The sequence below is a fragment of the Agreia sp. Leaf210 genome (genome assembly GCF_001421485.1).
In the GTDB taxonomy this organism is placed as follows: Bacteria; Actinomycetota; Actinomycetes; order Actinomycetales; family Microbacteriaceae; genus Agreia.
Genome location: NZ_LMKK01000001.1, coordinates 399,236 through 513,334, shown reverse-complemented (window position 1 = coordinate 513,334; position 114,099 = coordinate 399,236). Strand labels below are relative to the sequence as shown.

106 protein-coding genes and 2 tRNA genes (2 of these 108 only partly in view) are annotated in these 114,099 nt (G+C 66.1%); 59 read left to right on the top strand and 49 right to left on the bottom strand.

Annotated elements, in window-relative coordinates:
- The 4 genes from ASE64_RS02460 to ASE64_RS02445 all read left to right on the top strand — a co-directional run.
- A protein-coding gene (locus tag ASE64_RS02460; RefSeq protein ID WP_055775421.1) for a glycoside hydrolase family 99-like domain-containing protein crosses the window boundary here: on the top strand, window positions 1-1,655 show its 3' portion. The gene continues 196 nt to the left of window position 1, outside the view; the window shows 1,655 of its 1,851 coding nt (coding positions 197-1,851); its start codon lies beyond the left edge, outside the window; the stop codon is at window positions 1,653-1,655.
- 125 nt (window positions 1,656-1,780) lie between these two features.
- Window positions 1,781-2,239, top strand: coding sequence for a hypothetical protein (locus ASE64_RS02455; RefSeq protein WP_156351607.1), 459 nt, complete (start codon window positions 1,781-1,783; stop codon window positions 2,237-2,239).
- A 32-nt stretch (window positions 2,240-2,271) separates the two neighbouring features.
- Window positions 2,272-4,431: a hypothetical protein gene (locus ASE64_RS02450; protein WP_156351606.1), complete on the top strand. Its 2,160-nt coding sequence runs from the start codon at window positions 2,272-2,274 to the stop codon at window positions 4,429-4,431.
- Between the two features lie 154 nt (window positions 4,432-4,585).
- Window positions 4,586-6,211, top strand: a complete 1,626-nt coding sequence (locus ASE64_RS02445) for a hypothetical protein (protein WP_156351605.1) — start codon at window positions 4,586-4,588, stop codon at window positions 6,209-6,211.
- Window positions 6,212-6,275: 64 nt separating this feature from the next.
- Here the strand turns inward: ASE64_RS02445 and ASE64_RS02440 are convergent, their stop codons facing one another.
- The 3 genes from ASE64_RS02440 to ASE64_RS02430 are packed head-to-tail and all read right to left on the bottom strand — an operon-like array spanning window position 6,276 to window position 9,292.
- On the bottom strand, window positions 6,276-7,301 hold the full coding sequence (locus ASE64_RS02440; protein WP_055775409.1) for an NAD-dependent epimerase/dehydratase family protein: 1,026 nt from the start codon (window positions 7,299-7,301) through the stop codon (window positions 6,276-6,278).
- Window positions 7,302-7,337: 36 nt separating this feature from the next.
- Entirely contained in the window at window positions 7,338-8,090 is a 753-nt protein-coding gene (locus tag ASE64_RS02435) for a glycosyltransferase (protein ID WP_055775406.1), read from the bottom strand.
- Window positions 8,087-9,292 (bottom strand): nucleotide sugar dehydrogenase, encoded by a 1,206-nt coding sequence (locus ASE64_RS02430; RefSeq protein ID WP_235480471.1) that lies wholly within the window; start codon window positions 9,290-9,292, stop codon window positions 8,087-8,089. Before ASE64_RS02430 ends, ASE64_RS02435 begins: the two co-directional genes overlap by 4 nt.
- A gap of 147 nt (window positions 9,293-9,439) precedes the next feature.
- On the opposite strand from ASE64_RS02430, the gene ASE64_RS02425 reads away from it, so the two are divergent.
- Complete coding sequence (locus ASE64_RS02425) at window positions 9,440-9,940, top strand: GtrA family protein (RefSeq protein WP_156351604.1); 501 nt, start codon at window positions 9,440-9,442, stop codon at window positions 9,938-9,940.
- On the opposite strand, the gene ASE64_RS02420 is transcribed toward ASE64_RS02425, so the two are convergent.
- Window positions 9,937-11,241 carry an O-antigen ligase family protein gene (locus ASE64_RS02420; protein WP_055775400.1) on the bottom strand — a complete coding sequence of 435 codons (1,305 nt, stop codon included), beginning with the start codon at window positions 11,239-11,241 and terminating at the stop codon, window positions 9,937-9,939. The two genes, ASE64_RS02425 and ASE64_RS02420, sit on opposite strands and share 4 nt — an antisense overlap.
- Window positions 11,238-12,614, bottom strand: a complete 1,377-nt coding sequence (locus ASE64_RS02415) for an O-antigen ligase family protein (protein WP_235480470.1) — start codon at window positions 12,612-12,614, stop codon at window positions 11,238-11,240. Before ASE64_RS02415 ends, ASE64_RS02420 begins: the two co-directional genes overlap by 4 nt.
- A 186-nt stretch (window positions 12,615-12,800) precedes the next feature.
- Between ASE64_RS02415 and ASE64_RS02410 the strand changes: the two genes are divergently transcribed.
- Window positions 12,801-13,595, top strand: coding sequence for a polyprenol monophosphomannose synthase (locus ASE64_RS02410; RefSeq protein ID WP_055775398.1), 795 nt, complete (start codon window positions 12,801-12,803; stop codon window positions 13,593-13,595).
- Here the strand turns inward: ASE64_RS02410 and ASE64_RS02405 are convergent.
- The gene (locus ASE64_RS02405; protein WP_055775395.1) at window positions 13,592-14,770 is read right to left on the bottom strand and encodes an acyl-CoA dehydrogenase family protein; all 1,179 of its coding nucleotides are present in this window, start codon (window positions 14,768-14,770) and stop codon (window positions 13,592-13,594) included. The two genes, ASE64_RS02410 and ASE64_RS02405, sit on opposite strands and share 4 nt — an antisense overlap.
- A 175-nt stretch (window positions 14,771-14,945) precedes the next feature.
- On the opposite strand from ASE64_RS02405, the gene manA reads away from it, so the two are divergent.
- Window positions 14,946-16,178, top strand: coding sequence for a mannose-6-phosphate isomerase, class I (gene manA, locus ASE64_RS02400; RefSeq protein WP_055775390.1), 1,233 nt, complete (start codon window positions 14,946-14,948; stop codon window positions 16,176-16,178).
- Between the two features lie 70 nt (window positions 16,179-16,248).
- On the opposite strand, the gene ASE64_RS02395 is transcribed toward manA, so the two are convergent.
- Window positions 16,249-17,226 carry a type IV toxin-antitoxin system AbiEi family antitoxin domain-containing protein gene (locus ASE64_RS02395; protein WP_156351603.1) on the bottom strand — a complete coding sequence of 326 codons (978 nt, stop codon included), beginning with the start codon at window positions 17,224-17,226 and terminating at the stop codon, window positions 16,249-16,251.
- Between the two features lie 213 nt (window positions 17,227-17,439).
- Window positions 17,440-18,399 carry a GlxA family transcriptional regulator gene (locus ASE64_RS02390; RefSeq protein WP_055775383.1) on the bottom strand — a complete coding sequence of 320 codons (960 nt, stop codon included), beginning with the start codon at window positions 18,397-18,399 and terminating at the stop codon, window positions 17,440-17,442.
- Between the two features lie 71 nt (window positions 18,400-18,470).
- Here ASE64_RS02390 and ASE64_RS17295 point away from each other — a divergent pair, with 71 nt between their 5' ends.
- From ASE64_RS17295 to ASE64_RS02370, 5 genes are all read left to right on the top strand, one after another.
- Entirely contained in the window at window positions 18,471-18,626 is a 156-nt protein-coding gene (locus tag ASE64_RS17295) for a hypothetical protein (protein ID WP_156351602.1), read from the top strand.
- Window positions 18,611-19,570, top strand: a complete 960-nt coding sequence (galE, locus tag ASE64_RS02385) for a UDP-glucose 4-epimerase GalE (protein WP_055775380.1) — start codon at window positions 18,611-18,613, stop codon at window positions 19,568-19,570. Before ASE64_RS17295 ends, galE begins: the two co-directional genes overlap by 16 nt.
- A gap of 170 nt (window positions 19,571-19,740) precedes the next feature.
- Entirely contained in the window at window positions 19,741-20,061 is a 321-nt protein-coding gene (locus ASE64_RS02380) for a WhiB family transcriptional regulator (RefSeq protein ID WP_078714135.1), read from the top strand.
- Between the two features lie 86 nt (window positions 20,062-20,147).
- Window positions 20,148-23,954, top strand: a complete 3,807-nt coding sequence (locus ASE64_RS02375; protein ID WP_082465837.1) for a glycosyltransferase family 2 protein — start codon at window positions 20,148-20,150, stop codon at window positions 23,952-23,954.
- Complete coding sequence (locus tag ASE64_RS02370; protein ID WP_055775374.1) at window positions 23,944-25,377, top strand: DUF5719 family protein; 1,434 nt, start codon at window positions 23,944-23,946, stop codon at window positions 25,375-25,377. Before ASE64_RS02375 ends, ASE64_RS02370 begins: the two co-directional genes overlap by 11 nt.
- 12 nt (window positions 25,378-25,389) lie before the next feature.
- Here ASE64_RS02370 and ASE64_RS02365 read toward each other — a convergent pair whose 3' ends face one another.
- A complete protein-coding gene (locus tag ASE64_RS02365) occupies window positions 25,390-25,839 on the bottom strand; it encodes a metallopeptidase family protein (protein ID WP_055775371.1) in 450 nt (149 codons plus the stop codon).
- A gap of 114 nt (window positions 25,840-25,953) precedes the next feature.
- Between ASE64_RS02365 and ASE64_RS02360 the strand changes: the two genes are divergently transcribed.
- The 3 genes from ASE64_RS02360 to ASE64_RS17560 are packed head-to-tail and all read left to right on the top strand — an operon-like array spanning window position 25,954 to window position 28,184.
- On the top strand, window positions 25,954-26,160 hold the full coding sequence (locus tag ASE64_RS02360; protein ID WP_055775369.1) for a DUF3499 family protein: 207 nt from the start codon (window positions 25,954-25,956) through the stop codon (window positions 26,158-26,160).
- A 48-nt stretch (window positions 26,161-26,208) separates the two neighbouring features.
- Window positions 26,209-27,693 carry an adenosylhomocysteinase gene (gene ahcY, locus ASE64_RS02355; RefSeq protein ID WP_055775366.1) on the top strand — a complete coding sequence of 495 codons (1,485 nt, stop codon included), beginning with the start codon at window positions 26,209-26,211 and terminating at the stop codon, window positions 27,691-27,693.
- Between the two features lie 17 nt (window positions 27,694-27,710).
- Window positions 27,711-28,184 (top strand): hypothetical protein, encoded by a 474-nt coding sequence (locus ASE64_RS17560; protein ID WP_055775363.1) that lies wholly within the window; start codon window positions 27,711-27,713, stop codon window positions 28,182-28,184.
- On the opposite strand, the gene ASE64_RS02345 is transcribed toward ASE64_RS17560, so the two are convergent.
- Window positions 28,181-29,056, bottom strand: a complete 876-nt coding sequence (locus ASE64_RS02345) for an RDD family protein (protein ID WP_082465836.1) — start codon at window positions 29,054-29,056, stop codon at window positions 28,181-28,183. The genes ASE64_RS17560 and ASE64_RS02345 overlap by 4 nt on opposite strands.
- Window positions 29,057-29,073: 17 nt before the next feature.
- Between ASE64_RS02345 and ASE64_RS02340 the strand changes: the two genes are divergently transcribed.
- Window positions 29,074-30,069, top strand: a complete 996-nt coding sequence (locus tag ASE64_RS02340) for a stage II sporulation protein M (RefSeq protein WP_055775360.1) — start codon at window positions 29,074-29,076, stop codon at window positions 30,067-30,069.
- Window positions 30,070-30,087: 18 nt separating this feature from the next.
- Here ASE64_RS02340 and ASE64_RS02335 read toward each other — a convergent pair whose 3' ends face one another.
- From ASE64_RS02335 to ASE64_RS02315, 5 genes are read right to left on the bottom strand one after another with little or no spacing between them, the layout of a single operon-like run.
- Entirely contained in the window at window positions 30,088-31,419 is a 1,332-nt protein-coding gene (locus ASE64_RS02335; RefSeq protein ID WP_055775357.1) for a DUF58 domain-containing protein, read from the bottom strand.
- Between the two features lie 25 nt (window positions 31,420-31,444).
- Window positions 31,445-32,419, bottom strand: coding sequence for an AAA family ATPase (locus ASE64_RS02330; RefSeq protein ID WP_055775354.1), 975 nt, complete (start codon window positions 32,417-32,419; stop codon window positions 31,445-31,447).
- Window positions 32,420-32,465: 46 nt separating this feature from the next.
- Entirely contained in the window at window positions 32,466-33,677 is a 1,212-nt protein-coding gene (locus ASE64_RS02325) for a DUF4350 domain-containing protein (protein WP_162234535.1), read from the bottom strand.
- The gene (locus tag ASE64_RS02320) at window positions 33,674-34,360 is read right to left on the bottom strand and encodes a DUF4129 domain-containing protein (protein WP_055775351.1); all 687 of its coding nucleotides are present in this window, start codon (window positions 34,358-34,360) and stop codon (window positions 33,674-33,676) included. The genes ASE64_RS02325 and ASE64_RS02320 overlap by 4 nt, the downstream gene beginning before the upstream one ends.
- 13 nt (window positions 34,361-34,373) lie before the next feature.
- A complete protein-coding gene (locus tag ASE64_RS02315) occupies window positions 34,374-35,525 on the bottom strand; it encodes a hypothetical protein (protein ID WP_055775348.1) in 1,152 nt (383 codons plus the stop codon).
- 126 nt (window positions 35,526-35,651) lie between these two features.
- Between ASE64_RS02315 and mtrA the strand changes: the two genes are divergently transcribed.
- The 6 genes from mtrA to secA all read left to right on the top strand — a co-directional run bounded on the left by mtrA (window position 35,652) and on the right by secA (window position 44,382).
- Complete coding sequence (gene mtrA / locus ASE64_RS02310) at window positions 35,652-36,332, top strand: MtrAB system response regulator MtrA (RefSeq protein WP_055775346.1); 681 nt, start codon at window positions 35,652-35,654, stop codon at window positions 36,330-36,332.
- 69 nt (window positions 36,333-36,401) lie between these two features.
- Window positions 36,402-38,027 carry an MtrAB system histidine kinase MtrB gene (gene mtrB / locus ASE64_RS02305; protein ID WP_055777307.1) on the top strand — a complete coding sequence of 542 codons (1,626 nt, stop codon included), beginning with the start codon at window positions 36,402-36,404 and terminating at the stop codon, window positions 38,025-38,027.
- The gene (locus ASE64_RS02300) at window positions 38,024-39,712 is read left to right on the top strand and encodes an LpqB family beta-propeller domain-containing protein (protein ID WP_055775342.1); all 1,689 of its coding nucleotides are present in this window, start codon (window positions 38,024-38,026) and stop codon (window positions 39,710-39,712) included. The genes mtrB and ASE64_RS02300 overlap by 4 nt, the downstream gene beginning before the upstream one ends.
- Window positions 39,713-39,803: 91 nt before the next feature.
- Window positions 39,804-40,616 (top strand): ComF family protein, encoded by an 813-nt coding sequence (locus tag ASE64_RS02295; protein ID WP_055775339.1) that lies wholly within the window; start codon window positions 39,804-39,806, stop codon window positions 40,614-40,616.
- 11 nt (window positions 40,617-40,627) lie between these two features.
- A complete protein-coding gene (hpf, locus tag ASE64_RS02290; RefSeq protein WP_055775336.1) occupies window positions 40,628-41,353 on the top strand; it encodes a ribosome hibernation-promoting factor, HPF/YfiA family in 726 nt (241 codons plus the stop codon).
- A gap of 170 nt (window positions 41,354-41,523) precedes the next feature.
- A complete protein-coding gene (gene secA, locus ASE64_RS02285) occupies window positions 41,524-44,382 on the top strand; it encodes a preprotein translocase subunit SecA (RefSeq protein WP_055775333.1) in 2,859 nt (952 codons plus the stop codon).
- A 117-nt stretch (window positions 44,383-44,499) separates the two neighbouring features.
- Here secA and ASE64_RS02280 read toward each other — a convergent pair whose 3' ends face one another.
- A complete protein-coding gene (locus ASE64_RS02280) occupies window positions 44,500-45,033 on the bottom strand; it encodes an Rv3235 family protein (protein WP_200920083.1) in 534 nt (177 codons plus the stop codon).
- Window positions 45,034-45,314: 281 nt separating this feature from the next.
- Between ASE64_RS02280 and ASE64_RS02275 the strand changes: the two genes are divergently transcribed.
- Window positions 45,315-45,929, top strand: coding sequence for a hypothetical protein (locus ASE64_RS02275; RefSeq protein WP_055775330.1), 615 nt, complete (start codon window positions 45,315-45,317; stop codon window positions 45,927-45,929).
- A gap of 17 nt (window positions 45,930-45,946) precedes the next feature.
- Here ASE64_RS02275 and ASE64_RS02270 read toward each other — a convergent pair whose 3' ends face one another.
- Window positions 45,947-46,228: a helix-turn-helix domain-containing protein gene (locus ASE64_RS02270; RefSeq protein ID WP_055775327.1), complete on the bottom strand. Its 282-nt coding sequence runs from the start codon at window positions 46,226-46,228 to the stop codon at window positions 45,947-45,949.
- Between the two features lie 86 nt (window positions 46,229-46,314).
- Between ASE64_RS02270 and ASE64_RS02265 the strand changes: the two genes are divergently transcribed.
- The 3 genes from ASE64_RS02265 to ASE64_RS02255 are packed head-to-tail and all read left to right on the top strand — an operon-like array spanning window position 46,315 to window position 49,734.
- Window positions 46,315-46,959 (top strand): flagella basal body P-ring formation protein FlgA, encoded by a 645-nt coding sequence (locus ASE64_RS02265; protein ID WP_055775325.1) that lies wholly within the window; start codon window positions 46,315-46,317, stop codon window positions 46,957-46,959.
- Between the two features lie 5 nt (window positions 46,960-46,964).
- On the top strand, window positions 46,965-48,236 hold the full coding sequence (locus ASE64_RS02260; protein ID WP_055775323.1) for an AAA family ATPase: 1,272 nt from the start codon (window positions 46,965-46,967) through the stop codon (window positions 48,234-48,236).
- A 4-nt stretch (window positions 48,237-48,240) separates the two neighbouring features.
- Window positions 48,241-49,734 carry a sensor histidine kinase gene (locus ASE64_RS02255; RefSeq protein ID WP_055775320.1) on the top strand — a complete coding sequence of 498 codons (1,494 nt, stop codon included), beginning with the start codon at window positions 48,241-48,243 and terminating at the stop codon, window positions 49,732-49,734.
- Between the two features lie 85 nt (window positions 49,735-49,819).
- On the opposite strand, the gene ASE64_RS02250 is transcribed toward ASE64_RS02255, so the two are convergent.
- On the bottom strand, window positions 49,820-50,068 hold the full coding sequence (locus ASE64_RS02250) for a WhiB family transcriptional regulator (protein ID WP_044442296.1): 249 nt from the start codon (window positions 50,066-50,068) through the stop codon (window positions 49,820-49,822).
- A 279-nt stretch (window positions 50,069-50,347) separates the two neighbouring features.
- Between ASE64_RS02250 and ASE64_RS02245 the strand changes: the two genes are divergently transcribed.
- Complete coding sequence (locus ASE64_RS02245; protein WP_235480469.1) at window positions 50,348-50,713, top strand: hypothetical protein; 366 nt, start codon at window positions 50,348-50,350, stop codon at window positions 50,711-50,713.
- Window positions 50,714-50,741: 28 nt separating this feature from the next.
- On the opposite strand, the gene ASE64_RS02240 is transcribed toward ASE64_RS02245, so the two are convergent.
- Together ASE64_RS02240 and bcp are read right to left on the bottom strand one after the other, a co-directional pair.
- Window positions 50,742-51,092 carry a DUF2200 domain-containing protein gene (locus tag ASE64_RS02240; protein WP_055775317.1) on the bottom strand — a complete coding sequence of 117 codons (351 nt, stop codon included), beginning with the start codon at window positions 51,090-51,092 and terminating at the stop codon, window positions 50,742-50,744.
- A gap of 18 nt (window positions 51,093-51,110) precedes the next feature.
- On the bottom strand, window positions 51,111-51,593 hold the full coding sequence (gene bcp, locus ASE64_RS02235) for a thioredoxin-dependent thiol peroxidase (RefSeq protein WP_055775314.1): 483 nt from the start codon (window positions 51,591-51,593) through the stop codon (window positions 51,111-51,113).
- An 83-nt stretch (window positions 51,594-51,676) separates the two neighbouring features.
- Between bcp and ASE64_RS02230 the strand changes: the two genes are divergently transcribed.
- Window positions 51,677-51,749: transfer RNA gene (locus ASE64_RS02230), tRNA-Lys, on the top strand.
- Window positions 51,750-51,800: 51 nt separating this feature from the next.
- Here ASE64_RS02230 and ASE64_RS02225 read toward each other — a convergent pair.
- The 4 genes from ASE64_RS02225 to ASE64_RS02210 form a co-directional block, all read right to left on the bottom strand.
- The gene (locus tag ASE64_RS02225) at window positions 51,801-52,184 is read right to left on the bottom strand and encodes an MmpS family transport accessory protein (RefSeq protein WP_055775312.1); all 384 of its coding nucleotides are present in this window, start codon (window positions 52,182-52,184) and stop codon (window positions 51,801-51,803) included.
- Window positions 52,185-52,333: 149 nt separating this feature from the next.
- A complete protein-coding gene (locus tag ASE64_RS02220) occupies window positions 52,334-53,791 on the bottom strand; it encodes a hypothetical protein (protein ID WP_156351599.1) in 1,458 nt (485 codons plus the stop codon).
- A gap of 30 nt (window positions 53,792-53,821) precedes the next feature.
- Entirely contained in the window at window positions 53,822-54,829 is a 1,008-nt protein-coding gene (locus ASE64_RS02215) for an alpha/beta hydrolase (RefSeq protein ID WP_055777301.1), read from the bottom strand.
- On the bottom strand, window positions 54,826-55,560 hold the full coding sequence (locus tag ASE64_RS02210) for an alpha/beta hydrolase (RefSeq protein ID WP_055775305.1): 735 nt from the start codon (window positions 55,558-55,560) through the stop codon (window positions 54,826-54,828). The genes ASE64_RS02215 and ASE64_RS02210 overlap by 4 nt, the downstream gene beginning before the upstream one ends.
- 36 nt (window positions 55,561-55,596) lie before the next feature.
- Here ASE64_RS02210 and arfB point away from each other — a divergent pair, with 36 nt between their 5' ends.
- Entirely contained in the window at window positions 55,597-56,019 is a 423-nt protein-coding gene (arfB, locus tag ASE64_RS02205) for an alternative ribosome rescue aminoacyl-tRNA hydrolase ArfB (protein WP_055775303.1), read from the top strand.
- Between the two features lie 22 nt (window positions 56,020-56,041).
- Here arfB and ASE64_RS02200 read toward each other — a convergent pair whose 3' ends face one another.
- Entirely contained in the window at window positions 56,042-57,835 is a 1,794-nt protein-coding gene (locus tag ASE64_RS02200) for a glycoside hydrolase family 15 protein (RefSeq protein WP_055775300.1), read from the bottom strand.
- Between the two features lie 56 nt (window positions 57,836-57,891).
- Here ASE64_RS02200 and ASE64_RS02195 point away from each other — a divergent pair, with 56 nt between their 5' ends.
- Window positions 57,892-59,268, top strand: coding sequence for a glucose-6-phosphate dehydrogenase (locus ASE64_RS02195; RefSeq protein WP_200920081.1), 1,377 nt, complete (start codon window positions 57,892-57,894; stop codon window positions 59,266-59,268).
- An 8-nt stretch (window positions 59,269-59,276) separates the two neighbouring features.
- Here ASE64_RS02195 and ASE64_RS02190 read toward each other — a convergent pair whose 3' ends face one another.
- From ASE64_RS02190 to ASE64_RS02160, 7 genes are all read right to left on the bottom strand, one after another.
- A complete protein-coding gene (locus tag ASE64_RS02190) occupies window positions 59,277-60,644 on the bottom strand; it encodes an AMP-binding protein (protein ID WP_055775294.1) in 1,368 nt (455 codons plus the stop codon).
- Window positions 60,641-61,342 carry a phosphohydrolase gene (locus tag ASE64_RS02185; RefSeq protein WP_156351598.1) on the bottom strand — a complete coding sequence of 234 codons (702 nt, stop codon included), beginning with the start codon at window positions 61,340-61,342 and terminating at the stop codon, window positions 60,641-60,643. Before ASE64_RS02185 ends, ASE64_RS02190 begins: the two co-directional genes overlap by 4 nt.
- Window positions 61,335-63,305: a VWA domain-containing protein gene (locus ASE64_RS02180; protein WP_055775288.1), complete on the bottom strand. Its 1,971-nt coding sequence runs from the start codon at window positions 63,303-63,305 to the stop codon at window positions 61,335-61,337. Before ASE64_RS02180 ends, ASE64_RS02185 begins: the two co-directional genes overlap by 8 nt.
- Window positions 63,302-64,021 carry a hypothetical protein gene (locus ASE64_RS02175; protein WP_055775285.1) on the bottom strand — a complete coding sequence of 240 codons (720 nt, stop codon included), beginning with the start codon at window positions 64,019-64,021 and terminating at the stop codon, window positions 63,302-63,304. Before ASE64_RS02175 ends, ASE64_RS02180 begins: the two co-directional genes overlap by 4 nt.
- Window positions 64,018-65,592, bottom strand: a complete 1,575-nt coding sequence (locus ASE64_RS02170; protein WP_055775281.1) for an AAA family ATPase — start codon at window positions 65,590-65,592, stop codon at window positions 64,018-64,020. Before ASE64_RS02170 ends, ASE64_RS02175 begins: the two co-directional genes overlap by 4 nt.
- A gap of 44 nt (window positions 65,593-65,636) precedes the next feature.
- Window positions 65,637-65,999: a hypothetical protein gene (locus tag ASE64_RS02165; RefSeq protein ID WP_055775279.1), complete on the bottom strand. Its 363-nt coding sequence runs from the start codon at window positions 65,997-65,999 to the stop codon at window positions 65,637-65,639.
- Between the two features lie 130 nt (window positions 66,000-66,129).
- Window positions 66,130-67,701, bottom strand: coding sequence for an amino acid permease (locus ASE64_RS02160; RefSeq protein ID WP_055775276.1), 1,572 nt, complete (start codon window positions 67,699-67,701; stop codon window positions 66,130-66,132).
- 246 nt (window positions 67,702-67,947) lie between these two features.
- Here ASE64_RS02160 and ASE64_RS02155 point away from each other — a divergent pair, with 246 nt between their 5' ends.
- From ASE64_RS02155 to ASE64_RS02135, 5 genes are read left to right on the top strand one after another with little or no spacing between them, the layout of a single operon-like run.
- Window positions 67,948-69,315: a glutamine synthetase family protein gene (locus tag ASE64_RS02155; RefSeq protein ID WP_055775273.1), complete on the top strand. Its 1,368-nt coding sequence runs from the start codon at window positions 67,948-67,950 to the stop codon at window positions 69,313-69,315.
- Window positions 69,302-70,054: a gamma-glutamyl-gamma-aminobutyrate hydrolase family protein gene (locus tag ASE64_RS02150; protein WP_082465834.1), complete on the top strand. Its 753-nt coding sequence runs from the start codon at window positions 69,302-69,304 to the stop codon at window positions 70,052-70,054. The genes ASE64_RS02155 and ASE64_RS02150 overlap by 14 nt, the downstream gene beginning before the upstream one ends.
- On the top strand, window positions 70,051-71,418 hold the full coding sequence (locus tag ASE64_RS02145; protein WP_055775266.1) for an aldehyde dehydrogenase family protein: 1,368 nt from the start codon (window positions 70,051-70,053) through the stop codon (window positions 71,416-71,418). The genes ASE64_RS02150 and ASE64_RS02145 overlap by 4 nt, the downstream gene beginning before the upstream one ends.
- The gene (locus ASE64_RS02140) at window positions 71,415-72,206 is read left to right on the top strand and encodes a 3-oxoacyl-ACP reductase (RefSeq protein WP_200920079.1); all 792 of its coding nucleotides are present in this window, start codon (window positions 71,415-71,417) and stop codon (window positions 72,204-72,206) included. The genes ASE64_RS02145 and ASE64_RS02140 overlap by 4 nt, the downstream gene beginning before the upstream one ends.
- Before the next feature lie 14 nt (window positions 72,207-72,220).
- Window positions 72,221-72,988: a FadR/GntR family transcriptional regulator gene (locus ASE64_RS02135; RefSeq protein WP_055775263.1), complete on the top strand. Its 768-nt coding sequence runs from the start codon at window positions 72,221-72,223 to the stop codon at window positions 72,986-72,988.
- A gap of 3 nt (window positions 72,989-72,991) precedes the next feature.
- On the opposite strand, the gene ASE64_RS02130 is transcribed toward ASE64_RS02135, so the two are convergent.
- Window positions 72,992-73,186: a hypothetical protein gene (locus tag ASE64_RS02130; protein ID WP_055775260.1), complete on the bottom strand. Its 195-nt coding sequence runs from the start codon at window positions 73,184-73,186 to the stop codon at window positions 72,992-72,994.
- Window positions 73,187-73,380: 194 nt separating this feature from the next.
- Between ASE64_RS02130 and otsA the strand changes: the two genes are divergently transcribed.
- From otsA to ASE64_RS02080, 10 genes are all read left to right on the top strand, one after another.
- The gene (otsA, locus tag ASE64_RS02125; protein ID WP_055775257.1) at window positions 73,381-74,913 is read left to right on the top strand and encodes an alpha,alpha-trehalose-phosphate synthase (UDP-forming); all 1,533 of its coding nucleotides are present in this window, start codon (window positions 73,381-73,383) and stop codon (window positions 74,911-74,913) included.
- A complete protein-coding gene (gene otsB / locus ASE64_RS02120; protein WP_055777295.1) occupies window positions 74,910-75,746 on the top strand; it encodes a trehalose-phosphatase in 837 nt (278 codons plus the stop codon). The genes otsA and otsB overlap by 4 nt, the downstream gene beginning before the upstream one ends.
- Window positions 75,747-75,765: 19 nt before the next feature.
- A complete protein-coding gene (gene ilvD, locus ASE64_RS02115; protein WP_055775253.1) occupies window positions 75,766-77,460 on the top strand; it encodes a dihydroxy-acid dehydratase in 1,695 nt (564 codons plus the stop codon).
- Window positions 77,461-77,541: 81 nt separating this feature from the next.
- Window positions 77,542-79,371, top strand: coding sequence for an acetolactate synthase large subunit (locus ASE64_RS02110; protein WP_055775249.1), 1,830 nt, complete (start codon window positions 77,542-77,544; stop codon window positions 79,369-79,371).
- Window positions 79,372-79,374: 3 nt separating this feature from the next.
- A complete protein-coding gene (gene ilvN, locus ASE64_RS02105) occupies window positions 79,375-79,884 on the top strand; it encodes an acetolactate synthase small subunit (RefSeq protein WP_055775244.1) in 510 nt (169 codons plus the stop codon).
- A 70-nt stretch (window positions 79,885-79,954) separates the two neighbouring features.
- Window positions 79,955-80,980: a ketol-acid reductoisomerase gene (ilvC, locus tag ASE64_RS02100; protein ID WP_055775241.1), complete on the top strand. Its 1,026-nt coding sequence runs from the start codon at window positions 79,955-79,957 to the stop codon at window positions 80,978-80,980.
- A complete protein-coding gene (locus ASE64_RS02095) occupies window positions 80,946-81,701 on the top strand; it encodes a DUF998 domain-containing protein (RefSeq protein WP_055775238.1) in 756 nt (251 codons plus the stop codon). The genes ilvC and ASE64_RS02095 overlap by 35 nt, the downstream gene beginning before the upstream one ends.
- A gap of 16 nt (window positions 81,702-81,717) precedes the next feature.
- A complete protein-coding gene (locus ASE64_RS02090; RefSeq protein ID WP_055777293.1) occupies window positions 81,718-82,521 on the top strand; it encodes a DUF1684 domain-containing protein in 804 nt (267 codons plus the stop codon).
- A gap of 30 nt (window positions 82,522-82,551) precedes the next feature.
- Window positions 82,552-83,049 (top strand): hypothetical protein, encoded by a 498-nt coding sequence (locus tag ASE64_RS02085; protein ID WP_055775235.1) that lies wholly within the window; start codon window positions 82,552-82,554, stop codon window positions 83,047-83,049.
- Between the two features lie 9 nt (window positions 83,050-83,058).
- The gene (locus ASE64_RS02080) at window positions 83,059-83,421 is read left to right on the top strand and encodes a hypothetical protein (RefSeq protein ID WP_055775233.1); all 363 of its coding nucleotides are present in this window, start codon (window positions 83,059-83,061) and stop codon (window positions 83,419-83,421) included.
- On the opposite strand, the gene ASE64_RS02075 is transcribed toward ASE64_RS02080, so the two are convergent.
- Entirely contained in the window at window positions 83,418-83,819 is a 402-nt protein-coding gene (locus ASE64_RS02075; protein WP_055775230.1) for a DoxX family protein, read from the bottom strand. The two genes, ASE64_RS02080 and ASE64_RS02075, sit on opposite strands and share 4 nt — an antisense overlap.
- An 88-nt stretch (window positions 83,820-83,907) precedes the next feature.
- Between ASE64_RS02075 and serA the strand changes: the two genes are divergently transcribed.
- On the top strand, window positions 83,908-85,497 hold the full coding sequence (gene serA / locus ASE64_RS02070; RefSeq protein WP_055775227.1) for a phosphoglycerate dehydrogenase: 1,590 nt from the start codon (window positions 83,908-83,910) through the stop codon (window positions 85,495-85,497).
- A gap of 66 nt (window positions 85,498-85,563) precedes the next feature.
- Here the strand turns inward: serA and ASE64_RS02065 are convergent, their stop codons facing one another.
- Complete coding sequence (locus tag ASE64_RS02065) at window positions 85,564-86,166, bottom strand: TetR/AcrR family transcriptional regulator (RefSeq protein ID WP_235480468.1); 603 nt, start codon at window positions 86,164-86,166, stop codon at window positions 85,564-85,566.
- A 169-nt stretch (window positions 86,167-86,335) separates the two neighbouring features.
- On the opposite strand from ASE64_RS02065, the gene ASE64_RS02060 reads away from it, so the two are divergent.
- Window positions 86,336-87,886: an MFS transporter gene (locus ASE64_RS02060; protein WP_055775223.1), complete on the top strand. Its 1,551-nt coding sequence runs from the start codon at window positions 86,336-86,338 to the stop codon at window positions 87,884-87,886.
- On the opposite strand, the gene add is transcribed toward ASE64_RS02060, so the two are convergent.
- The 5 genes from add to ASE64_RS02035 form a co-directional block, all read right to left on the bottom strand.
- Window positions 87,833-88,909: an adenosine deaminase gene (gene add, locus ASE64_RS02055; RefSeq protein WP_055775220.1), complete on the bottom strand. Its 1,077-nt coding sequence runs from the start codon at window positions 88,907-88,909 to the stop codon at window positions 87,833-87,835. The genes ASE64_RS02060 and add overlap by 54 nt on opposite strands.
- Window positions 88,910-88,913: 4 nt before the next feature.
- A complete protein-coding gene (locus ASE64_RS02050) occupies window positions 88,914-90,290 on the bottom strand; it encodes an NtaA/DmoA family FMN-dependent monooxygenase (RefSeq protein WP_055775217.1) in 1,377 nt (458 codons plus the stop codon).
- Window positions 90,287-90,742 (bottom strand): nucleoside deaminase, encoded by a 456-nt coding sequence (locus tag ASE64_RS02045; RefSeq protein WP_055775214.1) that lies wholly within the window; start codon window positions 90,740-90,742, stop codon window positions 90,287-90,289. The genes ASE64_RS02050 and ASE64_RS02045 overlap by 4 nt, the downstream gene beginning before the upstream one ends.
- Entirely contained in the window at window positions 90,739-92,184 is a 1,446-nt protein-coding gene (locus tag ASE64_RS02040; RefSeq protein WP_055775211.1) for a purine-cytosine permease family protein, read from the bottom strand. The genes ASE64_RS02045 and ASE64_RS02040 overlap by 4 nt, the downstream gene beginning before the upstream one ends.
- Before the next feature lie 106 nt (window positions 92,185-92,290).
- Window positions 92,291-93,088 carry an SDR family NAD(P)-dependent oxidoreductase gene (locus ASE64_RS02035; RefSeq protein ID WP_055775208.1) on the bottom strand — a complete coding sequence of 266 codons (798 nt, stop codon included), beginning with the start codon at window positions 93,086-93,088 and terminating at the stop codon, window positions 92,291-92,293.
- 54 nt (window positions 93,089-93,142) lie between these two features.
- Between ASE64_RS02035 and ASE64_RS02030 the strand changes: the two genes are divergently transcribed.
- Genes ASE64_RS02030 through ASE64_RS02020 form a run of 3 tightly spaced genes read left to right on the top strand, consistent with a single transcriptional unit; the run spans window position 93,143 to window position 96,019 of the window.
- Window positions 93,143-93,754, top strand: coding sequence for a TetR/AcrR family transcriptional regulator (locus tag ASE64_RS02030; RefSeq protein ID WP_055775205.1), 612 nt, complete (start codon window positions 93,143-93,145; stop codon window positions 93,752-93,754).
- 57 nt (window positions 93,755-93,811) lie between these two features.
- Window positions 93,812-94,882, top strand: coding sequence for a 3-isopropylmalate dehydrogenase (locus ASE64_RS02025; protein ID WP_055775203.1), 1,071 nt, complete (start codon window positions 93,812-93,814; stop codon window positions 94,880-94,882).
- 30 nt (window positions 94,883-94,912) lie between these two features.
- Window positions 94,913-96,019 carry a branched-chain amino acid aminotransferase gene (locus ASE64_RS02020; RefSeq protein ID WP_055775199.1) on the top strand — a complete coding sequence of 369 codons (1,107 nt, stop codon included), beginning with the start codon at window positions 94,913-94,915 and terminating at the stop codon, window positions 96,017-96,019.
- Window positions 96,020-96,063: 44 nt separating this feature from the next.
- Here the strand turns inward: ASE64_RS02020 and ASE64_RS02015 are convergent, their stop codons facing one another.
- On the bottom strand, window positions 96,064-96,300 hold the full coding sequence (locus tag ASE64_RS02015) for a hypothetical protein (protein WP_055775196.1): 237 nt from the start codon (window positions 96,298-96,300) through the stop codon (window positions 96,064-96,066).
- 84 nt (window positions 96,301-96,384) lie between these two features.
- On the opposite strand from ASE64_RS02015, the gene ASE64_RS02010 reads away from it, so the two are divergent.
- The 5 genes from ASE64_RS02010 to ASE64_RS17835 all read left to right on the top strand — a co-directional run bounded on the left by ASE64_RS02010 (window position 96,385) and on the right by ASE64_RS17835 (window position 100,130).
- Window positions 96,385-97,155 carry a fumarylacetoacetate hydrolase family protein gene (locus ASE64_RS02010; RefSeq protein WP_055775193.1) on the top strand — a complete coding sequence of 257 codons (771 nt, stop codon included), beginning with the start codon at window positions 96,385-96,387 and terminating at the stop codon, window positions 97,153-97,155.
- Between the two features lie 32 nt (window positions 97,156-97,187).
- Window positions 97,188-98,705: a glutamate--tRNA ligase gene (gltX, locus tag ASE64_RS02005; RefSeq protein WP_055775190.1), complete on the top strand. Its 1,518-nt coding sequence runs from the start codon at window positions 97,188-97,190 to the stop codon at window positions 98,703-98,705.
- 3 nt (window positions 98,706-98,708) lie between these two features.
- Window positions 98,709-99,698, top strand: coding sequence for an NAD(P)/FAD-dependent oxidoreductase (locus ASE64_RS02000; RefSeq protein WP_055775188.1), 990 nt, complete (start codon window positions 98,709-98,711; stop codon window positions 99,696-99,698).
- A gap of 132 nt (window positions 99,699-99,830) precedes the next feature.
- Window positions 99,831-99,902 (top strand) — tRNA-Gln (locus tag ASE64_RS01995).
- Between the two features lie 96 nt (window positions 99,903-99,998).
- The gene (locus ASE64_RS17835; protein WP_268750554.1) at window positions 99,999-100,130 is read left to right on the top strand and encodes a hypothetical protein; all 132 of its coding nucleotides are present in this window, start codon (window positions 99,999-100,001) and stop codon (window positions 100,128-100,130) included.
- Window positions 100,131-100,358: 228 nt separating this feature from the next.
- Here ASE64_RS17835 and ASE64_RS01985 read toward each other — a convergent pair whose 3' ends face one another.
- Entirely contained in the window at window positions 100,359-100,634 is a 276-nt protein-coding gene (locus tag ASE64_RS01985; RefSeq protein WP_055775182.1) for a hypothetical protein, read from the bottom strand.
- 164 nt (window positions 100,635-100,798) lie between these two features.
- Between ASE64_RS01985 and ASE64_RS01980 the strand changes: the two genes are divergently transcribed.
- The gene (locus tag ASE64_RS01980) at window positions 100,799-101,926 is read left to right on the top strand and encodes an FAD binding domain-containing protein (RefSeq protein ID WP_055775178.1); all 1,128 of its coding nucleotides are present in this window, start codon (window positions 100,799-100,801) and stop codon (window positions 101,924-101,926) included.
- 86 nt (window positions 101,927-102,012) lie between these two features.
- Complete coding sequence (locus ASE64_RS01975; protein WP_162234534.1) at window positions 102,013-104,475, top strand: lamin tail domain-containing protein; 2,463 nt, start codon at window positions 102,013-102,015, stop codon at window positions 104,473-104,475.
- A gap of 14 nt (window positions 104,476-104,489) precedes the next feature.
- On the opposite strand, the gene ASE64_RS01970 is transcribed toward ASE64_RS01975, so the two are convergent.
- From ASE64_RS01970 to ASE64_RS01950, 5 genes are all read right to left on the bottom strand, one after another.
- A complete protein-coding gene (locus ASE64_RS01970) occupies window positions 104,490-105,914 on the bottom strand; it encodes an HNH endonuclease signature motif containing protein (RefSeq protein WP_055775172.1) in 1,425 nt (474 codons plus the stop codon).
- A gap of 170 nt (window positions 105,915-106,084) precedes the next feature.
- Complete coding sequence (locus tag ASE64_RS01965; RefSeq protein WP_156351596.1) at window positions 106,085-107,533, bottom strand: Ig-like domain-containing protein; 1,449 nt, start codon at window positions 107,531-107,533, stop codon at window positions 106,085-106,087.
- Window positions 107,523-108,293: a TIGR03943 family putative permease subunit gene (locus ASE64_RS01960; protein WP_235480467.1), complete on the bottom strand. Its 771-nt coding sequence runs from the start codon at window positions 108,291-108,293 to the stop codon at window positions 107,523-107,525. The genes ASE64_RS01965 and ASE64_RS01960 overlap by 11 nt, the downstream gene beginning before the upstream one ends.
- Complete coding sequence (locus tag ASE64_RS01955; protein WP_082465934.1) at window positions 108,286-109,329, bottom strand: permease; 1,044 nt, start codon at window positions 109,327-109,329, stop codon at window positions 108,286-108,288. Before ASE64_RS01955 ends, ASE64_RS01960 begins: the two co-directional genes overlap by 8 nt.
- Window positions 109,330-109,395: 66 nt before the next feature.
- The gene (locus tag ASE64_RS01950) at window positions 109,396-111,408 is read right to left on the bottom strand and encodes a DUF262 domain-containing protein (protein ID WP_055775160.1); all 2,013 of its coding nucleotides are present in this window, start codon (window positions 111,406-111,408) and stop codon (window positions 109,396-109,398) included.
- Between the two features lie 190 nt (window positions 111,409-111,598).
- On the opposite strand from ASE64_RS01950, the gene ASE64_RS01945 reads away from it, so the two are divergent.
- Window positions 111,599-112,372, top strand: coding sequence for a hypothetical protein (locus ASE64_RS01945; RefSeq protein ID WP_055775157.1), 774 nt, complete (start codon window positions 111,599-111,601; stop codon window positions 112,370-112,372).
- Between the two features lie 135 nt (window positions 112,373-112,507).
- Window positions 112,508-112,942 carry a VOC family protein gene (locus ASE64_RS01940; RefSeq protein WP_055775153.1) on the top strand — a complete coding sequence of 145 codons (435 nt, stop codon included), beginning with the start codon at window positions 112,508-112,510 and terminating at the stop codon, window positions 112,940-112,942.
- Between the two features lie 12 nt (window positions 112,943-112,954).
- Here ASE64_RS01940 and ASE64_RS01935 read toward each other — a convergent pair whose 3' ends face one another.
- Both ASE64_RS01935 and folP read right to left on the bottom strand, forming a co-directional pair.
- Entirely contained in the window at window positions 112,955-113,704 is a 750-nt protein-coding gene (locus ASE64_RS01935) for a pyrimidine reductase family protein (RefSeq protein WP_055777287.1), read from the bottom strand.
- A gap of 20 nt (window positions 113,705-113,724) precedes the next feature.
- Window positions 113,725-114,099, bottom strand: the end of a protein-coding gene (gene folP / locus ASE64_RS01930; protein ID WP_055775150.1) for a dihydropteroate synthase. The gene runs 549 nt beyond the window's last position; only the last 375 of its 924 coding nucleotides appear in the window; its start codon lies beyond the right edge, outside the window — the gene reads right to left on this strand; the stop codon is at window positions 113,725-113,727.

Below are 114,099 nucleotides of genomic sequence, written 5' to 3'. Positions count from 1 at the left end.
ATAGCGGGTCTGTTCTGAAGACGGTCTTGGCCGAGGTCGGTGAAGACATCGATGTGATCATCGTCGATTCGAGAGGCGAAAGTGACGATCGAGAGTTCCAGTCGCTGCCCGCGCGCTCGGTTCGCGTCCTGCCCTTTGATCAGAAGAGCAGTGGGGCACTCGCTCTTGCGCTCCTGGCGGGAACCGGTTTTCTCGACCCCTACGACGTGGTGATCCGAGTACGCGACACAACCGCGCTAAGTCGGTCATGGGTGTCCGAACTCGGCCTCGCAGTGAAAGCTTTCTCGCAAAGATTCGACCTCGGACTCGCCGCCCCCCTCGTGAATCTTCGGCAGGCGCTACCGGACGACGAGAAGGCTGCTGATGTAGCCGCATGGCTCTGGCGCCTGCAGATGGAGCGAGACCGAGCAGCTTTCACGTATTCCGACGGTCCTGTCACCGTTCATCGTGGCTTCGTGATTCAAGCACTCAAGTCCTTCCATTTCATCGAACCCGACTTCGATGAGACCGAAACGACCGAAGTTGCCCGGCTCGAGGCCTCCTTCGACCAGCTCCTCGGGTATCTGACTCGAGAATCGGGTTTCTCGACCGCGGCATTCACGGATCTCGCGAATACCGACCCGACGACGAGCATCGACTCGTCGAAACAGGGTCGCGCGCGCATTGTGGCATTTCGATCGGTCGGCCTTGGAGGAAACCGTCCGGCCGTCGAGGCGGGCTCGGGCGCATGGTCGGAGATCGCGATTGCGCAGCCGCTCTATTCCGGCCATTGGCAGCCGAATCTGCCGCTGAACTCCACCTTTGACGCCCCGGACTCGCCGGAAAGCGTGCGGCACCAGGCGCGGCTGTTGGCCGAGTACGGCCTTGAGGCATTCGCGTTCCGAGTCACCGCCATGAGCGATTTGAGAGACGGCTTCCACGCCGTCGACGCCTTTCTCGAGAACGACACTGACAGGCAATTCTGCCTGGTGTGGGCGCCCGGCTCTGCCCTGGATTTCCCTGGAAACGAACGTCCGCCTCGAATTGCTCAGGGGGAGTCGGACGCGTTTCTTGAGCGCATCCGGCCGTATCTCGAGCACCCAAGGGCGCTGACGCTGGCATCCCGACCTCTGCTCGTCGTCGAGAAACCCCACAGGATCAATGCGTTCGACGAGATGCTCGACGACGATCGTTTCACCGTGCTATCGGTCGACGATGGAACGCCGACGGGTATCGCGCCTCGCAAACCGAACGACGTGACACGGGCGGCGATCCGACTCGGCGACCCCCTTCGGCCCGACTATCGAGGACAGCCCGATGGTCTGGACATGGATCGACGCTACAACCGAGAGATCTACGATTACCGGAGTTTCGCCGAGCAGTGCATCGCGGAGGCTTGGGCTCTTGACGGGCATGAGTTCCCGGCTGTGACTGTCGACTACGACTCGACGTCAATCGGGCGATTCCACGCGGGTCTGCTTCTCGGAGCGAATCCGTTCACTTTTCACCGATGGTTGAGTGCCGCTGTCACCGTTCTCGGCGATCGTGAGATCGGAGAGCGCGTCGTCTTCGTGCAGGCGTGGAGTGACTGGTTCGTTCGTGCTGCGCTCGAACCGTCTGAGAGATTCGAGAACTCCTATCTTCTTGCCGTGCGCGCCGTCGTCGGTCGGCCGTAGCGGCACTGGGCGTGTTGATCGCGATCACTCGCCGTGAATAGATACGATCTAGATGGATTCGCCGCTGCCGGCGTGCCGCTGGGGGTGTATCTGCGTTGTCGAGTCGTCGCATAGTCGGGGCCGTGGTGACGCTTGTTGTCGGCGCGGTCTTTCTTACGGCGTGTGTCGCGCCGTCACCGGATGGCGACGCATCGTCGACACCCACGGTCAGCCAAACCCCGACCACAACACCCACAATGCGCCCGACCGTTCAGCCGACCAACGATCCTGAACCGGTTCCGTCTGGAGTCGAGCCGGTGCTGGTGATCGCCGCCGCCGACGAGGGCGGTAAGACGGCCTCCGCGAGCGGATACATAGCTGGAGTGGTCGAGGACGGCGGCGCCTGCCATTTCGTCTTCGAGGCGAACGGCAAGCAGATTTCGGCTGACAGCGTCGGCATTCCGGATGTCCGCACGACGTCGTGCGGTCTGGTGCAGGTTCCCATAGACGGTCTGGGTAGCGGGTCGTGGAAGATCACGCTCGAGTACACGGCGCTCGACGCCAACCTTTACACGTCACTGAGCGAAACGGTCAAAGTCCCATGATGAGAATCACGAAACTCGTTGCGGCTGCCGCCGTGGGCGCGCTGCTCCTTGTCGGGCTTCCGGCGGTGGTCAGCACCGATGTCGCGCAGGCCGCCACGGCGTCGGACTTCAAGCCGGGCAACATCATCAGCGACGCCCAGTTCTACAACGGCGATGCGATGGATGCCGGTTCGGTACAGAACTTCCTGAACAGTCAGGTACCCACATGCCGCAGTAGTTATGCCTGCCTGACGAACTACCGGCAATCGACACCGACGATGGCGGCGTCGGCGGGGCGCTGCGACACCTATCCGGGCAGCGGCAGTGAATCCGCGGCCGAGATCATCGCCAAGGTCGGTCGGGTGTGCGGAATCAGCCAGAAAGCCATGCTGGTGCTGCTCGAGAAGGAGCAAAGCCTGGTCACGATGTCGAATCCGTCTCAGGGTCGATTCGAATCGGCGACAGGCATGGGATGTCCCGATACAGCTCCGTGCGACTCTTCCGTGGCCGGATTCTTCTATCAGGTGTACTACGCCGCTCGACAATTCAAGATCTACTCGACGTCTCCCAGCTCCTTCAACCACATCGCCGGGCGCAATAACAATGTGCGATTCAGCCCGAACGCGGCGTGCGGCTCGACGTCCGTCTATATAGAGAACCTCGCCACGGCAGGCCTCTACAACTACACGCCGTACCAGCCGAACGCCGCAGCCCTCAACAACCTGTACGGCTCGGGCGACGGTTGCAGCGCATACGGAAACAGGAACTTCTGGCGCATTTACACAGACTGGTTTGGGTCCACGACCGATGCGCTCAACCCGGCCGGGTCGATAGACGAATTCTCGGTCAGCCAGTCGTCAACGGGAGCTACTCTCACGGTGAGGGGCTGGACGCTCGACCTGAAGTCGAGTTCGAAGGTCATCGAGGCACACGTCTACCTCACCAAACCCGACGGTACGACGGCGGGTACGGCTCTCCGGGCGGACAAGAGCCGTCCAGACATCGCGAACGCGTACCCAGGCGCTGGCGCGAATCATGGATACCAGACGACCATCCCTGTGTCGGTAGGCGGCTCTTATCAGGCGTGCGTCTACGGAATCGGCCTTTCGGGCAATAACAGGCTCCTCGACTGCAAGTCGGTTACCATCGCTCAGAATTACCCCCAGGGCACGCTCGACGGGGTCGAGGTGACCGGCAAGGGCGCGAGCACCGCCTTCGCTGTGCGGGGCTGGACGTTCGATCCAAACATCGCGTCGACAGCCATCGAGGCGCATGTGTACATCACGTACCCCGACGGCACCCGCAAGGGTACTGCTCTAAAGGCGAATCAGGCTCGGCCCGACGTCGGTGCCGCGTACCCTGCGGCAGGACCAAACCACGGCTTCTCGTCGACCTTCCCGATCAGTCAGGGCGGCACCTACGAGGTGTGCGTCTTCGGTATCGGAACATACTGGACGAACAAGGGGGCCAACGCCGTCCTCGGTTGTCAGACCTTCAATCTCCCGTCGGCATACCCACTGGGCAGGGTGGATTCTGCTGCATTCGTGCAGGATGACAAGACCGCCGGCATCTCGATCGCGGGCTGGACTTTCGACACAGGTGCAGCAAGCACGTCGATCCCGGTTCACGTGTATTTGACGAAGCCCGATGGAACGACTTCCGGCTACGCCTTCGTCGCCAATAAGCAGAGAGATGACGTGAACCGCGTGTATGGCAGCGGTTCGAACCACGGGTTCTCCGAAGTGATTCCCGTGACGACGCCCGGAACGTATAAGGCCTGCGTTTTCGGTATTGCCGTGTCGCCCCTAAGCGACGGAAAGAACACCTTGTTCACTTGCCAGACCATCAATGCCCCGGCGTCTCCGCCAGTCGGGTCGTTCGACGGGGCCGTCATCACGAAAGCCGCCGATGGAACAGCCACGGTCGCGGTACGGGGGTGGGCATACGACAAGCAGGTCACGCAGCTTCCTGTTCAAGTTCACGTCTACGTCGTGGCCGCCGATGGCTCCCGCGTAGGGACTGCTCTCGTCGCTGATAAGAGTCGACCCGACGTGAATGCCGCATTCCCCGGGGCGGGGATATCGCACGGGTTCGACGGCACGGTCAAAATTAATCAACCAGGAACCTACGATGTCTGCGCGTTTGCTATTGGTACCGCCAAGTTGAATTCCGGATCGAATACTCTGCTCGCGTGTAAGACGGTCGTGAACTGACGAGGAATCGAGCCTGACTCGACGCTCCTGCCGGGCGGCAGGAGTGTCGAACGTCGGCTAGGTTTGGCTGGTGCCTAGCTACCCGCGCGCTGCGAGCGACGATCGAGTTCCATCGACAAGGGCACTGCCCCCGAAACAGGGCCGTCGCAGGATCGTGTCGAAGGATGTGGGAACGTTCGTCGCAACAGCGGTTCAAGACCGTAGGGCAGCTGACTTTGCACACTACGCCTCACTCGCGATCGCCGCAGTTCTCCTGTTCCGGTTGGGACTAACTCAGAGTTTCTTCTTCGACGACTGGGCTATCCTTGCCCCGAGCCTCGATGCAAACATCAACCTGCCGCACGTCGGTCATTGGAGCCTGACACCCGCACTGGTGTTTCAGGCAATCCGCGATCTATGGGGGCTCGACAGCTACACCCCGTTCTTCCTTTGCGTATTGATCGTTCATCTGGCACTGGCGCATCTCATATGGCGAATCATGAAAAGGGCCAGCGTTGCGCCCTGGCTCGCCTCCGCCTTCGTCGTCCCCGTGCTGTTCATGGGTTCGGGCTCCGAGAACATACTGTGGGCGTTCCAGTTCGGGTTCATCGGGGCGGTGGTGCTTGCCTTGGTCGTCGTACTCGTGGTGACAGGACGTACGATCACGTGGCCTCTCGGGCTCCTTGCAGGTGCTGCCGCACTATGGGCTGTCACGTTCTCCGGAACTGCGCTTCCCTTGCTCTTCGCTGCGGGATTGGCTTCTCTCTACCGACAGCGCTTCATGCGCACGGCGCTCGTATTCGGCCCGGCCGTCGTCGTCTACGGAGCATGGTTCTTGCTCGAAGGAACCCGGTTCAAGACATCGATCCCGTCTGCATTCATCGACGGCGCTGGCCAGGGAGTTGTCGCGGTGAGTCGGTTCGCAAGCACGATGGTGCTCTCAGCGCTCGATGGGCTCCTTCCGCTCACAGGCGCCGGCGTGGTCCTCGCGGTCGCGCTCCTTATCTATGTTGTGGGTCGACGTCGGGAAGACCTTGAGCTGATTCTTCCTGCGCTGGTTCTGGCAGCAGCAGCGCTCATCTTCGCGTTGCTGACGGCGTTCTCGCGAGCCGGCCTCGGTCTCGGGACCGCAAGTTCTGGGCGCTATTTGTATCTCGTCACGGCGCTCCTGATCCCTTTACTCGCCTGTGCAGGATCAGCGGTGGCCAAACTCCGGACCGCCGGCGTATTCATTCTCTGCGTTGTCGTCGCGGGCGCGGGTGTCTTCGGGTACGCGACCCTGAGCATTGACGCCGAGAAGCAAGCTTCTGCAGAAGAGACGAGTCAGGGGCGATTGCACGCCGCGATCGCGCTGGCTCGAGACGTTCCCGACACGGACTCTCGCCGATTGGCAGAGCGGCCCGTCAAGCAGTGGGCACCTGACCTCTCGGTCCAAGACTTGAAGGTGATCGATGCGAAGGGGTGGGTCTCGCCTGAAGAATACTCGGTGCAGGATCGGCTCGATGTCGCTCCGTACTTCTGGCTCGATCTCAGGACGGGTGACGAGCCTCTGATCTGTAGCTCTATGACCGTGGACGCCACGCGCATGGTGCAGGTGCCGCCTGGAACGGCCATCTCGTTCCAGACCCTGAGCCCTGGTTCGATCGGGATTGAGTACGCCGAGGGCGAGGCCGTGGGAAGCGAACGGACTCTTACGGTCAAGCCTTCCGTCTGGTCTTTGAAGAATTCAGGGGAAACGTTGGCCGTCGTCGACCTCGGCGGCACCGACGCCGGAACCTACTGCATGTCGGACCCTGGCTAGGAGCGGACACGACAAAGCCGGAGGCCCGTGGAGGCGCCTCCGGCTAATGTGCGTTCAGATCGCTTTAGATCGTGCCGTCTGCAACAGCATTCTTGATCCACGGGATGACCTCGTCGAGCATGTCCTCGAGCGTGGTCGTCGCCTCGAAGCCGAGGATCTCCTTAGCCTTGCTGACATCGGGAACACGCTTCTGTACGTCGTACTCGAAGCCGGGGTCGCTGGTGAGGTTCAGCGGCACGTCGGGGCCCTTGATCTTGCGCCAAATGATCTCTGCGAGCTCCGTGACGGTGTGACCTTCGGCCGTCGAGACGTTGAAGTCGTTGTTCAATGCGTCGGGGTGCTCGAGGCTCAGAACGATGCCGCGGGCGAGATCGCCACCGTAGGTGTAGTGACGCACCTGGTCGCCCGCGCCCAGGATGTGAAGCGGGTCCTGGCCCTTGAGGACCTTCTGAACGAGGTCGGGAACCACGTGGCTCATGGCCAGCTTGACGTTGCCCGAGTCGATGTCGACGTCACCGAGCGCACGGGATTCGCCGATGCCGACGCAGTTGAAGGGGCGCAGGATCGTGTAGGGGAGCTTGTACTGGTCCCAGGCCGCACGGGCGAAGTACTCGACCGCGAGCTTCTGGAAGCCGTACGACGACAGGGGCGGCGGAACGAGGCGCTCGTCGCCTTCCTTGCTGGGCCAGCGGTCGGTCGACTCGAACACCATCGAGCTCGACATGTACGTGACCTTCTTGAGGCGACCCTTCTTGTGGGCGGCGATTGCGGCATCCACCGACGACGCGATGATTCGCTCGTTTTGGGCCAGCAGGTCGTACGCGTAGGTGTGGAAGTAGGAGATGCCGCCGATGAGGGCGGCGCCTGCGATGAAGTGGTCGACGTCGCTCAGGAGGCGCGTCATCAGTTCGACGTCCTGCACATCGCCCACCACGAGCTCGTAGTTGGGGTTATCGTCGTAGGACTTCTTGATGGGGCCGTACTTGGAGTAGTTGTCCACTCCGACGACCTGATAGCCCTTTTCGAGCAGTTCTTCGACGATGTAGCCGCCGATGAATCCGGCTGAACCGGTGACGAGAACCTTTTGCATGGGGTTACTTCCTTGAGTGTGGGTGGAAACGACGGGTCAGGGGTTGTGGAGTTTGTCGGCGAGAGCGCGCACCTGTGCGGCGTCGACCTTGGGACCGAATGCGAAGCGATACCAGCGCAGGTACTTGGGAATCCACTTCGCCAGCTTGAAGTTCGATTCGCCGAAGGTGCGGTCGAGCCAGATCGTGGGGATCTCGGCGACCGGCAGGCGCAGACGACGGGCCTTGGCAGTCAATTCGAGACCAATCTCGAACCCGTCCTTGCTGTGGATGCCGACATCGCGCACGAACGCGGCGCTGTACGCCTTGAAGGAATTGGTGGCGTCTCGGGTGCCCGCGTTGGTGAACGCTTCGAGCGTGAGACCGGCAGTCCTCGACAGGAACGTCTTGAAGCGAGGACCGCCCACCTGCTGACCCCCTGGCATGTACCGGGAGGCGGCGGCGACGACGACACCGCGCTCTACCAGCCGCACCAGGTCGTCGATCTGGCGGGGGTCGTCGCACCCGTCTGCCATCGTCACGACCACCGTCTCGCTGGCCGCGTTGTCGATGCCATAGCGAATCGCATAAGCAGGACCCCGGCCGTAGTCGTTGACCAGGAGTTTCAGACGTGGCTCCTCCTCTGCGTAGCGCTGAACGACCGGGGCAGTGGTGTCGGACGAAGAATCGACGACGACGAGAACCTCGGCATCGAGGTGGACAGCCTCGAAGATACGGTCGAGTCCGGCGACGATGGCTTCACCCTCGTTGTATGCCGGTATCACGATGGACGCGCGCAGGCCCTCGGTCAAACGACGACTCCCTGACCCAAGAGGTTCCACACGTCGGCCACGGGCTTGTCGGTGACAAGGCCTACGTATTCGGAATGCGGGGTGGCGACGATGAGAATGTCGGCCTTCTCGAGCACTGCATCGAGGGGGAGCAACGTGTCGTCGGTCTCTTCGGTCACATAGGGATCCGTGCCGATAACGGCTTTTGCCCTGAACTTGAGCACACGGCGTAGCTTGTAGGAGAGACTCGAGCGGATGTCGTCGGAGCCGGCCTTGAACGACATGCCCAGGATGCCGACGGTGAGGTTCTCGAGGTCGAATCGCTTTTCCAGCTGGGTCACGATGTAGAGAGGAAGACCTTCATTGACGAGCATCGCCGAGTGACCCAGCGAGAACTTGTTGTCGCTGAAAGCTGCAAGCTGCATCGTGTCTTTGAACAGACACGGGCCAGCGGCGAATCCTGGACCAGGAAGATCCTTCGCTCGCGGGTAGTCGTGGGTGAGTCCCGCGCGGATCTTCTCGAAGTCGAGACCACGGTCGTTCGCCATCATGTAGAACTGATTCGCTGCGGCGAACTTGATGTATCTCCACGTGTTCGTGAACAGTTTCGCCAGCTCGGCTTCTTCCGGGCTGAGATCGACGATCTGATCGGTCAATGTGCGGAACAAAGCGGATGCGCGCTGGCGGCCGCTTTCGCTGCGGCTGGAGACGATCTGCGGGAGCGTGAAAAGCTCCTCCATCGCCTTGTGCTCGGCGATTCGTTCGGGGCAGAACGCGACCTCGGTCGACAGTCCCTTCTCGCGCAACATGCGTTCGACGAGAGCCGTGACCCCGGGGTAGACGGTACTGCGGAGAATGAGCAGCTGCTCATCACGGAAGTAAGGGCTGCAGGCCTCGAGGGCATCGGGAATTGCATTCGGATCGGGATTGAGGTGCTCGTCCACCGGCGTGCCGATCACGACGATGACGTTCTCTGCTGATGCCACGACGCTGGCGTCGGTCGACGCCGTGAACATGCCATTGGCAAGGACGCGCTGCAATACCGGCTCTGCGCCGGGTTCGCTGAAGGGCATCCGCCCCTTGTTGATGCCTTCAACAGCGCGCTCGCTGAGGTCATAGACGACGACTTTGGATCCGCGATCCGCCAAAGCGATTGCGAGGGGGAGGCCGACGTGGCCGCCTCCGCCAATGACGACGACGTCTCTATCGAAAGTGATGGGCACGCAGAGTCCTTTGAACTGGAAGAGAAGGGATCGGCCGCAGCGATGGGTCGCGATCCGCATCCTTACAGTACATGAACGGTTATCCTTTCGAATGGCCGCCGAACACCGGTGTGCTGCGAGTGTGGAAGCGAAGTTTTAGTGAAGAAGATGTTCAGCTACATCTACGAGCGCGTTGTGCGGTACGCGCTCAAGTTCGGCGTGGTCGGTCTCGTCGGGTACGCGATCGACGTGGGTATCTTCAACCTTCTTCGAGTTGGATCGTTCGGTTCGGACGTCTGGTGGCAGTCGCCACTCGGCGCGAAGCTGATCTCAGTGACGCTGTCGACGTTGGCGACGTGGTTCGGCAACCGATACTGGACGTTCAGGGAGCATCGACGTCGTAACTTCGTGCTCGAGCTGATCGAATTCGCCGCGATCGCGGTCGTCGGTCTCGGCATCAGCCTGTTCTGTCTGTGGATCTCGCATTACGTTCTCGGGTTCGACAACCTCGCCGCAGACAACATCTCCGCCAATGTCATCGGTCTGGTCCTGGCTACTGCTTTCCGGTTCCTCATGTACCGGTTCTGGGTATACGCACCCACCCGTGCTGATGGGCATACTGCCCTGAAGAACAAAGCGGCGACGGCCGAGGCAGAGCGTCTGTCCTAAGACCCGGGCAACTCCGTCGTAGGCGGCTTCAGCGCGAGCCCCTGCCGCCAGCTCAGCGAGTGCGCGGCCTTCACCATGCACATCACGAAGAACATCCAGCCGTACTCGACGAGCATGACGCTCTCGGCCATGCTCGTCACGAGCAGCACGATCAGAATGAGCGCCGGCCACATGTAGATGACGCTCTTCTTCGAGGTCGCCAGAATCCAGGAGCGCACGAGCGCCAACCCCGCCATGCCCACGAAGATCGCGAGGCCGATGAGTCCGGCCTGAAAGTACACGTCGATGAAGGCGTTGAGTCCCGAGGTGTGCTGACGGTTGCCCACGAAGTCGAGGGCGAAGAACGGCGACACATTGGGCCGCCACAGACCGACCCAGCCCCACCCCTCCAGCTGGTTGTAGTCGATGAGGCTCGACAGCTGGTTCCAGATCTCGAGACGATACGTGAACTCCGACCTCGCCCCCACGATCGCCAGGATGCGCGTGCGCACGAAGTACGCGCTGAGGGTTCCGATCACGAGAATGACGAGCATTCCGATCTGCAGGCTCCGCCGGAGCTCCGGGCGAGCGCGGCGGAGCGCGAGCACCGCGGCCGCTGCGACGAGCACGATGCCGGCGACTCCGAGCGAGATGGGCGAGCGCGACCCGAGCAGCAATACCGCCGCCAGAACGATGGAGTACAGGCTGAGTCCTCGCGGCACAGACCGGGTATTGCGTTCCACCAGAAAGGTGACGAGCGCGATCAGGGCGATGAAGCCCAGCATGTTGCGTGAGCCGAAGATGCCCTGCAGCGGCCCTCCCTCGTCGAGGTTGCCCTGAATGCGCAGAAACACGATCGGAAGGTCGAGCAGCAGGCCAGACAGGATCTCGAGCGCGAGAGAGGCCGTGAGCAGCACGCGCATGACGTCGCCGACCGCCCGCACGATCTGAATGAGATCGCGCACCAGGGCGACGTACAGGGCGAGGAACGCGAACGTGAGCTGGTAGATCACCCCGGTCACGCTCGACGACTGATACCGACTCCACACGATCGTGATGGCGCACCAGGCGAGAAAGACCACGAGCGACAGCGGCAGCACTCCGTGCCAGTCGAGGTCTTTGCGTCGGGCGATCAGAGAGATGGTCGCAAACGCGACGAGCGCGCTCAGGATGCCGATCAGCCCTGCCCACCCCATCGTCGCCTTGATGAGATTCACCGACAGCGCAGACCCGATGGCCGTCGTCGCAAGCACGGCCGAGAACCGCGGAGAGCCGAAGATCGCCGCGACCACCGCCCAGCCGGGGTGCTCGGAGAGTCTCACCGTGAGAAGCCGACCCGTCGAAGCAGTGCGGGTCTGTCGGACTCCACCGGACCACCGTCGGGCACCGTGAGGTCGATCTCGGTTGCGCCCACGTCGCGCCTCGTCTTCAGTGCCATGAGCGCGAGCAGCGCGAATCCGCCCTCGACGAGCATGCGCGATTCCACGAACGACTGGGCGACGAGCAGGGTGAGTATGAGAGCGGGCAAGAGCGTGACCGGAACGAACGGAAGCGGCGTGCCCCGAGTATCCAATTGCGGGTCGACCGCGAACCACCAGGCCCGCCAGCAGGCGCCGACGACCGCAGCGATGAACAGCACCAACCCGACGATGCCGAGCTGCAGCCACACGTCGAGCCACGCGTTGTGCGCCTGGAGATAGGTCACGCCTTTGCGCTCGGCGAGGTGGGTGAACGGCTCGACCCACGGCACCCAGTAGCTCACCCAGCCCCAGCCGAAGACGGGGCGTTGCTGTGCGAGCGCGGTGACGGCGTTCCAGATGTCGAAGCGGCCGGTGAGGTCTGAGCTCTTGCCGAAGAGTCGCAGAATCTGCGACGAGAACACCCCGATCAGAACCGCGGCTGCGGCGACGCCGACCGTGCTCGACGCGAGTACCACTCGGCGCCGCCTCGCGTTCGAGCGCCGCATGAGAATCAGGATGCCCGCGGCCGCGGCCACGACGACGAGCACGGCGATGGCCGTGGTCGACCGGGTGAGCGCCAGAGTCGCCACGGCTATGGCGATCCAGGCATAGGAGCGCCTGCGACCGAGCGATCTGGAGGTGAGTTCGAGCACGAGACAGACCAGCGCGATCACGGCGATGAAGGCCAGCAGATTGCGGTTGCCGACGATGCCCTGAATCGGAGCGCCGGTGAAGAGGTCGGCCTGGCTCCAGAAGAAGGCGTTCGGCAATTTTCCATCGCCGTAGTCGACCCAGAACGGAATGATCGGTCGGCGCACGAAGACGGCGACGATGAACTCGAACAGCAGCGACAGTCCGAGAATCCACCTGGTGGCCCGCCCCAGCGCAGTGAGGATGCGGGGCCAGGTCATCGAGGTGGCGAGGAAGATCGCGGCGACGACGGGGCCCGACTGGGCAACGAGTCCGAGCAGCGTTGCCCCGGGGTAGAAGGACCAGGCGATCGACACCACGGCGAGGGCCAGGAACGCGGCCAGAGAGAGCGGAACACGGCGCCATGTGAGCTGGCGCCATCCTCGATCGCGGGTGATCAAGACGACCAGCGTGATGACGACGGCGAGGGCGAGAGCCGCGAAGCCGTACCAGCCGATGAGGTTGCGCCAGAAATCTCCGGCGAAAAGGGTGAAGAACGTGAGCACGGCCAGTGCGGAGCGGCCGGTGCTGGTCACGGAGTTCATAGAGGCAAGACTACCGAGCGCGCTCTCCTCTGGCTTTCCCACACGTCCCTGCCTCTTCATGCCTGTGATGATGCCCTGCGAGCGCCGCCGCATGCTCGTCGACCCAAGAACCTTGCTGAGGCCGTCAGATACTCACCAGCGCCGCTGCATTCAGCAGTGCACATCATCAGCAATCGAGAAGAACAGATGTCAGATTCACTCAACGCCGATTCACCAGTAGGCGCAGGGTGCCTCGTCATCGTTCCCACCTATAACGAGGCAGAGAACCTCACGTGGATCGTCGACCGCGTCTTCGCCTCGATGCCGGCGGCGCATCTGCTCGTCGTCGATGACAACAGCGTCGACGGCACCGCCAAGATCGCCGACGATGCGAGTGAGGCCGACGAGCGGATCCACGTGCTTCATCGAGCGGGCAAGCTCGGCCTCGGCTCGGCCTACGTCGAAGGCTTCGGCTGGGGTCTCGAGCGCGGTTACGACTACCTGATCGAGATGGATGCCGATGGCTCGCATCCGCCCGAGCGGCTACCGGCCCTCGTCGAGAGTCTGGCCGCGAGCGGCGACTCCCGCAGACAGCTCGCCATCGGTTCCCGCTGGGTACCCGGTGGCTCAGTGGTGAACTGGCCACTCAGCAGGCAGCTGCTGAGCCGAGCGGGCAACGTCTATGCGCGGCTCATGCTGGGGATCGCGGTGCACGACGTCACCGCAGGGTTCCGGGTGTATCGGGCAGACAGCATCGCGAGCATGGATCTTCGATCCGTCGATTCGAAGGGCTACTGCTTCCAGGTGGATATGACCCTCCGTGTCCTCGACGGCGGCGGCTCCGTGATCGAGCTTCCGATCGAGTTCCGCGAACGCGAGCGCGGCGAGTCCAAGATGAGCCGGGCCATCGTGGTCGAGGCGATGCTGCGGGTGACCCAGTGGGGTATCCAGCGGCGCTGGCCGTTTCGTCGACGCTCGATCGGAACGGCCCCGCGCCGTTAGACGAACGCGGCGAAGCCGGTAAGCGCGCGCCCCACGATGAGGGTGTTCATCTCGCGGGTGCCCTCGTAGGAGTACAGCGCCTCGGCGTCGGCGAAGTGCCGGGCCACGTCGTAGTCGAGCACGATGCCGTTGCCGCCGAGCGCCTCGCGGCACCACGCGACCGTCTCCCGCATCCGGGCCGTCGTGTAGGCCTTGGCGAGGGCCGAGTGCTCGTCGCGCTGGATGCCCTGATCGAGCATCTGCGAGACTCGCACGACCATGCCGAGGCTGGCCGTGATGTTGCCGATCGACTTCACGAGCAGGTCTTGGATCAGCTGGTGCGAGGCGATGGGCTTGCCGAACTGCACGCGCTCCTTCGTGTAGCGCAGCGCGGCCTCGTAGGCGCCGATCGAGTTGCCGACGGCAGCCCACGCGACCTCGGCGCGGGTCAGGCGCAGCACCTTCGCGGTGTCGCGGAACGAGTTCGCGTTCTGCAGGCGAAGAGAGTCGGGGATGCGCACGTCGGTGAGCGTGATGTCCGCGTTCTGCACGATGCGCAGGCTCTGCTTGTTCTCGATCTTCGTGGCCCGATAGCCGGTGGTGTCGGTGGGAACGATGAAGCCCTTCACCTGGTTGTCGGCGGTGTCCTTGGCCCAGATCACGGTGATGTCGCTGAAGGTGGCGTGCCCGATCCAGCGCTTCTCTCCGTTCAGCACCCACTCGTCGCCGTCGCGGGTCGCCGTGGTCTTGAGCCCCTGGGCGGAGTCGGAGCCCGAGGTGGGCTCGGTCAGGCCGAACGCGCCCACGACCTCGCCGGCGGCCATCCGGGGCAGCCACTCTGCGCGCTGCTCGTCTGAGCCGGTGACGTTGATCGCGCCCATGGCGAGGCCGTTCTGCACGCCCACGTGGGTGGCTACGGAGGCGTCGATGCGGCCGAGTTCGAGGGCGACGAATCCGCGGAAGACGGCGGAGTTGTCGAAAGGCTTCGTCTCGTCCCAGCCGAACCGGTAGACGTCGAGCTCGGCGAGTCCCTTGATGATCTCGTGCGGGAACGTCGCCTTCTCCCAGTGGCCGTTCACGACCGGCTTGACCTCGTTCTCGAGATACGTGCGGATCGCCGCGAGGGCGGTCTTCTCCTGGTCGGTCAGCATCGACTCGTAACCGTAAAAGTCGCTGGCGAGGGGTTCCAAAGACATGTGTGCTCCGTTGCTCAGGGGGTGTTCGTGTGCAACTCAACCAGCGCGCAGGTCTTGCCTCCAACCGATTGGTAGTTTGGGCTAAGACTCGGCAGACCGCGCCGCGCGGCGTTGTAGGTCGCTCATAAACGTACCGACCGATCGATCATCGACGACTGTTCAGAAGGGCCCCGACGTGTTCGTTGGAATCACCAATACTCCTCGCGACTACTCGTGGGGTTCGACCACTGCGATCGCCGACCTTCTCGGGACCCCGGCATCCGGAGGGCCGCAGGCCGAGCTCTGGCTCGGGGCGCACCCCGGCTCGCCCTCGAGGATCGTCGACGGCTCGACCCCTCACGGCGCCCAGAACCTCGCGGAGTGGATCGCGAATGACCCCGAGGGCTCGCTCGGAGGGCACAAGCAGCTCCCGTTCCTGCTCAAGATCCTCGCGGCCGACGCGCCCCTGTCTCTGCAGGCGCACCCCACGCTCGAGCGTGCGCGGCAGGGCTTCGAGGCCGAGAACGCCGCCGGCCTTGCTCTCGACGCACCGAACCGCAACTACAAAGACGCCCTGCACAAGCCCGAGGTCATCGTCGCCTTGAGCGAGACCTTCGAGGCCCTCTGCGGATTCCGGCCCCTGGCCGAGATCCGCGACATCGTGACGCTGCTCGAGCGTTGGCAGGCAGAATCGGATGCCGCTGGCTCGGTCGTTCTCGCCCCGTTCGTCTCGCGGGCGCTCGCGGGCGGCGACGACTCCCCGGTGCTGCGCGAACTGGTCGAGTGGCTCCTCGCCGGTTCAGAGGAGGTGACCGCGCTCGTGCGCAAGGTCTCCGAACTCGCGGCCCGTCATGAGCCGACGGCGGCGGGTGACTACGCAGCCTCGCTGCAGACCGTCCGCGACCTGGCCGCCGAGTATCCCGGCGACGCGGGCATCGTGATGTCGCTGTTGCTCAACAGGGTGACCCTCTCGGCCGGCGAGGCCCTGTATCTGCCGGCCGGCAACATCCACGCGTATTTGAAGGGCCTCGGCGTCGAGCTGATGGCGGCCTCTGACAACGTGCTGCGCGGCGGACTCACGCCGAAGTACATCGACGTTCCCGAGCTGCTGTCGGTGCTCGATTTCGACCCGCTGCCTGTGCCGTACATCCGTCCCACGTTCCCCTCCCAGGGTGTCGAGGAGTTCCGGCCGGGCGTTCCCGACTTTGTGCTCGTCCGCATCCACACCGAGCTGAACGAGCGGGCGGCCTACAGGCCGGATGGCGCCGCGATCGCGATCTGCACCGAGGGCTCGTTCGAGATCCACGGCGAACGCAGCGACATCACCCTCGACCGCGGCCAGTCGGTGTTCATCACTCCCGAGGAGGGCGCGATCACGTTCACGGGCGTGGGAACCGTGTTCCTGGCGGCGCCTGGCGCCCCGGCGTAGCTCGCGCCGCGCTAAGTCAGCACGTTCTCGAGGAAACGCCGCGCGTAGCCGGGGTAACGGCGGTGTGTCGCTAGAAACGTGCTGACTTAGGTCTGCCCTGTCTGTAGCGACGCAGTTTTCGGGCGTCGTCAACGGCTCGTTCGATGGCCTGCAGCGTCTCTGGCCAGTACTCGAACAGGTGGTGAGGAAGGATCCTGATCACTGGGCGGCCCCAGGCGATGGACTGGAGAGTCTTGTCGTAGTCCCAGATCTGCTGGCGGTCGTCTGAGTGCCATCGTTTGCTGTCGAGATCGACGGCGACGACGTCATCGACGAGAGCATCGAACTTGCTCGAGCCCGGCACTGCTCGTTGCAACTCGACGACATGGCCGAGCCTGCGCAGGCGTACCCGAAAGATGGACTCGGTACCCGAATCAGCCAGTGGGTCGAGTTCTCTTCGAAGGCGGCGCAGGCGTGAGGGGAGTGTCTCGAAGAGCAGATCGAGTTGGCCGTGCGCGATGAAGCGCGTGCGCAACGCGGAGTCGATCGAGGCGATCGCGTGCTCCTCGTCTTGACAGAGCACGGCTTGCCTGAGGGCGAGGAGAGGAGGAACGATCCAATCGGTGGTGCCACAGTCCCTACCGAAGGGGATTCGGTTCACGGAACGCTGCCAATGCACCCGGGGTGCGCCTGCTTCGGCAAGAAAACTCGTGTCGCTACGCGAGGTGCTTCTGTCTCGGCCGACCGCAGCGACCTCGTCGACGCGCAGTCGCTTCGAGCCGGCGGGCACGTGAACATGCAGGCGCGTGTCCAACCCCGCCCAGACGCCGGATCGCCGCAGCGCGCTGATGCAGCCGACGAGGCCGCCCATCCGAACAGCTCTGCGTTGATCGAGGTCTGCTGCTGCGCTGGCATAGAGTCCCCGACGCTCGGACATGATCAACTTCGCCTGGCGAGCTCGTTCTATCGAGCGTGGTGAGGCGCCCGCCCGGAGGAGGGTCGCGCGCGACGCGATGCCGCCGTTCTGGTCGACAAAGCGGGCCACCGCCAGGGCGGAATGATCGATCACGCGTAAAAGGATGAGGCGCCTGGGTGGGCTGTTCAGTCGATTTTGCGAACGTTGTTGGCAGCTGTCCCGCGATGGCCCTTGTGTAGGAGAGGGTGGTGTCGAGGCTCGAGGGGACTAAGTCAGCACGATTCGGTCGACGCACCGGGGGAACCACGACCGACAGCGGCGTGTCTCCCGACTTGTGCTGACTTAGCGCGCGCGGCGGCGTCAGCGTCAGCTGACGAGCTCTCTCACGCAGAAGGTTCGTCGGTAGTTCGCCGGCGTCGTCTGCAGGGTCTTCACGAAGTGGTGTCGCATGACGGCGGCCGATCCGAAGCCCGTCTCGGCGGCGATGGCCTCGAGTCCGAGAGTGGTCTCCTCCAAGAGCTGCTGCGCGCGCATCAGGCGCTGCTTGTTCAGCCACGCCGCGGGGGTGGTGCCGAGGTCGGCGCGGAACCGCCGCGCGAACGTGCGGGAGGACATCAGGGCCTTGCGTGCCAGCTCGTCGACACTGAGGTCGCGATCGAGGTTCTCGAGTATCCATTCTGTGACGCCGGCGAAGGAGTCGCTCGGCTCTGCGGGCATGGGGGCGGCGATGAACTGCGCCTGGCCTCCGGCGCGCTGCGGGGGAACCACCATGCGGCGGGCGATCACGTTCGCCGCCGCGGCGCCCAGCTCCGTGCGCACGAGGTGGAGCGCAGCGTCGATTCCGGCAGCGGTGCCCGCGCCCGTGATGATGTTGCCGTCTTGAACGAAGAGAACGTCGGGATCGACCTCGATCTCGGGAAAGTCCCGAGCGAGTCGGTCGGCGTGCATCCAGTGCGTCGCGGCGCGCTTGCCATTCAGCAGGCCGGATTTCGCCAGGGTGAACGCGCCGCTGCAGACCGTCAGGATCCATGCGCCGCGGTCGTTCGCCTCGTGCAGCACCCTCAGTACCTCGGGGTGGATGTCTTCGTCGATGAGGTGTGCCGGAATCGCGATGAGGTCGGCGTCGGCGGCGGTGCCGAGGTCGTTCATGATCATCATGTCGTAGCCCATGCTCGTCGGAATCGGGCCGGGCTCGGCTGCAGCGATCGTGAAGTCGAACGTCGGTCCGCCCATATCGGCGCGGTCGATGCCGAACACCTCGCAGATGACACCGAACTCGAACGGCGCGACGTGGGGGAGTGCGATCAGAACGACCTTTTTCAGCATGGGATTCTCTCGATCGATGAAGGTGGCAGTAAAACATGCTTCGTTGACATCCTTCCATCTGGTGGCTGAATATGGCAATTCATATCGTTACTGCCATGATGATTTTTCTGGTGATGATGGGTGTTCTGGCGGCGATCGGCATCGGCTGGACGGTGCGAGACTTGTTGCGCGATGGGTACCGTCGCGTTCCGCTGGGTAAAGGAGTCGACGAATGGCGTGGTTGGTAACGGGAGGCGCGGGCTACATCGGCTCGCACGTGGTGCGGGCATTCCTCGAGCAGGGCATCGACGTCGTCGTCATCGATGACCTGTCGAGCGGGCACCGCAGCTTCGTCGACGATGGCGTTCCCTTCGTCGACGGCAGCATCCTCGACGCCGATCTGCTGCGCCAGACCTTCGAAGACCACTCCATCTCGGGAGTCGTGCACGTCGCCGGCTACAAGTACGCCGGTGTCTCCGTGACGCGTCCGTTGCACACGTACGAGCAGAACGTCACGGGCACGCAGGTGCTCCTCGGTGCGATGGCCGACGCCGGGGTCAGCAGCATCGTGTTCTCCTCGAGCGCTGCCGTGTACGGAACCCCCGACACCGACCTGGTGACCGAGTCCACTGCGAAGAACCCCGAGTCGCCCTATGGCGAGTCGAAGCTCATCGGCGAGTGGCTACTGCGCGATCAGGGTGTGGCAGCGGGTCTCGCTCACACCTCCCTGCGCTATTTCAACGTGGTCGGCTCCGGCTACCCCGATCTGTTCGACACCAGCCCGCACAATCTCTTCCCGCTCGTCTTCGACGCGCTCCTCGATGGGCGCGTCCCCCGCATCAACGGCGACGACTACGACACGCCCGACGGCACGTGCGTCCGCGACTACATCCACGTCTCCGACCTCGCGCTGTCGCATGTGGCCGCGGCGCGGCGCCTGGATGCCGGCGAGCCGCTCGAGCCCGCCTACAACCTCGGTAGCGGTGAAGGCGCATCCGTCGGCCAGATCATGACCGCGATGGCCGAGGGCACGGGGATTCCCTTCGCGCCCGAGATCGCTCCACGTCGCCCCGGTGACCCGGCCCGCATCGTCGCGTCAGGCGAATTGGCTGCGCGCGACCTCGATTGGCGGATGCGCCACACGCTCGACGAGATGGTGCGCAGCGCGTGGGCGGCGCGCCGGGCGGGCTAGTCGATTTGGCGTGTCGGTCGAGCATCGATTAGCACGACACGGTGTTTCGCCAAACCCTCTAGACGCAGTTGAGGGTTTACGATCCGCGACTTGACTCAGGCGAACTACACGGGTGTAATTAGCGGGAGGGGTTCGGCAGGTCGAATGCAGATCAGAAGGTAGAGCGTGGTATGGCTATGGAATACCGCTCAGGCGTCCCAGAGGACTGGTTCGTCGATCCCGTCAATCTCGGTGTTCCTGGCGTACGTCAACAGACACCGGTAGACGACGAGAATCCTCTCGCCTGGCAGACCGATTCGCTGTGTGCTCAGACCGATCCCGAGGCCTTCTTCCCCGAAAAGGGCGGGTCTACCCGCGACGCGAAGCGCATCTGCACGTCGTGCGAGGTGAAGGCCCAGTGCCTCGAGTACGCGCTCAAGAACGACGAGCGGTTCGGCATCTGGGGCGGTCTCTCCGAGCGCGAGCGTCGCAAGCTGCGCAAACAGGCCTAGCGACTCAACCGACGCTCGTACCGATATCCCGGCACGCCGGTGCCTGATCGGCCGGTTGCGCGCGCGGCGCTTAGGGTCTAAGTGATATGCGCGCCCGAGTTACAGCAGTCCTAGTCGCCTCCAACGGAGCGGACTTTCTTCCGCGCACCCTCGACGCCTTGAAGGCGCAGACGAGGCAGCCCGACAGTCTCATCGTCGTCGACGTCGGTTCGACCGATACGACGCCGGCGCTCCTCGCCGGAGCTCAGCCGACCCACTTCATCCAGGCCTCCGGGCGCCTCAGTTTCGGCACGGCCGTTGCTCATGCCCTCGGGGTGGTTCCGCCGCCCGCAGACGAGAACGAGTGGCTGTGGCTGCTCGCCCATGACACGGCTCCGGAACCCGATGCTCTGGCAGCTCTGCTCGCCGCGGTCGAGGTCAACCCGTCCGTCGCCGCGGCCGGACCGAAACAGATGGATTGGGAGCACCCCGACTACATCAGCGAGTTCGGCGAGACGCTGACCCGATTCGGCGCCACCTACTCGATGGCCGAGACCGAGCTCGATCAGGCGCAGCACGACCGCATGAGCGACGTACTCGGCGTCGGCGCAGCCGGCATGCTCGTTCGTCACACGGTGTGGAACGACCTCTCCGGTTTCGACGATGCCCTTCCGACCGCCGACAACGGGCTCGACTTCAGCGTGCGGGTGCGCCTGGCCGGTCACCGGGTCATGGGAGTTCCGGCTGCGCGAATCGCATCGGCCGGAGTGGGCCTCGCGGGCCCGGGTCGGAGCGAGAAGGGGCGCGCCCGGCGAAAGCGCCAGGCTGACCGCCGAGCGGCGCAGCTGCACCGACGTCTTGCCTACGCGCCCGCCTTCGCCGTGGTCTTCCACTGGCTCTCGCTCGTTCCGCTCGCGATTGCGCGCAGCCTCGCGCAGTTGGTGCGCAAGCAGCCCGGTGCCATCGGCGGCGAGCTCTCCGCCGCGTTCCGAACAGCCTTCGGATCACGCGTGACCGAGGCGCGCCGAAACCTGCGTTCCGCCAAACGGGTCGGCTGGAACACCATCGCGCCGCTTCGCATCCCGGGCGACGAGGTGCGACGTCGGCGCTCTCTGCAGCGCGAGATCGCCCTCACTCACCTGCGCGGTGAGAAGGACCGCATCCAATTCATCGCCACGGGTGGCGTCACGACCGTTCTGATCTTCGCGGTTCTCGGTCTCATCATGTTCGTGCCCCTCATCGGTGCGGTGGCCCTGACGGGCGGTTCGTTGCTTCCGGTGAGTTCGACCCTGGGCGAGCTGTGGAGTCACGTCGGCTACGGCTGGCGCGACATCGGTCTGGGCTTCGTCGGCGCGGCCGACCCGTTCACGACCGTGCTGGCCGTTCTCGGATCGATCACGTTCTGGTCTCCGTCGCTGGCGATCGTGGGCCTCTATCTGGCCGCACTGCCGCTCGCGGCGCTGGCCGCGTGGTTCCTCGCTGCTCGCCTCACCGACAAGCCCTGGCTGCGGGCAGTCGCCGCTGTGCTCTGGACTCTGGCGCCCACCTTCCTTGCCTCGCTCGATGAGGGAGCCGTCGGCTCCGTCCTCGCGCATCTGATGCTGCCGTGGCTCGTGCTCGCCGGTCTGGCCGCCCGCAAGTCGTGGTCGGCCTCCGCCATGGCCGCGATCCTGTTCGCGGTCACCCTCGCAGGCGCGCCATCGCTGTGGCCCGCCCTGCTCATCATCTGGATCGTGTCCGTCGCCACCGCGGGCCGTAACGTCGCGCGCTACGTCGGCATCCCCATTCCCGCCGTCGCGCTCTTCCTTCCATTGGCCTGGGATCAGTTCCGCGCCGGCAACCCGCTGGGTCTGCTCGCAGATCCGGGCGTCCCCGTCGTGCGTGAACCCGGGTCGATCCTCGCGCTGGTGAGTGGTATCCCCGACACCGCCCAGAGCGGATGGACCGGCCTGGCATCGATGGTCGGCATCGATTCGTCGGTTCTTCAGATCGTGCTGGCGATCGCCGTCGTTCCGCTCGCGTTGGCCGCGATTCTCGCGCTGGTTCTGCCGGGCCCGAGCGTCACGCGGGCGATCATCGCCGTCGTCGGTGCGCTTCTCGGCCTCGCCACGGCGATCGCCTCCACTCGCATCTCGCTCGATGCTGTCGGTGCCGATCCCGTGACGCTCTGGGCCGGCCCCGGCCTCAGCTTCTACTGGCTCGGGCTCATCTGCGCTGCCGTCGTCGGCCTGCACGCGCTCAAGCGGTTCTCGCTCGCTCCGGGATTCCTGGCCGCGACCACCGTCGTCGTCGTCGCGGTGCCGCTCGTCGCTTCGACGCTCCTCGGAAGCTCCGCCATCCAGACCACGGATGGCCGCCTGCTGCCGGCCTTCGTCACAGCCGAGGCGGCATCCACGCCCCGGGTCGGCACGCTCGTACTCACGCCGCAGCGCGACGGAGGCATCAAGTCTGCGATTGTCACCGGAACCGGCGTGACCCTCGACGACCAGTCGACAGTCGCTTCGACCAACCGAGACGCGACGCGCGACGCCGAGCTGGCAGACCTCATCGGCAACCTCGCCTCGCAGAGCGGCAGCGACAGCACTTCTCGTCTGGCCGACCTCGGAGTGGAGTTCGTGCTGCTTGCCAACCCGGCGCCGGGCGACACCGATCCTGCGCTGGCGACGACCACGACCCGCTCGACGGCCGCCTTCGATGCCAACGCCTCTCTGACGACGGTGGGAAAGACGTTCGCCGGCACTCTGTGGCAGGTCACGGGAACCGACGAAATCTCGAGCCTGCCCGAGCCGAAGCCCAGCAACCTCGGGTCGCCCACGGGTGTGCTCGTGCTCGTCGTGCAGGGCATCGTCTTCCTTCTGATGTTGCTTCTGGCCCTTCCGGCTGGGCGCCTGCAGCCCCACGGCACCCGCGCGGTGAGTGCCCTCGAGCCTGCGGGGGCTACCATTCCCGACGAGCCCGATGTCGAGGGTGACGACGACGATGACGACGTAGAAAAAGCCAAGACGCCGGATGGCAGGGCCACGGAGGCGGCCGGTACCCCGGTGCCGCGCGGCTCCCTGCGGAGCCGGCTCTTCGCGCGCAAGCCTCGACCCGACGCGGAGGCGGAAGCCGCTGCTGCGGCGGTCGCCGCGAGTTCGGTGGCCGTGGCGTCTGCGCCCGAGGTCGCACCCGGCGAATCGACGACGGACCCGGCGACGGTGTCGGAGCCGGCGACGGAGACAGCGTCAGAGCCGCCGATGACCGAGTCCGCTCCTTCTATCAGCCCAGCCACGCCCGCGGTGGAGCCTGCTGCCGCCGAACAGGCGCCGGAGTCCGAGTCCGCGTCCGAGTCCTCCGCTGCAGCCCCCGGCACCGTCATCCACCCGGGGGAGGACTTCGATCTCATCGGAGCGCCTGCACCTGACGTCCTTGTCGAGCACGAGCACACGACGCCGTCGCTCGCCGAGCTCGTCGAAGCCCCGGCGTCGACCGAGTTGCCGCCGGTCGAGGCCGAGCCGACCGGAGAATTCGTAGAGTCGCCGGAGGCCGTCCACGAGCCCGAGCCGGAGTTGCAGCCCGAAGTGTCGACTGAGCCCGCGCCAGAACCCGAGCCTGCGCCGGAACCAGAGCCTGCGCCTGCGCACGAATCCGAGCCGGCGCCCGGAATCGAGCCTGCTCCGCGGGCCGACGTCGACAGGTCCACACAGTCGACCCCCGCGCCCGTGGCCGACGATGCTTTCGTCTACACGCCGCCGCCGACGGCGTCACCGACGCAGGCCGACCACGAACCCGAGGCCGATTCCGAACCGGCGTTCTCGCATCCGCGTGCCATGCCCGACGACATCGACGAGGGGTACGACCCCGACGCGGAGACCGTGATGCGAGTGAAACCGATCGACCTGAGCCAGGAGGAGGACGACCACGATGGCCGCTAAGCGCACCGTAATCGCCACCAGCGCCCGCGCTCTGGGAGCCGCCCTGACCCTCGGGGTGGGAGCGGCGCTCGTGGCGGGAGCCGTTCTGATTCCTCTGCCGAAATACTCGGTCTCCGTACCGTCGGTCGAGGTCGCGCCTACCCCGGTGCCGCAGAGCCTCGTCTGCGCCGGATCGCTTCTCCAGCTCTCGAACGGTGCTGGCGCCGACGCCACCGTGGCGTCTGGCGTGGGCACGCCGAAGCGCAGCAGCGGTGCCGATGAATCCGGCGTCGACATCGAGCAGGCGCCCCTCGCGGCTCCCGACAACTCGAGTGTCGGCGATGCCACCGCTCCGACGGCCGTGACCGCGCCGTCCGCCGACCCCGGTGTGCTCATCGCCGCCGCGCAGTCCGTGGCTGTCGCGCAGGAGGACATCTCGGGTCTCGCCGCGACGAACTGCGCTGAGGCGCAGGCCGATACCTGGCTCGTCGGTGGCGCGACGACCGTCGGACGCACGAGCTTCGTGCTGCTGAGCAACCCGACCGAGGTCACGGCCGATGTCGACATGACCTTCTTCGCCGAGAACGGACGACTCGATGCACCCGGTTCGACCGGGATCACCGTGCCGGCCAAGTCGCAGCGCGTCTTCTCGCTCGCCGGCTTCGCTCCAAACGCCAAGTACCCGGCCGTTCACATCGTCAGCACCGGGGGATATGTCGCGGCCAGTCTGCAACAGACCGTCATCCGCGGTCTCGAGCCCGGCGGCATCGAACTGACCGGCCCGACGGCAGCGCCGTCGACCGATCTCGTCTTCGCCGGGGTGAAGATCACCGGAACCTCAGCGATCGCCGAGCGCCTCTCGGCCGACGGCTACGCAGACTTGCAGGCGGCCCTGCGCGTCTACGTGCCGGGCGATGCCGATGCCACCATCACGGTCTCGGTCGCCAGTGAGAGCTCTGGCTCGGCCGACGGTTCCTACACTCTCAGCGCACCTGGCGGAGTCGTCAGCGAGTTGCCCTTGAAGGATCTTCCCGACGGAAGCTACTCGGTGAGCCTCGAGTCGACCCAGCCGATCGTCGCCGCCGCGCGCACCTCCGTGTTGGCGTCGGGGGCCATCGACTTCGCCTGGAATCAGGCGGCCGCGCCGCTCAAGGCCGATGTGCTCGTGCCGATCGCGCCCGGGCCGTCCCCGCGCATCCATATCGCGAATACGGGCGACGACGAGGCCGACGTGACCCTGCGCACGGCGTCGGGCAACGAGGTCAAGATCGCGGTGCCCGCGGGCGGAACGAAGGGTCTCGACGCGCAGCCGAACACCGTCTACACGGCGACGATGTCATCGGCCGTGAGCATCAGCGTGGGCTACAGCGGCGACGGTCAGCTCTCGGGCTACACCGTGGCAGCGCCGAGCGAGTCGGCAGCCCCGATCGTCGTCTACCCGTAGCCGGGCGCTTCCTCAGAAGTGACGGAAGCCCTCGGGCGCGAGATCCCATGGATCTTTGCCGAGGTAGTCGGCCACAGCTCGAAAGACGCAGCTCTCGATCAGCATGCGTCGGTGCGCCTCGTCGTCTCGGTGGAGGTGGGCGAGGCGCTCGATCGGCACGCGGTAGAGGATGATGCGGTCGCCCAGCACACGCCAGCGCTCGACCCCGGTGTCGGCGGTTCCGGGCTTGCCATTCGCGCCGTAGGGCAGGGCACCGATCTCGAAGACCGCATCCGCGAGTTCGTTCGGCCAGACGCTCCGCAGGTACTCCGCCGTCGATGCGACGGTGGTGTCGAAGAAGTCGATGCGAGTGTTCATCATGGGCAGGTGGGGGCCCGTGACCGCCGAGCGGAGGCCCCTGCCGTGGCGGTTGCGACCGGCTCCTCGAGACGAGGCCGGTGCGATGCGACGTGAGCGAGCCATGGCGAGAGTCTATTCTCTGCGGCGCGACGAGACAGACCGAGGGCGTGGTGCACCGCGCGACACACGATGGATCCTCACCGCCGAGCGGACGACACGGGCGTACGGTGAAGGGTGATGACGAATCGACCGTGTTCCCGAGTAGCGTGCCCCGACGAGGCGGTCGCCACTCTCACGTATGTCTACGCCGATTCTCTCGCCGTGTTGGGCCCGCTGAGCCTCAGCCACGAGCCGCACAGCTACGACCTGTGCACCCGTCACTCGGATCGCCTCAAGGCTCCGCAGGGCTGGCAGGTCATGCGACACGTTCAGTTCACCCAGTAAGCACGCACCTCCCGGGCATGACCTGTCGCATCTCTTTAGAATGAGAGCATGACTTCTGCTGCTGCCCCGGTGACCACTCTGTCCTTCAAGGTCGCCGACCTGACGTTGGCCGAGGCCGGTCGCCATCAGATCCGCCTCGCCGAGAACGAGATGCCCGGGCTCATGTCGCTCCGCGAAGAGTTCGCCGAGTCTCAGCCGCTCGCCGGAGCTCGCATCATGGGATCGCTGCACATGACGGTGCAGACGGCGGTGCTGATCGAGACCCTCACCGCTCTGGGTGCCCGGGTGCGCTGGGTCAGCTGCAACATCTTCTCGACTCAAGACGAGGCAGCCGCCGCCATCGTCGTCGGTGCCACGGGAACACCCGACGCGCCGGCCGGCGTGCCCGTCTTCGCCTGGAAGGGCGAGACCCTCGAGGAATACTGGTGGTGCACTGAGCAGGCCTTCGACTGGTCTGCCGAGGCCGAGGCCGACGGAGCCGACTACACGGGCCCGAACATGATCCTCGACGACGGCGGCGACGCCACGATGCTCGTGCACAAGGGTCGCCAGTTCGAGCTCGACGGAGCCGTGCCCGACAGCCAGCCCTCCGACAGCGACGAGTACGGTGTCGTGCTCGACCTGCTGCGTCGATCGCTCGCGTCGTCGACCGACCGCTGGACCCGCATCGCCGCCGACATCCAGGGCGTCTCTGAAGAGACGACCACGGGGGTGCACCGCCTCTACGAACTCATGTCCGCGGGCGAGCTGCTCTTTCCTGCCATCAACGTCAACGACTCCGTCACCAAGAGCAAGTTCGACAACAAGTACGGCATCCGCCACTCGCTTCCGGATGGCCTGAACCGCGCGACAGACGTTCTCATCGGCGGCAAGGTCGTGTTCGTGGTCGGCTACGGCGACGTCGGAAAGGGCGCGGCCGAGGCGCTCAGGGGCCAGGGTGCCCGGGTCATCGTGAGCGAGGTCGACCCGATCTGCGCGCTGCAGGCGGCGATGGACGGCTACCAGGTCGCGCGGCTCGAGAGCGTGATCGGCGACGTCGACATCATCGTCACCGGAACCGGCAACGAGAACGTCGTGACGGTCGATCACATCCTGGGTCTCAAGCACCTGGCGATCATCGCCAACGTCGGCCATTTCGACAACGAGATCGACATGGCGGGGCTCGAGAAGCTCGACGGTGCCGTCAAGGTCGAGATCAAGCCGCAGGTGCACGAGTGGCGCCTGCCCACGGGCCGCAGCGTTCTCGTGCTGTCGGAGGGACGTCTGATGAACCTCGGCAACGCCACCGGCCACCCGAGCTTCGTGATGAGCAACTCCTTCACCAACCAGGTGCTCGCCCAGATCGAGCTCTACGCGTTCACCGAGCGCTACCCGATCGGCGTCTATGTGCTGCCGAAGCACCTCGACGAGAAGGTCGCGCGCCTGCACCTCGATGCACTGGGCGTCGAACTGACCGAGCTCACGCCCCGACAGGCGGCGTACATCGGCGTGCCTGTCGAGGGCCCGTACAAGGTCGATCACTACCGCTACTGAGGCCACGAGGTTCGTCTGTGCGACCCGACGAGACGCTCGTCCAGGTCACGAAGAACGCACCGTGGCTTCCGGCGGGCGGGCGTGCTGAGGCATTCCGGGGCGGGATTCCGCCACATCCGATGAGCATGGTGCGACTTCTGCTCGTGCGAGGCGACGAGGCCTTCTGCGTCCCGCGCCCGGAGTCGGGCCGCCTCGATCTGCCCACGCGGATCACCGGTGAGGACGACCCCACCGGCCTCCAGACGGTGGCGACACTGGCGCACGACGTGATCGGTGCTCTGTGCGACCTCACTTTCGTCGGCGCCGTGCGCAATGTGGTCGCGACCGGAACGGCCGACTACGCGTGGCCCACGCCGGAGGCGCACTTCGGTCTCTGGACTACGGCGGCGGATCCGGCCATCGAGGGGGAGTGGCTGACGATCGCGGGTGAGGCCTCGAGTCTGCGTGAGAAGCACTGGTACCCGATCGTCGCGGGCGTGGGAGCCGGCTAGCGGCGCGGGAACCCGTGCGGCAGACTCTGCAGGATCGGGTCGAGCCGGTTCAGCGCCGACTTCTGACGTTCGAGCGCGGCGTATTCGCGATCGCGGCGAACGGCGGCGACGCCCGACAGGAACAGCGCGGGATGCACGCTCGGGATGGGTGAGACGAAGGGCGTGACCTCGACAGCGAGTTCGGCGGCGATGCGCTCTCGGGTGGCGGGTGCCATGCTGGAGGCCTGGACGAGGAACTGGCTCACCCGATTGCCGAGCCGATCAGGCATTCGGGCGACGTCGGCGACGTCGGCCCAGGCCTGGAGCATGACGGGAACGCCACGGGCGTGGCTCACAGGCACGGGCACCCGCTCGTGTTGGCTGTAGGTTCCCGCGAGGAGATCGCCGAGCCTCTTCGACTTTCCATTGAGAAGAGACGTGACCACCGCGATCGAGCCCAGGGTCATGTAGATCTCGAGTACGCCGACGAGACCCCGAATCACGGAGTGCCTGATCGAGATGGCGCCGCCGTCGTCTCGCACGATGCGCGCGCCGACCGCGAGCTTGCCGACGGATCGGCCCTTCAGCACCACCTCGAGCGTCGTCGGCACGACGACGAAACACAGAACGAGCGCCGAGACACTCAGAGTGGCGAGGAGCGCCTCGTCGATGACACCGCTCTGGCCGAGTGCGCCGATGCCCAACATCAGCGCGATCAGGATGGCGATCGAGATGACGAAATCGATCAGACCGCCTCCGGCACGCAGAACGAAGCCGGCGGGACGCACGTCGAGCGCCACCGCCTCGCCGATCAGAAGCTCGTCGTCGCTGTAGGCATCGGCGAGCGGGTCGGCGAATCCGGCGGCCGGAGAGGCGACACGGGAGTCCGTCATGAATACAATTCAAGCAGATGGATCTCGATGCCTACACTGCTGCCCACCGTGACGAGTGGTCCAGACTCGACGCTCTGAGCAAGAGCCGAGAGCTCTCGGGCACCGACGCCGACGAGCTCATCGAGCGCTATCAGGCCGGCGCGTCCGATCTGTCGGCCATCAAGACGACCGTCGGATCGACCTCTCAGGGCGCCCAACTCTCGCTCTACCTCTCGCGCGCCAGGCTCCGCTTCACGGGCGCCGGTGCCAACCTTCTGAGGCAGATCCCGGCGTTCTTCGTGTTCCAGTTGCCGGCCGCGCTCTATCGCATCCGGTGGCTCACTCTCGCGCTCGCGCTCGTGACCGTCGGCGTGGCCGCGCTGTACGCCTTCTGGGTGTCGAACGACCCGCAGGTGCTCGCCAATCTGGGATCCGATGCAGACCTCAAGAAGCTCGCCGACGAGGACTTCGTCAACTACTACTCCGAGAACCCCGCGGCGTCGTTCACGGGACAGGTGTGGACGAACAACGCCTGGCTCGCCGCGCAGTGCATCGCCTTCGGCATCACCGGGTTCTATGTGCCCATGCTGATCATGACGAACGCCCAGAACTTGGGCCTCAATGCTGCGGTGCTCTTCCACTACGGCGAGGGCGACACGTTCTTCCTCTACATCCTGCCGCACGGACTCCTCGAGCTCACCGCGATCTTCGTGGCCGGCGCGGGCGGGCTCCGCATCTTCTGGGCGTGGATCGCGCCCGGGGCACGAACGCGGTCGCAGGCGCTCGCCGAAGACGGCCGCGCGCTCTTCACGGTGGCCCTCGGGCTCGTGATCGTGCTCTTCATCTCCGGCATCATCGAAGGATTCGTGACCCCGCAGCCCTGGCCCTGGGCCGTGAAGATCGGTATCGGAGCCCTGGCGCTCGCGGCGTTCCTCGCGTACATGCTCGTCGTGGGTCGAGCAGCGGTGCGGGCTGGACAGACGGGTGATCTCGAGGAGTTCGAGTCCGGAGCGAAGCAGCTCGTCGCGGGCTGACCGGCGCGTGCGCCGCGGCTACAGGCGTCCTGCCGCCTTCAGCGCGAGGTAGCGGTCCGCGAGCATCGGGGGCAGGGCAGAGGGCGAACCCGTCACGACATCGCCGCCGAGCCGCGTGATCGCCGCGGTGACCCGAGCCATGTCGAGCAGCGAACGCTCCGCCGAAGCGGCCCTGTACGTCTCGTCGCGATCACCGCGCTGCGACACGGCGCTCAGAATCTCGGGATCGGAGACGGCGGCCACCAGAACTGTATGCCGCTGGGCCAGCTGGGGCAGCACACTGAGCAGTCCGCTCGACGACGCGGGAGTATCGATGGTCGTCAAGAGCACCACGAGAGCCTGCTGGTTGGTGACGGCTCGCACCTGCGCGGCTACCGACGACCAGTCCGTCTCGAGTAGTTCGGGGTCGACGGTGGCCATCGTGTCGACCATTCGGTTCAACAACTCGCCGCCGCTCGCTCCCGTGACACGACCCCGGATGCGGCGGTCCCACGCGATCAGGTCGACACGGTCGCCGGCCCGCGTCGCGAGGGCCGCGAGCAGAAGAGACGCCTCGATCGAGGTGTCGATACGCGGCTCGTCGTCGATTCGAGCTGCCTGGGTGCGGCCGGTGTCGATCACGATCACGATGCGGCGATCTCGCTCGGGCCGCCACGTGCGGACCATGAGTTTCTGCTCGTGCCCGGCCCGGGCATCCCCCTGCCGGGCTGTGGCGCGCCAGTCGATCGAGCGTACGTCGTCGCCGCGCACGTACTCGCGCAGACTGTCGAACTCCGTTCCCTGGCCCCTGATCTGCACACTGGTCGCGCCGTCGAGCTCTCGAAGTCGTGCCAGACGCGAAGGTAGGTGCTTGCGGGAGTTGAAGGGGGGAAGAACACGCACCCGCCCCGGGCTCGTCAGCGTCGCCTGCCTGGCCCACAGGCCGAGAGGTCCGAAGCTCCTGACGGTGACGCCGGCCGTGCGACGGTCACCGCGACGGAAAGGCGTGAGCGTGGTGCGGATCATCCGGCGTTCGGAGGAGGGCACCACGACGTGCTGACGCGTCACGACGGCGCCGGCCGACGGCTGCCAGGCGTCGCGAACGAGGCCCCGCAGCACGCGGCGGTTCTCGTTCGTGATGAAGAGTTCGCTCGAGACCGTCTCGCCGAGACGAACGCGATTCGGCAGCACCCTCTCTACGACGAGGCGGCGCGGCGATGCGGCCAGAGCGAGATCGACGATGCCGAGTGCCACGGCCAGCAGAAGCCAGAGCGCGAGCGTGAGTTCGGCCTGTCGGTAGGCCTCGCCGAGGAGGACCACGGGGATGACGCCGAGAGCGACGAGCAGAACGAAGCGACCGGAGACGGCCATCAGCGGAGGTGCTTTCGCCGGCTCATCAGATCGGCACCTGCACCTGGCTCAGGATCGAGCGCAGGATCGAGTCGACCGAGACGCCCTCGAGTTCGGCCTCGGGTCGGAGCTGGATGCGGTGGCGCAGCACCGGCAGAACCATCGCCTGCACGTGATCGGGAGTGATCGCGGGTGAGCCGTTGAGCCAGGCCCACGCCTTGGCAGAGGCGAGAAGCGCTGTACCTCCGCGCGGGCTGACGCCGAGTTTGACCGATGGGCTCTGCCGCGTGGCCCGTGCCAGGTCGACGACGTAGGCGAGCACATCGGCACTCGCGCCGACGGCCGCGACCGATGCCTGCGCCTGGCGGAGCTCGCTGGCGCCGAGCACCGCGCTCATTCCTGCCCCCGTCAGGTCTCGCGGGTTGAATCCGGCGGCGTGGCGCTGCAGCACGGCGATCTCGGTGTCACGAGGGGGCAGATCGAGGACGAGTTTGAGCATAAAACGGTCGAGCTGCGCTTCGGGCAGCGTGTAGGTGCCCTCGTACTCGATGGGGTTCATCGTCGCCGCGACCAGGAACGGGTCGGGCAGGGGCCGGCTGAGGCCGTCGACGCTGACCTGTCGTTCCTCCATCGCCTCGAGCAGGGCGGACTGCGTCTTGGGTGGGGTGCGGTTGATCTCATCGGCCAGCAGGATGTTCGTGAACACCGGGCCCTCGCGGAATTCGAAGTCACCGGACTTCGCGTCGTACACGAGCGACCCGGTCACGTCTCCGGGCATGAGGTCGGGCGTGAACTGCACCCTCGTCGTGTCGAGCGAGAGCGCGTGACTCAGCGACCGCACCAGCAGGGTCTTCGCCACGCCGGGAACGCCCTCGAGCAGCACATGCCCCTTCGCGAGAAGGGCGACGATGAGACCCGTCACCGCGCCGTCTTGGCCGACCACGGCCTTGGCCACCTCGGTGCGCACGCGCCCCAGGGCCTCTCGGAGCTGGTCGGGTGTCTGTTCTGGCTGGTCTGTCATGGTCGGCCTTTCGGTGTGGACGCGGGCAGGAGGGGCGGCGAGACGGTCACGGACGGACCGCCCGGGTCACGGCGCCTTCGAGTTCGAGCAGGCGATCGGAGTACGCGACGAGATCGGCCTCGTTCGAGGGCGTGGCGGCAACGAGAATCGATTGGATGTCGCCGAGCGGCCTGCCGGGGAGAACAGCGGCGACCGAGGCGATCACCTCGTCGACCGTGGCATTGCGGGGGAGTCCCAGGATCTTCGACAACCGCGTGATCGTTCCGATCCGCAGCGAATCCAGCGCGTGCGTGCGGGCTCCGGCCCGAGCGTAGAGGCGCGCGCGTCCTTCCATGGTCTCTCGTGAGCGCACGGTGACCGGCAGGTTCTCGACGACGAGCGCGCCGAGCCTGCGCCCTCGCCAGACGGCCGCGGCGATGAAGGTGAAGACGACGAGCACGAGCACGGGCGTGACCCAGTCGGGCGTCAGCGAGGTGATGTCGGCGGGCCCGTCGGCCTCGACGTCGGATGCCGTGGGCACGTACCAGACGAGGGTGGCGTCTTCGCCCAGAAGGCCGAGGGCGAGCGCGGCGTTCCCCGCTCCGGTGATGCCCTCGTTGCTGAGAACATCGGCCGCGCCCAGAACCGTGACCGAGGCGTTCGGGGTGTCGTCGTGGACGAGGTAGTACGCGTCGTCGGAGGCGCGGAAGCAGAGCTCGGCATCGCCGCCGGCGGGCGCACGGTACGCGCGTCCGCCGCCGATGATGCTGCCGGCGCGCTCGGCCGCCGGCAGGGAGCATTCAGCCTCGACACCGTCGGTGTCTCGGGGTGCCCCGGCCGAGGCGATCTCTGGCGCGAAGGCGCGGAGCTCGTCGAACCCCGGCAAGAACAGCACGACCCGATCGGCGAGCTCGGCGGCCTCGTCGAGTCGCGCGTCGTTCAGGTATCCTCCGGGGTCGGCGAAAGCGAGAGTGGCGGTGGGAGCCGCGTCCAGGGCGGCTCGCGCCTCCTGCATGGTATCGGCCTGCACGACATCGACACCCTGTTGACGCAGCACTTCGGCCAGGGCCTTGCTGCCCTCGGGCGCGGCGTTCGTGATCGAGTACGGGGCACGACTTCCACCGCCTGTTCCGGACGCGACGGCCACGACGAGCAAACCGACGATCGCGACCGCGGCGAGAATGAGCCAGAACCGCCATCGTTTGACCGCCGCGCGGAGCGTGGGCGTCGTGACCTCGGCGCGGGCTGGCGTGCCGCGCTCCGTCGTGTCCGCGATCACAGCGATGCTCCCGAGTCGGCGACCCGCTCGAGCCGGGCCGGCCTGGCCGCGCTGATGTCGCGATCGAGCGCGGCGACCTCGTCGAAGGCTTCTTTCGTGCCCGGCCTGTCGAGGTAGCGCACCCCGTCGAAGGCCCGTGCTCCGCTCGTGAATGCGTCGACATAGTCAGGGAACGCTCGTCCCGCTCGAGCGGCGAATTCCTGTGCTGTCGTTCCTGGCGTGACGGAGACCACCGTGCGTTCGGCCAGCTGTCGTGCGACGGCTCGGAACATCTCTTCGATCGCCACCACGAAATCGCCCGAGGCCGCAGCCGCCTGAGCGGAAGCGCGCAGCTCGGCCGCGCTCCGAGCATCCAACGAATCAGAGAACAGGGCGCCCGCCGCTCGGCTCTTTCGTTGCAGCCGGGGGCGGCCGAAGACGATGAACGCGGCCACGATGAGTCCCACGATGAGAACGGTGACGACCAGGGGAAAGAGATCGGGCACGGAGCCGTCCTCCGGGGCGCGGAACGAATCGAGCCAGTCCTGGATTGCCTGCGCGATGCGATCGATCAGGGTGGGCCGCGCGGCCGCGTACTCGGGTTTGGCGAGCTCGTCGATCAGCAGCTTGCGCGCATCGGGAGCGTCGGGATCGACGGGAACGTCGGTGACGAACAGCACGGGCAGAGCGAGGATCGAGAGCATAGGAATAAAGAGGTCAGCCGTTTCTCTGAGACGACACGAGATAGGGGTCTGCCACGTCGTGTGCGCCGCCGCTGTGCCGCGCCTCGACGTAGCGCATCAGATCGAGGTCGAGGCCCTCGCGGCGCATCCGGAGATCGATGTAGACGATAGCGACGGCCGACGACTGCACGACGGCGGCGATGGATCCCAGAATGAGGCTGACGAGAAGGGCGAGCCCGTAGGTCGCGAGAAGCACGACGACGAACGTGGCCGAGTCCTCTGATGCGCCGGTCGGAAAGAGGAAACTGCTCGCCAGACCGCCGATGAACGATATGGGCGTCGTGATGATCTGCGTCGCCGCGTAGAGGATCACGCCGATGAGAGCGAGAACCCCGAAGGTCTTCCAGAAGGAGTTCTTGGTGAGACCCCACGAGCGCCGGATCGACGAGACCATTCCCCGTCGCTCGAGCACGATGATCGAGGGTACGAGGGCGGTCTTCGTTCCCAACCAGATGCCGGATGCGGTCAGCGCGAGCGCGCCCAGCACTCCGACGCCGATCGCGACGCCGATCGCGGCGTCGCCGATCGCCGCGCTGCCGACGACGCCGACGAGCACCGCGAGACCGACGAGCGCCCCGACGGCGAGCACGATCACGCCCAGCAGAACGGCGAACCACGCGACGAGAGGCCAGAGTCTGCGCCCGGCGGCCTTCCAGAGCACGCCCATGCGATTCTTCTCACCCAGAGTGCCGCGGGCCACCTCGACGACGAGCACCCCTTGCAGCAGTGCCGAGCCGAGGATCGACAGTGCGAGGGGGATGAGGCTGGCGAGGATGACTGTCGCCCAGGCTCCGGCGGTGACCGCGTCGCGATCCTCGGGCAGGGCGCTGTCGATGCGGCCGAACGCCAAGATGCCGACCCCGCCGATGACGAAGACGGTGACGATCGACGTGACGAGCTGCGTGATCAGAGCGCTGCCGAACGTGGCACCCGGATTGCGTCGAAGCACCTGGAACGGTGCACCGAGCAGGGTGCCGAAGCCGAGCGGACGCAACGGAAGCAGTCCCGGTCGGGGCGGAGGGGCCCAGGCGCCCGGCGCCGGCGGTGGCAGCTGCGGGTGGCTGGTCGAGGGCGGGCCGAAAGAGGCCTGCGGGATGCCCCCGTATGGTTTCTGGCTGTCGCTCACCGGTGATCCTTCATCGTCGTATCGGTGTTCCCCCGGCATGTCACGTGCTCCCATGCTTCCATACACCGCGCCAGCCCGCAGGCGGCTGTCAATCAAGAGGGCCTCGCCTCGACTAATCTGTAGCGCATGGATGCTCGCATACTGGTCGTCGACGATGACACCGCCCTGGCAGAGATGATCGGCATCGTTCTGCGTGCCGAAGGATTCGAGCCGGTGTTCTGCGCTGACGGTGCGGAGGCGCTCGGCATCTTCCGTGAGTCGAAGCCCGATCTGGTGCTTCTCGATCTGATGCTGCCGGGTCTCGACGGCATCGAGGTCTGCCGCCTGATCCGAGCGGAGTCGGGTACACCGGTGATCATGCTCACGGCGAAGGCCGACACCACAGACGTGGTGAAGGGTCTCGAGGCCGGCGCAGACGACTACGTCGTCAAGCCGTTCAATCCCAAAGAACTGGTGGCGCGCATCCGAACGCGTCTGCGACCGAGCGCCGCCGGATCGCCGGAGTTGCTGCAGGTGGGCGATCTCGAACTCGACGTCGCCGGGCACGAGGTGCGCCGGGGCGATGTGCGCATCGGGCTCACCCCGCTCGAATTCGATCTTCTGCATGCTCTCGCCGCCAAGCCGCAGCAGGTCTTCACCCGCGAGATGCTGCTCGAGCAGGTGTGGGGCTACCACTACAAGGCCGATACCCGGTTGGTGAACGTCCACGTGCAGAGGCTCCGCGCCAAGGTCGAAGAAGATCCCGATAACCCGCGCATCGTGATGACCGTTCGTGGCGTCGGCTACCGGGCGGGTCAGGTCTCGTAGCACGCTGTGTCGACCGACAGCATCGCCACCGTCGAGGGGCGTCGCACGAGCCGAATCGGGCCCACGATCATGCGCGAGTGGCGCACCTGGCCGAGGCAGATCGCACGCGGGTGGCGCCGTTCCTTGCAGTTCCGCACGATCGTGATCACGGTCGCCCTCTCTGCGGTCGCCCTGTCAGCCACCGGCGCCTTCGTGTCGACGAGCATCAGCAACGACCTCTTCAACTCGCGACTCGATCAGGTGCTGATCGAGTCGAAGCGCGCGGCGACCTCGGCACAGACGATCTTCGACTCGTCTGACGTGACCGGGCAGGCCGCCAGCCTCTCTCTGCAGAACTCGGTGCAGAACGCCATCACGGCGTCGACGTCGTCGAGGCTGGTGGCGCTGTACGTCACGCCGGGAAGCGAGACGGGACCCAACTCGGCCATCTCGTTCAGTGCACTCAAGCTGGTCGATGTCATCTCTCCCGAACTGCGCAAGCAGGTCTCGTCGGGCAGCGATGACCAGAGCCAGTACTGGCAATCCGTCTCTCTGCGCGACGGGCAGAATGCCGTGCCGGGAATCGTGGTGGGAACGCCGCTCTTCGTTCCCGGGGCCGGCGAGTACGAGCTCTACCTCGGCTACGACCTCGCCGAGGCCGACCGCACGCTTGTGTTCGTTCAGCAGACCCTCCTGCTCGCCGCGCTCGCTTTGAGCCTTCTCATCGGTGTGATCGCCTGGGTCGTGGTCAGACTCGTCGTCGAGCCCATCCGAGTCGCCGCAGAGACGAGCGCCAAGCTCGCTGCCGGCGAGCTCGAGGTGCGGATCCCGGAGAAGGGCGACGACGTGATCACCACGCTGGCGCGATCGTTCAATGGCATGGCCGACAGCATCCAATCGCAGATCACGCAGCTGGCCGACCTCTCTCGCGTGCAGCAGCGATTCGTCTCGGACGTCTCGCATGAATTGCGTACGCCGCTCACCACGATCCGACTGGCCGGCGACGTGCTTTTCGATCAAAGGGAGTCGTTCCCTCCCGCGACCTCCCGCACCGCAGAGCTCCTGCACACGCAGACGGAGCGCTTCGAGCTGCTCCTCAGCGACCTGCTCGAGATCAGCCGCTTCGATGCGGGCTCCGCCGAGCTCGAGACAGAACCCACCAGCCTCGTGTATCTCGTCGAAGACTCCATCGACGAGATGAGCCAACTGGCGCTGCAGGCCGGAAGCGAGTTGCGCCTCGTAGCGCTCGGCGGTTACTTCGAAGCGGACATCGACGCGCGACGCATCCGGCGCATCGTGCGCAACCTGCTGGGCAACGCGATCGAGCACGGTGAGGGCCGCCCGATTGTCGTGTCCATCGACAGCACGGCCTCGGCCGTCGCGCTCGCGGTGCGAGACTACGGAATCGGAATGACCCCTGAGGCCGCATCGCGCGTCTTCGACCGCTTCTGGCGCGCCGATCCGTCGCGCAAGAGAACCATCGGCGGCACCGGGCTGGGCCTCGCGATCTCCCTCGAAGACGCGGTCTTGCACGGCGGAGAGTTGGAGTTGTGGAGCGAACCGGGCGCGGGTTCCTGCTTCCGACTCACCCTGCCCCGTCTCAAGGGACGGCCGATCGGGGTCTCACCGCTCCCTCTTCCTCCCCTCGACGCCGATGGCGAAGCCCAGACACACAACGCCTTCGATGAGCAGGCCTTCAACGGAGAGACGTCATGACGCGATTTCGATCCCGAGCCATCATCGCCGCCATGGCGTCGCTGACCGTGCTGCTGCTGGCGGGGTGCGTCGGCATTCCGAGCACCGGACCCGTGGAGAAGGGTGACGTACTCGCGACATCGGACGAGATCGACATCATCTTCCAGCCCTCGGGCCCGAGGGTCGACGAGAGTCAGGAGGACATCCTCCGCGGATTCATCCGGGCCGCGTTGAACCCCCTCAACAACTTCGACGTGGCGAGGTCGTTCCTCAGCAAGAACTTCGCCGATCAATGGAAGCCCGACGCGGGGGTCACCATCGACCAGAGCGGACGCAGCACCCAGAAGATCTCGGAGACCTCGGTCGACCTGAAGCTCAGCCCGATCGCCACGGTCGACGCCAACGGCGAGTACAGCACGGTGCCATCGGCGGCGCCGGTCAGCCGCAGCTACACGTTCGTGCAGGAGGACGGTCAGTGGCGCATCAATACGGCGCCCGACGGCATCGTGATGCTCTCGACGGAGTTCGCCGAGGTCTACAGCTCCTATCCGCTGTACTTCTTCGATCCGAGCTACCAACGTCTGGTCCCCGACGTGCGCTGGTTCCCGCGCGTCGCATCCAATACGGGCACGCGCATCGCCCGGGCGCTCATCAACGGGCCGTCGGCCTGGCTCGGCGGCGCCGTCGTCTCGGCGTTCCCCGAGGGCACGGGCGTGACGAGCGTTCCCGTCGACGCCGGAGTCGCATCCGTCGATCTGTCGGGCCCCGTGCTCGATTCGAGCGAGGCGACTCTCGAACGAATGCAGGTGCAGCTGCGTTCCAGTCTGCTCGCGCTCAGCGGGGTGGCGACCGTCCGTTTGACCGTGGACTCGACAGAGGTTCCCCTCTCCACCTCGAGCGACTCCGGGCCCATCACGACGCCCCGGGTTGACAGCCGCGCACTGGTACTGCGCTCCGGTCAGTTCGGATTCTTCACCGGCAGCTCGCTGACACCCGTAGAGGGGATTAGCGACGATGTCGCCTCGCTGGATGCCACCTCGATAGGCCTCTCGGATTCGGTGCCCGGTCTGCAACTGGCCGCGGTCGGAACGGCGGCCGGTGTGTACGCCGTCGCTCCCGCATCCACCCCCGGCATCGTCGACGATCGGCCGGGGCTCATCGCGCCCAGCATCGACCCCGAGGGCTTCGTATGGACGGTCCCCAGTGGGTCGCCTCTCGACATCCGCGTCTCGGCGGCGGGCCGCACGCCGTCGAGCTTCACCGCCACGTGGGACGGAGCTGGCCAGATCGTGTCGCTCGACGTCTCGCGTGACGGCGCGAGGGTGCTCGCGTTCCTCACGATGGATGGCGAGCCGCGCCTCGTGGTCGCCTCGGTCTTCCGCGACAAAGACGGCACGCCCACGGGCCTCGGTGAGCCGGTCGACCTCGCCGAGGGCCAGGGCACGGCGGTGGATGCGACGTGGGTCGACTCCCTGTCGGTCGCGTCGGTCACGCTCACCCCCTCGGGCGACAACTCGATCGTGCAGCAGCAGATCGGAGGCACGACCACGCAGTTGGCCGATGCGTCGAAAGTCGTCTCGATCGTGGGGTCGAACGACGTCGTCGGACTCCGCGTCCTGTCGTCCGACGGCAATATCCTGCAGCAGAGCGCCAACACATGGCAGGTGAGAGCGGCCGACGTCGCGATCCTGGCGACCCAGTACTGAGTCCTCTCCTCGACGCGGGGTAGACGAGCGGGTTCTGCACAGATCCGCTCGCTGCGCCGGAGCCGGGCGCCATGCAGAGCATGATCGAGCGATGGATGCCCGTGGCCGCCTCATCGAGGCGATGCTCGACGGTCTCGCCGTGCTCCTGCCCGTGGAATGCGCGGGGTGCGGCACGGCGGACCGAGGCATCTGCGCCGACTGCCGCTCGGCGCTCGTCGCGCCCGATCGTGCCGGGCGCCACCTGCTCGTGGCCCCTGGCGCTCCGGCGTCGGGCAGCGGCGACCTGCCGCTGTGGTTCGCGGTCGGCTACGAGGGAGTGCCGAAAGAGATCCTGCACGCGCTCAAAGAGAGCGCGCGGCTCGACGGCGCGCGGCCGCTCGGACGGCTGCTCGGTGTGGCCGTTGCGGACGCCCTCGAAGCGATCGAACCACGTCTTCCGGCCGGTGCTCGCCTCGAGACGCTCGTCGTTCCATCGTCGCGCTCGGCCTTCAGACTGCGCGGTTACAACCCCGTCGAGTCTCTCCTCCGCTGGGCCGGCCCGCAGCCGCATCGCGCCACCGGTCTCCGCTATCGTCGCACTCCGCGCGACCAAGCATCACTCGGCGCCGACGAGCGATGGGCCAACCTCTCTGGATCCGTCGAGGCGGTCTCGACGCGGCTCGAGGGGCGGCATCTGCTGCTCATCGACGACGTGGTGACGACGGGGGCGACCCTGCTCGAGTGCCGTCGCGCGGCCGAGTGCGGGGGAGCGTCCGTATGGGGCGCGGCGGCTCTCGCCCATACAGCAAAAGTCAAGCGAACAAACAGTGAATTGCACGGTGACTTAGTCAGCCAGCGGGTCTACGGTGGGGGAAAAGGCGCGGAATCCAATCGCCCTCGACTCGGGCGCCGCGTCTTGGACTAGGAGAGATCGCCTTGGAAATCAACATCACCGGACGAAACCTAGGAATCACCGATCGATTTCGGGATTACGCGACGGAGAAGGCCGAGAAGGTCGAACATCTCGCCGATAAGGCACTCGCGCTCGAGGTCAAACTCTGCCGGCACAACTCGGCCACCGGGGCTTCCGGCGACGACCGGGTCGAACTGACGTTGATCGGTCCTGGACCCATCGTTCGAGCCGAGAGCGCCGCAAGCGACAAGTACGCGGCATTCGACCTCGCCCTCGCCAAACTGATGGAGCGCGTGCGCCGGGCCAAGGACCGCAAGAAGGTCCACCGCGGAAAGCATCGTCCGGTCTCGCTGCGCGAGGCCTCGACGGGTGGCTTCTCCGTCATCGACATCACGCCCGCCGATGCCGAAGTACTGAACAGCGTCGACAGCACAGGAGCTGTCACGCCGCGGGCCGAGGAACCGGACACGCCGAGCTATTCCGAAGATGACGACTACACCGAGTACTCGCCGGTCGTCATCCGAGAGAAGGTGTTCCCGGCGTCTCCGATGACAGTCGACGACGCGCTCTATTACATGGAGCTCGTGGGGCACGACTTCTACCTGTTCATCGATGCAGAGAGTCACCGACCCAGCGTCGTCTACCGACGCAAGGGATGGGAGTACGGAGTCATCGGCCTCGACGACAACCCGGCTGAAGCCGCAAGCGCCGTCGCAACGGCCGCCGCAGCCGGCGCATCCGCCCGTTGAGTCGCCCGGCGTAGAGTACGCCGACGAAGGCCCGACCCTGCACAGGGTCGGGCCTTCGTCGCGTTGAGCGCAGATTCAGGCGCGATTCCGGTGGCGCACAGACAAGGCAGGCTAGAATTGCTGGGATTGTCGGCCAAATGCGCCGCAATATCAGCAGTAGGAGACTCTCTGTGGCTTCAGTTCTTGAAAAGGTTCTTCGTGTCGGTGAAGGTCGCATTCTTCGCAGGCTCGAGGGCTACGCGAAGGCGATCAACGCACTCGAAGACGGGTTCAAAGACCTCACTGATGAGGAATTGAAAGAGGAGACCCCTGCGCTGCGCAAGCGCTACGAAGACGGCGAGAGCCTCGATCACCTGCTTCCCGAGGCGTTCGCGGCCGTTCGCGAAGCCGCGCGCCGCACGCTCGGGCTGCGTCACTTCGACGTTCAGCTCATGGGTGGCGCGGCCCTCCACCTGGGCAACATCGCCGAGATGAAGACCGGTGAAGGAAAGACCCTCGTGGCGACCCTGCCGGCGTATCTCAATGCGCTCACCAGCAAGGGCGTGCACGTCGTCACGGTCAACGACTACCTCGCGAGCTACCAGTCAGAACTCATGGGCCGCGTCTTCCGCGCCCTGGGCATGACCACCGGCGTCATCCTCTCGGGTCAGACGCCGGCCGAACGCCGCGTTCAGTACGAGGCCGACATCACCTACGGCACGAACAACGAGTTCGGTTTCGACTACCTGCGCGACAACATGGCGTGGCAGGCCAGCGACATGGTGCAGCGCGGCCACAACTTCGCGGTCGTCGACGAGGTCGACTCGATCCTCATCGATGAGGCTCGCACCCCGCTCATCATCTCCGGCCCTGCTTCAGGAGAAGCGAACCGCTGGTTCACCGAGTTCGCGGGCATCTCGACCCGCCTGGTCATCGACGAAGACTACGAGGTCGATGAGAAGAAGCGCACGGTCGGAATCCTCGAACCCGGCATCGAGAAGGTCGAAGACTACCTCGGCATCGACAACCTCTACGAGTCGGCCAACACGCCGCTGATCTCGTTCCTCAACAATGCGATCAAGGCGCGTGCGCTGTTCAAGAAAGACAAGGACTACGTCGTGCTGAACGGCGAGGTTCTCATCGTCGACGAGCACACCGGCCGTATCCTCGCCGGACGTCGCTACAACGAGGGAATCCACCAGGCCATCGAGGCCAAGGAGGGTGTGGCTGTCAAGGCAGAGAACCAGACCCTCGCGACGGTGACCCTCCAGAACTACTTCCGGCTGTACGACAAGCTGTCGGGCATGACCGGTACGGCCGAGACCGAGGCCGCCGAGTTCATGTCGACCTACAAGCTCGGCGTCGTCGCCATTCCGACGAACCGCAAGATGCAGCGCATCGACCAGTCCGACCTCGTCTACAAGAACGAGCAGGCGAAGTTCGACCAGGTCGTCGAAGACATCGTCGAGCGTCACGAGAAGGGCCAGCCGGTGCTGGTCGGAACGACAAGCGTCGAGAAGAGCGAGTACCTGTCGCGACTGCTGGCCAAAAAGGGTGTTCGGCACGAGGTGCTGAACGCCAAGAACCACGCTCGTGAGGCCGCCATCGTGGCTCAGGCGGGTCGACTCGGTTCGGTTACCGTCGCCACGAACATGGCCGGTCGCGGAACCGACGTGATGCTCGGTGGTAACGCCGAGTTCCTCGCGGTCGCCGAGATGAACTCGCGCGGTCTGAGCCCGGTCGATACTCCGGAGGAGTACGAGGCCGAGTGGGACGCCGTGTTCGCGAAGGTCAAGGCCGACGTGCAGGAGGAGGCCGACAAGGTCGTCGAGGCCGGTGGTCTCTATGTCCTCGGAACCGAGCGTCACGAGTCACGTCGAATCGACAACCAGCTCCGGGGTCGTTCCGGTCGTCAGGGAGACCCGGGCGAGAGCCGGTTCTACCTGTCGCTCACCGACGACCTGATGCGTCTGTTCAACGCGGGTGCCGCCGAGAGCCTCATGGGTCGCAGCAACGTTCCCGACGATCTCGCGATCGAGTCGAAGGTCGTTTCGCGAGCCATCCGCAGCGCTCAGTCGCAGGTCGAGGGTCGCAACGCCGAGATCCGCAAGAACGTTCTGAAGTACGACGACGTGCTGAATCGCCAGCGCGAGGCCATCTATTCGGATCGCCGTCACATCCTCGAGGGCGAAGACCTCGAAGACCGGGCTCAGAAGTTCCTCGTCGACGTCGTCGACGATGTCATCGACACCCACGCGGGCTCCGGCACCGGAGACGATTGGGACTTCGACGCGCTCTGGACCGAGCTGAAGACGCTGTACCCCGTGTCGATCACCATCGACGAGGTCGTCGCAGAGGCGGGCGGAAGCAAGGGTCGCATCGACCGCACCTTCGTGCGACGCGAGATCCTCTCCGACGCGCAGCTGGCGTACAAGAAGCGCGAAGAGACCCTGGGCGAGACCGCGATGCGCGAGCTCGAACGCCGGGTCGTGCTGTCGGTCATCGACCGACGCTGGCGCGACCACCTGTACGAGATGGACTACCTGAAAGACGGCATCGGCCTGCGTGCGATGGCTCAGCGTGACCCGCTCGTCGAGTACCAGCGCGAAGGATTCGCCCTCTTCCAGTCGATGATGGGCCAGATCCGCGAAGAGACCGTGGGCTTCCTGTTCAACCTCGACGTGCAGGTCAACACGCCGGCCGGCGAAGTCGATGCCCCCGTGGTGCAGGCCAAGGGCCTCGAGGACTCGACCGTCACCGAAAAGCTCAGCTACTCGGCTCCGAGCGACTCCGGCGGAGTCGAGGTGCGCAACGAGAAGGGCCAGATCGAGCAGGCGGCCACGGCTCGTGCCGCGAAAAAGGCCGAAGAGGAGGCTGCTCCGGTCGCCTCGTCGTTCTCTCGGGGAGCGTCAGCTCCGGCGGCCGCCCCGGCGGCATCCGGTCAGCAGGGCGCGAAGCGGCCCGCCTCGGGCCCGCAGGCCAAGCGACCGAGCAACGCGCCCGCGGCCAACAACCGCGCAGACCGGCGCAAGCAGGGCAAGAAGAAGTAGGCCCTCGCTCCCTGAGTCTGTCGAAGGGGCCTGACGTAGGCTGTTTGCTCGACCAGTGCCACGTCGGCGCTGGTCGAGTAATCGTGCGACGAAGGAGCCGACGTATCGAGACCAGGCTCAGAGAACGTTGATCGCGCTTGCGCGCCACCGCTTGTCGAGGCCCTCGAGGCGGATCGCGACGGCACGGGTGCGCGCCTTGCCATGCACGATGACGACGCCTTCGACGACTCCGTCTGCCGGTTCGCAGGTGATCGTGTTTCCGATGCGGAACGACGGTCGGCCGGCAGGCGCTCCTCGTGCCTGACGAGCCCGGGTCGACAGCACCACGCGCTTGAGGAGATGCCGGTAGACGTCGTCTGCCACCCATCGGGAGAGCTGGTCGAGATCGCGAGCTCCGGCAAGGACCTCGAGTACGCATCGCGCGAGATTCTCCATTAGCGGTACCGGGTTCGGAAGCGAAGACGTCGAGGTGGGCTGGGCATCGAAGTATTCGAGACGTTCCGGCTCGAGACGTTCCGGCTCGAGACGTTCGGGCTCGGCCTGCGAGGTCGTCGCGGTGTCTGGCCGGATCGGCGGCACGGCTCGAAGCACGGCTGAGCCTCGACGTGCGCTCGGTTCGACGGGGGAGTGTGCTGGGAGGTGACTCGGCATGGTGTCTTCTCTGGCAGTACCGGCGTATAGAAGGTGAGCAGCTGCCTCAGCAGCGTGCTGCGACGAGCGCGGGCGCGCCGCAGTGACCTTGGTGAATCGGTCGTCCCGTTCGTTCCCCAGATGGACTCTCGATGCACTGTCAGTGACAACAGTGGTGTTCTTACCCCCACTCGGGGGATATCTGGATACTTAACCAGGGCGCGACTGATGGTGTCTACAAGCGTTTCTGCCCTGTGGATAGATTGCGCGGGCGGCATCCAAGACCCGTTACGGTTCCTCCTATGCGATGGGACAACCTGTTCTCTGATCTCGAGAGTCAACTCGAGTACGGGCTGAACGCCGAGGAGAACGACCTTCACGAAGAGGAGGAGCGGCTTCGACTCGGTCGGCTGTCGCTGCGTGACAGGCTTCGTCAGGTCTTGGCCGTCTCCGACCGCGGAGCGAACTACTCGATCACGTTCACCCTCGTCGGGGGCGTCACTCTGTCTGCCAGAGTGACGACCATCGGCAAGGACTGGTTTGCTGCCGACCTCGGCCTCGTCGCCGGCGGAGGCCTCGAGCGTGCACAGAAGCAGTGCATCGTGCCGCTCGGAGCCGTTCAGGGGTTGTCGCTCACGAGAAGGCAGATCCGGCACTCGCTCGAGCCGCATTCGCCCGAGGCACCCGCGGCCATCACCGACAGGCTCGGCCTCGCGTTTCTTCTACGCGACCTCTGTCGCCGCAGAACCACGGTCTACGTGACGCTGCAGACGGAGTCCCTGTTCGGGACCATCGACCGCGTGGGTCGGGATCACTTCGACCTCGCACTGCACGAGGCCACATCGCCACGGCGCGACGCCGAGGTGGCGGGCTACCGTCTGATCTCGTTCGACTGCCTCGTGATGATCGCCGTGTGATGCACGCGGTTCTGCGCTCACCGTCTGATGATGCGCCCGTCAGACAGCTCGGGCAGCGGCGCGGCATCGGATTGATTCCAGAGCGACAGTCGCCGACTCTCTTCGTACATCGCCTCGATATACGACTCGAGAACGTCGCGTTCGATGCGCCAATGACCGCTCGCTCCGACTTTGATGGCCGGCAGCTCGCCGGATCGAACGAGGGAGTACACCTGCCTCGCCGACACATTCAGCACGTCGGCCGTGTCGGCGAGAGTGAGGAAGCGACCGAGTCGATCAGGAGAATCGGGTCCGTTCATTCCTCAATTATGAAACCGCGTCACCTGTCGCGACGGGCCTGTGGATAACTTTCCCGCGTGCCGTCGATCGTTGGCACCATGTGCGTATGGACCGATCCGCTCCCCGTGCCAGAGCCCACCGCTCGTTCGTCTTCGATCCCCGTTTCGTCATCGGCGTTGCTCTCGTCGTCGTCTCGGCGCTCGGGGTCACCTGGTTGGTGGCCACCGTCGATCAGACCGCCGATGTCTTCGTGGCGTCGTCGACTCTGAACACCGGCGAGCTGTTCACCGCCGACGACCTCGCCGTCGCGCACGTGCGACTCGGTTCGGCAGAAGAGCACTACCTCGATCCTGACGACATCCCAGCCGACGGAGTCGTCGCGGTCAGGCCCATCCGCCAGGGAGAGCTCGTGCCGAAGGGCGCCGTCGGAACGGTTCGTGCCGGTGACGAAGCGCAGGTGGTCGTCACCGTGTCCGGTCCTGTTCCCGCGGTCGTCGAGCGATCGTCTCGAGTCACCCTGTGGGCGTCGGCGGCCTCCGAATCGGGCACGACTTTCGAGGCTCCGGTCGTGCTGGTGGCCGAGGCCGAGGTCGTCTCGGTGATCGAGCCGACTGGCATCGTCGCATCCGGCTCCGAGATGCAGGTCGAGCTCAGGGTGCCGCGAGAGTCCGTGGCATCGGTGCTCGAGGCGATGGCGAACGGGGCGGCGCTCGCGATCGTTCCCGACGACGAGCCAGTGGCCTCACGGTGACCGGGATGCTCTCGGTCGTCACCTGTCTCGATGATGATGCGAGCGAGCGGCTCGTCCACGAGATCGGCGCAGCCGACCATGACATCGTTGCCCGGGTCGATTCAGCTCACGCCTTGATCGAGGCCGTGCGGGGCGGCGCCATCGACGGCATCATCGTGTCGGCGACCCGTCGGCATCTGACCCTCGATGTTCTCGCCGAGGCAGATGAGGTCGGCGTGCGCATCGTGGCCGTGGCCGGCGATGACGCCGAACGACGGTATGCGCTTTCGCTCGGGCTGTTCGAGGTCGTCGACGTGAGCGCTCCATGGAGCGACATCGAGGCGCTGCTGCGTGGCGGCATCGCCGTGCCCCTGGGTGCTCCCGCCCAGCGCGGCGCCGGAACGGTGATCGCCGTCTGGGGGCCGGCCGGTGCGCCGGGTCGCACGACCATCGCCATCCAGCTCGCCGCAGAGCTGGCGTTCCGCGGGCGCACCGTCGCGCTGGTCGATGCCGACACCTATGGGGGAGCGGTGGCGCCCAGTCTCGGCATGCTCGACGAGTCGCCCTCGTTCGCTGCCGCCTGCCGCCTTGCGGCGCGCGACAGCCTGACGCTCGCAGAGCTCGAGCGCGTGGCGTCTCGCTACGTCTCGTCCAGGTCGGAGTTCTGGATTCTGAGCGGAATCGGGCGAGCCTCCCGGTGGCCAGAACTCGGGGCAGACCGGGTGACGAACGTGCTCAGCACCTGCCGTCAGTGGGTCGACTATGTGGTCGTCGACACCGGATTCAACCTCGAAGCCGACGAGGAGATCGCGAGCGACATGTTCGCGCCTCGGCGGAACGCGGCGACCTTGGCAGCGCTGCGGCAGGCCGACCACGTCGTCGCCGTCGGGGCGGCCGACCCCATCGGCCTCTCCCGGTTCCTCAGAGCTCATGTCGATCTTCTCGAACAGATCGAGACCGCGCAGGTCTCCGTCGTGATCAACCGTTTGCGCGCCAGTTCTGTCGGCAGCAACGCGCAGCACCAGGTACGCCAGACGCTGAGGCGGTTCGGAGGGCTCGACGACGCGGTCTTCGTTCCCCTCGATGTGCCGGGCGTCGACGCGGCCGTTCTCTCGGGCAAGACGATCCACGATGCGGCCCCGCGTTCCCCCGTGCGCGCGGCCATCGCGCAGCTGGTCGACGCCGACATCCTGCCGCCGTCGGCGCAGGGAACGTCGAGAAGGGAGGCACGACGAGCCGCTCGACAGGCACAGAAGACCGGGCCGCTGCAGACCCTGCGCGCCCGTCGCCTAGGCTAGGCAGGTGTCGACGCTCAGTGATCTCGTACTTGCCCAGGGCCGCTCCTCCGAAGCCGATGTCGAATGGCTGCATCTGCTGGTCAGCGACTGGCAGCTGCTCGCCGATCTCGCCTTCGCAGACATCGTGCTCTGGGTTCCCACCGCCGATGATTCCTTCCTCGCGGTCGCCCACGCGCGCCCGTCGAGCTCGGCGACGCTGTTCTATCGCGACTTCGTCGGTCAGAAGATCAAGCCCGAGTGGAACACCCAGGTCACCGAAGCGTTCCGCAACTCGGTGATCGTCGATACCGCGGCGCCCGACTGGTACGAGGAGACCCCCACCCGCGTGCGTGCCGTTCCCGTGCTCCGTCGCCTCGTTCCCAACGATCGACAGACCACCGACAACCCCATCGCGGTCATCACGCGACACACCAACCTGAGCGAGACCCGCACTCCCAGTCGTCAGGAGCTGACGTTCAACGAGTGCGCCAATGATCTCTTCGCCATGATCGGAACGGGTGATTTCCCCGACCTGGGCGCCCCGACCGGGCCGCGCCGAGGCGCACCCCGCGCATCCGACGGTCTGATCAGACTCGACGCCGACGGCATCGTCACGTTCGCCAGCCCCAACGGTCTGTCGGCGTTCAACCGCATGGGCTTTCCCGAAGAGCTCGAGGGACAGTCGCTCGCCGAGGTCACGACGACGCTCCTCGGTGGCCGGCTCGAGGTCGACGAGTCGCTGCCGCTGGTCGTGACCGGCCGAGCGCCGTGGCGCACAGACATCGAGGCGAAGGGCGTCACGGTCTCTCTGCGCGCCATTCCGCTGCGCCTGCAGGGCACGCGCTTCGGTGCGATCGTGCTGTGCCGCGACGTGACCGAGCTGCGGCACACCGAGCGGGAGCTCATCACGAAAGACGCGACGATCCGCGAGATCCACCACCGGGTCAAGAACAACCTGCAGACCGTCGCATCGCTTTTGCGCATCCAGGCCCGTCGAACGCACTCAGAGGACGCGAAGGACGCCCTGACCCAGGCCATGCGTCGGGTCGCGGCCATCGCCGTCGTGCACGACACCCTCAGCGAGGGCCTCAATCAGCGCGTCGACTTCGACGAGGTGTTCGACCGTGTGCTGCTGCTGGTCGCCGAGGTGGCCTCGGCCCACAACACCACCGTGCATCCGAAGTCGAGCGGAAGCTTCGGCGTTCTTCCCAGCGAGTACGCCACTCCGCTCGCACTGGCGCTCACCGAGCTCGTCACGAACGCAGTCGAGCACGGGCTCGCCGGGCAGGAGGGTCAGGTCGAGATCGTGGCCACGCGCTCGGAAGAGAACCTGACCGTCGAGGTGCGCGACAACGGAACCGGCCTGCCGGAAGGCAAGGTCGGCTCGGGTCTGGGAACGCAGATCGTGCGCACCCTGATTCAGGGCGAGCTCGGCGGCACGATCGACTGGCACACGATGGTGGGCTCGGGCACGGTCGTCACGATCGAGATCCCGTTCCGCTGGCTCACGAAGCCGTAGCAAACACGAACGAGCCGCGATTTCGTGAACTGTCGCGGGTAAGAACGACAGCCCGCGATATCGCGGCTCGTGTGTGCTGTGTCGGCTAGGAGGCGCGGCGCGCGCGGGCGGCGCGACGCTTCAGAGCGCGGCGCTCGTCTTCGCTGAGTCCACCCCACACGCCCGAGTCCTGGCCGGTCTCGAGGGCGTACTGAAGGCAGATCTCGGTGACCGTGCAGCGTGCACACACGGTCTTGGCCTTGTCGATCTGATCGACAGCGGGGCCGGTGTTGCCGACGGGGAAGAACAGCTCGGGGTCTGCTGTGAGGCAGGCTGCTTTGTCGCGCCAATCCATGGGGGTGCTCCTTATAGTGCGGAAGCTTGGGCTGCCCTACGGTTGTAGAAAAAGGCTCGGCCTAAGATTCGGGTGAAGGTCAATGGCACAGGGACTGCTGCAAAAAGAAATCTGCATCCACCCACGTCACTGTGAGCAACATTGACCTCAAATATGGTCGCATACTGGTAATTGCAAATCAAGACTTTTCTAGGGGTAACGGCTGTGAGTGAACCGCTGAATTCGAAGCCAAATTCGGGTGAACAGATATCGGATCAGTCGTCGCGACGACCGATTCTGTTGATCGCTCTCTCCGTTGTGCTCGCAGCAGAGGCGGCCCTCGCGACGGGCGTGACGGTCTGGCTCGTCTTCGAACTGCTCACCGCCACACCCGATTCGTTCGCGTCGGCGGTGGTCATCCTGCTTCTCTCCGCGGGCCTCGCGTGTGCGCTCTGGGCGATGGTCGTGGGCCTGTTGCGCCGGCAGAGCTGGGTGCGGGGCGCGGCTTTGACCTGGCAGCTTCTGCAGATCGCTGTCGCGATCGGATGCTTTCAGGGCGTTTTCGCCGTTCCGTCGCTCGGGTGGGCGCTGCTGATTCCGGCCGTCCTCGCGATTTTCCTGCTGATGAGTCCGCCCGTGGTCGCGGCCACGCGTCGGCTCGTCTAGCGCGGGCCGGGTTCGCGAGCGCCGTCGATCAGGAGCGGAGGATGGAGGTCATCTTCTTGCCGCGACCGACCTCGTCGACGAGCTTGTCCATGTAGCGGATCTTCTGCATGAGCGGGTCGTCGATCTCTTCTACACGGATGCCACAGATGACGCCGGTGATGAGCGTCGCGTTCGGATTGAACGCTGGCGCCTCATCGAAGAACTGCTCGAGCGTCACCTCGTCGGAGATCGTCTGCTCGAGCTCGGCTTGGCTGTACCCCGTGAGCCAGCGGATGACCAGATCGACGTCTGACGGACTCTGGCCCTTGCGTTCGGCTTTGGCCACGTAGTGCGGATAGATGCTCGCGAAACTCGTGCTGAAGATGCGATGCCGTTCCATGGCTCGACTCCTTTCGGCTCAGCTGTCGATACCCAGCTTCTTGCGCAACGAGGCCACGTGGCCCGTCGCCTTGACGTTGTAGAGCGCGTGGGTGATGACGCCGTTCTCGTCGAGTACGAAGGTCGAGCGGATGACGCCGGTGACGATCTTGCCGTAGAGAGACTTCTCGCCCCAGGCGGCATACGCCTCGTGCACGGTCTTGTCGGGGTCGGAGAGAAGCGGGAACGTGAGGTTCTGGTTCTCTTTGAATGCCGCGAGCTTGGCCGGCTTGTCGCGTGAGACGCCGAGCACCTGGTATCCGGCGCCGGCGAGCGAGTTGAGGTTGTCACGGAAGTCGCACGCCTGCGTGGTGCATCCGGGGGTGTCGGCCTCGGGGTAGAAGTACACGATCGTCTTCTGCCCACGGAAGTCGCTGAGCGACACCTCGGCCCCATCCTGGTCGAGGAGCGTGAACTCGGGGGCGGGCGTACCGGCGGTCAAGCGCGAAGCGGTGTCGGTCATGGTTCTCCTCGAAATCGAAAGCGTCACACGACGCTCATAGTTCATGGTAGTGTTTTCCCTCGGCGCCGCAGTTTCGCGCCAAGGCACCTCTAGCTCAATTGGCAGAGCAACTGACTCTTAATCAGTGGGTTCCCGGTTCAAGTCCGGGGGGGTGCACCGAAGGCCCGGCATCGTCACGATAGCCGGGCCATTTTTCTTTAATCTGGTCTAATTGGCGCCCTGGCAGGTGACAGCTGCGGAGGGCCCCGTCGAGGTCTGCGACGCGATAGACGTGCCATCCACACTGATATCGCAGGTGATCGTCGAGCCCGTTGCTCCGAGCTGGCCAGCCAGGCGCAGAATGCTGTTGCTGAACGCTCCGTCGGCGATCGTCACCGTCTTGGACCAGGGCAATGTCGCGTCGTCTGCCTGAGCCAGTGATACGTCTGCGCCGTCGACGATGACGTAGGTGAGCGAGGTCGACGAGCTCGCGTCGCTGGTGATCGAATAGACGACGACGTGCTCGTCTGTCGCCTCGTCGTTCGCGGCGGCGCATCCGGTGAGCGCGAGTGCCGACAGTGCGAGCACACCGGCCGCGAGTAGTTTGCGCATGGTCGCATCCTTCTTTCTTTGCCTCTGGCAGTCTCGCAGACTCGCATCTCATGGGAATCCGCGCCCGTGGTGGACGACGACGAAGAGGCCCGAGGTCAGTGCGACCTCGGGCCCCTTCAGCGCGGAACGGCGCCTCAGCGCGCCCTAGCTCAGTCCCACTTCACAACCGGGTTGTCAGAAGCCATGTCGACTGACGGCTTTCCGAGCGCAGGGGCGAAGTAGATCGAGCAGCGCCCGGTCGCTCCGTCTTTCGTGCAGTCGGCGGTGACGGTCGGCGAACCGATGTACTCGCCTTCCACCAGCGTCGGGTTGTCGTAGCTCGGCGTGGCCTTGAGCGAGTCGAGCGTGGCGTTCGCGTCGGCGCTGAGGCTCCGAGTGATCGTGCCGTCGGCCAGCTGGGTTCCATCGCTGATGGTCGCGGGAATGTCGATACCGCATCCGGCCGTCAGCGTGGTCGAGGCGATGCAGGCGTCGACCGCCGACCGCACGAGGCTGCGGAACTGCTGCAGCGCCTCGTCGGTGAGGGCGGGCTTGATCTCGCTCGTGTCGGCAGATTCGTACGACTCCGTCACGGTCACCGTGGTCGGGCCGGTCAGCGTAAAGTTCTTCAGCGAGGTGGCCAGCTCGTACGTTCCGGGGAACACGTCGACCTGTTCGGCGTCGACCGCCACGCCGTTGATGGTCAGACCGAGGCCGTCGAAGGAACGCGTGTAGATGGAACCGGTACCGCCGCCGATCTCCCACTTGCCGTCGTCGTCGTAGTCGGACGCGGTGAACGTGGTGCTGACGGGCTCGCCGTTCATCAGGTACGACGCCGTCACATCGGCGGAACCGCTGTCGCCGTCTGACTTGGGTACCTCGATCTCGGTGATCGGGCCGAGCTTGTTCGAGGCCTCCAGAGCCTCGTCGGTCAGCAGCGTGCTGTCGCTGGGAGGCGAGCCGAGGTAGCTGAGCGCGGTCTTGGCATCGCTTTCGGAGATGGCGGTCAGATAGCCCTCGACCGCGTCAGAGGGAGACGATGCCTCAGACGAGGTCTCTCCGCCGCCCCCGCCCCCGCCGCCACCGGAGTTGCCGGCGATGCGCGACACGCCGAAACCGACCCCGATGACGAGGAGGAGGACCAACACGATCGCTCCGCCGACGATGCCGATGATCGCGCCGGTGCCCAGCTTGCCCTTGGGCTTGGTCGGCGGCGTGTACGCACCTCCGGGCTGCGAGCCGTACTGCGGAGACGCGTACGGTGCGGCGCCAGGCTGAGGTGCGGAGCCGTACTGCGGCGGCTGGGGTGCGCCCGAGTTCTGGGGCGACGACGGAGCCTGGGGAACATAGGGCGCCTGCGCTGCGGGCGGAGCGGGCGGCATATACGGCTGCTGCGGTGCCCCTGGGGCAGGCGGGGCAGGAGGGGCAGGTGGAGTCGACGGACCAGTCGGCGCCTGAGGCGCTGCGGGTTGCTGCGGCTCGGAGGGTTGCTGAGGCGCTGCGGGCTGCTCTGGCTCTGAGGACGTCGGCGGAGTCGCCGGTGCGTCCGGCTCGGCGCCGGCGCCGGGGAAGGCGGGCAACGGGTTCGCACCGTGCTGGTCTGGGGCCTTGTCGTCGTTGTCGCTCATGGGGTCCTTCTCGTTCAGGGGGTATCGGCTCTACACAGTGTGGCGTCTGACGAAGTCGATCGCGAGGCGCAGCGCGGCAAGTCCCTCGGGCCGGTCGAGGTCGAATTGGTATTCGTGCCCGAGCGCGGGCGCGTGATCGTGGGGCCAGAAGAGGCGTGTCACGTCGACACCCAGCGACTCGAGTCGTGCCGCGAACGGCTTCGCCTGGGCGTCTGTCAGCGGATCGCTGTTGCCTCCGCTGATGAAAGTCGGCGGAAAGGAGGCCGTCGCCCGGCGCATCATCGACATCTGTTTCAGAGAGGGCGACGAGGCGAAGCCGAGCCCTCCGATGTAGGCGTGGAGCGCCGCCCGGTTGCCCCATCCGATGATGCCGGTCGAGCGCAGAAGTCCAGACATCTCGTAGATGCCGCAGTGCAGAATCACGCCGCGCACCTGCTGGGCGGTGAGCCCAGGCCGGATGCCGAGCTCTGCCGCGTAGGCCGGGTCGCTGATCGCCGTCGCCAGCTGGCTCGAGAGCTGGGCGCCCGCGGAATCCCCGGCCAGCACGATGCGATCCGGGTCGACGTTCAGCTCGTCGGCGTGTGCCACGACATAGGCGTGGGCGTCGTTCAACTGGTGAACGGCGCCCGGGTAGCGACTCGCGGGGCCGCGCGTGTAGTCGAGGCTCACGACGGTGAAGCCCGCCGCGGCGAGCAGCTCGAAGTACGGCGCGGCGTTGGCTCGCCCGCCCGAGATCCACGCGCCGCCGTGCGTCCAGATCACGGTGGGTCGAGGAGCCGACGTGCCGGCCGGCCAATAGGCATCCAGCAGCGCCTGCGGGTCGTGCGGGCGATACCGGATGCCGGTGGTCCGGTCGACGCCGCCCGGCGAGTGTGCGCGCAACGCCTTCAGAACCCGCGCCCCGTCACGCTCGAAGACGGAGCGCACGATGAGGGCGGAGGGCCAGGGGCTGAGCTTCCACGCGGAGACCGCTGCTGCCGCAGCGACGCCGGCGAGCACCACCCAGCGGGTGATCGCGCGTGCTCGTCGCCCGCTCATCGCCACGCCCCCGTGATCGCCTCGGTGATGGCGTCGCGCATGTCGGAGTCGTCGATCGACGACTCGCCGTCGCCCGCCTGCAGGCCGTAGTCGCCGAACGCGGCGTGATTCGCGCCGTCGATCTCGACGAAGGTCGTGCCGGCAGGAAGGGCCGCCTTGTTCGCGTCGATCTTCTCGGGTGTGCTGAGCCCGTCGTCGTTTCCAGACAGAGAGACGACCGTCAGAGCGGAGCCGGACAGGTCGTTCGCGCAGTACGAGCCGAAGAGCACGAGACCCCTCACCTCGGGAGAATCGGCGTACATGCAGGCCTTCACGCCTCCGAGCGAATGCCCGCCGACGTACCAGTCGGAGACGCCCGGAGCGAGCGCGGTGAAGGCGGAGAGAGGCCGGGTCTCGAAGAGACCGAAGTTGAGGAACGGGCGCACGATCACCACGGTGTATCCGGCGTCGACGAGCCCCGACAGCTTGTAGGCGTAGGCGACAGGTTCGATCTTGGCACCCGCGATGAAGACGAGACCCTCGCCGTTCGGATCAGAGGCCGGAGTGAGCACCACGGAGTCGCGCGAGTAGTCGATCAGAACGGCTGGATCGTCGGCGACCTCGGCGAGGGGCTCGCGCTCGGCAGCGGAGGTCACGTTGGCGTAGACGAGAAAACCGCTGGCCCCCACGACGATCGCGGCGACGAGAACGATGACGGCAGTGCGCAGCGCACCACGACGGCGGGAGGACATGGGGCCAATTCTCCCTGATCGTGCGACGCTGTGAGGATGGATCTCGAGGTGACAGACCAACTCACCATCCCGGCGGCGGAGCTCGCCTGGCGATTCTCGCGATCGTCCGGCCCGGGTGGCCAGCACGTCAACACGTCCGACAGCCGCGTGCAGCTGACGTGGAATGTGGCGGATTCCCTCGTTCTCGGCGAATCGCAGCGGGAGCGGCTCGTGAGCAGGTTGGGCCGACGTCTCACCAACGGTCGCATCACGGTGACGGTCTCTGCGCAGCGCTCTCAGCTGCGTAACCGCGAGACCGCTCTCGAGCATCTCGGCGACATCGTGCGCGAGGCACTGGCGCCTGCCGCTCCGCTCCGTCGCGCGACCAAGCCCACGAGAGGCTCGGCCAGGCGTCATCTAGCAGGAAAGAAGCGGCGGTCGGAGACGAAGCAGCAGCGACAGCGCCCCTCGGCTGACTAGCACCCTGGGTGGGTCGCCCCTGTCAGTTCTCTTCGGTTGTGGGCGGCGAGTGCCGCGCGATGGCGTCGGCCGCCCTCACCAGCGCGAGATGAGACAGGGCCTGAGGGGTGTTGCCCATCTGTCGACCCGCGGCCGGGTCGTACTCCTCCGAGAGCAACCCGACGTCGTTCGTGAACGAGACGAGCCTGTCCATCAGAATGACGGCGTCGTCCAGTCGGCCTGATCCCGCCCACTGCTCGACCAGCCAGAACGAGCAGGCCAGAAACGGATGCTCGCCGGCCGGCAACCCGTCGACGTCGCTCTCGGTGCGGTAGCGCATCACCAGCGAGTCGTTGAGGAGGTCGCTCTCGATCGCCTTCACCGTGCCGAGCATGCGCGCATCCGTCGGGGTGCAGAACCCGGTCTGGGGCAGGAGAAGCAGAGACGCGTCGACCTCGGTGCTGCCGTAGTACTGCGTGTAGGTGCCGCGCTGGGCATCCCACCCGTTCTCCTCGATCTCGGCCCGCACCTCGTCGCGCAGCTTCTCCCACTTCTCAGCGGGTCCGTCGAGCCCGAACTCGCGCACGCCGCGCACGGCTCGATCGAGGGCCACCCAGATCATGACCCGCGAATGGGTGAAGTGCTGCAGCTCGCCCCTGATCTCCCAGATGCCGTTGTCGGGCCTGGTCCAGTTCTCTTCCACGAAGCTCATCAGCGCCCTCTGCAGCGGCCAGCTGAACTCGGTCTCCTCTGCGCCCGCGAGACGCGCCTCGTGCAGCGCCATCATCACCTCGCCGATCACGTCGGCCTGGTACTGCAGAGCGGCACCGTTTCCGATGCGCACGGGAGACGCGCCCTGGTAGCCGGGCAGGCTCGTGATCTCGCGCTCGGGCAGGTCTCGTTCGCCGGCCAGCCCGTACATGATCTGGATGTCTGCGGGGTCGCCCGCGATGGCGCGCAACAGCCAGCCGCGCCAGTTCACCGCCTCTTCTGCGAAGCCGTGCGAGAGCAGAACCTGCAGAGTGAGAGACGCGTCGCGCAGCCAGACGTAGCGGTAGTCCCAGTTGCGCACGCCGCCCTGCGTCTCGGGCAGCGAGGTCGTGGCGGCGGCCACGATGCCTCCGGTGTCCTCGTGGCTGAGCGCACGCAGAACGAGCAGCGAGCGGATGACCTCCGGCCCGTACGGCCCCTCGTGGGTGAGCGACTTCGACCACTCGGCCCACCACGCTTTGCTCGCGGCGACGCGCTCGGCGAAATCGAGCTGTGCCGGCGGCTGCCGGTGCGACGGGAACCACGTCAGCGAAATGTCGACGTGGCTTCCCTCTCGAACCGCGAACCGGCCCTGGTGCCGGGTGTCGACGGCGGTGAGTCGGGGGCCCCGGCGCACCAGGGCATCCGGGCCCGCGATGGCGACCAGCATCGGATGGCCGTTCTCGCTCGACTGCCGCACCCAGGGCACGGCCGTCGCGTATCCGAACCGGATCACCAGCTCTTCGATCATCTCGACGTGCCCCGAGACCCCGCGAACGCGCCGCAGAACGTCTGCGCGTCGGTCTCCGTGCGGCATCAGATCGGTGACCTCGACCACGCCGGTCGGTGTCGTCCAGGTCGTGACCAGAACGAAGGAGCTGCCGTCGTAGACGCGGGTGGCGGTGGCGTCGGGGGAGCTCGGCGCGAGCAGCCAGCGCCCGTGGTCCTCGGCACCGAGAAGCGCGCCGAACGTCGAGGGGGAGTCGTAGCGGGGGAGGCAGAGCCAATCGATGCTTCCGTCGCGACCGACGAGGGCTGCCGTGTGGCAATCGCTGATCAGGGCATAATCTTCGATGGCCAGGCTCATGACCCCATCCTGACACCATCCAGCTGTGAGCTGCGCCGACGACTAGCCTGTCTACCATGTCGAAGAAACTGTCATCGTTGATCATTCTCGGAGCATCGGGAGACCTCACGTCGCGTCTGCTGCTGCCCGGTCTCGGCCAGCTGCTCGGCGAGCAGAACGAACGTCATCTGCAGCTGATCGGCGTGGGGGGCGCCGACTGGAGCGACGACGATTTCAGGAAGGTCGTCGACACGGCATTCTCCGCCGTCGACTGCACCGGACCGTCGGGTGAGCACACTCGAACGACGGCCACCTACCTCAAGGCCGACGTCACCGACCCTGCCGTCCTGCAACAGCTCATCGACTCGTGCGAGGTCGCACCCGCGATCTACTTCGCCCTGCCTCCCGCCGTCGCCGTCGCGGCGTGCGAGGCGCTCGAGAAGGTGAAGCGGCCGGCGGGTCTGACCCTGGCCCTCGAGAAGCCGTTCGGCACCGACGTCGCGAGTGCCGAGGCACTGAACGCCCAGCTCGCGCGCCTGGTGCCCGAGAACCAGATCCATCGCGTCGACCACTTCCTCGGTCGCTCGACCGTCTTCAACCTCCTCGGCCTGCGCTTCGCGAACCGCATGTTCGAGCCGATCTGGAACGCCGAGCACATCGAGAAGATCGACATCGTGTACGACGAGCAGCTCGGACTCGAGGGCAGGGCCGGCTACTACGACACCGCCGGTGCACTCATCGACATGATCCAGAGCCACCTGCTGCAGGTGATGGCCGTGGTCGCCATGGAGCCGCCGTCGACGCTGGGTGCCGACGATCTGCGCGACGCGAAGGAGATCGTGCTGCGCGCGACGAGCCTGAAAGGTGGCGACCCGTCGACCTCGTCGAGGCGCGCACGCTACACGGCCGGTGACGTCGACGGCCGCGAGATGCCGGCCTACTCGAAGGAGCCCGGCGTCGTCGCGTCGCGCAAGACAGAGACGCTCGCCGAGATCACCGTGCAGGTCGACACGTGGCGCTGGATGGGCGTGCCCTTCACCCTCCGCAGCGGCAAGGCGCTCGCGGAGCGGCGTCGAGAGATCGCCATCACCTTCAAGAAGGCCAACCGCGTGCCGACCGGGCTGACCGGCACCGAGCATCCGAACGTTCTGCGCATCTTTCTGGCGCCCGACAAGATGTCGCTCGAGGTCAATGTGAACGGGCCGGGAGACCCCTACGAGCTCGAGAAGACGCAGCTCGAGGCGATGTTCGGCGACGGTCAGCTGCTGGCCTACCGCGAGGTGCTCGCGGGAATCCTCGATGGAGATCCGTCGCTCGGGGTTCGCGGCGACTCGGCCGTCGAGGGATGGCGCATCGTCGCGCCCGTGCTCGAGGCGTGGCGTGCAGACGACGTTCCGCTCGACAGCTACAAGGCCGGGTCGAAAGGCCCGAGCGGCTGGGCGCCGATCGGCTGACCGCCTGTCTACGCGAGCGAGACGTAGCGTCGAGGCTTGCCCTCGCCGAGATCCGACAGGCTCTCGCGGCGCACGACCGTGACGGGGCGACCGAGAAGTGCTTCGAGCGTGGTGGCGATCCGGCGCGCGTCGCCGCGCGCGACGACGGCCTCGACCTCGCCCGTCGCATCCTGGGTCACCGACCAGCCGTGCGCGCCGGCGGATTGCAGCTGCTGCGTGAGATCGACGCAGGCGACGCGCGAGCCGTCATTCGCCAGAAATGTCGTGGCTTCGCGGCCCTCGAGATCGGCGATCGCGGCTCGCCCGTCGACCTCGACGAGCGTGCCGTAGTCGCTCGTTCGATAGCGCACGAGAGGCAGCAGAGGGTTCTCGCCAGCTGTCACCACGATCTCGCCTCGCTCGCCCCGAGCCGCGGGCAGGCCGCGCTCGTCGACGATCTCCACGTGCACCCGGCGGTCGAGAATGACGAACGGCCCGCCATCGGCACTGGATGCGATGGGCCGGGTCTCGTGCAGGCCGTAGATGTCGATCACGGGGCAGCCGTAGGCCGCGACGAGCTCGGCTCGCAGGGCGGCGCTGAGTCCCATTGCTCCCGAGAAGATGACGAGGGGCCGGAGAACGGCGACGAGTTCGGGTGCGAGCAGTTCTGCGAGGGAGGTGGGGCTGCCGCTTACGGCCTGGGGATTCTGGGCCTCGAAGAACCGGGCACGCGTGGAGCGGTCGGGCCACTGGCCGTCTGTCAGATTGAGGCGGGCCATGGTGGCCTGGTCGAACGAACTGATCACCGACGCATAGGTGAATGCCTGGCGCTGGTGCACGACATGGGCGAGCGCCATCCGATCAGGATCCGGTGACCAGTCGACTCCCTGCTCCGCCGCCAGCGCGACGAGAAGGTGGAAGGTTCGCGCGGTGTCTTCGATGTCGTCGGGAATGAGGAGCGCCCGCCCCGTGCTGCCCGAGCTCGATCCGTGCACCGCCTGCTCCAGATTGGCGTCGAGCGGAACGAATGCCGAGACGTCGTTCACGAGGTCGTCACGCGTGATCAACGGAAAGTCGGCGAGCGTCACCAGCTCGTCAGCGTGCCGCCGATAGGCCGGCAGCCGACGGGCCACCTCGAGATGCCGCTCGAGCCAGCCGTCGACAGGCAGCGGAGTGCGCACCCGCAGCGCGGCTTCGGCGCTCAGCCTGTCGCCCGTCGCGTGCACCCACGCCGGGGCCAACGGATGCGTGCGCAACGCCTCGAGGCGTCCTGCGCCCGCCGGCGACAGGCTCGGCCAGCGCTCCGAGTCGTCGAGCGCGATCTGACCGCCGGGAGTGTATTCAGCGATGGCGAGAGGATCGTCTGCTCTGTAGCTCGATGTCATCGCGTCGCTCATTCGTGCGTGTATCGGGCGGCGGCCTCGCGGGCGCGTGCCTTCTGGAGTGTGCGTGTGACCTCGAGGCGGTGCGCATGTTCCGCGGCGGCTGCGGCCAGTGCGCTGTTTCGCTGCAGCGAGTCCCTCATGACCAGCAGGGAGCTCGCCGTGTCGCGATCCTCCCCTCCGGGCAGCTGCCCCGACCAGAAGAGAAACGTGCGCGCGGCCTCGTCGCGTCGCTCGGCGTCGCTGATCCACTCGGCGGGGTCGACGACGGACGCGAGTCGGAAGGCCATGGCGGCCAGGACCCGTGCCGCGTGGCCGCGCGCCAAGGGGGGATCGAGAGCTCCGAGCTCTTCTTCACCGGCCCACAGCCACAGCGCCATCGCAGCTCCACGCCGCGCAGCAGACGAGCCCGTCGAGGTCACCTCGTCGAGAACGGACACGACCTCGGTCAGTTCGGGCGTGCGACCGCGGTCGGAGCCGAGAACGTCACCGGCCAGGGCGACGACTCGCACCCGATCATCGAGAAATGTCTTGGGCACGGCCCCGATCCTGCTCGCGACCGCATCGGCTGACGGCCCGGGCGCGAGCTGAGCCCAGACGGCGTCGATGTTCTCATTCCTGCTGAGCCAGCGCTGCAGGAGCGCCTCGGCCGAGGAAGGCTCGGGCGCGGGCGCCGGGCCAGACGTTCCCCGAGCCTTCGCGCGATCAGCCACGACGACCTCCCGGGGTGACGTGGTCGGATGCGCGGGGCTCGGCAAGGCGCCGGGCAAGCCGCGCGCAGGCCGCGGGTGCGTCGTTCATGGTGTCGATGTACTCCACGTCGTAGCCGGCCGCGGCGGCCGGGTCTGCCATCTGGTGGGTGCGGTCCTCGATGATCAGCGTGCCGCTGTCGAGCACGCGGCGCACGTCGAGTGCCGTCGTCGAGAACTGCTCCTGACCCGCGCCGAACATCGACCGCAGCCCATCGTCGGAGAGCACCACGACGTGCCGCCGCGCGACGGTGTCGCCGGCTCCACGATCGCTTTGCGTATCGCGGTAGCGACTGCCGTAGACGTCGAGCGGAAAGGTCGTTCCGCCTCCGAAGTAGAAGGTGAGGTCTCGCAGAGCCTCAGCGCGGTCTCGGGTGAAGCGGTTGCCACCGGCCACCTGGCCTGGTCCGGCGAAGGAGGTCACCCGCACTCGCCCGCCGCCGCGCAGCACGCTCAGGATCAGGATCGTTCCGGCGAGCACGGCTGGAGATCCGACGCGCGGCGCCCGCATCGAGCCGGACGAATCGATGTAGATGTCGAGCCGCACACTCTCTCGCTGGTCCGGAGGCGCGTCGGGAAGCACCGCCCGCAGCCGGGTGGTGACGCCCGGAACGACGGTGGGATTCAGAGAGAGCGTCGCCGCCCAGTCGAGTGACGCGATGTCGTCGTCGATGTTCCACTGCTCGAGGGCGCCAGGGATGGTCTGATCGATGGAGCGCGGGCGCGACGAGGGTTGGGTCATCGGCTTCACCCACCGTCTCGCCTCGGTGATGTACCAGGCTGCGATCACCTCGTTCGCGTCGGCCGCCGAGTAGAGTTCGAGCGTTTCAGCGACGCCGTAGCCCTGGCCCAGCGCGTCACCGCGTGATGCATGGTCGGCCGGCTGCATGCCATGCTCAACCGACGACGTGGCCATCGTGCCCGCTTCGCGAGCCTTGGTGACCGCCGGATGCTCGGGGGTCTCGCGCAGCCGCGGGTCGCCGAGCACCTCTTCGAGCTCGCCCGCCGTAGGAGGAGCGCTGCCCGCTTGACCCGCGCATCCACCGTCGACCGCGTGTCGGTTATGACTCGACGGCCCAGTGGGGCTGGCAGCCGACGTGAGGTACGGGGCCATCAGCATGCCGAAGCGCAGCGCGCCGCTCTCCGGATCGTTGCCGAAGGTCCTCACGGTGTCGGCAAGCAGGCCGGCGTCGAGCTCGGGATTGGTGACGACGAATTCCGCCCACTGCGCCTCGGCGGCGAGGCGTGCATCGACCGCGGCGGCCGCGGCGACGGCCTTGGCCCGCTGCTTTTCGTTGGCGGTCGCCTGAGGAGTGGTCGGCGTCGCGCGCTTCGTCGGTTTCACGGGACGCGGCGGCGGCGAGAGGGGGCACAGAAACCCCGCGGGCTTGCTCCACAGAATCTCGTAGGAGCGCAGCACGACCCACCACAGCTGGTCGGTCGGAGGCGTCGCCGACAAGACGCCCCACATGCGGATCATCTCGGGATCGGCCCCGGGCACACCGTCGCGCTGCCGCTGCATGGCGGCGACGCGGGTGTTGATCAGCATGTCCGACCAGAGATTCGACAGTATCTGTGCCTTCGCGTCCGGCTCGGGAATGAGGTCGCGGCCGGTCGCGGCTATGGCTCGAGCCATCTGCTGTGCGATCGCGAAGGAGGCGACTCGGGTGCTGGGCGAGAGCACGTGATGGCCGATCTCGTGCGCGAAGATCGATTCGTAGAAGCCGCCGACCCCGTTCCGATCGGCCTCGCTCGGGTCGACGACCACCTGAGGGGGGAACGAGAACCAGGCGAAAGACGGCATGCGCGCTCCGGGTTGCAACACGGGGTCGTGCAGATGCACGCCCCAGAGTGCCTGAGCCGTGTCCCACGCCACCCGCTGCCGTTCGTCGAGAGGGTGCTCGCGGCTCGCGAACAGGGGTGTCACGCGGCCTGCCCCAGAACGAGCCAGGCAAGATACGACGTGTCGAAGACGGCGACTCGGATGGGCCACGCCTCGGATGCCGCGGGCTCGGCGCGGGGCCGGGTTACGAGGTCGGGGCCGCCCTCGGCCCGGCTCAGCCTCGTGCCGAAGATGTCGGCCTCGAGGCGCCAGACTTCGCCGTCGGCGAGGGTGATGAGAAAGTCGCCGTCGGGTGACAGCCGCTCAGCGCTCGCCGGGGGAGCGGTCCAGGGCCCGCCGAGCCCTCGAAAGCCACCCACCCGGGCGACGACGACCTCTCCTGAGCCCCGCGCGGGCCATCCGAATGGGCTCTCGGCCTGGCATCGAACAAAATCCGCCAGCTCGCCCGCCTGCAGGCCGAGGGCGCTCGCCAGCACCGAGGCCGTGACCGAGCCGCTCTCGAGCGCCTCGGTGAGCCGACCCAGCGCATCCTGCCTCAGGTCGAGCACACCCGAGCGCCATGCCGCCAGCGCGGCGAGGGCCAAGACGGTCTGTGTCATCGGCTGTTGCGTCGATCCGCCTCTCTCGAGCTCGAGCTCGAGCGATGTGCCGAAGAAACGGGTGTACAGCTCGGGGTCTCCGCCCCACGACGCGACGTTGGCGCTCGCGAGCCGAGCATCGAGGCCCTCGACGGCGGGGAGCGGCGAGGCAGTCGTTCGGCCGAGGGTGTCGTTGACCGTGTGCCCCGGACGCCTGATCATCGTGGTCGGCTTTCGAGCCACTGCAGGTAGTTGCTGTAACGCTGGTGCAGATACTTCAGCGCGACGAGGTCGTCGAAGTGCCGCCCGTAGAGCTTCTTCTGGCGCGAGATCACCTGGATCTGCGACTCGATCGCGGTCAGCCTGCGCGAGCCCTCTACCTGGCTGACGCCGTCGAGGCCCTGAGCGAAGGTAGCGAGTAGCTCGCCTACGGCATCGCTCTTGGCGAGTCCGAGCGACGCGAACTGCCGGCAGGACTGATCGAAGAGATCGGCGAGCCAGCTGATCGAATCGGTGGCGAGCTCGCGATCGGCGCCGGTCTCGAAGCGGGGGTGGAGTTCGTTCGGCAGCAGCTTGCCGCGAAGAGAGAAAGGAAGCACCGCCGCGACGTCGTCGAGGCCGACGGCCGGTACGCCCCGGAAGTAGGCCATCGCCTTCGCGTACGTGATGAGCGATTGCAAGGCGCGGGCCGACAGGCTGTTCGTGGTCTGGGCGCCGATGTCGACCTGCAGATCGGCTCCCGTATTGCTGTCGATCACCTCGCCGACCTGGCCGCCGCCGGTCATCACCGTGTCTTTGGTGCGGTACTCGAAGCGTCGCCCACCGTGCTGCACGAACTCGAATTGGCTCGCGAAGAACTCGAGTTGTCGACGTACCGTGCGCGGAACGGGAACGGCCCGGATAGCCGCGGCCAGCGCCTGTTGCTCGGCCGGCGCGAAAACGAGTTCTGCGGGAACGTGCTCTTCGGGCTTCTCGCCCGCCTCGACCCGGGTGATCAGCTCATCGAAGAAGCGACTGTTGAAGCCGAGAGCGGCGACGGTCACGTCGACCCGGTCCTTGAGCGCCTGGATGACGGGGAAGGTTCCGCCTCCGGCATCATCATTGGCCGTGAAGAACCAGCTCTCGACACCCGACTCGGGTGCTGTCGAGAGCATCTGGTCGTAGCTCTCGACGTACCCCTCCGCCACCATCGTGAGGAGGGCCGACTGGGTCTTGGTGGGAATCCGGTTGTACTCGTCGATGATCTTGACCGGTCTCGTGAGCCAGCCTCGCCAGGCGATCTCGATCTCGGGCAGGCTGGCTGCGTTGACGAGGTCGCGCGGCAGCGGCATCCCGACGAGATCGCCGACCGTGAGCTGGGGCTGGCCCTGCTGCACACTCCGGCGCACCTCCTGCGGTGTGCCCCCGGCGATCACCCCCATCAGTACCGCGAGGGTCGTCTTGCCGCGACCGGGCCCGCCGACCAGAAGGCACTTGCCGCCCAGGGCGAATGTGAGCAGGGGCAGCAGAACGTTCGACGAATACGACTGGTCCGTCGGCAGGTGCAGCTCGGCGCCGGCGTCGCCCAGCGGAAAGCTGAGGGGTGCGTCGAACGAGAACTCGATGTCGTAGAACGGCGAGATGACGGCCCTGTTGACCAGCCAGTAGTAGACCTGACGCAGCTTCTCGTCGAGCGCGACGTTCGGCTGCGACGTGTGCTCTCTGAACAGGTCTTCGGCAGTGAGGCCAGGGTGGGATGCCCCTGTGCCGGTTCGCGTGGGTGAGGCCGAGATCTTGTTCCAGCGATTGGGCATGATCTCAGTCTAGAAAGGGGCAGACCGCAGGAGTGTTACTCGAGCTACGCTGCGCGGACCGGTCCGACCAGGGTCGTGGTGCGGGGCGCCGCGTCGGTGACGGCCTTGGCCAGCTCGGCGGGAACATCGACGGTGTTGATCGGGGCGAGGGGAGTGCGGGACACGGGGGTCTCGGCGGCACGGAAGACTCCGTGGCTCGTCAGAGTCGAGACGATGTCGCGGGCTACCGACGCGGCGAGCACGGTGTGGAAGATGTCGTCGGTGTCGGTCGAACTGCGCCGCGTGATGGCGAACGAGCCGTACGGTCCGAAGTTCTCCATGAGGGTCTGGTTCACCAGCTCGGAGAGGCGCTGCTGGTTCGCCTCGTCTTGCCGTTCTGCCTTTGCGCGTCGTCGCCATCCGAGCATTTGTCACACCTTCCACCACGGTCGTAAGAGCAGTGTGCGCCGTGCCGCTTCGGATGGCCTGCAGACACGCCGCGATCCCGCCCAATAGGCGGGATCGCGGGTGATTCTCGGGCGTGTCGAAGTCGCTCGGCTACGCCTTCGGCCCACCGGTCGGGTCGAGGTCGTCCGTTCGGATCTCCTCGGCGACGGCGCCCCCGTAGCCGTCCTTCTCCGGGTCACCGTGAAGGCCACCCGAGAGCGCGTATTCTTCTTCCGGCGACAGCACGAGCTGCTTGCGTCCCCAGACCGCGAATCCGACGAGGATCAGCGCGTAGACGATCACGATCGCGATGATCGCCGGCTGGAATGTGACGTTGAGAAGGAACCCGAGGAAGATGAGGGCCGAAATGACGCCAGCGATCACCGCGCCCGGGATGCCCCACGGGCTCACATAGGGACGCTTAGCATTGGGGAACTTCTTGCGCAGGATCACGAAGGAGATCATCTGCAGCAGGTAGGCCACGACGGCGCCCCAGACCGCGATGTTCAGGATGATCGCGCCGGCGACGGCGCCCGCGCCCTCCTCGTCGACCTTCGAGAGGATGTCGAGCACGATGAGTGCGACGAAGCCAATCACGGCACCCACGGTGAGGGCGACCCACGGCGTCTGTCGTTTTCCGGTGAGCGAGAAGAACTTCGGGTAGTAGCCGGCGCGGGAGAGGGAGTACATGTTGCGTCCGTAGGCGAACATGATGCCCTGCAGCGAGGCGAGCAGACCGATCAGGGCGAAGAGCGCCAGCGCGGCCGCGGCCTGATCGCCGACGATGGCGCGGAAGCCGTCGAGCAGCGGCTCCGCCGAGACGCCCATCTTCTCCGCTCCGATGACGCCGGTGTTGAGGAACAGGATGAGCAGTCCGGTGACGATCAGCGTTCCGCGCGCCCAGAATCCTGCCTTGGGGATGTCACGCACCGGGTTGTGTGCCTCCTCCGCCGCGAGCGGGAGCTCCTCGATGCCGAGGAAGAACCACATGGCGAAGGGGAGTGCGAAGAGGATCGGCACGACGCCGTGCGGGAGGAACGACGACTGGCCCGGGTCGGGCTCGATGTTGAAGAGGCTGTCCCAGCTGAAGAGACCGGAGAAGGCGGCCATGGCCGAGAAGACGAGCAGGATCGCGATGGAGATGATGGAGACGACGATGGCGAACTTGAATGAGATGGCGGCTCCGGCCGAGTTCAATGCGATGAAGACCACGTAGAGCACCAGCCACCAGATCCACATGTTGTCAGAGAGGTCGAAGTTCAGAAGCTCGGTCGTGATGCTGTTCGCGTACTGTGCCGAGAAGAAGACGATCACGCCGGTCGTCGCGACGTACTCGATCGTCTCGGCGAGGCCGGTGACGAGTCCGCCCCAGGGGCCCATGGCCGATCGCGCGAACGAATACGCGCCTCCGGTGTGGGGCATGGCCGCGGCCATCTCGCCGATCGAGAAGATCATGCCGTAGTACATGACGATGAGCAGCGCGAAGGCGATGAGCATGCCGCCGAAGCCGGCGAAGTCGATGCCGAAATTCCAGCCGGAGAAGTCGCCCGAGATGACCGCCGCGACGGCGAGCCCCCACAGCCCCCAGATACCGGCCGACCTCTTGAGCGTGCGTTTCTCGAAGTACCCGTCTGCAGCCTTGCTGTAGGTGACGCCGGAACGGCGGGTCTTGCTGTCAGTCACGTGGATCCTCCGGTAGCTCGTTGTCTCGGCAGTGCACAGCGGAACGCCATCGGCTCCCTCGCACGAATTGACCACACACTAGCGTTCTATTGGTTGGTTGGCACCACCTTTGTGTGTAAATTGCGTGTTACGAGTGCCCGACCGAATGCCGACTGAGCCGCCGATGTCGTGTGGTGTAATGGTCGGGTCGACGGGGTTCTGCAGCGCGGGGCCTACCCGCGGCGACCATCGACGAAGGAGTACACCGTGGCATCCACAGGAGGAAATCTCACGCTCGACGCCCTGACCGCTCAGGTCGCGGCCGGCGAGATCGACACCGTGATCGTCGCGTTCACCGACATGCAGGGCAGGCTCGTGGGCAAACGTCTCTCGGCCCGGCTGTTCGTCGAGGACGCCGCGTCGCACGGAGCCGAGTGCTGCAACTATCTGCTCGCGGTCGACGTCGAGATGAACACCGTCGACGGCTACGACATGTCGAGCTGGGAGCACGGCTACGGCGACATGGCGATGATGCCCGACATGTCCACTCTGCGCTCGATCCCCTGGCTCCCCGGTACCGCCATGGTCACCGCAGATCTGCACTGGCTCGACGAAACGCCTGTCGAGCCGTCTCCCCGACAGATCCTCGCTGCCCAGATGAAGCGGCTCGCAGACCAAGGTCTCGAGGCCAAGGTCGCCACAGAACTCGAGTTCATCGTGTTCGACGACAGCTACCGCTCGGCATGGGCCAAGGGGTACCGGCAGCTGACGCCGGCCAGCGACTACAACATCGACTACGCGCTGCTCGCCTCCACCCGCATGGAGCCTCTTCTCCGAGACATCAGAGTCTCGATGGACGGCGCGGGCATGTACTGCGAAGGCGTCAAGGGCGAGTGCAACCTCGGCCAGCAGGAGATCGGCTTCCGTTACGACGACGCGATGGTCACGTGCGACAACCACTCGATCTACAAGAACGGGGCGAAGGAGATCGCCGACAGGCACGGCAAGTCGCTCACGTTCATGGCCAAGTTCAACGAGCGCGAGGGCAATTCGTGCCACGTGCACATCAGCCTCAGAGGAACCGACGGCACCGCCGTCTTCAGTAACCCGGATGCCGAACACGGCATGTCCACGATGTTCCGTCACTTCATGGCCGGCCAGCTCAAGACCCTGCGCGAATTGACGCTCTTCTTCGCGCCCAACATCAACTCCTACAAGCGCTACGTCGACGGTTCGTTCGCCCCGACCGCCGTGGCGTGGGGCCTCGACAACCGCACCTGCGCTCTGCGTGTGGTGGGCAAGGGTTTCGGAATGCGTGTCGAGAACCGCGTTCCCGGAGGTGATGTGAACCAGTACCTGGCGACGGCTGCGCTCATCGCGGGCGGCCTCTACGGCATCGAGAACGAACTCGAGCTCGAGGACGCCACCGCGGGCAACGCCTACACATCCGGTGCGCCGCGGGTTCCCACCAACCTGCGCGACGCCGCAGAGCTGTTCGCGTCGAGCGAGATTGCACGCCAGGCGTTCGGCGACGAGGTCGTCGACCACTACGTCAACAACGCCCGCATCGAACTCAAGGCATTCGACTCCGCCGTCACCGACTGGGAGAGGATCCGCGGCTTTGAGCGCCTCTGAACGGTTGCCCGTGATCGGGCTCACCACCTACCTCGAGCGCGCCAAGACCGGGGTCTGGGATGTGCCCGCCTCGTTTCTGCCGAAGGTCTACTTCGACGCGGTCGAGAAGGCCGGGGGCATCGCAGTACTTCTTCCGCCGCAGGCCGTCAGCGACGCGATCGCCGACCGCCTGCTCGACTCGCTCGATGGACTGATCCTCACCGGAGGCAAGGACATCGAGCCGTCCCGCTACGGGCAGGAGGCGCATCCAGAGACCGACGAGCCGAGGCCCGATCGCGATGCGTGGGAGGACACGCTTCTGCGTCGCGCGATCGAGCGCGAGATTCCGTTCCTCGGAATCTGTCGTGGCGCCCAGATGCTGAACGTCGCGCGCGGGGGAACGCTGCACCAGCACCTGCCCGACGTCGTCGGTGACCGTCGCTACCAGGCGGGCGAGGGCGTCTTCAATCACGTCGAGGTCAGCGTCGAGCAGGATTCGCGCCTGGCGGGCCTCCTCTCGGACACGATCGATGTTCCCGTCTACCACCACCAGGCGATCGACACGCTAGGCGACGGACTCGTCGTGACCGCGCGCACCCCCGACGGCACGATCGAGGCCGTCGAACTCGACTCGGTTCCGTTCGGCGTCGCCGTGCAGTGGCACCCCGAGGAGTCGCGCGAAGACATCCGACTGTTCGCGGGCCTCATCGAGGCCGCGAGTAAGTACCGAGCACAGGAACAGGACAGCCCGAACGCATGAGCAGCTACACCGTGATCAACCCCGCAACCGAAGAGGTCGTCACCGATGTCGAGCTCTTCGACGTCGTGGGCACCGACGACGCCATCGCGCGGGCTGCGGATGCGCAGAAGACGTGGGCGCGCCGGGCTCCGGCCGAGCGGGCGCAGACCCTGCGCGATTTCGCGGCGGCCGTCGACGCGAACGTCGAGGCCCTCGCCCAGCTGGAGACCCTCAACTCCGGCCATCCGATCGGCCAGGCCCGCTGGGAGGCGGGACACGTGCGCGATGTGCTCACCTATTATTCGGCCGCGCCGGAGCGGCTGTTCGGCAAGCAGATCCCCGTTGCGGGCGGGCTCGACGTGACGTTCCACGAACCGCTCGGAGTCGTCGGAGTCATCACCCCCTGGAACTTTCCCATGACCATCGCCGCGTGGGGTTTCGCGCCCGCGCTCGCGGCCGGCAATGCCGTGGTGCTGAAGCCCGCGGAGTGGACACCGCTCACCTCGGTGCGGCTCGCGGAGATCGGTCGTGAGGCCGGGCTGCCCGACGGGCTCTTCCAGGTGCTTCCCGGCCACGGCTCGGTGGTCGGCGAGCGCTTCGTCACGAACCAGACCGTGCGCAAGGTGGTCTTCACCGGATCGACCGCGGTCGGCAAGAAGATCATGGCGGGCAGCGCCGATCAGGTGAAGCGCGTGACGCTCGAGCTCGGTGGCAAGAGTGCCAACGTCGTGTTCGCCGACTCCGACCTCGAGAAGGCCGCCGCGTCGGCGCCGGCGGGCGTCTTCGACAACGCGGGTCAGGACTGCTGCGCACGGAGCCGGATCCTCGTCGAGCGCGGTGTCTACGACCGCTTCATGGAACTGCTCGAGCCCGCCGTGGCCAAGGTCGCCGTCGGAGACCCGCGCGACGAGTCCACCGAGATGGGCCCACTCGTGTCGGCGAAGCATCACGCGTCGGTGAGTTCGTACGTTCCCGACGACAGCCAGGTCGCCTTCCGGGGATCGGCGCCCACCGGGCCCGGCTACTGGTTCCCTCCCACCGTTCTCACGCCCGGCCGCAACGACCGCACGGCGACTGAAGAGATCTTCGGCCCGGTCGTCACGGTGCTTCCGTTCGACGACGAGGCAGACGCGGTCTCGCTCGCGAACGCCACGGAGTACGGCCTGTCTGGAAGCATCTGGACCCGCGACGTCGGCCGCGCCCTGCGCGTCTCACGCGCCGTCGAGGCGGGCAACCTCTCGGTGAACTCGCACTCCTCGGTTCGCTACACGACGCCCTTCGGCGGCTTCAAGCAGTCTGGCCTCGGCCGTGAGCTCGGCCCCGACGCACCCCTCAGTTTCACCGATACAAAGAACGTCTTCATCGCCGTAGAGGAGCTCTCATGACCGACCTGCCCACCATCGACCTCACGAAGCGGCTCGCCGGCAAGGTGGCGGTGATCACCGGGGGCGCCAGCGGAATCGGCTTCGCCACGGCACGCCGTTTCGCCGCCGAGGGTGCCACCGTCGTCATAGGCGACATGGATGCCGCATCGGGCGAGCGCGCGGCCGAGGCCGTCGGCGGCCTCTTCGTGCAGGTGAACGTCACCGACGAGGCCCAGGTCGACAACCTGTTCAAGGTCGCATTCGACACCTACGGATCCGTCGATGTGGCCTTCAACAACGCCGGGATCTCGCCCCCCGACGACGACTCCATCGAGACCACCGAGCTTCCCGCCTGGGAGAAGGTGCAAGACGTGAATCTCAAGTCGGTGTACCTCTGCTCGAGGGCCGCACTGCGCTACATGGTTCCGCAGAAGCGCGGGTCGATCATCAACACGGCATCGTTCGTCGCCGTCATGGGCTCGGCGACCTCGCAGATCTCGTACACGGCGTCGAAGGGCGGCGTTCTCGCCATGTCGCGTGAGCTGGGCGTGCAATTCGCCCGTCAGGGTATCCGGGTCAACGCCCTCTGCCCGGGCCCGGTGAACACGCCGCTGCTGCAGGAGCTGTTCGCGAAAGACCCGGCTCGGGCCCAGCGCCGACTTGTGCACATTCCGCTCGGTCGCTTCGCCGAGCCGGAGGAGCTGGCCGCCTCGGTCGCCTTCCTCGCCAGCGACGACTCCTCGTTCATCACGGGCTCGACCTTCCTCGTCGACGGGGGAATCAGCTCCGCCTACGTGACGCCCGAGTAGCGGGCGGCGACGCGATGACCGACTCCGCGAGCGGGCCGCATCCGGATGCCGCGGGCCTGGCCGGCGACGCTCTGTTGCGTCGGGTGCGCACCGGCAATGCCTTCGAAGACACCGTCTCGAGGCTGCTGCAGACCATCCGGCTCGGGGTGGTCTCGCCGGGGGAGGCCCTTCCGAGCGAGCGCGATCTCGCGCTGCGCTTCGGGGTGAGCCGAGACACCGTGCGCGATGCGATCAAGGCGCTCGCGGATGCCGGCTTCCTCGTCTCCCGACGCGGACGCTACGGCGGAACGTTCGTGAGCGACCGGGTTCCGCTCGTCGGCCTGAGCAGCGTGCTCGACGACACGGCGTCGCAGCCGGAGCAGGTGTCGCAGGAGGACCTCGACGACGTGCTCGGTCTGCGCGGCATCCTCGAGGTGGGCGCTGCGCGGGCGGCCGCCGATCGAGCGCTGACCAAGGCGCAGCGCGAGCTGCTGTGGACCAGCCTGCGTGAGACTGCCGATGCCGCGGTCGACGACTATCGGCGCTTGGACTCGCGTCTGCATCTTGCGATCGGCGAGCTGGTCGGCGTTCCGTCGCTGATGGCGCTGCTCGCCGACAACCGGATGCGCGTCAACGAGTTCCTCGACCACATCCCGCTGCTCGAGCGCAACATCGCGCACTCGAACGAGCAGCACGAGCAGATCGTGCTCGCGATCCTCACCGGCGACGCCGAGAAAGCGGCCGCCGCGATGCGCGAACACCTCGAGGGCTCGGAGGCCCTGCTGCGCGGGTTCCTCGCCTGACTACTACTTCGCGTTGAGCTCGCGCGCGTCGTCGTCTGCCTGCATGACGCTGCCGACGGCGAGGGCGACGGTGATGCCCCAGCTCACCCACATGAGAACGAGGCGCCAGTCGCGCGGCCCCTGCCTGGTGGTCTGCAGCACGGACCAAGCGCCGACGACGGCACCGATCACACTCGAGTTGAAGATGAATTTGCGCATACGAGCCTCCGGGGTCAGGTCTTCAGGCTAGCCGCTCTGTCGGTGCGTCGGCTCGGGGTATCGAATGCGCGGCGTCGTCTTGTATAGCGCATCGCTCGGCAACCCGATGGGCGAACGCGGGCGGCTGGTAGCCTGATCACTGGTCTACACGGTCGATGCCTTCGTCGGCCGCAAACGAGGAGTTCACCATTTCCATGGACGAGGCCGCATCGCGGCCGAACACCCCTGTCGGTACCTACGATCTCGTCGTCGTCTCCAACAGGCTCCCTGTCGACAAGGTGACCCGCCCAGACGGCAGCGTCGAATGGCGCACCTCGCCCGGCGGCCTCGTGACCGCGCTCGAGCCGGTCATGAAGCGGGCCGACGGCGCCTGGGTCGGGTGGGCCGGCGTCGCCGACGACGAGTCCGAGCCCTTCGAGCACGACGACATCTCGATCGTTCCCGTCACCCTCAGCGCTGCCGATATCGAGGAGTACTACGAGGGATTCTCGAACGACACCCTGTGGCCGCTCTATCACGACGTGATCGCGCCGCCCACGTACCACCGCGAGTGGTGGGAGTCGTACGTGCGTGTCAACCAGCGCTTCGCCGAGAAGGCCGCGTCGGTCACGGCGACCGACGGCACGGTGTGGGTGCAGGACTATCAGCTTCAGCTCGTGCCGAAGATGCTGCGAGAGCTGCGCCCCGACCTCACCATCGGCTTCTTCAACCACATTCCGTTTCCTGCATACGGCATCTTCTCGCAGTTGCCGTGGCGGGCTCAGATCATCGAGGGGCTCCTCGGGGCCGACCTCATCGGGTTCCAGCGCGCCGCTGACGCGGGCAACTTCACGCGTGCCGTACGTCGGCTGCTCAGCTTCACGACCAAGGGCACGGCGATCGATGTGCCGATCGACGAGCAGATCTCCGAGGCGATCGAGCCGGCCCGAGTCTCGACGTCGAGGAGGGGCAGCCTGGTACGCACCGTGCACGCGCGGCACTTCCCCATCTCGATCGATACAGAGAGCTTCGAAGACCTCGCTCGTCGTCCTGACATCCAGGCCAGGGCGAAGGAGATCCGCGCCGGTCTCGGAAACCCCAAGGTCGTCATGCTGGGCGTCGACAGGCTCGACTACACGAAGGGCATCGGCCACCGGCTCAAGGCGTTCGGCGAACTCCTCGCCGATGGCACGGTTGCGGTCGAAGACGTGACGCTCGTGCAGGTCGCGAGTCCGAGTCGCGAACGCGTCGCCGCCTATCAGCAGTTGCGCGACGAGGTCGAACTCACCGTCGGGCGCATCAACGGCGACTACTCGAGCATCAGCCACACCGCGATCAGCTACCTTCACCAGGGGTACCCGCGAGAAGAGATGGTCGCGCTGTACCTCGCCAGCGACGTGATGCTCGTCACCGCTCTGCGCGACGGCATGAATCTCGTGGCCAAAGAATATGTCGCCAGCCGAATCGACGACGACGGCGTTCTCGTTCTCAGTGAGTTCGCCGGCGCTGCCGACGAACTGAAAAGCGCGCTCCTGGTCAATCCCCACGACATCGACGGGCTCAAGGAGTCGATCCTCGAGGCGATTCACATGAACAAGGGTGAACGCACGAAGCGGATGCGCGCGCTGCGTAAGCGGGTGCGCGACTACGACGTCTCACGCTGGTCGACGGCCTTTCTGTCGACTTTGACCGATCCGAGCGGCACGCCTTCGTATGTCGCGACCAAATGGGGAGCATCCGACCGATGAGCACTCCGTCGACCGCGGCCGACCGCGTCGCCGAGACCGGCATCCAGCCCGACGAGACCGATGAACTGATCGTGCGACTGCGTGAACTCGCCCGCACCGAACGTCTGCTCGTCGCGCTCGACTTCGATGGCACCCTCGCCCCCGAGGTCGACGTTCCGAGCCACGCTCGCGCGCTGCCCGAGGCGAGGCGAGCGGTGCTCGACCTGCTGAAGCTCGATTCGACCCGCGTCGCCCTCATCTCCGGTCGAGCCATGGAGAGTCTCGAGCAGGTGAGCGATCTTCCCGACGATGTGCTGCTCGTCGGCTCGCACGGGGTGGAGATCCGGCTCGACAGCCCCACGCGGCTCACGCTCGACACGCAGGAACTCGCGCAGGTCGACGTGCTCAGCGAGGTGCTCGAAGAGGTGGCAGACCGCGTCGACGATGTGTGGATCGAGTCGAAGCCGGCAGGTTTCGCCCTGCATACCCGTCTCGCATCAGAAGAGGGCAGCAGGCAGGCCCATCTCATGGCGCTGGCCGAGACGAAGTCGGAGATCGAGGGTCTCACCGTGCGCGAGGGCAAGAACGTGCTCGAGTTCTCGATCCGATCGACGACCAAGGGCGAGGCGTTGCTGCACCTCAAGGAGTACACGAAGGCCACCGCCGTTCTCTACGCGGGCGACGACGTGACCGACGAAGACGCGTTCGCAGTGCTGCGCAGCGGTGACTTCGGTCTGAAGAGCGGGTCGGGAAAGACGATCGCGGAGTTCCGCGTGAGTGACGAGGCCGAGGTCGCCCAGGTGCTCGCTCTGCTCGGCCAATTCCGAGCCGAGGCGCACATCTCTGCTAGCTGAGTGGTTCTAAACTCGTAACATGCCCGAAATAGACATGAAGCCGCGCAGTCGCGTCGTCACCGATGGAATCGAAGCAACCACCTCGCGCGGAATGCTTCGAGCTGTCGGCATGGGAGATGCCGACTGGGAGAAGCCGCAGATCGGCATCGCGAGCTCGTGGAACGAGATCACGCCCTGCAATCTGTCGCTCGACCGTCTCGCCCAGGGCGCCAAAGAGGGCGTGCACTCCGGCGGCGGCTACCCGCTTCAGTTCGGCACCATCTCCGTCTCCGACGGCATCTCGATGGGTCACGAGGGCATGCACTTCTCCCTGGTGTCGCGCGAGGTCATCGCCGACAGCGTCGAGGTCGTCATGCAGGCCGAGCGTCTCGACGGCTCGGTTCTTCTGGCCGGATGCGACAAGTCTCTGCCCGGCATGCTCATGGCCGCTGCCCGGCTCGACCTGGCGAGCGTCTTCCTCTATGCGGGTTCGATCGCACCGGGGTGGGTCAAGCTCTCCGACGGCACCGAGAAGGACATCACGATCATCGACTCGTTCGAGGCTGTCGGCGGAGTGAAGGCCGGCACCATGAGCGAGGCCGACGCGAAGCGCATCGAGTGCGCGTTCGCGCCCGGCGAGGGCGCCTGCGGTGGCATGTACACGGCCAACACCATGGCCAGCGTCGCCGAGGCCCTCGGCATGAGCCTGCCGGGCTCCGCATCTCCCGCTTCGGCCGACCGTCGTCGCGACTACTACGCGCACCGCAGCGGCGAGGCCGTCGTCAACATGCTGCGCCTCGGCATCACCACCCGCGACATCCTGACCAAGCCCGCGTTCGAGAACGCCATCGCCGTGGCGATGGCGCTCGGGGGCTCGACCAACGTCATCCTGCACCTTCTCGCGATCGCCTACGAGGCTGAGGTCGACCTCACGATCGACGACTTCAACCGCATCGGCGACACCATTCCGCACCTCGCCGATATGAAGCCGTTCGGCCGCTACGTCATGAACGACATGGACCGCCACGGTGGCCTGCCGGTGCTGATGAAGGCTCTGCTCGACGCCGGTCTGCTGCACGGAGACGTGGTCACGGTCACGGGCAAGACGCTGGCCGAGAACCTGGCCGAGCTCGACCTCCCCGGGCTCGACGGCAAGGTGCTCCGCACGCTCGACAACCCCATCCACCCGACGGGTGGCCTCACGGTACTCAAGGGTTCACTCGCTCCTGAGGGTGCGGTCGTCAAGACGGCCGGATTCGATGCCGCGGTCTTCGAGGGGCCTGCGAAGGTCTTCGAGCGCGAGCGCGCCGCGATGGACGCCCTGACCGAAGGATTGATCGAGCACGGCGACGTCGTGGTGATCCGCTACGAGGGCCCGAAGGGCGGCCCCGGAATGCGTGAGATGCTCGCCATCACGGCCGCCATCAAGGGAGCCGGCCTCGGAAAAGATGTACTACTATTGACCGACGGCAGATTCTCAGGCGGCACAACCGGACTGTGTATCGGCCACATAGCACCCGAAGCGGTGGACGCAGGTCCTATCGCCTTCGTGCGCGATGGTGATCTAATACGGGTCGATATCGCCGCTCGCTCCCTCGAGTTACTCGTCGAGGCCGATGAGCTTGCAGCCCGCCGAGACGGCTGGGCCCCTCTTCCCCCGCGCTATACCCGTGGCGTTCTGGCAAAGTACTCCAAGCTCGTGAAGTCGGCAGCGACCGGCGCCATCACGGGGTAGTACCGCGCTCCACCCTCATCACCGTTCGTCTGCTCAGTGCACAGGCGACAAGCTGTGCAGGCACCAAGCTAGGAAAACAACATGCCCGTGGATCCATCTCCCGTGCCAAGCTCTCCGACGTTCCCCAGGCCGGCCTCCTCGTCCGCCGGAGCGAACACCCCTGACATCCTGACGGGCTCGGGAGCGATCCTGCGCTCGCTCGAGCACCTCGGGGTCAAAGACGTCTTCGGGCTTCCCGGCGGCGCGATCATCCCCTTCTACGACGAGCTCATGGCGTCGACGACGATCAGGCACATCCTCGTTCGGCACGAGCAGGGCGCCGGTCACGCGGCCGAAGGCTACGCCTCGTCGACGAACAAGGTGGGCGTCGCCATCGCGACGTCGGGCCCCGGCGCCACCAACCTGGTGACGGCCATCGCCGATGCCTACATGGATTCGGTTCCCGTGCTCATCATCACCGGTCAAGTCTTCTCGACCCTGATGGGCACCGACGCCTTCCAAGAGGTCGACATCGTGGGAATCACGATGCCGATCACCAAGCACTCCTTCCTGGTCACCAAGCCGGAGGACGTTCCCGCGACCCTCGCTGCCGCGTACCACATCGCATCCACAGGCCGGCCCGGCCCCGTGCTCGTCGACATCACGAAAGATGCCCAGCAGAAGTCGGCACCGTTCGTGTGGAACCCGAAGGTCGACCTCGCGGGCTACCGCCCGGTCACCAAGGCGCACGGCAAGCAGATCCAGGCCGCGGCGCAGCTCATCCTCGAGGCGAAGAAGCCGGTGTTCTACGTCGGCGGCGGAGTCATCCGGGCTCAGGCATCGCCTGAGCTCGCCGTGCTCGCCGAGACGACAGGAACGCCTGTCGTCACCACGCTGATGGCGCGCGGTGCTTTCCCCGACTCGCACGAGCAGAACCTCGGCATGCCGGGCATGCACGGAACGGTTCCCGCCGTTCTCGCCCTGCAGGAGAGCGACCTCATCGTCGCACTCGGAGCGCGCTTCGACGACAGGGTCACGGGCAAGGTGAGCGAGTTCGCTCCCAATGCCAAGATCGTGCACGTCGACGTCGACCCCGCGGAGATCGGCAAGATCCGTGCGGCAGACGTTCCCATCGTGGGAGACGCGAAAGACGTGATCGCCGATCTCACCAAGGCGTTCGTGGCCACGTCTGCGGCCACAGAGACGAAACCAGACATCGCCGACTGGTGGGAGTATCTGCGCGGTCTGCAGGTCGAGTTCCCGCTCGGCTACGCCGAGCCCACCGACGGCCTGCTCTCGCCTCAATACGTGATCAAGCGCATCGGCGAGCTGTCCGGTCCCGAGGCGATCTACGCATCCGGCGTCGGCCAGCACCAGATGTGGTCGGCGCAGTTCATCAAGTACGAGCGACCTAACTCCTGGCTCAACTCCGGTGGTGCCGGCACCATGGGCTACTCGGTTCCCGCCGCCATGGGCGCGAAGGTCGCGGAGCCCGATCGCCTCGTGTGGGCGATCGACGGCGACGGATGCTTCCAGATGACCAATCAGGAACTCGCGACCTGCACCATCAACAACATCCCGATCAAGGTCGCGATCATCAACAACTCGTCACTCGGCATGGTGCGGCAGTGGCAGAGCCTGTTCTACGACGGACGGCACTCGTTCACAGACCTCAACACCGGTCACGGCACGGCGATGGTGCCCGACTTCGTGAAGCTCGCCGACGCGTACGGCGCTCTCGGCATCAGGGTCACCAAGGTCGAGGAGATCGACGCGGCGATCAAGCTCGCGATCGAGACCAACGACCGACCGGTGGTGATCGACTTCATCGTGAGCCGAGACGCCATGGTCTGGCCGATGGTTCCGCAGGGGGTCAGTAACTCGATGATCGAACACGCACAGCAGATCGCCCCAGAGTGGGATGAGGAGTAGACCATGAGCCACCACGTTCTCTCCCTGCTCGTCGAAGACAAGCCCGGCCTGCTCACGCGGGTCGCCGGCCTCTTCGCCCGCCGCGGATTCAACATCGAGAGCCTCGCCGTGGGCGCATCCGAGATCGAGGGTCTTTCGCGCATCACGGTCGCCGTCGACGTCGAGGAGCTGCCGCTCGAACAGGTCACCAAGCAGCTGAACAAGCTCATCAACGTGATCAAGATCGTCGAGCTCGAGCCCGACCAGTCGGTTCAACGCGAGCACATGCTCGTGAAGGTGCGGGTCGACAACTCGACGCGGTCCCACGTGCTCGAGGCTGTGAATCTCTTCCGAGCTCGCGTCGTCGACGTCTCTACCGATGCTCTGGTCATCGAGATCACAGGCGACTCGGGTAAAACGAGTGCGTTCCTGCGCGTCGTCGAGCCATACGGAATTAAGGAGTTGGCTCAGTCGGGCCTGCTCGCCATCGGCCGCGGATCGAAGAGCATCACCGAACGCGTCTTCAAGAACTAAGAGGCCTGTTCCCTGAGCTCGTCGAGGGGAACGGCCACCGAACACCCACATAACAAGGAGCAGTAATAAAGTGACCGAAATCTTCTACGACAAAGATGCAGACCTGTCGCTCATCCAGGGCAAGAAGGTGGCCGTCGTCGGCTATGGCTCGCAGGGCCACGCCCACGCGCTCAACCTCCGCGACTCGGGCGTCGATGTCGTCATCGGACTGAAAGAGGGATCGAAGTCGATCGCCAAGGCTCAGGAGGCCGGTTTCACGGTGCTCAGCGTCGCCGATGCGACCGCCCAGTCCGACGTGATCGTGCTGCTCGCACCCGACCAGTTCCAGCGTCACATCTACCGTGACGACATCGCTCCCAGCCTCAAGCAGGGCGCGACGCTCGTCTTCGGTCACGGCTTCAACATCCGCTACGACTACATCCAGGCGCCCGACGGCGTCGACGTGATCCTGGTCGCCCCCAAGGGCCCGGGCCACACCGTTCGTCGCGAGTACGAGGCAGGCCGTGGCGTTCCCGTCATCGTCGCCGTCGAGAAGGACGCCTCGGGCTCGGCCTGGGACCTCGCATGGTCGTACTCGCGTGCGATCGGCGGACTGCGTGCCGGTGGCATCAAGACCACCTTCACCGAAGAGACCGAGACCGACCTGTTCGGTGAGCAGGCCGTTCTCTGCGGCGGTGTCTCGCAGCTCGTCCAGTACGGCTTCGAGACGCTCACCGAGGCGGGCTACCAGCCGCAGATCGCCTACTTCGAGGTGCTGCACGAGCTGAAGCTCATCGTCGACCTCATGTGGGAGGGCGGCATCGCGAAGCAGCGCTGGAGCGTCTCCGACACGGCCGAGTACGGCGACTACGTGTCCGGCCCCCGCGTCATCACGCCCGACGTCAAGGCGAACATGCAGGCCGTTCTCGCCGACATCCAGAACGGCGCGTTCGCGAAGCGCTTCATCGATGACCAGGATGCCGGAGCCCCCGAGTTCCTCGCGCTCCGCGAGAAGGGTGCCCAGCACCCCATCGAGGCCACGGGCAAGGAGCTTCGCGCTCTGTTCGCCTGGAAGCAGCAGGATGCCGACTACACCGACGGCTCCGCCGCCCGGTAGTCTCCTGACTCACAGTACGACGGCCGCCCCGACTCAGTCGGGGCGGCCGTCGCCGTTTCTCCGATTCGCTGCCCGTACGGGCCTGTCGCTCGTCGTCGCGTACGTCGTGATCGACGTGGTCTTGCAGCTTCTGCCACCTCACTACAGCCCGATATCCGACGCCGAGAGCAATCTCGCTGTCGGACCTTTCGGCTGGGCGATGAACCTCAATTTCCTCGCCAGAGCGGGTATGACGTTCTGCGTGCTCCTTGTCGTCGCTCGCATCGGACCGAGCACCCTGACAAGGCGACTGGGTTCGCTGCTTCTCGCGGTGGCCGGTCTGTGCTCGGCCGCGCTGGTGTTCTTCCCGACCGATGTGAATGCGCCCGGGGAGTTCGGCATCGCACCCACGACGACGGTGGGCGCGGTGCACGTGGCGTTCGCCACCATCGGGTTCCTTGCCGCCCTCGCCGCCATGATCCTTCTCACGCTATGGATGCGTCGGGTACCCGAGATGGTCGGCGTGCTCCGAAGGGCTGCCATCATGCTCGGTGTCGCTGTGGTCGGACTCGTCTCGCTCGCGGTGTCGATCGCGTGGATTCCGTCGATGCTCGGCCTCACGGAGCGCATCTGCCTCGCCGGAATCCTCGGCTGGGCGTTCGTCGTCTGCCTCGGAGCACGACCTCTCGACCGGCGACGATCGTCGCGGCGAAGGGAATCGCACGCGCGAGCTGCGAGTTGAGAGGATCATGGACGCTGTGAACAACACCTCTACCTCCGCCGCCGAAGCCGACTTCCTGCGCTTCCGCCAGACTCGCCACCGCTACGTCACCTCGCCGCAGGGTCCGCTGGCCCTCGTCAGCACTACGGAGATCGACTCCGAGCGCTCCATCGACGGCGTGCCCGGCCTCTGGGCGCCCACCCCGGCCGGCGGCGGCGTGACGGTCACCGCGGTCGCGACCGACGGCATCCGCGTCGACGGCGAGCTGGTCGACGGCACGGTCGACATCGCCGGATCCGACACCGTCGTTCCGTCGACGCTCTCCTTCGGCGGGGGAGTGACAGGCACGGTCTACTCCGGACTCGAGGGGCACTACATCGTGCGCGTCTGGGACCCGGCCAACGAGAAGGCCGAGAACTTCGATCGCATCTCCGCTTACGCGTTCAAGCCCGAATGGGTTCTCGAGGGAACGTTCACGCCGACCGAGAAGCGCGCCATCGGCATCGAACACATCAAAGACGACGGTCGCCTGCGCGACGAGGTTCTTCCCGGCGACATCGACGTGGTGATCGGCGGGCAATCGCGCACACTCGCGGCCTTCGAAGACGAGGGAAAACTGCTGCTCGTCTTTCAGGATCTCACCACGGGTGACGAGACCTACGACGTGGGGCGCTTCCTCGCTGTGCGTCCTCGCCGAGACGGCACGGTCGAGCTCGACTTCAACCGCGCCTACATTCCGCCGTGCGGATTCTCCGACTGGTTCAACTGCCCGATGCCTCCGCAGCAGAATCGCTTCGTGTTCCCTGTCGATGCGGGAGAGAAGCGCGTCCTCTCGGTTTAGCGTCTGCGGCGAGCGGCTAACCTTGCCTACATGACCAGCCGCAACGACGATGCCCTGAGCTGGGCCGGCGACGACGACCCCACGCTGACGCCACCCATCCAGTCGGGCGAAGCCGCAGAGGTCAGGCCCGCGAACACCGAGCGGCCCGAGGCTCCGACCGTTCTCGAGCAGGCTGAGCTCGCCGAAGACGCCGAGGTCGAGGCAGAGCTGGCCGCGGCCGAGAAGGCGTCGGCGCAGCTGAGCTCCGCGGCCCTGATCACGCTGGGAATCCTCGGCGGCGTCTACCTGCTCTTCACCATCGGGTGGGGCATCGTGGTGGCCCGCACGACCGTCACATTCTTTCCACTCGACAGCCTCTTCCTCGAGATCTGCTTCCGTATCGGGCAGTTCCTCTCGATTGCCGCGGCGCCGCTGTGGTTCGTGTCCACCCTGCTGCTCACGCAGAAGAGAACCTGGCGATCCCGCCTCGGCTGGCTGTTGCTCGGAGTCTTCGTGCTCGTGCCCTGGCCCTTCATTCAGGGAGCATAGGACCTCGCCATGACCAAGAACACCGCAGCACAGCCCGCCGCCGCCACACACTCGAGCTTTCGCGAACTCACCTTCTCGAAGAAGGTCGGCTGGGGCATCGCCCTGCTCTTCGCTCTGATCTCCGCCATCTGGGTATGGGTCGGGGTGGCCAACCTCTTCGAGGCGATCGCCACCTTCGGTCTCGGCCTCACCGGTCTGTCGTGGCTCGTCTTCATCGGCTCGATCGCCGCGCCGATCGTCACCTACGGGGTGGGCTTCCTCGTCGGTTGGCGTCTGCCTGCATGGGCGAAGGCGATCGTCTTCCTCGTAGCCCTCGCCGTAGCGATGGTGATCAAGGCCGACCTGGAGTCGCTGCTGCTCGGCGGGCTCTAGGCGGCGACGCCGACCCACACGATCAAGGCGGCCAAGACGCTCTGGGCCACCAGTCGCGGCCAGAACGGGATGGCGACCGCGCCGAAACGCTCCCGATGGGCAGCCGCGTACGCGTTCGCGGGAAAGACGGCGGCAAGGAAGACGACGAGCGCGATGGCCGCCGCGAGCCGGGTCTGCGGCACGAGCAGGCCGACTCCGCCCGCGATCTCACAGGCTCCTGTGAGGTAGACGAGGTTCAGAGGGGCGAAGAGGCCGTCGCGGCGAAGCGACGGCGGGATCATCTTGGCCATGACCCGCGCCGACTTCGGAACGAAGTGGTTGATGCCCATGGCGATGAAGACCACCGCGATAGCGATGCGGACGATCGTCACTATTACGGTCAGAGTCGCATCGGTCATGTGCTCATTGTGCCTGCCCCTAATATGGTTCTGGCCGCGCAGTCCCGCGGAAATCCTCTTTACAGAGCCAAACCGAAGGATCCGATCCGTGTCGAAACCGGTCGTCTTGATCGCCGAAGAACTCTCACCCGCCACTGTCGAGGCGCTCGGCCCCGACTTCGAGGTGGTCAACGTCGATGGAACCGACAGGCCGGCACTGCTCTCCGCATTGTCGACGGCCGACGCCATCCTCGTGCGCTCTGCGACGAAGGTCGACGCTGAGGCCATCGCCGCGGCGCCCCAGCTCAAGGTCATCGCGCGTGCCGGTGTGGGTCTCGACAACGTCGACATCAAGGCGGCCACGGCCGCCGGCGTCATGGTGGTCAACGCCCCCACGTCGAACATCATCTCGGCCGCAGAACTCACCGTCGGCCACATTCTGAGCCTCGCCCGTCACATCCCGGCCGCTCACTCCGCTCTCGCCGAGGGCAAGTGGAAGCGCAGCGCCTACACCGGCGTCGAACTCTACGAGAAGACGATCGGAATCATCGGTCTCGGCCGCATCGGCGCGCTCATCACGGCACGCATGCAGGCCTTCGGCACGAACGTCGTCGCCTACGACCCCTACGTCACCTCGGCTCGCGCGCAGCAGCTCGGCGTCACGCTGCTCAGCCTCGACGAGCTGCTCGCCCAGAGCGACTTCATCACCATCCACATGCCGAAGACGCCCGAGACCACCGGCATGATCAGCGACGAGCAGCTGGCGCTGATGAAGCCCACCTCGTTCATCGTCAACGTCGCCCGCGGCGGTCTCATCGACGAAGACGCGCTCCACCGGGCGCTCACCGCCGGAACCATCGCGGGAGCCGGACTCGACGTGTTCGTCAGCGAGCCGCCCACCGATTCGCCGTTGCTCGCCCTGCCCAACGTCGTGGTCACGCCCCACCTGGGCGCATCCACCGACGAGGCGCAGGAGAAGGCGGGTGTCTCGGTGGCCAAGTCGGTTCGCCTGGCCCTGTCGGGCGAGCTGGTTCCGGATGCCGTGAATGTGGCCGGCGGAGTCATCGACCCGACGGTGCGCCCCGGCATCCCGCTGGTCGAGAAGCTCGGACAGGTGTTCTCCGGCCTCGCGCACAGCCCGCTCACCAGCGTCGATGTCATCGTGCGCGGCGAGATCGTCGACTTCGACGTGAGCGTTCTCAAGCTCGCCGCCCTCAAGGGCATCTTCACGAACGTCGTCAGCGAGACGGTCTCGTACGTCAACGCACCCCTGCTCGCCGAGCAGCGCGGCGTGACGACGCGCCTGATCACCGAGGCGGTCTCCGAGGAGTACCGCAACCTCATCACGCTCGAGGGCGCGCTCAGCGACGGATCGCAGATCTCGGTATCGGGAACGCTGACCGGAACCAAGCAGATCGAGAAGATCGTCGAGATCAACGGCTACGACGTGGAGGTTCCCTTCGCAGAGCACCTCATCGTGATGACCTACGACGACCGCCCCGGAATCGTCGCCATCTACGGCAAGGAGTTCGGCGACGCCGACATCAACATCGCCGGAATGCAGATCGCACGGCACGTGGCCGGCGGCAAGGCGCTCAGCGTACTGACCGTCGATTCTCCCGCCCCCGACGAGCTGCTCGAGAAGCTGCGTACGGCCATCGACGCCGACTCGCTGCAGGAGATCGACCTCACGGAGTAGGAACCCGTTCGCTGAGCTTGTCGAAGCGCTCTACAGGCCCTTCGACAGGCTCGGGGAACGATGGCCTCAGTGGCCTGAGCGCTGTGCTGTTACCTCGGTGATCAGATCGACGAGATCGTCGATGTCCGAGCTGGTGAGCTCGGCCGTCTCCGGAGTCATGGACTCGGGGAGGAATGCCGAGCCGTAGGCGAGGCCGTCGCTGATCAGCATGATCGCGCGCGACAGCACCGGGTCGCCCGTGCTCTCGAGCACGATCTGGTACCAGGCGTCGTTGGCGGCGCGGAGTGCGTCGCGCGCGGTCGAATTCGACGCTTGCGCGAGACGCGAGGTCGCTACGAGCGCCTTGTCGAGGGCGCTTCCCGTGGCCATCGACGAGCGGATCAGCTGGGCGACGGGCCCGGCCGGCGAGGCGCGGATGGCCTCGACATCGCTCGCCACGAGTTCTGCCAGGCGTTGGAGCACGCCCGCGATCAGGGCCTCTTTGGAGCCGAAGTGATACAGCAGCCCGCCCTTCGACACGCCTGCCGCGGCGGCTACCGCATCGAGTGTCGCTGCGCGCTCGCCGTGCTCGCCGAGCAGTTCGGCGAAGGCATCGAGGATGCGGTCGCGAGTGGATGACGCGGCGGGCGCGACGGAGTCGGTCGGCGGGTTCTCTGGGGTGGCGGGCATCGGTTCGATGGTAGCCGCCTCGGCGGCATCGGGTGTCCTCGACACAAAATCATCGGGCCATCGGGGAATGCGGAGACGATATCCGCCGTTGAGGAGGTGGCTACTGTACCGACTGGACGGTATAGTGATAGCCGTACCGCATACGAAACGAAACGAAGAAACACAGATCATGGCTCTGCTCACGACCCCCACGCCCGCCCAGCGCTCCGACGCCGCGCGGCCGCCCCGCGCCTCCCTTCGCAATTGGCTCGCGTTGGCCGTCTTGATGCTGCCCGTGCTCATCTCCAGCGTCGACAACACGGTGCTGAGCTTCGCACTGCCGGTGATCTCCGAGTCGCTTCGACCGTCTGCCGCAGCGCAGCTCTGGATCATCGACGCCTACCCGCTGGTGCTCGCGGGGCTGCTCGTGGCCATGGGTAACCTCGGCGACCGCTGGGGTCGACGTCGCCTGCTGCTGATCGGCGCCACGGGGTTCGCTCTCGTGTCGATCGTCGCGGCCTTCGCACCCACGGCCGAACTGCTGATTCTCGCTCGTGCCGGCCTCGGCTTCTTCGGTGCCATGCTCATGCCGTCGACGCTCTCGCTGTTGCGCAGCATCTTCCTTGATCGCCAGCAGCGTCGACTCGCGATCGCCATCTGGGCGTCCGGCTTCGCCGCGGGCTCCGCGCTCGGCCCCATCGTGGGCGGCATCCTGCTCGAGCACTACTGGTGGGGTTCCGTCTTCCTCATCGCCGTGCCCGTGTTGATTCCGCTGCTCGTGTTCGCGCCGCTACTCGTGCCCGAGTCTCGAGACCCGCACCCGGGGCGCATCGACGTCGTGAGCATCGGCCTCACAATGATCACGCTGGTTCCCTTCGTTTTCGCGATCAAGGAGTTCGCGACGCACGGCTTCGAATGGCTCCAGGTGCTTCTGGTGCTGACCGGCGCGGCGGCGGGAACGCTCTTCGTGCGCCGTCAGCTCTCTCGGGAGAACCCCATGCTCGACATGAGGCTGTTCCGTCGCGGCGTGTTCACCGGCGCCGTGCTCATCAACCTGGTGAGCGTCTTCTCGCTCGTCGGGTTCCTCTTCTTCGTCTCGCAGCATCTGCAGCTCGTGCTGGGGATGCGCCCCCTCGACGCGGCTCTGGCGCTGGTTCCCGGGCTGATCGTGATGGTCGTGGCGGGTCTCGTCGTCGTTCCCATCGTGCGCATCGTCAGGCCGAGTGTCGTCGTCGCGACCGGTCTTGCACTCGCCGGCACCGGCTACGCCATCATCATGGTCACCGGGCAGCACGCGAGCGAGGCGACACTGGCGATCGCGTTCGCTGTTCTTGGCCTCGGTATCGGCGCTGCGGAGACGATCTCGAACGACTTGATCATCTCGTCGGTGCCCGCAGACAAGGCCGGCGCGGCATCCGGGGTATCGGAGACCTCGTACGAGCTCGGAGCCGTGCTCGGCACCGCCGTGCTGGGCAGCATTCTGACAGCGGCCTACCGGGGCGGGGTCAGCCTGCCCGCCGGGCTCAGCTCCCAGGATGCGGACACGGCACGAGAGACGCTCGGTGGAGCTGTCTCGGTGGCCGAGTCGGTCGGTGGTCCGGCCGGAGCCTCCCTGCTCGAGTCGGCTCGCGCGTCGTTCGACAGCGGCGTGGTGCTCACCTCGGGGATCGGCGTCGGCCTGATGGCGCTAGCGATCGTGCTGGCCCTGGTCTCTCTGCGCCGAGCTCGCTCCGAGGGCTGAGAGTCGCGACTCGACGACCTGTGAGAGGGCCGCCCGGTCGCTGCCGTCCAGCCAGGCCGCGTTCACCGCGTTCCGGGTGAAGTCGGCGAACTCGGGCAGCCCGTAGCCGAGAGCGCGGGAGAGTGCTCGGAAGTCGTTGACGGCATCGGTGCCGAACATGGGCGGGTCGTCGGAGTCGATGGTGATGCGCAGGCCCGCGTCGACCATCTGGGCGATCCGACGGTGCGATCCGTCGCCGCTCCCGGAGTACCGGCCGATGTCGGAGCTCACGGGAGTGCATGTGAAGGTGATGCCTTCCGCCACGCACCGCGCCGTGATGCGGGCGTCGTCGACGACGTGGTAGCCGTGGTCGATGCGCTCTCCTCCGAGCTCGTCGAGGATGACCTCGATGTTCGCGGGTGGGCCGCTCTCGGAGTGGGCGGTGCGATGAAGTCCTGATCGGCCCGCGAGCCTGAACGCCTCGATGAAGCGCGCCGGAGGCCCGATCGACTCGGAGTAGTCGAGGCCGATGCCCACGACCTCGTCGATGCGGTACTCGAGGACTTGCTCGACCAGCTCGACTGCGGCCGACGTGGAGTCGTTGCGGTTGAGGCCGATTACCATGCGACTGGTGATGCCCGTCTCCGCCTCTGCGTCGCGCATGCCCGCCAGCACGCCGTCGATGATCGTGCGATAGGACACGCCCGGATGCCCGGGTGGGCTGAGGAAGATCTCTCGGTGCACGACGCCGAGCGCCGCCCCTCCGTCGGTCAGGGTCTCGAAGGCGACCCGGCGGAAGTCGTCGGCGTCTCTCATGACGGAACCCGCGACATCCAGTACGCGCAGAAACTCGTTCAGGTCCTCGTAGGAGCCGTGGTCGTACAGCGACTCCGCGTCGCGACCACCGTCGAGGACGACGTCGTGCTTTCGAGCGAGATCGAGCACCGTCTGGGCCGAGACAGCCCCGATGAGGTGGTTGTGCAACGACACCTTGGGAAGCGCGACAAGGAGCGCCTCCGTGGCGCCGTCGAGAGGATCGTCCATCGCCTCAGGTGCTGCTCTGGGCGCCGCGGACGGCGCGAGCCGGGTGCCACTCAGGCACGTCGGACTCTCCGGTCAGCATGCTGCGAAGGGTGCCAGACCGGGGGACATGAGGCAGAAGCCCGCGCTCCCTCAGAACGGGCATCAACTGCTCGACGAAGTCGCGATAGCCCTCGTAGCCGCCGTACCAGTTCTCGACGAGGAACCCGTCGATGTCGGTCTCCTCCACGAGAGCCGCGATTTCGGTCGCGATCGACTCGGCAGTTCCGGTGAAGCGCATCCCGCCGAAGGTCGATGCGAGCGAGTCGAGGATCTCGCCGATGGTCGGGCTCGAGCCGTTCGGATTGCGCCACATCTCGATCATCGTGTGGCCCACCTCGGTCGAGACGGAGTCGAGTGTCGCCTCGGGGTCGAGGGCGCCGAGGTCGACTCCTGACCAGCCGAGGAACAGGGCCGCGGTCGCCTCCCTGGAGGGGGTGGCGTTGAGCTCCGCCCGCAGGCGCTGCGCCTCCTCCGCCGTGTCGGCGATGACGAAGCTCGCCCCGTTGATGATCTTGACGGAGTCGGCCGGTCGACCTGCGGCGACGGCCTGGGCGCGCAGGCGGGTGACGGTCGCCGAGAGTCGAGCAGCTTCCCTGTCCTGAGTGAACACGCATTCGGCGTACCGCGCGGCGAAGGCGGTCCCGGCTGCCGAGGTGCCCGCCTGGAAGAGGGTCGGTGTGCGCTGCGGAGACGGAGTGGCGGGGAAGTAGCCGTCGAACCGGAAGTATTTTCCCTCGTGCTCGATGCGGTGCACTTTCGTGGGATCGGAGAACGTGCGGCTCGCCTTGTCGGCGAGGACCGCGCCGTCGTCCCATGCCTCTTCCCAGAGGCGCAGCGTCAGATCGACGAACTCGGTCGCGCGGGCGTAGCGCTCGTCGTGAGGCGTCACATCCGTCTGGCCGAGCAGGCGCACGAGGGCCTGCTGATTGTCGCTCGTGACGATGTTCCAGCCCATCCGTCCGCCGGTGAGGTGGTCGAGGGTGGTGAAGGTGCGTGCGTTGAGCAGCGGGTGCTGGGCCGTCGTCGATGCTGTTGCGACGAAGCCGATGCGCGGGGCAGCAGTCGCGAGACCGGAGATCAGCGCGAGCGGATCGTGAACGGGGAACTGCACGGCGTCGCGGATGACGGCCTCGGGCACCTGCCCGGCGTCGTTCATCGGATAGCCGATGGCCTCTGCCAGAAAGAAGAAGTCGAACCCGGCCGCGTCCAGGCGGGCCGCCAGGTCCTGCCAGAACTCCAGCGTCGCGAACGCACTGGTGTCTCCTCGCTCATGGTGCCACGCGTTGGCGATGAAATTCGGGGTGAACTCCTCGAACGCCCCGAGTACGAGCTGTTTCGTCATGACTCCTCGCCGATGTCCTCGTTCCACAGCGCCGGGTTGCCCTCGATGAACGCAGCCATCATCGTGATGAGCTCAGGATCGTTGACCACGGTGACCTCGCAGCCGTGTTCCGCGACCCAGTCCTGGCCGCCCAGAAAGTTCTCGTCGTCTCCGACCACGACGCGGCCGATTCCGAACTGGCGCACGAGGCCCGAGCAGTACCAGCACGGCGAGAGAGTGGTGACCATGACCGTGTCTCGGTAGCTGCGCTGGCGCCCGGCGTTGTGGAAAGCGTTCGTCTCGGCGTGCATCGCCGCGTCGCCGTCTTGTACGCGGCGGTTGTGGCCGCTGCCGAGCAACACCCCCGCGCTGGTGAACAGGGCTGCGCCGATCGGGATGCCGCCTTCCGCGGCTCCCTTTCTCGCCTCGTCGCGAGCGACGGACAACTTGTCTGCGTCGGTCTCGTAGATCACGCGGAGGCCTCCACTCGCTCGGCTGGCATCGTGGTCGTCTCGGCCGACAGGGGAGGTCCGAGAACCGGCCGGATCAAGCGGAAGACGACGACGTACAGCAGCCCGGCGACGACGAAGCCGACCAGCGCTGTGAGATCGCCGATCTCAGGCGCGACTCGCACGAGCAGGCCGACGTAGACGGCCTGGTTGGAGAAGAGCCCGATCGAGACCACCGCGGCGACGACGAACGCGACGATGCCTGCGGGGTTGCGGTACTTGTTCTTCTCGTCGACGACGAGTGCCAGCACGGCTGTCCCGCGCCGCAACCAGCGATCGGCGAGAACGATGCCGAGCCACGGTGCGATCCAGTAGGCGATCACGAGCAGGAAGTTCTCATAGCTCGCGCCGGCGTCAGGCACGGCGAGCAGGGCGATCACGAAGCCCAGCACGCCGAAACCGAGCGCCACGATGGCCCGGCGCCGTTCGAAGGGAATCTTGATGCCGATCGCGAGGAAGGACATCGACCCGGAGTAGATATTCAGCGCGTTCGCCGAGATGGCTCCCACGGCAATGGCAAGCAGCGTGAGAGCCGAGATCCAGCCGGGCATGCCAGCGGTGAACGAGTCGGTGGGGCTGGCGTCCTCGGCCAGACCGGTGTGCACGATCGTGGCGGATGCCGCACCCACGATCATGAGAAAGCTGGTCGAAACGAAGTTGCCCAGACCGGATGCGACGGCGATGGTTCTGCGGTTCGTGCCGGCTGGTAGGTAGCGGGTGTAGTCCGAGGCGTACGGGTTCCAGCCGGCCGTGTATCCGAACGCGGCGCCGGCCGCGAGCATGAAGCCCGCGAAGCCGCCGAATCCGCCGGAGCCGTCTCCGCTTGCTGGGGCCGATGTGTCGGCGTTCACCAGGATGAAGATGCCGGCGACCAGGAAGATCGCACCCAGCACGAACATGGCGTACCGCTCGAAGAGCTGCACGATGTCGTGGCCGACGAATGCGACCGTCACCTCGACGACAACCACGATGGCGAGGGTGAGCACCGGGCTCCAGCCCGTAAGAGTGGCCAACGCGAAGGCCCCGCTGATGGAATTGACGGCGAACCAGCCGAGCCCGGCCATGGCCGTGTTGAGACCGGCAGGAATGATGTTGCCCCAGAACCCGAATGCCGTGCGACCGAGCAGCATCTGGGCGAGACCTTCGCGCGGCCCCCAGGTCGACAGGAACCCCTGGCTCAGGCTTCCCAGGAAATTGCCCAGCAATACCGCGGCCACCGCCTGCCAGAAGCTCAGGCCGAAGTAGAGAACGGCGATGACTCCCACGAAGATCGTGGCGAACTCGAGGTTGGGTGAGGACCAGGTCGCGAACAACTGCCACGGTGACCCGTGGCGCCTGTTCGACGAGATCGGCTCGATGCCTCCGGGCTCGACGAGTCGCGTTTTCGGGGGTGCGGTCACTGTCATGATCGGAGCCTAGAACCGCCGAACTCGCAGAAGCCTGCGTTGCGACAACGCGTTACAGGCCATTTACACGATCGAAACGAAAGCGCTCTGTCGAACCCGGGTCATCTCAGCCGAGCCGGGTGTTGACGATTCCACCATCGATGTCCATGACGGTGCCGTGCATGAACGACGCCTCGTCCGACGCGAGGTAGCGAACGGCGAAGGCGATGTCGACCGGCCGAACCGGGCGGCCGGCGGCCGTCGCTGCGGTCATGATTGCGAGGATCTCCGCGCTGTCGGCGTTGCCCGGGGTGCTCGTCGCGCCCGGTGCGACAGTGTTCACGTTGACTCCCTGCGGCCCGAACTCTGCCGCCCAGGTGCGCGTCATCTGTTCGAGGGCGGCCTTCGATGCCGTGTAGATGGCGCCGAACGGAACACCCACGCGGGACATCCACGAGCCGATATTGATGATCGACCCGGTGCCGCGCTCGGCCATCGCGGGGGCGAATTCGGCAACGAGCACGTGGGGTGCACGCACGTTGATGGCCAGCACCGCGTCGAGGTCCGCGTCGGAGAGATCCGCTGTGGGCGGCGCCGGATAGATTCCGGCGTTGTTGACGAGGATGTCGACGCGTCCGCCGAGCGCTTCCTTGGCAAGTCTGGCAAAGGTGCGTAGATCGTCGTAGCTGCCGGCCAGGTCCGCGGTCACGACGTGGGCCGAACCCCCCGCATCGATGATCGAGCTCGCAACCTCCTGGGAGCGGGCGTCGTCGCGGCCGTTGACGACCACGGTGGCACCGGATGCGGCGAGCACTCGGGCGATGGCCTCGCCGATTCCGCTGCTGGAGCCGGTGACGACGGCAGTGCGCCCTGCCAGGCGGGCATCTGTGGGAAGGGACTGGAGAATTTCTTGATTGGACTTCATGGTCCATTCCTAGCATTAAATGGACCTTGTGGTCCAATGCGTTAAGCTGAACAGATGGATTCGTCGAAGATCACCGAGCGAGGGCGCCTGACGCGCCAGCGGATCATCGAGGCCACGGGGGAGCAGATCCTCGCGTCGGGAATCGGCGGCACCACACTCGACACGGTGCGAGCGGCCACCCTGACCAGCAAGAGCCAGCTGTTCCACTACTTTCCTGGCGGCAAAGCGGAGCTGGTTCGTGAGGTCGCCGCGTGGGAAGGACGACAGCTTCTCGAAGCGCAGGAGCCCGAGATTCATGATCTCGGGTCGTGGGAGTCCTGGGAGCGCTGGCGGCGAATGCTTGTCGAGTACTACATCGCCCGGGGCCGTTGGGCATGTCCGATCGGCTCGCTCGCGACGCAGGCCGCGACGACCGACTCCGATCTGGCAAGTGCGATCGCGACGACGATGCGCGACTGGCGTGAGCAGCTCGCCGACGGGGTTCGGCGCATGAAGGCAGCGGGATCGGTCGACAGCTCGGCCGATTCGCAAAGGATCGCCACCGTCATCCTCGCGGCGATCCAGGGCGGTCTAGTACTCAGTCAACCCGAGCGGTCCGCGTGGCCGCTGGAAGCCGCGCTCGACAACGCTCTGGCGCCGCTTCACCACGTCGCAACCACCCGGTAGGTGTGGACAAGTAACCTTGCACGTATCGATTCCGCACCGATCCAACGCAGGAGCACTATGTCGCGCACCATCAGACTCGCCGTCATTCCCGGAGACGGCATCGGCCCCGAGGTCGTCGCCGAGGCGGTGAAGGTGCTCGACGCCGTGGCGCCGTCTGCCGGACTCGTCATCGAGAAGACGCACTTCTCGCTGGGCGCGACCCGTTTTCTCGAGACCGGCGACGTGCTGACCGACGAGGATCTCGCATCCATCTCGTCGCACGACGCGATTCTGCTCGGCGCCGTCGGGGGAGTGCCCGGCGACCCGCGTCTCGCGAACGCGAACATCGAGCGAGGTCTGCTTCTGAAGCTGCGCTTCACGCTCGACCACTACGTGAACCTGCGCCCCACCACGATCTACCCCGGCGTCGACAGCCCGCTGTCGAATCCGGGCGAGGTCGACTTCGTGGTCGTTCGCGAGGGAACCGAGGGGCCGTACGTCGGCAACGGCGGAGCCATCCGCGTCGGAACGCCTCACGAGATCGCGAACGAGGTGTCGATCAACACGGCGTACGGGGTGGAGCGAGTGGTGCGTTTCGCCTTCGAGCTGGCTCAGTCACGCGCTGCCAAGAAGCTCACGCTGGTGCACAAGACGAACGTGCTGACCTTCGCGGGAGGAATCTGGCGCCGGCTCGTCGACACGGTCGGGGCCGAGTTCCCCGAGGTCGCGGTCGACTATCTGCACGTCGATGCGGCCACGATCTTCCTGGTCACCGACCCTGCTAGATTTGACGTCATCGTCACAGACAACCTCTTCGGCGACATCCTCACCGATCTGGCCGGCGCAATCAGCGGCGGAATCGGCCTGGCGGCCTCGGGCAACATCAACCCCGACGGAGCCTTCCCCAGCATGTTCGAGCCGGTCCACGGATCCGCGCCCGACATCGCAGGCAAGCAGATCGCCGACCCCACGGCCGCGATCCTGTCGGTGGCACTCCTGCTCGATCACCTCGGGGTTCCGGATGCCGCGGGCACGGTCCGCGAGGCCGTGACGGCCGACATCACCACCCGGCAGGCAGACAGCCCGCGCGCGACCAGCGCCGTGGGTGACGCCATCAGAGACGCCGTGACCGCGTCGCTCGCCCGCTGACACCGAACCTTTTCGACTAAGGAACCCGCAATGACCGATCTCGACAGCACCTTCCCGCTCACGTTCACCCTCACGCCCTCGGAGACGGTGCGTGCCGAGGTCGAGCGCGAAGCCATCCTCGCCGACCCGGGTTTCGGCAAGCACTTCACCGACCACATGGTGAAGATCGACTGGACCGTGAACGACGGCTGGCACGACGCGGCTGTCATCCCGTACGGTCCGCTGCTGCTCGACCCCGCGGCAAGCGTTCTGCACTACGCCCAGGAGATCTTCGAGGGATTGAAGGCGTACCGTCATGCAGACGGCTCGGTCTGGACCTTCCGCCCGGAGAAGAACGCGGAGCGCCTGCAGCGCTCGGCTCGGCGTCTCGCGTTGCCCGAGCTCTCGACCGAGGACTTCGTCGAGTCGCTCAAGCAGCTGATCGCGGCCGACGGATCGTGGGTTCCCGAGGGTGGCGAGACGAGTCTCTACATCCGGCCGTTCATGTTCGCCAACGAGAGCTTCCTCGGCGTGCGCAGCGCGCAGAAGGTGGGGTACTACGTGATCGCGAGCCCCGCCGGTGCCTACTTCCCCGGCGGTGTGACCCCGGTCTCGATCTGGCTGTCGACCGACTACGCGCGCGCCGGCCGCGGCGGCACGGGTGCGGCGAAGACCGGCGGCAACTACGCCTCCTCGCTGCTGCCCCAGGAGGAGGCCTACGCCAACGGCTGCGCGCAGGTGCTGTTCCTCGACTCGTCAGAGGGCACATACCTCGAGGAGCTCGGCGGCATGAACGTCTTCCTCGTGAAGAAAGACGGCACGCTGGTCACCCCCGAATCGTCGAGCATCCTCGACGGTGTCACTCGCGACAGCATCATCGAGCTGGCCAAGGCTCGCGGCCACAAGGTCGAGCACCGCAAGGTGACGCTCGACGAGTGGCGTGACGGAGTCGCATCCGGCGATGTGGTCGAGGTGTTCGCCTGTGGCACCGCCGCAGTGGTGACCCCGATCGCCGCGCTGAAGGGCGACGGCTTCGTGGTCGGCGATCCGGATGCCCCGGCCGGCGAGCTCACGATGTCGCTGCGTCAGGAGCTCACCGACATCCAGTACGGTCGCATCCCCGACGTCAACGGCTGGCTGACCCGCCTCGACGCGTAGCTCTCGCTACGGCCGCGGGCGGCCTGCTCGATCAGCGAGCTTTGTTACTCGCGCTCGCGGTCGTCAGCCATCTCGAGGTAGCCACTGAGCGCTGCGATGAACTCGTGGCTCGGAACGTGGCTCGGGTCTGCCTGAACCTTGACGTACTCGGCCTGCAACTCGTCGATGGCCTGGTCGATCTCGAGTACGGCGAGGGCGTTGCGCTGCTCGTTGTCGAGGCTCACGAGGAATCCGATCGCGCGGTCGATGTCGGCCGCTCCGCCGAAGGAATAGTCGGACATGGTTGTACTCCTCGAAGCTTGCTCTGTACGGGCGAGGAGTTGCTCGCCCCTCGATAGCGTAGCGTTCGGGCTAGGCTCGGGAGCGTGAAAATAGCGCGCTTTACGGTCAGCGGGGGAGAGCCCCGGTTCGGAATCGTCGATGAGACGGAGATCGTCGTTCTCGTGGGCGACCCCATGTTCGTGGGCTACGAGACCACCGAGGAGCGGGTGCCTCTCGACGCGAATGTCAAGCTGCTCGCCCCGGTCATCCCTCGCTCGAAGGTCGTTGCTGTCGGCAAGAACTACGCCGAGCACGCGGCCGAGATGGGCGGCGAGGCACCCACGACGCCCCTCATCTTTTTGAAACCCAACACGTCCGTGATCGGCCCGGGCGACGCTATCCAGTTGCCGCGCGAGAGTTCGCAGGTCGAGCACGAGGGCGAACTCGCCGTCGTGATCGGCAGCATCGCCCGCGACGTCAAGAAGGAGGACTACGCCGACGTGGTCTTCGGCTATACGATCGCGAACGATGTGACGGCCCGCGACATCCAGAAGTCCGACGGCCAGTGGGCCCGCGCCAAGGGCTACGACACGTTCTGCCCGCTCGGCCCGGTCATCGAGACCGAGTTCGACTTCTCGGATGCCGCCATAGAAGTGCGCGTAGACGGTGAGTTGCGCCAGAGCGGCAACACGAACCAGATGATCCACTCGATTCCCGAGATCATTGCGTTCGCATCGAGCGTCTGGACCCTGCTGCCCGGCGACGTCATTCTCACGGGAACGCCCGCGGGCGTCGGTCCGTTCGTCGACGGCCAGAAGGTCGAGATCTCGATCGCGGGTCTCGGCCTGCTGAGCAACCCGGCCAAGAACCGCTAGTCGAACGCACTCCTCGGTAGGATTGAGGAGGTATGTCGAATCCCTCCTTGCACCCTGTGTCCACCGCCTCTGGCGCCGACGTTCGCGTTCGGTTCTGCCCGTCGCCCACCGGTACGCCGCACGTCGGCCTGATCCGCACCGCCCTGTTCAACTGGGCGTATGCCAGGCACACGGGCGGCAAGCTCGTCTTCCGCATCGAAGACACCGACGCGGCGCGCGACTCGGAGGAGAGCTACGGTCAGCTGCTCGACGCGCTGCGCTGGTTGCGCCTCGATTGGGATGAGGGCATCGACGTCGGCGGTCCCGACGCGCCCTACCGTCAGTCTGAGCGCACGGACATCTACCTCGAGGTCATCGAGAAGCTCAAGGCCTCCGGCCATCTCTACGAGAGCTTCTCGACCGCCGAAGAGATCGACGCGCGCAACGAGGCCGCAGGCCGCGCCAAGCAGCTGGGCTACGACAACTTCGACCGCACGCTCACCGACGAGCAGCGCGCGGCGTTCAAGGTGGAGGGCCGCCAGCCCGCGCTGCGACTGCGCGTTCCCGACACCGAGCTGAGCTTCACCGACCTGGTTCGCGGTGACATCACGTTCCCCGAAGGCTCGTTCACCGACTTCGTGGTCGTGCGCCCCAACGGGGCCCCGCTCTATACCCTTGTCAACCCGGTCGACGATGCGCTGATGCACATCACGCACGTTCTTCGCGGAGAAGACCTGCTCTCTTCGACGCCCCGGCAGATCGCCCTCTATCACGCGCTCATCGACATCGGCGTGGCCGAGTGGGTGCCGCAGTTCGGCCACCTGCCCTACGTCATGGGCGACGGCAACAAGAAGCTGTCGAAGCGCGACCCGGAGTCCAATCTCTTCCACCACCGCGACCGTGGCTTCATTCCCGAGGGCCTCGTCAATTACCTCGCGCTGCTGGGCTGGTCGCTCACCCACGACCGCGATGTCTTCTCGATCGACGAGATGATCGCCGCGTTCGACGTGAAAGACGTCAACCCCAATCCGGCCCGCTTCGACCTGAAGAAGGCGGAGTCGATCAACGGCGACCACATCCGCATGCTCGCCAGCGTCGATTTCGCGGCCCGCATGATTCCCTATCTCGTGCGTGACGGCATCCTGACCGAACCGCTCAACGACTACCAGGAGCAGCTGCTGCTGAAGGCGGCGCCGCTCGTGCAGGAGCGCATGGCTCTGCTGGGCGATGCTCCGGCCATGCTCGGCTTCCTGTTCGTGCAGGGCGCGAACCTCGAGTACCAGCCGGATGCCCTGGCCGGGCTTCCCGAGAACGCCGGGCTCGTGCTCAGCGCATCGATGAACGCCCTCGAACTGATCGAAGAGAGCAACTGGAACGCCGCCGAAATCCAGGCTGCGTTGCAGGCTGCGCTGATCGACGGTCTCTCGCTCAAGCCTCGTGTGGCGTATGGCCCCCTTCGTGTTGCCGCATCGGGACGCAAGATCTCGCCGCCGCTCTTCGAATCGTTCGAGTTGCTCGGCAAGGCGGAGTCGATCGCTCGCATAGACCGCCTCTCGAGCCGGATGGCCTAGCCCATGATCGAGATCTCGCGGCCCAAAGCTGTAGCGCCTGTCGAAGGGCACATCGACTGCGTGATCATCGGCGCGGGCCCCGCCGGCATGTCTGCCGGGCTCAATCTCGTGCGCGCACGCCGCGCGGTTCTGCTCATCGACAGCAACAGGCCTCGTCACTCGGCCACGCTGAAGAGCCACGGTTTTCTCACGCGCGACGGCGTCTCACCGCTCGAGTTGCGCAAGACGGGTCGAGCCGAGTTCGAGTCCTACCCGATGGCGTCGTTCCAGCAGGCGCTGGTCACGAGCGTCTCGGTATCGGATGCGGCGGGCACGCCCGCGGAGCAGCTGAGAGGCCGGCCGGAGTACCGTGTGCAGGCTTCCGCGATCCGAGGCGGCGGGTCGGTCGACGTCACCGCGTCGGCCGTGCTGATCGCCTCGGGACTCAGCGAAACCCTTCCCGCCATGCCGAGCGTTCGTGCGTACTACGGGTCGAGCCTGCACAGCTGCGTCGAGTGCGACGGCTTCGAGAAGAGCGACGAGCCCCTCGCTCTGATCGGCGAGAGCGACGACCTGGCCGAGCGTGCGCTGCTGATCTCGCAGTGGTCGAGCGATCTCATCGTGTTCACCAACGGAGTCGGAACCGTCTCTGACACCGACGAGGCGGCGCTTGCCGCCCGCGGCATCCGGGTGGAGCGGCGACAGATCGACGACGTCGTGGGCGACAAGACGGGTCTCACCGGAGTGAAGCTGGTCGACGGCGAGGTGATCCCGCGCACGGGTGGCTTCATCAGGCCGCTGTGGGAGACGAAGCTCGACTATGCGTCGACGCTGCAGATTCCTGAAACGGCCGACGGCTGGATCGAGGCCGACGCCGATGGACGCACCGCTGTGGCCGGCATCTACGCGGCAGGCGACGTGGTTCCTCCCGGGCCGCACCAGCTGATCGTGGCCGCCGGCGAGGGCGCGCGTGCCGCAGCCGTGATCAACCGCTACCTGATCGGCTCGCTGTAGGGCGTGTCCGTTCCCTGAGCTTGTCGAAGGGTTCTCGTTTCGACAAGCTCAACGAACGAGGCTGCTCGGTTTGAGTGCGGCCCCTGCGTAGGCTAGTGTTGACTCTCGGTCAGGGCTTCGGTTCTGATGCAGTGGGGTATGGTGTAATTGGCAACACGGAAGATTCTGATTCTTTTGTTCTTGGTTCGAGTCCAGGTACCCCAGCAGTAGAGGCCCGCAGTTCATACGAACTGGTCGGGCCTTTTTTGTTGGGCTCGTTGGCCGCGACTTCCACAGGGCGGATGACGCGGGGACCGGTACTTGAGGCCGAGACTCCTGGAGTCCGCCCCGCCCGAGGTCGTCGACGCCGTTCGCGAGACCATGGGCGTTCCGATTCCAGCCTTCGCCGGCGAGATCAGCAAGGACTCCGTCCCTTATCCCCTCGCAGATTGACGATGCTATTCGTCCGGTCCGTACTCAACATGGCCGGTGCCTCTGTCGTACCGGTAACCGATTGAGAAGCTCGAGTAGATGACGCTCTCGAATGGGCCCGCGGCCATTTCCTCTGCGAACGAGGCTGCTTCACTTTGCGTTGCAAACACGCCGATGATGTTGTTCGGCGGAGAATCCTCATGACTGACGATCCAGACATTTCTTACAGCTCCACCCATGATGTTCGATTCAACGACGGCTGGCTCGGGAGATGTCGCGCCCGGGCGTCCGGGAGACGACCAGTGCGGTGATGGCGAGAAGGATCGCCGCCCCTCCTGCAACGGCAGAGATGTAGAGACTTCGAAGGATTCCGGCAACGTCCTGTGAACTCTCGGCTGCGCCGCTCACGAAGACAGCGAGGCCTTTGTAGATGAGGGCACACATGAAGACTGCCCCCGCGACTCCGAGAAGAACGCGCACCGCGACGTGAGTCCGAGGGGCTGCGTTGTCGGTATCTGAGTTCATAGCTCTAACCCAACACAATCGTGCGCGCGAAGCAAGACTGACGGCCGTTGGTCGAGGCGCGCATCGTCGTCCTGTCGACCGTCTCGAAGAGCTCGACCGGCGCGATGGCCAACTTGCGTCGTCTGTAGGAACCGCCGCCACCGAGCCGTGATTAGCCTCGGGGCATGAGCGGAAAGCTGAACATCGCCGTTGTCGGGGGCTCTATCGGAGGGCTCTTCGCCGCAGTGCTCCTCTCGCAGGCGGGGCATCGGGTCACCGTGTACGAGCGATCAGAGCACGGCCTCGCGAAGCGGGGAGCCGGCCTGGTCGCCCAGCAGGAACTGTTCGACATCCTGCGATTGGCGGGGCGGAAAGACGCGGGCGACGTCGGGGTCGTCGCTCGCGAGAGGATCACTCTCGACCGATCGGGTCGCGTCGTCTACGGCGACCCTTCGCCCCAGACTCAGCTTTCGTGGGACTACATCTACGAGGCCTTTCGTGGCCTCCTTCCGGCCGACTCGTATCGCCTCTCGAGCCCGGTGCACAGCGTCTCGTCCGCCGACGACGGGGCGAGCGTGCGGTTCGACGACGGACGGGAGGAGAGCGTCGACCTCGTCATCGGCGCGGACGGGCTGAACTCCGTTGCTCGAGAGTTCGTCGACCCCGGACGTTCCGAGAACTCCTACGCCGGGTACGTCACCTGGCGCGGTCTCATTCCCGAGTCGTCGCTGCCCGCCGCCTCGGCCGAAACGCTGCTCGACCGCTTCGCCTTCTTCAACGGACCAGAGGCGCACATGCTGGGCTACCTGGTTCCGGGCCCCAACGGTGAGACGGCGGTGGGCGAACGACGCTACAACTGGGTCTGGTATCGCGCGCTCACAACGGCAGCGCTCAGCGCCCTGATGCAGGATGCCGGCCGGCCGTCGTCCAGCACGTCTCTGGCCCCAGGGCAATTGCCGTCGCTACGACGCGACGAACTGGTGAGCTCTGCGCACGCCGAGCTTCCGCCTTCGTTCGCCGATGCGGTCGTGGCCGAACCGCGCCCGTTCCTGCAGGCCATCTACGACTACGTGCCATCGCGGATGACGCGTGGCCGGGTAATTCTGCTCGGCGACGCTGCGGTGATGGTGCGGCCGCACACCGCGATGGGCGCGGCGAAGGCGGCCGGAGACGCGATGACGATCGCCGCGCTGCTGGCGGAGCTCGACGTGCGCGACGCCCTGAACCGGTACGACGTCGAGCGACTCGCGGTGGGGCGCGCCGTCTCGGATTACGGTCGCCGGTTGGCCGCATCGCTGCCGTTCGCTCACTGACTCGAAGCGCTGCCGACCTCGCGCCATTCAGGCCCCCGTTGCCCGCGCGTCACCCGGTGTTCATGTACCGCCGCCACTGTGGCGGAGTGCTGAAACTCCTGTCTCGTCCTCTCGCCCTCTCCGTCGGATCCGCTGTGCTGCTCGCCGGTCTCTTCGCCGTTCCTGCCGCAGCGACGGCCGACGTCGTCTCGCAAGACACCAGCCAGGTCAGCGCCGCGGCAAGTGCGCTGCGAATCAACGAGATCGAGACGAACGGCACACCCGACTGGGTCGAACTCGTGAACACGGCGGCCGAGCCGCTCGACGCATCCGGATTCATGCTGACCGGCCGCGGCAACACCGTGACCCTGACGCTGCCGAGCAACACGGTCATCGCCGCCGGAGCGGTCTACGTGGCCGAGAGCTCGACCTTCAAACTCAAGAAGGGCGACAAGGTCAGTCTGTTCGCCGCCGACGGCACGACGCTGCTCGACTCCTACGAGTGGGGCGACTTTCATCTCGACACCTACGGGCGCGTCCCGAACGGCACGGGCGACTTCGTGCAGCAGGTTGCTCCGTCGAAGGGCGAGCTCAACCCCGCTCCTACCGAGCCAGGAGAGGGCCCCGGAGAGGGCGGTGGCGACGACTCCGGATGGCAGTCCGTGAAAGTCAACGAGGTCACCTCGGCGAACGACGATCCCACCCACGACGCCTACGAACTGGTGAACACCGGCGACGTCGATGTCGACGTCTCCGCCTGGCTGCAGTCCGACAGCACCAGCCTGCCCGCCGCGATCAGCGCACCCAACGGCACCGTCGTGCCCGCCCGCGGCTACCTCGTGCTGCTCTCGAACCAGGGCCTCAGCTCCGACGGTGATTCCGTGAAGGTCTACCGCGCCGACGGCTCCACCATCGTTGACTCGGTCGGCTGGGGAGCGAATGACGCTCAGCCCGGTTCGTGGTCGCGCTGTGCCGACGCGACGGGTGCGTGGGCGCACACCGCGGCATCCAGTTTTGGAGCATCGAACGCCACGGCCTGTGCCGGCACCATCATCGCGCCGAGCACGCCGCCCGGCGGCGGTGTCTCGTGCCAGACCGAGGCGGCCTCGGGCAACGGCCCCGCCATCGCCGGCGGGATCGCCTGGCCGGGGAGCCAGAGCGCCGTCGTCTCCGACAACGAGTGCCAGTTCGTCACCTCGCTGTCGGGCCAAGACGTCTCCGGCCTCGACATCGACCCGAGCGCCCCGACCGTCATGTGGGCGGTGAAGAACAAGAGCCACGTGTACCGCCTCGTCAAGAGCGGCAGCCTGTGGGTGCCCGACACGGCCAACGGCTGGTCGACGGGCAAAGACATCGTCTTCCCGAGCGGCGGCGGCCAGCCCGACTCCGAGGGCATCACGGTCGGCCCCGACGGCTTTCTCTACATCACGACCGAGCGAGACAACGCAGCGAGCGGCGTACCCCTCGACAGCGTGCTGCGCTTCGACCCGAACGAGTCCGGCGCGACGCTGCACCCGACCGTGCAGTGGAACCTCACCGCCGACCTGGCCGACGTGATCAACCCCGTCAAGGCCGACTCCAACCTCGGCTTCGAGGGAATCACGTGGGTGCCCGATTCGTACCTGGTGACAAACGAGTTCGTCGACCAGAGCACGAGCAAGACCTACGACCCGAGCGACTACCCGGGTCACGGCACCGGCCTCTTCTTCGGCGCGCTGGAGAAGAACGGGCACCTCTACGCCTATGCGCTGAACGCCGACGGCACCTTCCACCGCGTCGCTTCGATCGACACGGATCTGCCGATGATCCAAGAGACGCAGTGGGATGCCGATGCGCAGCGCGTGTGGGCTGTCGCCGACAACAGCTCGGCCGGCTCAGCGACGCTGCTCAAGATCGACGCTCAGGGCGGGTTCGTCGTCGACCGCATCTACGACCGACCCACGGGGCTGCCGAACAACAACAACGAGGGCTTCGCCATCGCGCCGAGCTCCACCTGTGTCAACGGCGTCAAGGAGGTCATCCGCGCCGACGACGGCAACAACGGCGGCCACTCCCTGTGGTCGGGCACCATCTCGTGCGAGCTCGCGCTCGGCCCGCAGGGTCCGAACCCGCCCGCCTCGTCGCCGACGGTCACAGCGACCCCGTCGACCGTGCAGGCCGGCGGCGTGACGACGATCGTCGCGGCTGGTCTCGTTCCGGATACGGAGTACACGGTCGTTCTGCACTCCGACCCGGTGACACTGGGCAGCGTGGTCACCGACTCGACGGGTGCGCTGACGCTGCGCGACGCGCGCATCCCGGCCGACACGACAGCCGGGGCTCACACGATCACCGTCGCCGCGGCATCCGACCCTGCCACGGTCGTGGCCAGCAGCCCGTTCACGGTGACGGCAGCCGCCGCGGTGCCGTCGGGAACCACGCCCGTGCAGGGGGATGGGCCGGCAAAGCCTGGCAGCCTCGCATCCACCGGCGCTCAGCCATTGCCGGCAACCGCGATCGGTGCGCTCTTGCTGATGCTGGGCGCTGGTGTCGTGATTGGGCGTCGTCGCCGCTCCGCTTCGGCTGTGTAGGCCGTCGGGCCCGGTCAGCGGAAGTAGGGCCGACCCGCGCGTTGCTGCCCGACCGGAACAGGCATGCGTCTCGGGTCGTGCCAATCAGGCGGCCTGACGTGCGGTTTTCCACGGATCATCTCGAGAGTCCACGCCGAGGTATGGATCGTGGAGTGATGGAACGGACACAACAGAGCCAGGTTGTCTATGTCTGTTCGACCGGCTGCGAAGCCTGCGCTGACCCACGGGATGACGTGGTGGGCCTGGCATCGCGATGGTGGAACGGCGCATCCGGGGATCACGCAGCCGCCGTCTCGCGCTGCAAGGGCCCGTCGTTGTGCGCGGGTGGCCAATCGCTGCGTCTTGCCCTGCTGCAATACCTGGCCGTTGTCGCCGAACACGGTGAGGACGGTGTCGGCGTCGCACTGGAGCATGTTCACGGTGCTCATGGGCACGGGTTCGCTACTGCCGTCGATCCAGCCGACTCCACGGCCCTTTGTGAGGTCTTTCAGCGTGACATGAACGTTCACCGTGGGTGCGGCCCCATTGAGCCGCGATGCTGCGGGGGATGCTGCGGCCATGTCGATGAGGGTCATCACGGCGTCGAGGAGCTTCTGCTGTGAGCTGCGCAGATCTGGCGGAACGCACTCTGCTGCCTCGGAGTCGGAGATGCCTTCGTCGCTGCCTGGTTGTGGCCTCCCCGGGTCTGCCGTGCGAGGGCTGAGGATGGAGTCGACCGCGGTGAGAAAGATACCGAGCTGAAGCGGCGGCAGCGCGTACGTGCCTCGAGCCATGCCGTCTGCGCCGACTCGTGGATAGCTGAATCCGCGTAATGCCTGCTTGACGGCGTCGCGCGGTTCGGCGCCGTCGGGGTCGAGATGTTCGCGGATGCGGGTCGCGAGTCGGCCGATCTCGTCGACGGTGTATCGCCGCGTGTGACCGGCATCGCCGACTGTTGCCGTCGCAGCGTTGACGAGATGCAGCTCGGCCTCGTCGAAGGCCTCGGGGCGGAGGGTGCCCGGAACCGCCTCGGTGAGGGTGCGGCAGATGATCGACGCGGCATCGACCCCGATCTGGCCAGAGCACAGCGCGTTCTCGACGGCCGGGAAGCTGCTCGGCACAGGCAACCCGGTTATCGACAGCGACGATCGGAGCTGTCTGCCGAGGGCCATGCGCGAGCCGGCCGTGCGCTCCGACACCGTCGCGGTCGCAGCGATCAGTTTCTTGGCGGTCGAAAAGCCGTGCCGGTAGGCGAGCCCAGCCGTGTCGAGTTCGCGGCGGGACTCGTTCTCGATCTCGGCGGCAACCCAGATGCGCGCGGCATCGGTTGCTCGGCCGGCCACCTCCCAGTCGTGCGCCGACCTCAGAAGTTCGTCGCCGACCGCGAGTTTTCGGTCTGACGCGAGAAGCTCGTGGAGGCGTTCGGCGATGTCGCCGAGGGTCGCGTCCTTGAGTTCCATACATGAATTAAAGCAGGAGCCACCGACATTGAGTCTGGCGGTCCATTCGCCACTTGATCAGGAGATAAGATTGTGGATAACTCCGGAATCTCGGCCAGATCGAGCCTGGCGTGGTGGCGGGAAGGTGTACGTCGCTCCCGACCTGTCGGTGCTCTTCGTTACCTCGTCGGCTACTGGCACCAGTCGGGCATCCACCCGTCGACCGACTTCGTCGCTTCGAGCGACGAGAGGTCGATGAACGTCGTCGTCATCGGCAGATACGACGGCACATTGGGGTATTTGTCGTTCTGCTTGTCTTCGGCGAACGTCTCGACAGCCGCGACCCGGCCATTCGGCGACAGACAGATGTTTCGGATGCGGGTGCCCGCGTCTGGTCGATAGATCTGCCGAGTTCCGCTCTCGTCGATGAGCATGAGCGCCGACGTGGAGTACTGGTGTTCGCTGTCCGGCACATCGAATTCCTGCACGTAGTCGCCCTGGTCACCCAGATAGAGCCTCTTGCCGGGATAGTAGCTCGGGTCTGCCTGCGCCGTCAGTGAGTCGAATGCCTCGGTCTTCGCCGCCTGCAGATCGATGCGGGTGAAATCCTGCAGATCGGAGACCACGAGCTGCGCCGTGCCGGGGATGAAACCGTGCACCTCGGCGTGACGGCCGAGCGGGCTCGGCACCGAGTCGGTCGTGACGTCGATCAGAAAGAGCTGCTGGTCGTAGTCCTGGATCACGGCCGACGTCGTTCCCTGAACGAATGCCCAGGCGACAGCCGGCAGCTGCGCGCCGTCGAACCCCTTGACCTCTCGGGCCGTGGCGCCGCCGCTGGAGGGATCGTAGACGAAGAGCGTGGTCGGCGAGGTGGAGCCGTCGGGGGCTGACTCGCCGGTGACCGTGAAGCCGAAGAGCCCGGATGCGCCGGACGACTTGAGATAGCGCATCGACCCGGTCTCGACGCCGGTTGCGACAGCCGTATCGGCGCCCGTCGAGAGATCGCGAACGACGAGCGAGGTCTTGTTCTGATCGTCGAGCACGATGGCGGCGAGCTTCGACCCGCTGACCGCGTACTCCTGGATGCGTGGAGCGGTGAACACCTCGTCACCGGGGCTGTCGCTCGAGAGGGATTCGCGCACGACCCTGTCGGGCTCGTCGCCGGCCACGCTGCCTGTGTCGCGGATGAGTGTGTAGACCGAGACATCCGGGGTGGTGAAGGAGTAGTCGAGCGAGGCTGCCGCTCCGGAGTAGAGGCTCTTCGCCGTGACGGTCACCGTGTAGTCGGTCTCGTAGTCGAGCATTCCGTCGAGAGTGAGAGTGAGGTCGCTGCCTGATGTGGTCGCGGTGAAGGGAACCGACGGCGTGACGGTCACCTGCGACGCGTCGACGTGCGCGATCGGCTGATTGGCGTGCAGAACGAGGCGCTGTCCGGGCCTGCCGACGGCGCCCTGTCCGTTGATCTCTGCCGAGGTGAGTCGCGGCCCCTGCAGGGTGTTCGCCGCTCCCAATACTCCGCCGAGCGCGGCGAGGCTTGCGACCACAATGATCGTGAGTCGGCGGTACCGCCGCGCAGCCCGCCTCCCGGCGCGCCCCTCGGTCGAGCCGCGCCCCTCGGCAGCCACGCCGTCAGTAGGCATACGGCTCGGCCGGCTGATCGATGGCCGTCACGGTGGGGTTCGACAGCACGACGCTCTCGCTGCTCTCGGCGCTCGGATTGAGGCCGAACGTGCCCTTCGCTTCTACCCAGCTGTCGACGGCATAGGTCGACGACCAGCCGGGGGAGTAGACGGGAACTCCGATCGGCTGCGCGTCTACGGCACAACACGTGATGACGAACCGCGTGAGGTAGAACACGTTCTCCGGGTCGGTCGAGTCGGCCGTCACAAAGCCCGAGAGGGTCGTGGTCTTGCCGACCACGAAGTCACTGCCGGAGCCGTCGCGCAGCAGTGCGGACCAATCTCGCAGGCTCAGCGACTTCACGTCGGCTCCGGCCAATTCGACGCGCGAGGCGGAATCCGCCTGCCCGCTGGTGGCCGAGTTGTTCAGCTCGCGATTCTCGACCGTCGCCGTGGTGAGCGTCGACGGCGGAACGATCACGAGAGCCACGAAGGCCACGCCGGTGGCTGCGATCCCGGCGAGGGGGAGGAGCGAGCGCCATCGGGGCCGCGTCACGGTGGTGTCGACCTGCAGGGGCTCGTGGTCGTCTTTCTCCGGCGCGACAGCGAAGGCGGCCAGCGTGAGCAGCCCGCCGAGCGCGGCCATGACCACGGTGAAGACGAAATATCTCGGGTGGATGTACAGCCCGAGCTGGCCGGTCAGCGCGAGCCACGAGATGGAGACGATGCCGATCAAGCTCAGGGCGAGGCCCTGCCAGCGCGCGAGGATTCGTTCAAGCAATGAGGTTCACTCCCAATCCGAGGACGAGCGAGGCCAGGGCGACGACGGCCGTGAGCCTGGCGAGGGTCGACGTGGTAAACGTCGTTCGAAGCAGCGCGAGCATCTTCACGTCGACCATGGCGCCGAAGACCAGGAAGGCCACGATGGCGCCCGGCATGAAGGTCGAGCCGAACGACAGAATGAAGAAGGCGTCGACATTCGAGCAGATGGCGATCACGAAGGCCAGGGCCATCAACGCGAGCACCGACCAGACAGGGTTGCTTCCCAGTGCGATGAGAACATCCCTGCTGACGCCGACCTGAATGAGTCCGGCGATCGCCGAGCCGATGAACAGGGCCGGCAGCATGGCACTCGCCTCGCTCGAGAACGCCACGACGCTGCGCTTCAGACGAGGCGTGTGCGAGGCGTGATCGTGGCCGACGCGACACGTCGCCTCGAAGCCACGAGTGAGCAGCTCCTCGGGCCTCGGGTGCCGGCTGAACAGCCAGCCGATGAGGTTGGCGATGAGAAAGCCGCCGATGATGCGCGCAGCGAGGATCCCGTTGTCCCACCCGAACGCCTGATACGTCGTGATGATCGTGACGGGATTCAGAATCGGCGCCGCCAGCAGGAACGTCATGGATTCGGAGACGGTGAGGCCCTTCACCATCATTCCCCGTGTCAGCGGCACATTTCCGCACTCGCAGACGGGAAGCAGCACCCCGAGCAGCGACATCACGGCACGCCTGAGCACGGGTCGCTGAGGTAGCACCCGCTGCATCAGTGATTCGGGCAACCAGATCTGCACCACGATCGACAGGATGATGCCCAGAAAGACGAAGGGGATGGACTCGACCACGACGCTGATCGAGAGCGTCAGAAAATCACGGGCGATGTTCGGCAGCTGGTCGGCCGTCGACGAGGGCGCGAACACTCGGGTGGCGAAGACGGCTGCGGTGAGGGCGATGCCGACGCCGATGCCGATCATGCCGCGACGACGCCTGTTCGTCGCACTCGCACTCGCCTGAGCTACGGGCAGGGGCGGCGAGGAGATCATCGTGTCAAGCATAGGCATGGCCGCTGAGTGCGAACGTGTGCAGCCGGGGCGCGAGAACCCGCCGAGCTACATCACCGCGCCGATGTAGGAGTACTTCACGAAGACCTCGGCCGCGATCTCGGCCTCCTCGAGAACACCCTGCACCGCCGTGAGCATGTAGCGCGAGTCCCAGCCCATGTAGAGGAAGTGCTCCTCATCGAGCGTGTCCCAGTGACCGTTCCAGGACTGCGCGTCGTAGATCGGTCCGCCCCGGCGGGCGCTGAACGCCACGACGTCGGCACGCAAGTCGGCCCAGAGTCGCTTGAAGATGCGGTTGAAGAGGTACTTGATGTCGTAGACCTCCCAGTGCTCCCCTCGGTACTCCACGTACTCGAACTCGCGCTGCCAGCCCTGCGGCCAGCCGCGTCTCTTCTGGGCGTCGAGGATGGGCGTGAGTCCGTCGTCGTCGATCATCACGACGGCCGGTCGCTTCCAGACCCGCAGGAACTTCTCGGTGAGCCGCACGGTGCGCGTGGCGATCGCGCGTGTGCCCCAGGATTCTGTCGCGGCCAGTTCGCTCGTCAAGGCGATCGAACTCTTCGCATACGAGCGGTCGCGCTTCTCGGGGAACGACTTGTCTGCGGCCCGCTCGGCGAGGTGCTCCTCGAGCAACGCGAGGTTGCCGATGGTCTGCGCGAGGGCCCGGTGGCTGTTCTGCTCGTCGTCGGTGTAATCGGCCCACTCGCGTGTGCCGTCTCCGCTCCACGAGTCGCCCGGAGCGAGCGGAACGATGTGCTCCACGTCGAGATCGACGGTGGATTCGACATCGCTGAGTCGCCCCAGCACGTAGGCGGCGTGAGGCAACTCGGCGTATTTCAGGGCCACGCGCACGCGCTCGTCGCTGGGGGTGATGCGGGAGATCGCGCGCACCAGCGCATCCGGGCCGTCGGCGCGCGCCCTGCTCAGCCGCGCGACCAGGCGGTCGTTGCTGACGCCGACGAGCGTGCGGCGCAGCATCAGAGATTGGATGTTCTCGAGCAGCTCGATGAGAGACGTGCGGTCGAGCGTCTCACGCGAGTAGTCGAGGTAGGCGCGCATGACGAGCGGGTACATGCCCCGGCCGAAGGTGTTGAGGTAGCCGAGCTGGCGCGACACCTCGGGGTCGGACTCGAGGCTCGGCTCGAGAAGAACCCGGTAGGCGGCGGAGTAGGAGCGCCACTCGGCGGCGTGCTCGCGCAGCGTCTCGACATCGAGCCGCGGAAACTGCTGCTGGAAGGCGTCGTACACCCCGCGCTGGCCGACGACGGTGACCTCGCGGCCCGTCGTCATGACCAGGTAGTGCCGCCAGTATGAGGCGATCTGCTCGCCGGTGTTCTGCTCGATCGGCAGCCAGAACGACTCCTCGATCTCGCTCTGCTCGAGGTGGGTCAGGCCCATCAGCACGTAGTTGTGGATGAGCTCGTGGTCGCGCAGCGGTTCGCCCGTGGAGTTCAGGCTCTCGAAGATCTGCTGGGCGTTGGCGTCGGCACCGAGGGTGATGGCGACGTGCTCGAGCTTCTGCAGTCCGCGCCAGATGCGCGGCACCTCGTCGAGCCGGACCTGGCTGCGGAAGAAGGCGTAGTTGTCGTCGAAGCGGGAGTCGCGCAGCTCGTCACCGGCACCGAGTCGATCGAGAACGACGCTTTCGAAGACCTGAGCCCAGGCGCGGTGGGGTCGCAGCTTGGTTCGGCTCGGGTCGGCCGCGCGCACGAGCACTCTCTGCAACTCTGCGGCGAGGGTCGGATCGCTGTGCTCCACCGTGTGGTGCAGGGCGGCGATCAGCAGCATCAAGGTGGTGATGCGCTGCTGGCCATCGATGAGCACCAGCTCGGAATCGTCTGCGTCGTCGGTGCTCTTCGACGAGAGGATCGAGCCGATGAAGTGGGTGTGCCGGTCGTGTGTCTGCGAGACCGCTCGGATGTCGGTCAGCAGCTTCTCGCACGCGCCGATGTCCCAGCGGTACTGCCGCTGATAGACGGGAACGACGATGGTGGTGTCGTCTGCAGAGAGCCACGCGACCGTGTTGACGGCGGTCGCATCGATGTTCGTGGCAGTGACCATGTCTTTGTTGAACCCGTCTCGTCTCGCACGTCTCGTTGGGTGGTGTGCTGCGGTGCCGCGCAGCCGTCGAGTCTAGTAGATCGGGTTTGCGGCACTTCTTCTACAACAGATAGAGCCTCGATGTTAGCCTTGCCTAAGTTGGGCCTGTTAAAACGTGCTGGCCCCCAACGAAAGGACATGATTTTTAATCATGGGTTACATCAAATCTGCCGCTCTGGAAGAGACCGGCTATGTCGTACTCGATCGCTACAACAAAGAGATCGACCCCAAAGAATGGCTCGACATCGAGTACGTCGACTGGAAGTCGTCGGGTGACACCCGCTTCGCTCCTCTCGCGAGCGCCTTCGGCGACATCGAGTGCAACGGCTTCTGGAACCACAAGCCGCCGCGCACCGACAAGGACGGCGTGTTCATCCCGTCGCAGACGGAGAAGGCCCCGACCCTCACCGCCCGTGCTCAGGAGCCCGGCGCGAACGTCGGCCGCTGCCGCGTCATCGAGCTGCAGCCGAACTCGTACGCCGACTGCCTCTACAACCTGCACCAGGACGACAACAACCGCCTGAACCCCGACGGAACGGGCTGGGTCGTTCGCGGCTTCTTCAACCTGACCGACGACACGGAGAGCTTCTTCGTTCTGCGCGAGAACCGCACAGACCCCAGCGTCGAGTACCGCATCGCCCTTCCGGCCGGTGCCCAGTTGATCATCGACACCCAGCGTCTGTGGCACGCCGCCACCCACCTCGGCAGCGACCCCCGTTACTGCCTCATCACGTCGTGGGAGTCGGGCCCCGAGCTCGACGCCTACATCGAGAAGTACAACGGCGTGAAGCACGTTCCGAACTTCGAGGTCGACCAGGAGGTGCTCGACGCCGGACAGGCCGAGCAGACCCGTCGCCTCGCGGCTCGCGCCGCGGCGCTCGCCGCTCGCGGACAGGCTGAGAAGCTCGTGATGAGCGAGGCCTAGGCCTCACCGCTTCGGCGTCATACGAGAGAGGCTCTCGCCCGCGGGCGAGAGCCTCTCTTGGGTATTGCGACCGAAACGTCGCTGCTGCAGAATATTCCTACTAGGAACATTGCCCGTTCCACGAAGGAGACTCAGATGCCATCGATCCTCACCCCCTACCTCGGTTTTCGCGACAACACGAAAGAGGCGATGGAGTTCTACCACTCGGTCTTCGGCGGAGAACTCACCATGAGCCGCTACGCGGACTTCGGCATGAACGAAGATCCGTCTGAGGCCGACAAGATCATGCACGCTCAGCTCGTCGCGCCGGGTGGACTCATCTTCATGGCGGCCGACACCCCGAACAGCATGCCGTTCACCCCGGGTGACAACTATTCGGTCTCGCTCAGTGGGCGAGACGTCGACGAACTGACGGGTTTCTGGAACAAGCTCAGCGAGGGCGCGTCCATCTTCGTGCCGCTCGAGAAGGCGCCGTGGGGCGACAGCTTCGGTCAGCTCCGCGATCGCTTCGGCGTGAGCTGGATGGTCAACATCGGCGGTTCGCCCGAGGAACCCACGACTCAGTCGTGAGTCGCGTGTGAATCAGCGTCGGCGCGCATAGCGCGTCAGGAGCAGCCCGTCGGATTCGAGCACGTGCACGAGTCGCATGCGGCGAGCCGCGTCGCTCTCGCCGTGTGAGATCCGGATGCCGGCCCCGCCCTCCAGGAGAGGGCTGACGGTCAGGCACAACTCATCGACGAGGTCGGCTGCGATGAACGTGCCGAACAGGCTCGGACCGCCCTCGCACAGAATCTGAGTGAGCCCGCGCTCGACGAGGGTGTCGACGATGCGCTGCGGTTCGACATGGGCTTCTCCGCACGAGATCACGTCGGCGACGTGCTCGAGCGCAGTTCGCGCACCGGCCGGGGCCGAAGCCGAGGTCAGGACCAGCGGCCGAACCGGTGCCTTCGCGAAGACGTCGCTCGTCGGCTCGAGATCGAGTCGACCGGAGACGAGCGCAAAAGCCGGCTGCGCAGCCAAGCCGTGCGCCTCTCGCCACTCGACGTCAGCATCCGACAGGCGCATGGCGCCATACCCCTCACTGCGCACCGTTCCGGCGCCGACGAGAACCACGTCGCTCAGGCGTCGGAGAGTGTCGAACACGAGCTTGTCGGCGGGGGCACCGAGGCCGCCGGAGAGACCCTTCACGGTCGCGGAGCCGTCGAGGCTCGTGATGAAGTTCACGCGCAGGGTGGGGACGCTGCGATCGGCGACCGAGTACGCCAAGGCGAGGGCGTCGGCGTCGAGTGGCGCAGCGCCGGGGGGGAGCAGAGTGATGCGAGTATCGGTCATGTCAGCAGCCTTGTCGTCGGTCACTCGTTCACGTCTGCCATGTTGTGTCGCAGATACTCCGGCTGGCGCAGACCCAGAATCGTCTCGGTCATGCGCATGGCCTGAACCGACCGCGCGACATCGTGCATTCTCACGATCCGGGCGCCGAGCAGCGCGCAGGCGGTGGCGGCCGCTAGGGATCCGTCGACCCTGTCGTCTCGTTCTGCGCCCAGCGATTCGCCGACGAAGTCCTTGTTCGAGACGGCCGCGATGGCCGGAAGGCCGATGCGGGCGATCTCGTCGAAGCGGCGCGTGATCTCGAGCGAGTGCAGCGTGTTCTTGTTGAGATCGTGCCCCGGGTCGATGATGATCTGCGTCTCGTCGAGGCCCAGGCCGATGGCCAGGTCGACGCGCTC

Excerpts from the sequence above, each read along its gene's own strand:
- ASE64_RS02440 (WP_055775409.1), bottom strand. The coding sequence starts at position 7,301 with ATGCAAAAGGTTCTCGTCACCGGTTCAGCCGGATTCATCGGCGGCTAC.
- ASE64_RS02425 (WP_156351604.1), top strand. The coding sequence starts at position 9,440 with ATGTTCAGCTACATCTACGAGCGCGTTGTGCGGTACGCGCTCAAGTTC.
- ASE64_RS02415 (WP_235480470.1), bottom strand. The coding sequence starts at position 12,614 with ATGAACTCCGTGACCAGCACCGGCCGCTCCGCACTGGCCGTGCTCACG.
- ASE64_RS02410 (WP_055775398.1), top strand. The coding sequence starts at position 12,801 with ATGTCAGATTCACTCAACGCCGATTCACCAGTAGGCGCAGGGTGCCTC.
- ASE64_RS02405 (WP_055775395.1), bottom strand. The coding sequence starts at position 14,770 with ATGTCTTTGGAACCCCTCGCCAGCGACTTTTACGGTTACGAGTCGATG.
- ASE64_RS02390 (WP_055775383.1), bottom strand. The coding sequence starts at position 18,399 with ATGCTGAAAAAGGTCGTTCTGATCGCACTCCCCCACGTCGCGCCGTTC.
- ASE64_RS17295 (WP_156351602.1), top strand. The coding sequence starts at position 18,471 with ATGGCAATTCATATCGTTACTGCCATGATGATTTTTCTGGTGATGATG.
- galE (WP_055775380.1), top strand. The coding sequence starts at position 18,611 with ATGGCGTGGTTGGTAACGGGAGGCGCGGGCTACATCGGCTCGCACGTG.
- ASE64_RS02380 (WP_078714135.1), top strand. The coding sequence starts at position 19,741 with ATGGCTATGGAATACCGCTCAGGCGTCCCAGAGGACTGGTTCGTCGAT.
- ASE64_RS02375 (WP_082465837.1), top strand. The coding sequence starts at position 20,148 with ATGCGCGCCCGAGTTACAGCAGTCCTAGTCGCCTCCAACGGAGCGGAC.
- ASE64_RS02370 (WP_055775374.1), top strand. The coding sequence starts at position 23,944 with ATGGCCGCTAAGCGCACCGTAATCGCCACCAGCGCCCGCGCTCTGGGA.
- ASE64_RS02365 (WP_055775371.1), bottom strand. The coding sequence starts at position 25,839 with ATGGCTCGCTCACGTCGCATCGCACCGGCCTCGTCTCGAGGAGCCGGT.
- ASE64_RS02360 (WP_055775369.1), top strand. The coding sequence starts at position 25,954 with ATGACGAATCGACCGTGTTCCCGAGTAGCGTGCCCCGACGAGGCGGTC.
- ahcY (WP_055775366.1), top strand. The coding sequence starts at position 26,209 with ATGACTTCTGCTGCTGCCCCGGTGACCACTCTGTCCTTCAAGGTCGCC.
- ASE64_RS02345 (WP_082465836.1), bottom strand. The coding sequence starts at position 29,056 with ATGACGGACTCCCGTGTCGCCTCTCCGGCCGCCGGATTCGCCGACCCG.
- ASE64_RS02340 (WP_055775360.1), top strand. The coding sequence starts at position 29,074 with ATGGATCTCGATGCCTACACTGCTGCCCACCGTGACGAGTGGTCCAGA.
- ASE64_RS02335 (WP_055775357.1), bottom strand. The coding sequence starts at position 31,419 with ATGGCCGTCTCCGGTCGCTTCGTTCTGCTCGTCGCTCTCGGCGTCATC.
- ASE64_RS02330 (WP_055775354.1), bottom strand. The coding sequence starts at position 32,419 with ATGACAGACCAGCCAGAACAGACACCCGACCAGCTCCGAGAGGCCCTG.
- ASE64_RS02320 (WP_055775351.1), bottom strand. The coding sequence starts at position 34,360 with ATGCTCTCGATCCTCGCTCTGCCCGTGCTGTTCGTCACCGACGTTCCC.
- mtrA (WP_055775346.1), top strand. The coding sequence starts at position 35,652 with ATGGATGCTCGCATACTGGTCGTCGACGATGACACCGCCCTGGCAGAG.
- mtrB (WP_055777307.1), top strand. The coding sequence starts at position 36,402 with ATGCGCGAGTGGCGCACCTGGCCGAGGCAGATCGCACGCGGGTGGCGC.
- ASE64_RS02300 (WP_055775342.1), top strand. The coding sequence starts at position 38,024 with ATGACGCGATTTCGATCCCGAGCCATCATCGCCGCCATGGCGTCGCTG.
- ASE64_RS02295 (WP_055775339.1), top strand. The coding sequence starts at position 39,804 with ATGGATGCCCGTGGCCGCCTCATCGAGGCGATGCTCGACGGTCTCGCC.
- ASE64_RS02280 (WP_200920083.1), bottom strand. The coding sequence starts at position 45,033 with ATGCCGAGTCACCTCCCAGCACACTCCCCCGTCGAACCGAGCGCACGT.
- ASE64_RS02275 (WP_055775330.1), top strand. The coding sequence starts at position 45,315 with ATGCGATGGGACAACCTGTTCTCTGATCTCGAGAGTCAACTCGAGTAC.
- ASE64_RS02270 (WP_055775327.1), bottom strand. The coding sequence starts at position 46,228 with ATGAACGGACCCGATTCTCCTGATCGACTCGGTCGCTTCCTCACTCTC.
- ASE64_RS02265 (WP_055775325.1), top strand. The coding sequence starts at position 46,315 with ATGGACCGATCCGCTCCCCGTGCCAGAGCCCACCGCTCGTTCGTCTTC.
- ASE64_RS02260 (WP_055775323.1), top strand. The coding sequence starts at position 46,965 with ATGCTCTCGGTCGTCACCTGTCTCGATGATGATGCGAGCGAGCGGCTC.
- ASE64_RS02250 (WP_044442296.1), bottom strand. The coding sequence starts at position 50,068 with ATGGATTGGCGCGACAAAGCAGCCTGCCTCACAGCAGACCCCGAGCTG.
- ASE64_RS02240 (WP_055775317.1), bottom strand. The coding sequence starts at position 51,092 with ATGGAACGGCATCGCATCTTCAGCACGAGTTTCGCGAGCATCTATCCG.
- bcp (WP_055775314.1), bottom strand. The coding sequence starts at position 51,593 with ATGACCGACACCGCTTCGCGCTTGACCGCCGGTACGCCCGCCCCCGAG.
- ASE64_RS02225 (WP_055775312.1), bottom strand. The coding sequence starts at position 52,184 with ATGCGCAAACTACTCGCGGCCGGTGTGCTCGCACTGTCGGCACTCGCG.
- ASE64_RS02220 (WP_156351599.1), bottom strand. The coding sequence starts at position 53,791 with ATGAGCGACAACGACGACAAGGCCCCAGACCAGCACGGTGCGAACCCG.
- ASE64_RS02215 (WP_055777301.1), bottom strand. The coding sequence starts at position 54,829 with ATGAGCGGGCGACGAGCACGCGCGATCACCCGCTGGGTGGTGCTCGCC.
- ASE64_RS02210 (WP_055775305.1), bottom strand. The coding sequence starts at position 55,560 with ATGTCCTCCCGCCGTCGTGGTGCGCTGCGCACTGCCGTCATCGTTCTC.
- arfB (WP_055775303.1), top strand. The coding sequence starts at position 55,597 with ATGGATCTCGAGGTGACAGACCAACTCACCATCCCGGCGGCGGAGCTC.
- ASE64_RS02200 (WP_055775300.1), bottom strand. The coding sequence starts at position 57,835 with ATGAGCCTGGCCATCGAAGATTATGCCCTGATCAGCGATTGCCACACG.
- ASE64_RS02195 (WP_200920081.1), top strand. The coding sequence starts at position 57,892 with ATGTCGAAGAAACTGTCATCGTTGATCATTCTCGGAGCATCGGGAGAC.
- ASE64_RS02190 (WP_055775294.1), bottom strand. The coding sequence starts at position 60,644 with ATGAGCGACGCGATGACATCGAGCTACAGAGCAGACGATCCTCTCGCC.
- ASE64_RS02175 (WP_055775285.1), bottom strand. The coding sequence starts at position 64,021 with ATGATCAGGCGTCCGGGGCACACGGTCAACGACACCCTCGGCCGAACG.
- ASE64_RS02170 (WP_055775281.1), bottom strand. The coding sequence starts at position 65,592 with ATGCCCAATCGCTGGAACAAGATCTCGGCCTCACCCACGCGAACCGGC.
- ASE64_RS02165 (WP_055775279.1), bottom strand. The coding sequence starts at position 65,999 with ATGCTCGGATGGCGACGACGCGCAAAGGCAGAACGGCAAGACGAGGCG.
- ASE64_RS02145 (WP_055775266.1), top strand. The coding sequence starts at position 70,051 with ATGAGCAGCTACACCGTGATCAACCCCGCAACCGAAGAGGTCGTCACC.
- ASE64_RS02140 (WP_200920079.1), top strand. The coding sequence starts at position 71,415 with ATGACCGACCTGCCCACCATCGACCTCACGAAGCGGCTCGCCGGCAAG.
- ASE64_RS02135 (WP_055775263.1), top strand. The coding sequence starts at position 72,221 with ATGACCGACTCCGCGAGCGGGCCGCATCCGGATGCCGCGGGCCTGGCC.
- ASE64_RS02130 (WP_055775260.1), bottom strand. The coding sequence starts at position 73,186 with ATGCGCAAATTCATCTTCAACTCGAGTGTGATCGGTGCCGTCGTCGGC.
- otsA (WP_055775257.1), top strand. The coding sequence starts at position 73,381 with ATGGACGAGGCCGCATCGCGGCCGAACACCCCTGTCGGTACCTACGAT.
- otsB (WP_055777295.1), top strand. The coding sequence starts at position 74,910 with ATGAGCACTCCGTCGACCGCGGCCGACCGCGTCGCCGAGACCGGCATC.
- ilvD (WP_055775253.1), top strand. The coding sequence starts at position 75,766 with ATGCCCGAAATAGACATGAAGCCGCGCAGTCGCGTCGTCACCGATGGA.
- ASE64_RS02110 (WP_055775249.1), top strand. The coding sequence starts at position 77,542 with ATGCCCGTGGATCCATCTCCCGTGCCAAGCTCTCCGACGTTCCCCAGG.
- ilvN (WP_055775244.1), top strand. The coding sequence starts at position 79,375 with ATGAGCCACCACGTTCTCTCCCTGCTCGTCGAAGACAAGCCCGGCCTG.
- ASE64_RS02095 (WP_055775238.1), top strand. The coding sequence starts at position 80,946 with ATGCCGACTACACCGACGGCTCCGCCGCCCGGTAGTCTCCTGACTCAC.
- ASE64_RS02085 (WP_055775235.1), top strand. The coding sequence starts at position 82,552 with ATGACCAGCCGCAACGACGATGCCCTGAGCTGGGCCGGCGACGACGAC.
- ASE64_RS02080 (WP_055775233.1), top strand. The coding sequence starts at position 83,059 with ATGACCAAGAACACCGCAGCACAGCCCGCCGCCGCCACACACTCGAGC.
- ASE64_RS02075 (WP_055775230.1), bottom strand. The coding sequence starts at position 83,819 with ATGACCGATGCGACTCTGACCGTAATAGTGACGATCGTCCGCATCGCT.
- ASE64_RS02065 (WP_235480468.1), bottom strand. The coding sequence starts at position 86,166 with ATGCCCGCCACCCCAGAGAACCCGCCGACCGACTCCGTCGCGCCCGCC.
- ASE64_RS02060 (WP_055775223.1), top strand. The coding sequence starts at position 86,336 with ATGGCTCTGCTCACGACCCCCACGCCCGCCCAGCGCTCCGACGCCGCG.
- add (WP_055775220.1), bottom strand. The coding sequence starts at position 88,909 with ATGGACGATCCTCTCGACGGCGCCACGGAGGCGCTCCTTGTCGCGCTT.
- ASE64_RS02050 (WP_055775217.1), bottom strand. The coding sequence starts at position 90,290 with ATGACGAAACAGCTCGTACTCGGGGCGTTCGAGGAGTTCACCCCGAAT.
- ASE64_RS02040 (WP_055775211.1), bottom strand. The coding sequence starts at position 92,184 with ATGACAGTGACCGCACCCCCGAAAACGCGACTCGTCGAGCCCGGAGGC.
- ASE64_RS02035 (WP_055775208.1), bottom strand. The coding sequence starts at position 93,088 with ATGAAGTCCAATCAAGAAATTCTCCAGTCCCTTCCCACAGATGCCCGC.
- ASE64_RS02030 (WP_055775205.1), top strand. The coding sequence starts at position 93,143 with ATGGATTCGTCGAAGATCACCGAGCGAGGGCGCCTGACGCGCCAGCGG.
- ASE64_RS02025 (WP_055775203.1), top strand. The coding sequence starts at position 93,812 with ATGTCGCGCACCATCAGACTCGCCGTCATTCCCGGAGACGGCATCGGC.
- ASE64_RS02020 (WP_055775199.1), top strand. The coding sequence starts at position 94,913 with ATGACCGATCTCGACAGCACCTTCCCGCTCACGTTCACCCTCACGCCC.
- ASE64_RS02015 (WP_055775196.1), bottom strand. The coding sequence starts at position 96,300 with ATGTCCGACTATTCCTTCGGCGGAGCGGCCGACATCGACCGCGCGATC.
- gltX (WP_055775190.1), top strand. The coding sequence starts at position 97,188 with ATGTCGAATCCCTCCTTGCACCCTGTGTCCACCGCCTCTGGCGCCGAC.
- ASE64_RS02000 (WP_055775188.1), top strand. The coding sequence starts at position 98,709 with ATGATCGAGATCTCGCGGCCCAAAGCTGTAGCGCCTGTCGAAGGGCAC.
- ASE64_RS01985 (WP_055775182.1), bottom strand. The coding sequence starts at position 100,634 with ATGAACTCAGATACCGACAACGCAGCCCCTCGGACTCACGTCGCGGTG.
- ASE64_RS01980 (WP_055775178.1), top strand. The coding sequence starts at position 100,799 with ATGAGCGGAAAGCTGAACATCGCCGTTGTCGGGGGCTCTATCGGAGGG.
- ASE64_RS01970 (WP_055775172.1), bottom strand. The coding sequence starts at position 105,914 with ATGGAACTCAAGGACGCGACCCTCGGCGACATCGCCGAACGCCTCCAC.
- ASE64_RS01965 (WP_156351596.1), bottom strand. The coding sequence starts at position 107,533 with ATGCCTACTGACGGCGTGGCTGCCGAGGGGCGCGGCTCGACCGAGGGG.
- ASE64_RS01955 (WP_082465934.1), bottom strand. The coding sequence starts at position 109,329 with ATGATCTCCTCGCCGCCCCTGCCCGTAGCTCAGGCGAGTGCGAGTGCG.
- ASE64_RS01950 (WP_055775160.1), bottom strand. The coding sequence starts at position 111,408 with ATGGTCACTGCCACGAACATCGATGCGACCGCCGTCAACACGGTCGCG.
- ASE64_RS01945 (WP_055775157.1), top strand. The coding sequence starts at position 111,599 with ATGGGTTACATCAAATCTGCCGCTCTGGAAGAGACCGGCTATGTCGTA.
- ASE64_RS01940 (WP_055775153.1), top strand. The coding sequence starts at position 112,508 with ATGCCATCGATCCTCACCCCCTACCTCGGTTTTCGCGACAACACGAAA.
- ASE64_RS01935 (WP_055777287.1), bottom strand. The coding sequence starts at position 113,704 with ATGACCGATACTCGCATCACTCTGCTCCCCCCCGGCGCTGCGCCACTC.